We start from the raw sequence: 112170 nt of genomic DNA on the forward strand, positions 1-112170 counted from the left end.
GACGCGGGAAAGGAGCGCCGTGAGCACCACGGCCGATGGGACCCTGCCGACGCAGGTGTCCGCCGCCCCGCAGCGCCGACTGCTGACCTGGCTGTTCCTGGCGAACGCCGCCATCCTGACGATCTACTCGGCGTTCATCGTCATCCTGATCCCCAATCAGGTGGAGGACATCGACCCGGCCAACAAGGTCGCCAACCTCGCGATTCTGATGACGGCGTCGTCCATCGCGACGATCATCATCCATCCCCTGGTCGGGGCGTTGTCCGATCGCACCCGGAGCCGCCTCGGGCGCCGAGCGCCGTGGATCATCGGCGCGGCCGCGACGAGTGTGCTCTTCATGGTGCTGCTGGCGGGCGCGGCGAGCATCTGGTTGCTCTGCCTGTACTGGGTGCTGATGATGCTGTGCGTGAACTCCGTCGCCACGGTGGTCGGCGCGCAGGTTCCGGACCACTTCGCCAAGGGCCGTCTCGGCGTCGCCAGCGCCGTCGTCGCGCTCGGCGTGTTCGTCGGTATGGGCGCCGGTGTCGCGCTGGCCGGATTCGCGACGGCGAATCTCGGCATCGGCTACGGCGCGTTCGGCGTCGGGTTCCTCCTGGTCTGCATCCTCTACGTCGTCTTCAACCGGGACCTCTCCACGGTGGACATGCCGCGTCCGCCGTTCTCCTGGCGGTCATTCTTCGCCGGTTTCTGGGTGAGCCCGAAGCGCTTCCCGGATTTCTGGTGGGCCTTCGCCGGGCGATTCTTCCTGATCCTCGCCTACCAGTCCGTGCAGTCCTACCTGCTCTACATCCTGCGCGACTACGTCGGCCTGTCGAACGCGGACTCGACGGCGCTGTCCACGCCGATCACGGCCCTCATGCTGGTGGGGGCGCTGGTGACGACCTACTTCATCGGCCGCGTGTCGGACCGCACCGGAAAGCGGAAGAAGTGGGTCATCGTCGCGTCGATCATCATGGCCTGCTCGCTCGTCATCCCGCTCCTGATGCCGAGCCTTGCCGGAATGTTCGCCCTCGCGTCCGTCTTCGGTGTCGGCTACGGCATCTACATGAGCGTCGACTCTGCGCTGATGACGCAGGTGCTGCCATCCACGGACGCCGCCGGCAAGGACCTCGGCATCCTCAACATCGCCACCGCCCTGCCGCAAGCGCTCACTCCCGCCATCGCGGGTCTGTTGATCACGTTCGCCGGCGGATACGCCGCGATCTTCGTCGCCGGCATCATCTTCGCCCTCCTGGGCGCGGCGACCGTGCTGCCGATCCGGAGCGTGAAGTGAGCTCCGAGCACGAGCTCACCGCACCCGTCCCGCTGCTGCTGCCGAACGGCCGGGCGAACCCGGCGGCCACCGGATGGACCCGGCATCAGCAGCATGACACGTCCGGGATCGGGCGCGGACTGTACGGCTGGGGTCGCAACAAACGGTGGGAGTACTGGGGCGTCGTCACGCCGACGCACTGCTTCGCGCTGACGATCGGCGCACTCGATTACGCCAACGTGCGCCAGGTGTGGGTCCTGGATCGGGCGACTGAGGAGGAGATCGACACTTTCGAGATCAGCCCGCTCAGTCGCGGCGTGAGCATGCCCGGCTCGAGCGGCGAGGGGCCGTCGCGCTCACGCGGCCGCAGGGTTTCGCTGGAGTTCACCGAGTCGGCGGCAGGGACGCGTCTGCGCGGCACCGCGCCGCGAGTGTCCGTCGACGTGCTGGCCGAGACACGACCCGGCCACGAGCAGATGGGCACGGCGGCACCGTTCAGCCCGTTCCTGGCGGACTACACGGTCAAGGACCCGGATCGTCCGATCGTCGGCACCCTCACCGTCGACGGGGTCACGCACCGCATCGAGCCGGACACCGCGTGGGGTGTGCTCGATCACGCCCGCGCCCGCGCGGCGTACCGGACCGACTGGAACTGGGGCGCCGGTGGCGGCTTCTCCGACGACGGACGGCGCATCGGACTGCAACTCGGCGGGGGCGGCGAGCGCGCGGTTCGGGACGGGATCTCCCCGAACGGCTTCACCGTGGACGGTCGGGTGCAGAAGGTGGCGAACGTCCTGGAGTGGGAGTTCGACCCGACCGACTTCCTGGCCCCCTGGCGCATCCACAACGATCGGATGGACCTGACCTTCACGCCCTACTTCGACCGCGCGGCCAGCACGAACCTGCTCATCGTTCGCTCCCGAACGCACCAGTGCTTCGGCACCTACGCCGGACGCCTCCGCACCGACGACGGCGAGTGGATCACCGTGTCCGCCCTCGACGGCTGGGCCGAGGACGTCCACAACCGCTGGTGAGCACACGACCCGGACTACGCTGAGGGGCGATGACGGGATGGCTGGCAGGCACCAACCACTAGGCTCCGCATATGGAACCCGGGGGATCCGACGAGCGAGCGTATACGCCCGAAGAAGTAGGCTCACTTCTTACAACTGCATCGAGCTTCACGGCGCGTGAGGAGAGACTCGGGGGACTCATCTCCCGGCTCGCAAATGAAATCCTCCGCTACCTTGCGGCAGCGGCGACACGACCACGCGCCTCAATGGCGAAGGTAAGATTCACAATCGCCATTACCGATGTCGCGGCATCAAAAGCATTACCAGATGACATCCTGGCCTGTGCCGTCGTGATAGCTAGTGTCGCCCGCACCTCCTCGCCCGATCCCGGGGCGGAGTCAATTCTGCTCGCGACTAGGGCCGAGCTGGAACGCACGTTGTCACGCCGCGAGGGCTGGCATGCTGCGGCCGACGCTCTCGACGCCTTGGGGGCCAGCAGCAAATTCGGGTTCGGGGTCGAAGCGCTGCGCGCTACCCGCATCTGGGACGCCATGCTTGCGTTAACCGCTGGCGGCATCGACGCAGACCCGATTCCGCAGCCGCCCGAGGGCCTCGTCGGCACGACCCGTGTAGTCCAGGCGAAGATGATGGCCACTTCAGTGGCGACCCTCGTCGCGGGCCGCGAGACCTCACACGTCCGAGGCACTCGGAGTGATGCTGGCGGAGCCACAGTCCTCACACCCATTCGAGACGCCCGCGACGACGAGTTCGATGATGGCGACGGCGACGGCGACGGCGCGAAGATTCGAGTCTGGTTCGCCACCAACCGATCGCCAAAGATCTCGAGGGATCCACAAAGCGGCTTCACGAGCATTCCGGACCGTACTCTCCACTACGGGCGGTGTGACGTCGTGATTCCCAAAATCGAAGACGCCACGGGCGGCATCACTCGAGTCGTCGCCGGATGGTTCGGTCTCAGTTCGTCGCACAGAACTCGACCACACATCGCGCGAACTTTCCGCCTCCCAAGCGAAAGGGAATTCTCGCGCGAACTGAACGACGCACTAGCGCGCGCGTCCAGCCGCACCGCGCTTGTTTCGGTGCACGGATTCAACACGTCATTCCCAGATGCGGTAACGAGCGTGGCTCAGCTCTCCGTGAACCTCAAACACCCGGGCCCAACCGCTGTCTTCTCGTGGCCATCCCACGCGAAGATCTTTCGCTATCGAGACGACGAGCGGATTGTGAATCTCAGTCGGCACCAGCTCGCGGCGTTCCTAACGACCATCAGCCAACTCGGCAATCTGGACAATATCGACCTCGTCGTGCACTCCCTGGGCAGCCGGCTCTTCCTCCGAACTCTCGTGGCTTTATCTAAGTCCGCCACCTCGATTCACCTGCCGATCAGAAACATATTCCTAGGCGCCCCCGATATCGATCGCCAGGAATTCCTGAGCCACGCGCGCTCCTTCCACCGGACCTCGCAGATGACCACTATGTACGGTTCAGACAGTGACACCGCTCTTTTGATGTCAAAGATCATTCATGGCCAAAATCGCGCGGGCCTGATGCCTCCACCCACAATTTTGACCGGCATCGACAGCATAGAAACGAGCGCGGTGGACGCATCGCGGCTTCGACACGGAGCGGTGCTGAACTGCGCGGCGGTTCAGTCCGACATGTTCATCGTGCAGGACAGTGCAAGCGTCCCGGATCACCGCCCTAACCTGCGCCGGGTGACGACGCCATCCGGGCCCTATTGGCGGTTCTGAGCTCGTTGGAAGAGCCCAGGCTGGTGAGCGCGCGACCCGGACTACGCTGAGGGGCGATGACGGGACCGGTGTGGACGGGGCACGAGCGGGGCAGTGCCGGTTACCGGCGCATGATCCTCGCGCTGTTCGCCGCGGGCGTCGCCACGTTCTCGCAGCTCTACTCGGTGCAGGGCGTCCTGCCCGAACTCGCCGTGGACCAGCACGTCAGCGAGTCCGAGGCGGCCCTCGCCGTGTCGATGGCGACCCTGGGGCTCGCGATCGCGGTGATCCCCTGGTCCCGCGTCGCCGACCGGCGCGGACGCCGCACCACGATGCGCGTCGCCATCATCGCCGCCGTCGTCCTGGGCTTGACGGTGCCCTTCTCCCCCACATTCGAGACGCTGCTCGTCCTCCGCTTCATCGAGGGACTCGCGCTCGGCGGCATCCCGGCCGTGGCCCTGGCGTACCTCGCCGAGGAGGTCGCGCCGCTCGCCGCGGCCGTCGCCAGCGGCACGTACATCTCCGGCACATCCCTCGGCGGCCTGTGCGGGCGACTCCTGTCCGGGCCCCTGAGCGAGTTCTTCACCTGGCGGGTGGGCATGTTCGTCGTGTCCGCCGTCGCCGCGATCGCCGGCCTCGTCTTCTTCCTCCTCGCGCCCGCTCCCCGCGGATTCACACCCGTGGTGCGCGGCTCGGACCGGGACATCCCGCTCGCCCGGAAGCTGTGGTCGTGCCTTCGTGACCCGCGCCTGGTCGCCCTGTTCTGCCAGGGCGGACTGCTGATGGGCGGGTTCGTCGCCGTCTACAACTACCTCGGGTTCCGGCTGCAGGCTCCCCCGTTCCTCCTCCCGGCGGCGATCTCGTCCCTGCTGTTTCTGGCCTACCTGTCCGGAACCTGGTCCTCGGCCCAGTCCGGACGGCTCGCACACGATCGCGGCCGCTACCCGGTGCTACTGGGCTCCGCAGCCCTCATGCTCGCCGGACTGATCGTCACCGCCTGGGACTGGCTCCCCGCCGTCGTGCTCGGCCTGCTGATCTTCACCGCCGGGTTCTTCGCCGCCCACGCCACCGCCTCCGGCTGGGTACCGGTTCTCGTCCGCACCGGCCGCGCACAGGCATCGAGCCTGTACAACCTCGCGTACTACGGCGGATCGAGTCTGTTCGGCTGGGCTGTCGGCCTCGCCTTCCAGGACGTCGGCTGGTGGGGCGTGGTCGCCGCCGTGGCGACGATGGTCCTCCTCGCGATGGCGATCGCGGCGATCCGTCTGCGTCGGGAACCCACCGGACGCCCGGCGCTCAGCTGACCTCAGCCCGTCCTCGTAGCATCGAGCTATGACCACCGCTTCCGACAGCGTGCAGCCCGCCCGCAGCACCGTCACGACCGCCGCGCTGACGAGCGTCGGCTTCGTGGCGCTGCTGTGGATCAGCGAGATCGTCGACACGGTGCTCGCCCACCGGCTGGACCAGTTCGGGATCCGCCCACGTACCGGGGAAGGACTGCTCGGCATCCTCTGGGCGCCGCTGCTGCACGCCGGGTTCCCCCACCTGATCGCCAACACCGGACCGGTCCTCGTGCTGCTGTTCGTCGTCATGCTCTCCGGGCCCGCCGCGGCCGTGCGGGCGACCACCGTGATCTGGCTGGTCGGCGGCGCCGGTACGTGGTTGATCGGAGCGTCCGGCTCCGTGCACATCGGCGCATCCGGGCTCGTGTTCGGCTGGGTCACCTACCTCGTCCTGCGTGGCATCTTCACCCGCCGCGTGATGCAGGTGGTCGTCGGCATCGGGGTTCTGCTGCTCTACGGCGGTGTCCTCTGGGGCGTGTTTCCGGGCCAGCCCGGAGTGTCCTGGCAGATGCACCTGTTCGGCGCCATCGGCGGTGTCCTCGCGGCGGTCGCGGCCGGCCGGACGCGACGCCACGTCGCGTGAGCGCGGACGTTAACGCGGTCGTTAACGCGGTCCGTTAACGTCATCCATCCACAGCGTTGTCCACAGCTGGGGACGAAACTACACCCGCGTAATTCCGCGCCCCGTTCGCCGAGATGTTCGAGTTATCCCCTACCCCCGCTGTGGATAACTCACACGTGTGGAGAGCGTCAGCGCGTGTAGAGGGTGATGTCCGAAACGTTCAGCCGCTCGTGCTGGGTCGGCGTGAATCCGGCGCGCTCGAGGTCGGCGACGCCATCCGTTCCCACCGTCCGAGGTCGACCGGTGATCGTCTGCACCACCCAGACGCGGGTCACCCCATCGAAGGCCCCCGCGGCTTCAGCCTGCCCGACCGATCGCGTTTCGGCGAACCACAGCGGAGCCTCCTGGTACGGAGTGACCAGCCCCACGTCCTTCAGTCCCGCGAACGGTTTCGGGTTGGTGTCCAGGGCCAGGCGCGGCCGCCAGGACGGACTCGTGTTCTCCTGGAACACGATGGCATCACCTGGCCGCTTGCCCTGCTCGATGACCGCGGCGACCTCGTTCCAGTCCGACCCGCGCTTCGCGTACGGCGTTCGCAGGTCCGCCCAGGCCGGCACGGCGATCACTGCCAGCGCCAGCAGAGCGGCGATGGGAAGCAGGCGCACCCGACCCCACCGCGCCCACGGCAGGCTCCACAGGCGCACGATCCCGGCAGCCTGGATCAGCGCGATCGCCGGCGCGCCGAAGGTCAGGTAGCGCGGCGTGTAGTCCGGGTGGACGATGTTCAGCGCCAGCACCGCGGCCAGCGGAACCGCTGCCCACACGACCCCGATCACTTCCGCGCCCAGGCGCGGCTGCCGCTTGCGCGCGATCCACCAGCCGATCAAGGCGACCAGCACGAGCGTCCACCCGATGATCGCCGAAGGGATGTCGACGAACCACATGTCGATGAACAGCGCCTTCAGATTCGCCCGGTCCTCCTGGCCGAGGAATGCGATCTGCGCTGTCTGCGTGACTCCGAGCAGCGCCACCGGCGAGGCGACCGCGAGACCGATCAGCGAGGACACCAGCCACCGCCGGCACTGCGCACGGAAGCGTCGCGCGACGACGAGCAGGATGCCGACGACCGCGACCATCGCGCCGGCATACAGGAAGGTGGCCGTGGTCAGCGCGACGAGCGCACCGTAGCCCACCCACCACGGCATCGTGCCGTGGCGCCCGCGTCCGTCATCCGGACGTCGCAGCAGTTCCAACAGGACCAGGATGATGAGGGTCGCGAACAGGGCGTCGAACGCGTAGGCGCGGGCTTCGATCCCCGCGTACCCGAGACGGGGATTCACCGCGGCGAACACGCCGGCGAGCACACCGAACCCGATCGAGCGCAGGCGGTAGCCGATCCACGCGAGCGCGGCCGCGCACAGTCCGATCGCAACCGCAGAGGGGAACCGGACCGAGAACGGACTGGAGCCGAAGAGGTCCACCCAGAGGTGCATCATGACGTAGCTCACGCCGTGCACGGCGTCGATGCGCCCCAGCATCGCGAACAGGCTCGGCCACGGCCGCGTCGCGGAGAGGACGGAGGCGGCCTCATCGCCCCAGAGGGACGGGATCCACGAGCCGATGAGCGTGACGGCGAAGGTCGCCACTCCCACGACGAGGACGGCGATCAGCGCGGATCGCGTGCCGTAGGTCGGCGTGCGCCTGACCGGGATTCCTCCGGTCGCAACTTCGAACACCACCAGATCAGGTTAGGAGAGCCGTATGAACGCGCGGGGTACGCCGGGCGGATTGCGATCCGCCTCATAGCGAAGCCACAGCTCAGCTGGGGGCGCCGGCCTCGGTGTGGTGGCGGATCACCTCTGCCACGACGAAGTTGAACCACTTCTCCGCGAACTCCGGATCCAGGTGCGCCTCCTCGGCGAGGCTGCGCAGCCGAGCGATCTGGCTCTCCTCGCGCTTCGGGTCAGACGCCGGCATCTCGTGCGTGGCCTTGAGCACACCGACCTGCTGCGTGCAGCGGAAGCGTTCGGCGAGCATGTAGATGAGGGCCGCGTCGATGTTGTCGATGCTGGCGCGCAGGCGCAGCAGGGTGGCGGTCGGGTCCTCGTGCTCGCTCATCGCTCCAGCATACGGGCGCGGCTCATCGGGCCAGAGCCGCCGCCATCCGCCGGACGGCCTCTTCCAGGATCGGACGGGGCGTCGCGAGGATGATGCGGACGTGCCCCTCACCGGCCTCTCCGCAGGCGATGCCGTCCGTCAGGGCGACCCGGGCGTGCTCGCGGAAGAAGTCCGCCGGGCTGCCCTCGATGCCGAGGCGGCGGGCGTCGAGCAGGGCGATGTACGTCCCCTGCGGAGCGACGTAGCCCATGTCCGGAATCAGTTCCGCCAGCAGCTCACCGAACCGGCGACGGTTGCCGTCGAGGTAGTCGACGAGCTCGGCCAGCCACGGACCGCCCGACTCGTACGCGACCGCATTGGCGAGCACGCCGATCGTGCTGGGGTGCGCACCGGACGCCTCCGCCGCGGCGTCGTCCCACGAAGCCGCGTCCTCCGCGTTGGACAGGATCACCTGCGCCGCGCGCAGTCCCGGCATGTTGAACGCCTTGGAGGCGCTGGTCGCGGTGATCGTGTGCGCGGCCGTCGCCTCGGTCAGGCTCGCGTACGGGACGTGCCGGGTGCCCGGCATCGTCAGCGGGGCGTGGATCTCGTCCGAGAACACCCGCGCGCCGTGACGCTCCACCACCTCCGCGAGCGCGAGCAGTTCATCGCGCTCGAACACGCGCCCGAGCGGGTTGTACGGGTTGCAGAGCACCAGCAGGCCGGCGTCCGCGAGCGCGGCGTCGATCGCGTCCAGGTCGAACACGTATCGCCCGTCCTGGAGCAGCATCGGCACCTGCACGACCTCGCGGCCGAGCAGCGGCGGGATGGTGAGGAACGGCATGTACGCCGGCGTCGGCACGACGACCTTCGACCCGGGCGGGGTGTAGCGGGAGATCATGACGCGCAGCACGGTGAGCACGTCCGGCATCGATCGCACGTTCTCCGCCGGCACGTCCCAGCCGTAGCGGTCGCGCTGCCAGGCGGCGCAGGCTGCGCGGAGGCGCTGTTCCAGAGGCTCCGGGAGGTAGCCGAGCAGTCCGTCGTCGATGGACGCCTTCATCGCGTCAGCGATGACCGGAGCGGTGCCGAAGTCCATCTCCGCGACGAACGCGCCGATCGTGCCGGGGAAGCGCGACCACTTCACGCTGCCGACCTCCTGCAGCCGCTCGATTCCGATCGCGTCCCACTCCGCCGCAGCGCTCACCCGTGCTCCTTCTTCCGTTTCCCGCCGTACGTCGTCCGGAATCCATCCTGTCGCATATCGCGGACGCCCGGCCGCGCCGGGGATGCTCACGGGGCCGGTTCCGGCGACCGGACTCAGCTCAGGAACTCGAGCGGGTCGAAGCGGTCGATCGGGATGACCCGGATGCGCTCGAGCGGTGCGTCGAACGCGTGCACGTCGTACTCGAGGTCGAACGTCTCGATGCCGGGCACCTCACGCAGGGCGAGGTTGCGGAACTCGTCGAAGCCGACGACGCCGACCCGGTGGTCGCTCTCGGCGAGCTCGACGAGACCGTCCACGAAATCACCGTCGTTGCTGACCAGCAGCACGGCGTCGTCGCGGTCGACCAGAGCGCTCATCGTCTTGACGATGGCCATGTCTACGACCTTCTCGTCGGCGGCACCGGACAGCAGCGCGACGCGATAGTCCATCGCCATCAGGGCCTGCACGAACGGCATCGGCACGGACGTCGTGGCGTTCAGGAAGAAGACGCCGCGCGCCTCCTGGTTCCACGTGCGGGCGGCGAAGGACAGCAGGCGATCCCAGCGCGGGCGCTCGTCCGGCTGCGGTCGACGCCCCAGGATCTGGCCACCGAGCGTCGCATCGATGTTCTCGCCGTCAACCAGCACCCATGTCGTCATTCCGACCTCCATTCGCCCTCCGATCCTAGGGCGGCGGTCACGTCCGTCGTGCAGCGCCGGTCAATCGAAGACGGGCAGCAGTGCGGTCGGGGTCGGTGCATCCGTGATCGATCGGCGCACGGTCGGCAGCTGCGACCGCTCGTCGATCGTCAGCGCCGCGACCGTGTCGCTGCGCTGGCCCGCGATGAGGAGTACGTCGCGCACGAGCACGTGGTGGCGAGGCCAGTCCACGTGGGTGTCGACCGCCGCAACGGGGACGAGCCGGGTGCCGTTCTCCTTCACCGCGAGCGTCGCGATCGTGTTGGAGCCGCGCACGCCGGCGTAGAGGTGCTCTCCGCTCGCGGACGATGACAACTCGCTCGGGAAGTCGGCGCCGACGACGGCCTCGCGGGAAACGGGCGTCGCCGCCAGGATTCGCCAGCGACCGGCATCATCCGGGGCCAGCGTGAAGACTTCGCACGAGTACTCGGTGACCACGTGCAGGTGGCCGCTGGGATGCCACACCATGTGACGCGGGCCGGAACCCTGCGGCAGTGCGACGGACTGGATCTCGACGAACCCGCGCGCGCTGCGCGCCCAGAGCCGCACGAGGTCGAATCCGAGGTCGGTCGTCGCGATCACCCCGCGCGAGAGGAACCGGGCCTGATGCGCGTGCGGGACGCGTCCTTCCGGGGCTTCCGGAGCCTTCGCGACCGGAGCGGCGTCGGCGATGATGGCGGCCGCGACATCGCCCGCGAGACGACGCTCGGTGGCGTCCGGACCCAGCAGCAGGAGGTCTTGCTCGGCGAGGAAGCGCGCGAACTCGTCCCCGTCGTCGCCGGTGTACGACGGCACGAGGTGGGCGAACTCCGATCCGACCGCGGCGCGCAGCGCGTCGGCCGCCCGCGCGACATCGGTGGTCTCCGGTCGGGGCGCCGGGGCGTCCGTTCCGGCGAGGGCGAAACCGGACGCCGTCAGCGCTCCGAGGTTCGGATCATCGATCCGTCCGCCACCGACGACTCCGGCGTGCGGATCGGTCGGAAGCGCACCGAAGATGGCTTCGCCGAGTGCGCCGTCAGCCGTGAGCGGAATGAACGCGACGCTGCCGTCGCCATAGGCGGTCGCCACGAGCAGCGTGCCGTCGGGAGAGACGGCCGCGTGACACGTGAACTCGCCCGTGACCACCGCGGGGCCGTGGACGACCAGTGTCTCCAGGCCGGTGCGGCGGAACGCCTGCACGGTGCCGTCGCCCTCGAGGGTCGCGTAGACCACGGGCAGCGTGGGGTGCGCGGCCAGCCAGGACGGCGAGGACGTCGTCACCGCCGTACCGGCGAACGCCAGCGCACCCGAGGCGGATTGCTCGGCGGCTCCGCCGGCATGGAGGACGCCGATGCCGGAGCCGGTGCCGTCCATGTCGGCGGAGTAGCCGCCGAGCCAGAAGCGCATCAGTCGACGAGGTCGTGGCGCACGACGACGGCGTCGCGGGCGGGACCGACGCCGATCACCGAGATGCGCGTGTTGCTCATCTTCTCCAGCGCGAGGACGTAGTCCTGCGCGTTCTGCGGCAGGTCCTCGAAGGCCCGGGCCGTCGAGATGTCCTCGGTCCAGCCGGGGAAGTACTCGTAGATCGGCTTGGCGTGGTGGTAGTCGGTCTGGTTGACCGGCAGTTCGTCGAAGCGGACGCCGTCGACGTCGAACGCCACGCACACCGGGATCCGCTCGATGCCGGTGAGGATGTCGAGCTTGGTCAGCACGATGTCGGTCAGGCCGTTGATGCGGGTCGCGTACCGGGTCGTGGGTGCGTCGTACCAACCGACGCGACGCGGACGTCCGGTCGTCGTGCCGAACTCGAAGCCGCGCGAGCGCAGCATGTCGCCGTTCTCGTCGAACAGCTCGGTCGGGAACGGACCCGATCCGACGCGCGTGGCGTACGCCTTCGCGATGCCGACGATGCGGTCGAGCTTGTTCGGTCCGATGCCCGAACCGGTGGCGGCGCCGCCGGCGGTGGCCGAGGACGACGTGACGAACGGATAGGTGCCGTGGTCGATGTCGAGCATCGTCGCCTGGCCGCCCTCGAACACGACGACCTCGCCGCGCTTCAGGGCGTCATCCAGCAGCAGCGACGTGTCGGCGACCATCGGACGCAGGCGCTCGACGTACTGCAGCAGGTCCTCGACGATCGTGTCCACGTCGAACGCGCGACGGTTGAACATCTTCACCAGCAGGTGGTTCTTCTGATCGAGCGCACCCTCGACCTTCTGGCGCAGGATGTTCTCGTCGAACAGGTCCTGGATGCGGATGCCCATGCGGTTGATCTTGTCGGCGTAGGCCGGACCGATGCCCCGCCCGGTGGTACCGATGTTGCGCTTGCCGAGGAAGCGCTCGGTGACCTTGTCGAGGGTCGTGTGGTACTGCGTGATCACGTGCGCGTTGGCGGAGACCTTCAGACGCGAGACGTCGATGCCGCGAGCGCTGAGGGCCTCGAGCTCGCCGAAGAGCACCTCGAGGTCGATCACGACGCCGTTGCCGATCACGGGCGTGACGCCGGGCGAGAGGATGCCGGAGGGGAGCAGGTGCAGGGCGTACTTCTCGTCGCCGATGACGACGGTGTGGCCGGCGTTGTTGCCACCGTTGAATTTCACCACCCAGTCCGTGCGTTCGCCGAGCAGGTCTGTGGCCTTGCCCTTGCCCTCGTCGCCCCACTGGACGCCGACGATCACGATTCCTGGCATTTGGGTACACCCCCGTGGAAAGGGACCCGAGCGGGTCCACCCCATTCTATCGGGGAGGCCCAAAACGGCCGATCCGGAGGTTGCCCGACACCCCTTGACAGCGTTACTTGTTTTTTGCAAGCTTGACGAGTCGACGATCGCCGACGGTCCAGAATAGGAGCCCCCATGTCCACCCAGATCTTCGTCAACATCCCCTCCACCGACCTCGAGCGCAGCAAGGATTTCTACACCGCGCTCGGCGCCACGATCAACCCCCTCTTCACGGACGAGAACGCCGCGTGCATCGTGTTCAGCGAGGACGTCTACTTCATGGTCCTCACCCGCGACTACCTGCAGACGTTCACCGACAAGCCCGTCGCCGACCCGAAATCCACCGCGCAGGCGCTCTTCGCGCTCACCCGCGACTCGCGCGAGCACGTCGACAGCACGCTGGCCGCCGGCCTCGCTCACGGTGGCTCCGAGCCGCGCGACCCGCAGGACTACGGCTTCATGTACTCCCGCGACCTCGAGGACCCGGACGGCAACATCCTCGAGTTCCTCTACATGGCACCGGAGGCGGCCGAACAGGGGCCGGAGGCCTACCTCGCTGAGAACAGCTGAGCCGTGGCGGCACGCACCTACGGGCAGTACGACGGGGTCAGCACCGCGATCGAGCTGATCGGCGAGCGGTGGGCGCTGCTGATCGTCCGGGATCTGCTCGTCGGCCCGCGCCGGTACACCGACCTCAAGGCGGGGCTGCCGAAGATCCCGACGAACATCCTGGCCGCGCGGTTGAAGGAACTGCAGGCCGGTGGGGTGGTCCGTCGGGCCCCGATCGCGAAGTGCGGGCTGGTGTATCAGTTGACGCCCTATGGGGCGGCACTGGAGCCGATCGTGCTGGCCCTGGGCCGGTGGGGTTTCGCCGCCTTGGACGAGCGGACGGACGACGAAGAACTGACCGCGGACGGCCTGACCATGGCTCTGCGCAGCGCGTTCCGTCCGGAGGAGGCCGCCGAACTGCCGGCCACCGACTACGAGGTGCGAGTCGGCGCGGTCGCGGTGCGCGTGCGCGTCGCGGAGGGCAGGCTGCGCTCGTGGCAGCTCGCCCCGCCGGCACCGCCGGTGGGCGGAGCCCTCCCGGCAGAGGCGGCGGACCTGGTCATCTCCGGCGGGGCCGGGCTGCGCCGCCTGCTCAGCGGTGACATCCGGCCCGCGGAGGCGGTCGCCGACGGCGCGCTCGCGCTGGAGAGCGGTGACCCCGCACTGCTGGAGCGATTCGCCACGGTCTTCCGGATCGATCCCGTCCGCTGAGCCCCGTCCGGGCTCCCGACCCGGATCACGTACCCTCGGAGGCATGCGACTTCGCCTGCTTTCGGTCCCCGTGGCCGCCGCCGCTCTGCTCATCCTCGCCGGATGCGCCACCGGAACCTCCGGTGCCGGATCCGCCGCCGCTCCGGCGCCCGCGCAGAGTTCGGCTTCCGCGCAGGCGAACGGCGCATGCGATTACCCGGCTGCCGCCGGCGCCGCGAAGGACGTCGAGGCCCCGCCCACCGAGCCGACCGAAACCGGGCAGGTGAAGGCCGTGATCCACACGTCCGTCGGCGACATCGGCGTGACGCTCGCGGCGAACACCGCACCCTGCACCGTGAACAGCTTCCTGTCGCTGGCGAAGCAGGGTTACTTCGACGACACGTCGTGCCACCGCCTGACGACGTCCGGCATCCGTGTGCTGCAGTGCGGCGACCCGACCGGCAAGGGCACGGGGGGTCCGGGCTACACGATTCCGGATGAGCTCAGCGGCTCCGAGACCTACCCGGTCGGCACCCTCGCGATGGCGAAGACCACGGCACCGAACTCCGGCGGCTCGCAGTTCTTCCTGGTGTGGGGCGACACCCCTCTGCCGCCCGAGTACACGGTGTTCGGCATGATGGATGAGGCCGGGATCGCGGCCGTGCAGAAGGTCGGCGAAGCCGGCACCGCCGACGGTGGCGCCGACGGCGCCCCGAAGACTCCCGTCACGATCACCGGCGTCACGATCGGCTGATCCTGGGGCGAGCCCCCTCCCACGCGCCGGGCGTGGCGTGGCCGCGGTTCCAGCGTCGTCGCTACGCTGAGCGCATGACAGCCCCGCGACCCGCGTACGGACCGCGCCTGGCCTGGGGACTGGTCCGCCTCGCCACTGCGGGAGTCATCGTCGCGGCGGTCATCTCACAGCTCGGCACGACCGTGTCCATCGCCGAGGATCGAGGGTGGCACCTGCCCACCGTGGTGGGGAACTTCTTCAGCTTCTTCACGATCCTCGCCAACATCGCCGCCGCCGTCGTCCTGGCCATCGCCGGCATCTGGGTGCTCGCGCGCGGAGCGGTGAAACGCTACGAGCCGCACGCGCTGTCCGTGATGATCGTGGCCACGGGCACGTACATGGTCATCACCGGCATCGTCTACAACCTCCTCCTGCGCGGTATCCCCCTGGACCAGGGCGCCACCGTGCCGTGGTCGAACGAGGTCGCCCACGTGATCGCGCCTCTGATCCTTCTCGTGGAACTGATCCTCCGCGTCGCCCGCCGACCGGTGCCCTGGTGGACGATCTGGATCGTGGTGGCGTTCCCCATCCTCTGGGTGGTCTACACGCTGGCTCGGGGCGAGCACATCACCAATCCGCGCACCGGCCAGGCGTGGTGGTATCCCTATCCGTTCCTGAATCCGTATCTGACGGCGAACGGTTACCTCGGCGTCGCGTTCTGGATCCTGGTGATCGCGGCCCTCATCATCGCGGTCGCGAGCATCGCGGTGTGGTGGACGCGGCGTCGTCGCGTCGTCACGGACGTGTCGACGACAGACGAGCCGACGACGGACGACGACGCCGTCGAAGTGCCGGCTCCGGCAGACGCGCCTCCCCCCGCACCCGCCGACATGATCGCGGCAACGGAACCCCCCGCAGCGACCGTCCCGGACGCGGATCCGCCGCCGTCGCCGGCGAGCGTCCTTCCGGAGCATCGCGGCGACGTGTGAGAGTATGGCGCCGCGACCGGAAGGACAGTGACGCATGAGCAGGACCCGGCCGAGGCGGACAGTCTCACAGCACGCCGCCATGACCCAGCGCAGTCCGATGCGTCGTCTGTTCACGCTCATCACCGCGGCCGTCGGCGCCGTGGCCCTCGCCGCGGTCGGTGTCGGTGTCTTCATCGTCTCCGACCTCGCCGGGGCGATCCAGAACAACGCGGTCAACATCGGAACGACGACCAAGCCGCCGGCCGCCGAGCTCAAGGCGTATGACGGGGCGTTCAACCTCCTCGTGGTCGGCACCGATGAGTGCGCGGACTCGATTCGTGACTTCATCGGCGTGGATCGCTGCTCCGGCGACGAGGCGACCCACCAGCTCAACGACGTCAACATCCTGATCCACGTGTCGGAGGAGCCGCGGCGCGTGACCGTGCTGTCGTTCCCGCGCGACCTCTACACCGAGATCCCCGGCGGCGAGGCGTGCTCCGTCGAGGGCACCGCCAAGATCAACACCGCATACATGAGCGGCGGTCTCGCGTGCGTCAAAGCGGCCGTGGACCAATTGACCGGACTGAACGTCGACTACGCCGCCAAACTGAGCTTCCTGAACGTGATGCAGATCACCGATGCCATCGGTGGCGTCGAGGTCTGCGTCGGCGCCGGCGGCATCCACGACGCGAACACCCGCGTCGACCTCGACCCGGGTATGCACAAGGTCAAGGGCGGCGATGCCCTCCAGTTCCTGCGGACGCGCTACGGCCTGTCCGGCGAGAGCGACATCGCCCGCATCTCCAACCAGCAGCAGTACATGTCCCGCCTGGTGAACAAACTGCGCAGCGAGGAGGTCCTGACCAACCCGGTGACGCTGCTGAATCTCGCCACCATCGTCGCGCACAACATGGAGCCCTCGAAGGAACTGGCCGATCCGGTGCGCATGGCACAACTGGCCCTGACGATCAAGGATGTGCCGAGCGATGCGATCACCTTCGTGACGTTCCCCGTCTACGACGTCTCCGACGGGCTCGCGGCATCCGGAGACGAAGCTGATCAGCTCCTGACGGCGATCAAGAACAATGAGGTGTTCACCCTGTCGCGCACCGGTGTCGGCACGACCGACCCGAACGCCGCGGATCCGTCCGAGGAACCCACGACCGAGGACCCGGTCACGGAGGATCCGACGCCGGACCCGGGATCGACCACCGTGCCGTCGACCAAGCCGGTCGAGCTCGGCTGGGGCGCGTCCGGTCAGACCGCCGCTCAGGAGACCTGCTCGAACGGCAACGGCTGACTCACGCCGGGTGGTGCAGGGGATCGGGCCCCGCATCCGGCGTTCCGACGAGGGCGCTGAGTCCGACCGGGACCGACGACACATCGAGGTCGACGCGGCGGGCGCCGCAAGCACATCGCACGTATCGAACGGTTCCCTCGGACGTGCGATGGGCCGATTCCGTGGTCCAGGCGTGCTCGTGGGCGGCAGTGGAGACGGTCGGGGAGGCGCAGGTCCTGGTGCTCATGTATCCAGCGTGATGTAATGCCGTTATGCAACTCAACCCTTACGGGGAGTACGCGGTCCTCCTGGCGGCATCGCTGACGAACGATTGGCCCGAGACCCGGGCCGATCTGGAAGCGCGGACACGCGAGTTCGGGATGACGATGACGTTCGACGAACGCGCGGATGACCTTCAGCGCGTTCGCGCGGTCGTGGATGACTGGCTGCGCGTCGTCGACGCCACGGACGAGTCCGAGCGCGCCGCGGTCCTGAACGCGCAGATCGCCGCCGCGAGCGCGATGCCGTCGCTGACGAACCACGACGGCGAGAGCTGGCACCTGCACTACCGCGACGACTCGGCCGCGCTGCCGTACGTTCTGGCCGCGGTGTTCGCCGTCGGCACCGCGCTGCATCTGACCACCCGGGGGATGTCGCGCCTGAGCCGTTGCGCCGCGGAACCGTGTCGCAACGTCGTGGTGGACATCACCCGCAACGGCCGCCAGCGCTACTGCTCCGTCCGGTGCGCGAACCGTGCCGCCGTCCGCCGCCACCGCGCCCGTGCGACCTGACGGCCTCGCGCGTCACTCGGCAAGCGTCAGAAGCATGCGAGCGAGGGCGTAGCGGGTCCGGCCTCGCGGCGTCCGCGGGTCATAACCCAGGACCTCCGACAGGGCGTTCACCCGCTCCTGCACGCTGGAGTGATGGCGATCGAGACGGACCGCCGCTCCTCGTACGCTCTGCTCGGACACCAGCGCGTCCAGGATCTCGAGCGCACGCGGGTCCAGAGCCGCGAGTGCCGACACGTCCGGGTGCGGCGCAGCGTCCTCCGCGGCCAGGGCGACCGCCAGCGAGACGCCGAGGTCCGCCGCATCGAGGCGGGGCTCGTCAGCGGAGGTCAGGCGGAGCGCCACGAGAGCGGACGTCCACGATTCGGGCAGGGCTGTCCCCGGACCCGTCACTCCGATCCCGGCGCGCTCCGTGTCGGTGTCCCAGGCCTCGGTGACGCGAACGTCGCCCGGCAGGATCGTCGCGCGGGTCAGACCGCGCCGGGTGGCGATGACGGCGGAGGCATGCGCGGCCCGCGGCGGCGGGTCTGCCGGCGTCGCGACCACGCGCACCGTCTCCGCGGGCAACCGCAGGCGCGCGACCGCACCCGCCCGTTCGTCCGCGCCCGCGTGTGCGCTGATGGCGAGTTCCACGGCGCTGGCCGGACCGGGGTCCCGTCGCGCCCGGATGATGCCGATCGCGAGGGCCAGACGCTCGAGCACCATGGCGTCGTTGTGGTGCGCGAGCCCCGCGCGCTCGACCCAGACCTCGGCGTCCGGACCGCACGCGCGCGACGGCCAGGGCGCGTCGGTCGGGCCTTCCACCGTTCGCACACCCGTCGCGTCCACCCGGACGACGCGCGTACCGTCGCGGAATCCCGTGGCGACGCCGGTGAGCACGGCCGCTCCGCGCACCATGCTCTCGATGCCGACCGAACGCGCCACCAGGGCGTCGAAGAACGCGACGACCTTCAGCGCTTCGCTGGCGTCGGGGTCGAGGGCGGTCAAACGCCCCAGCAGATCTTGCATTCGGGCTCCATCGCGCGGGATACCCACCCTAGGCGCGATCGCGCGCCCAGGGTGGGACTTCTCAGTCGCCGAGCAGGCGCGTGATCCAGTTGTCCCGTGCGGCGAACATCGCCTGAGAGACCGCCGCCTGCGGCACGAAGTTGTCGAAGCCGTGGAAGCCGCCCGCGAAGACGTGCAGTTCGGCCTGCACACCCGCGGCCCACAGAGCCGTGGCGTAGGCGACGTCCTCGTCGCGGAAGACCTCGGCACTGCCGACGTCGATGAACGCCGGCGGGAGGCCGGACAGATCGGTCGCGCGAGCGGGAGCGGCGTAGATCGAGACGTCACCGCCGCCGCAGCGTTCCCCCAGCAGGGCGGACCATCCGGTGACATTCGCGCCGCGGTCCCAGACCCCGACGCCGTCGATCTGCCGGGTCGACACGCTCTCGTCGCGGTCATCCAGCATCGGGTAGATCAGCAGCTGGCCGACGAGCGCGGGACCGCTGCGATCACGCGCGAGCAGGGCGGTCCCCGCCGCAAGCCCACCGCCCGCGCTCGCGCCGCCGATGAGCAGACGCGACGGGTCGATACCGAGCTCATCGGTGTGCGCGGCCGTCCACACGAGTCCGGCGTAGCAGTCCTCCACCGGGTACGGGTCCGGGAACTCGGGAGCGAGCCGGTACTCGACCGTCACGATGACGCCGTTGTAGCGCTCCGCCCAATCCAGGAAGCCACCCACGCCACCCCAGCGGTCGCCGATGATCATGCCGCCGCCATGCGTGTGGAAGAACCCCGGTCCGGTGCCCGTGCGTCCCTCCTTCTCGATGACGGACACCACGATGTCGTCCCCGTCGTGTCCGGGGATCGTCACATCGCGCGTCACGAAGCCGCGCTCGGCGATCAGCGCCATGGTCTGGGGCGTCCCGGCCGCCATCCCCTCGCGCAGCGCGGGAATCATCTCCGGCGTCAGCGTCGGCGGCATGGTCTCGCCGATGACCGCGAGCGCGGCCTCCAGCTCCGGGTCGAACGGTGGACGCGTAATGGTGTCGGACATGGGAACTCCTTCGTTCTCAGCTGGCGCGGTCGCCGCATCGACGACCTGCCGCCAGGTTCCCGCGCCCTGCGTCCGAGCGTAACCCGCCGTCCGTTGCCGTTCCGTCCCGAGCGGACCGCCGCCTGGCGGGTCCGCACCTCATGAGCGACACCCGCGGCCTCACCACGGCCCAGGGCCCTCCCGACCTGGCTCCCGGGCTCGCGGCCCCCTATGCTCACGCCATGGCGATCACCCCGAAGGCTCGGCGCAACCTGGCGGGGACCAGTCTGGGGCTCGCCGGAGGCGCGGGGCTGGTGGCCTGGTTCCTGGTCGTGATCGCCGCCCTGCCCCCTGCCAGCCCGGTCGAGAATCCCGGCCCGGCGTACTTGTGGATGGACACGTGGATGCTGGTGATCGCCGCCGGGATCTGCGGCCTCCTCGCGCTGTGCCGGAAGTCGTCACCACCGCAGACCGGGCGGGAACGAAGGTTCGCCGTGATCGCGGCATCGCTCGGCATCGTGATCGCCGCGGCGGCGGGTGTCGTCGCCAACGTGGCCCTCACCTCCTGACCCCGAGACGCGGATTTTCGCACCATGGCGCGCCGGTAGACTGGAAAGCATGTCCAAGGTCCTCGAATCCCTTCCCGTCGGCGAGCGCGTCGGCATCGCCTTCTCGGGAGGCCTCGACACCTCCGTGGCCGTGGCGTGGATGCGTCACAACGGCGCCGTCCCCTGCACCTACACGGGTGACCTGGGCCAGCCGGACGAGGACGACATCGAGTCGATCCCGGGACGTGCGACCGAGTACGGCGCCGAGGTCTCGCGCCTGATCGACTGCAAGACCGCTCTGGTCGAGGAGGGCTTCGTCGCCCTGCAGACCGGCGCCTTCCACATTCGCTCCGGCGGCAAGACGTACTTCAACACCACGCCGATCGGACGCGCCGTCACCGGCACGCTGCTGGTCCGCGCGATGAAGGAGGACGGTGTCGACATCTGGGGCGACGGCTCCACCTACAAGGGCAACGACATCGAGCGGTTCTACCGCTACGGACTGCTCGCGAACCCGGCCCTGCGCATCTACAAGCCGTGGCTGGACGCCGACTTCGTCTCGCAACTCGGTGGCCGCAAGGAGATGAGCGAGTGGCTCGTCGAGCACGGCTTCCCGTACCGTGACTCGGTCGAGAAGGCCTACTCCACGGACGCCAACATCTGGGGCGCGACGCACGAGGCCAAGACCCTCGAGTACCTCAACGTCTCGCTGGAGAGCGTCGACCCGATCATGGGCGTGAAGTACTGGGACCCGTCCGTGGAGATCGCGACGGACGACGTCACCGTCACGTTCGACGGCGGACGTCCGGTCGCCCTGAACGGCCAGGAGTTCGCCGACCCGGTGGACCTCGTCTTCGAGGCCAACCGCATCGGCGGCCGCCACGGGCTCGGCATGAGCGACCAGATCGAGAACCGCATCATCGAGGCGAAGTCGCGCGGCATCTACGAGGCCCCCGGCATGGCGCTGCTGTTCATCGCCTACGAGCGCCTGGTCAACGGCATCCTGAACGAGGACACCCTCGCCACGTACCACGAGCAGGGTCGCCGCCTCGGCCGCCTGATGTACGAGGGCCGCTGGCTGGAGCCGCAGTCCCTCATGCTCCGCGAGTCGGTGCAGAAGTGGGTCGGTTCGACGATCTCCGGCACCGTCACGCTGCGCCTGCGTCGCGGTGACGACTGGACGATCCTGAACACCGAGTCGCCGAACCTGTCCTACGCCGCGGAAAAGCTGTCGATGGAGCGCGTCGGCGACGCCGCGTTCGGTCCGACCGACCGCATCGGCCAGCTCACCATGCGCAACCTGGACATCGCGGACTCCCGCTCGCGCCTCGAGCAGTACGCCCGCCTGGGCCTCATCGGCGGCCCGACGGGCGAGCTCGTCGGCGGCTACACGTCCGGCGACGCCGCGGAGATCGCCGCCGGCACCGCCGAGCAGCAGGCCGAGGCCGCCGAGTTCGACGCGGCCGGCGAGTCCGCCGCCTTCGACTCCGGCACCGACTGACCCGTGGGATGAGAAACTGGAGGGGTGACGGACAACATCGGGACCCCCCAGCAGAAGGTCAAGTTCCAGAGGGCGCACATGCTCGCCGAGCGCAAGGCGTACGACAAGGCCGAGGCCCTGTTCCGCCAGATCGTCGAGATCGACCCCAAGACCCTCGTCGGCTGCCAGTCCGCCGTCTCGCTCGGAGAGCTGCTGACGTTCACCGACGCCGACGCCGCGCAGGCGATGCTCGAGGAGGCGCTGGAGAACATGGACGCCTACCCCGACGAGCCCATCATCGAGTGGGACCGCGAGCGCGCCACGGAGCTGCTCGCGCAACTGGCCGAGGCCGACTGACTCAGGTCAGCAGCCCCCTGGTGATCAGCCGGTAGACGTCGTCGGCGGCCTCCTGCGGGGCGACCCCGTGCTGCACCAGCTGCACGCCGATGCCGAGCACGCCCTGGATGAGGTGCGACGCGCGCTCCGGATTCGGCACGTCCAACCCGGCCAGCACCGTGAGCGCCGGCCGGAAGAGCGCGTCGTGCAGGGCCATCAGGTCTTCGCGATGGGTCGGGCTCAGCTGCTCGTCGCGCAGCGCGGACGCGAGGTCGTGCCTGCCGTCCGCGGTCATCCGCATCGTGGCGTCCACGAGGGCGCGCAATCGAGGCAGCCCCTCCTCCTGGGCATCCACGGCCTCGCCGAGTTCGGCGGCCCACGCCTCCATCGCCTCGACGCCGACCGCGACCAGAACGTCGTCGCGCGTCGCGAAGTACTTGTAGAAGGTGCTGCGCGCGACCCCGGCCCCGGCCGTCACCGTTCCGGGAAGCACGGCGGCGACGCCCTCCCGCTCGATGATGTCCGCAGCCGTGCCGACGAGGGCGGCACGGACGGACTCCTTGTGCTCGCGGATCGTCGGCTTGGAGATCTTCGGCATCCCACCATTATCCCGCGACCGTCGGAATCGGTCCGGACGCCCGCGCCCGCCCGGGTCGCTCTCGCTTCCCGCAGTTCTGCGGCGTCCGAACTGCCGCAGGTGTGAGCATCCGGAAACTTGCTCTCGATGGGGACACTTCCCGCGCCGCGGAAGTGTCGGGAGTGGGAGCGGGTCAGGCGCGGAGGTAGGAGCCGCGGACGGTCGGCTGCAGCGGACCCTCCGGGGGCGCGGCGACGTCGAGCATCTGCACCAGGGCGTCGTCCTGGATCGACAGCCGGACGACGGTCCGCGATGCATCGGTATCCCGGTCCAGCACCAGGACACCGTCGACCACGCGCGCGGTGCCGGGCTCTTCCGGCCGAGCTCCGTTGCTGTCGAACCACCACCACCCGTCGCCGGCGATGATGCCGCGCCCGGTCAGGGACCCGTCCGCGCGGTCCTGCCGGTACTCCACGAAAACCCCGATACCGGGCACCTCCGCGACGTCGAACCGCGCTGACGCCTCCACCACGGAGCCGGCGACGGCGAGGTGCTCGCGACCGACCCAGGTGCCCACGAAGGGCGCGAGGGCGGCCGGGGTGCTCACGGAAGTGACGATAGCCCGGGCGGCGTGCCGGCGTCCGCCGACGCTCCGGACGCCGCGGTGAACCACGCGGCAGGTCCACGAACGCCCGTGACGGATGTCATGGGCAGGTCGTGACAACCTTCATGCATCCTCGGGCGGCCCGCGCGGGACTCTGGATACATGAACGACACACTCCTCTCCACCGCCGCCGGGCAGGCAGCAGCCACTCGGCCCCCGCTGGCCGTCGACGCCCGCGGCCTCACCAAGCGCTTCGGTTCGTTCACCGCGGTGGACGGACTCGACCTGTCCATCCGACAGGGTGAAGTGGTCGCCTTCCTCGGCCCGAACGGCGCGGGCAAGACCACCACCATCGACATGCTGCTCGGGCTGTCCCAGCCGGATTCGGGCACCGTGCAGCTGTTCGGGCAGTCGCCCCGATCGGCGATCAGCCGCGGACTCGTCTCGGCCGTGATGCAGACCGGTGGGCTCCTCGGCGACCTCACCGTCGGCGAGACGATGCAACTGACCGCATCGCTGTTCACGCACAGCACGAGCGTCGACGAAGCCATGACCCGTGCGGGCATCGCCGACATCGCGAACCGCCGCGTGTCGAAGTGCTCGGGCGGGCAGCAGCAGCGCCTGCGCTTCGCGATGGCCCTGGTCAGCGACCCGGGCTTGATCATCCTCGATGAGCCCACCACCGGGATGGACGTCGAGGGTCGGCACTCGTTCTGGCAGGCGATCCACGCCGACGCCGGGCGCGGCCGCACCGTCGTCTTCGCCACCCACTACCTCGAAGAGGCAGACCAGTACGCCGACCGCATCGTGCTCGTCCGGAAGGGCCGGATCGTGGCGGACGGCACCACGGCCGAGATCAAGGCGCTCGGCACCGGACGCACGGTCGAGGCCGAACTGCCCGGAGCCGACCAGTCACGACTGGCGACTCTGCCCGGCGTCAGCACCGTCGAGGTACGCGGTTCGCGCGTGCTCATCCGCACCAGCGCGTCCGACGACGTCACCCGGTACCTGCTGAACCAGACCGAAGCCCACGACGTGACCGTCACCGGCCAGAACCTCGAACAGGCGTTCCTCGCCCTCACGGGCGACGACGCGGAAGGAGCCTGATCATGTCTGTCGCGATCGACACGACGACCCGCAACGCACCCCGGTGGGGCGGCTTCAGCGGCCGCTTCCTCGGCATCGAACTCAAGCGGACGTTCCGCAACTCCTCGGTGATCATCTTCACGCTGATCTTCCCGATCGTGATGCTGTTCCTCGTCGCCCTCCCCAACAAGAACTTCTCGACCTCGTCCACGCCCGTCGCGCAGGGCGGGATCTCCGCAGCCGTCCCGATCATGATCTCGATGGCCGTGTACGGGGCGATGATGGCGTCGACGATGACGGGCGTCTCGGTGGCGTCCGAACGCGCTCAGGGTTGGAGCAGGCAGTTGCGCCTCACCCCGCTGAACCCGGTCGTCTACATTCTCGTGAAGGTGTTCTGCGGGCTCGTGCTCGGCGCGATCGCCGTCATCGTCACGCTGATCATCGGCGCCGCCATCGGCATCAAGGCCCCCATCGGCAACCTCATCGGCGCCGGACTCCTCGCCTGGATCACGTCGATCAGCATGACGAGCCTCGGTCTCGCGATCGGCTACGCCTTCCCGGCGCAGAACGCGATGCGTTACCTCGGCCCGATCCTGCCGATCCTGAGCTTCCTGGGCGGGCTGTTCTTCCCGCTGTATCTGCTACCGCAGGCGGTGCAGGACGCCGCGAAGTTCACTCCCGTCTGGGGCATCGCCAACCTCGCGCAGTCGGCGATCGTCGGGGCGGCGCCGGACGTGTGGGCGGTTCCGAATCTGCTCGCCTGGTTCGCGATCTTCACCGGCCTCGCCATCCTGATGTTCCGTCGTGACACCAAGCGCGTCTGACGCAGGACGATACCGCGCCGCCTCGTCCGCGAGGCGGCGCGGTATCGTCGGCACGACGTCCCGGAGGAGGAACCGTCATGACTGAGCCTCGCGCCCTCCCGCGCAGCGGTGTCTTCCTGCGTGACGCCCTGACCGCGCGGTTCGCTCGGGGCTGGTATTTCGGCGCGTTCGTCAGCCTGATCTTCGCCGTCGGCTTCGGGCTCCTCCCGCTGATCTTCGCCAAGCCCGTCCCGATCGCGGTCCTGCTGAGCGTCGACCTGCTGCTGTTCATGATCGGCTTCATGGTGGCGGTGCCGATCATGCAGGCGTGGCCGGTGCGACGGCGATGGATCGTGCCCGCGGGGATCCTCGTCTTGGCCGCGCCGTTCCTGGTCGTCTTCGGTTCCGCGGCCACGGGGTGGCTGGTCTACCCCGCCGTCGCGATCGCGATGATGGGGATACGTCGCCGCTGGATGGTCACCGGGATCCTGGCTCTCACCGCGCTGGCTCTGGCGATCAACCTGATGTGGCCGCTCAAGGATCTCGAGCCCTGGACGATCCCACTCATCATCGTCTCGGTGGGGTTGCTCATGATGTCGTTCGCGACGAATCTCAGGACGATGCGCGAATTGCGAGCGACGCAGGAGGAGCTCGCGCGCGTGGCCGTCGAGGAGGAGCGCAACCGGGTCGGACGCGACATGCACGACATCCTCGGTCACTCGCTGTCCGCGATCGCGTTGAAGGCCGATCTCGCCGCGACCCTGTCCGGCCGGGACGCGGACGCCGCCGCCCGCGAGATCCGGGAGGTGCAGACTCTTGCGCGGTCAACGCTGGATGACATGCGTGCGGTCGTGTCCGGCTACCGCCAGGTGCGCGTCGCCAGTGAACTGGCGTCCCTGCGGACGCTGCTGCCGGCCGCCGGCGTCACCGCCCACCTGCCGACGACCACGGACGATGTCCCGGAGAGCAACCGCGAGCTGTTCGGCTGGGTCCTGCGGGAGGCGGGCACCAACATCGTCCGGCATTCCGGGGCCACCGCCTGCTGGGTATCACTCAACCCGCACCGCATCCGCGTCGAGGACGACGGGACGGGTCCGAATCCGGACGATGTGCCCGGGACGGGCCTCGCCGGCCTCGGCGATCGCGCGCGGGACGCCGGTGGTTCATTGACGATCGGTCGCTCGAGCCACGGCGGATTCCTCGTGGAGGTGTCGGCATGATCCGGGTGCTGATCGCGGACGACCAGGCGCTGATTCGGGGAGCCCTGGCGACGTTGCTCGGGCTCGAGGACGACCTGGAGGTGGTCAGCGAAGTCGGGCGCGGCGACGAGGTGGTGGAGCTCGCGCACCGGTGCACGCCGGATGTGGCGCTGCTCGATGTCGAGATGCCCGGGCAGGACGGCCTGAGCGCCGCGGCGGACCTGCGGCAGGCGATGCCCCAGGTGAAGGTCGTCATCGTGACGACGTTCGGCCGCGCCGGGTACCTGTCGCGCGCGCTCGCGGCCGGGGTGTCCGGGTACGTCGTGAAGGACACCCCCGCCACCGAGCTCGCCGATGTCGTGCGTCGCGTCCATCGCGGCGACCGCGTGATCGACGCGGCTCTCGCGACGGACGCCCTCACCGCAGGCCCCTCACCGCTCACGCCGCGCGAAGTGGACGTCCTCACCGCGGCCCGCGACGGCGGCACGATCGCCGACATCGCCGGGGCGCTGCACCTGTCGGAGGGGACGACCCGCAATCATCTGTCCTCGGCCATGCAGAAGCTCGAGGCGCGCACGCGTGTGGACGCCGCCCGCATCGCGGAAGAGCGCGGGTGGCTGGTGTGACCGGTTGGGGCAGCGTCGTCAGCGCTCCGGACGCGGCGCCGTCCGTCCGGTTCGGGACTCGATCCCGCGGTTGAAACGCTCGAGGAACCCGGCGAACGCGGCCCGATCGCGCGCTGACCAGTCCGACATCACGCGGCCGAGCGATTCCTTGCCCGCAGCTCGCTCCTCCCCCAGCACGCGGCGCCCGAGCGCGGTGATGCGGAACTTCCGGGCGAGCCCGCCGGCGGGGTCAGGGACCCGCTCGGCATGGGCGTCCCGCAGCAGTGCGTTCGTCTGCCGGGACAGGGTCGAGGTCTCCAGGCCCGTGGCCTCGGTGAGCTCGCGAAGCGTCAGAGGACCGGCCACGTCCAGATAGCTCAGCAGCAGATAAGCGCTGTGATCGAGCTGCCCGCCGGTGCGGCGGCTGTGGCCGGGAAGCCGCGTGACATGCCGCGTGAGCAGCATCATCTCGTACTCGATCTCGTCCATCGCTTCGGGATTCACTTGCCCAGTCTCTCACGTTGGTTGTACGGTACAAGTGTGTTGTATCGCGCAACATAGAGAGAAGGAATGATGGCGACGGCCACCGTGCAGCAACAGAAGACGACGAATCCGACCGCGATCATCGCGACGCTCGCCGCCGCCGGAATCGTGGTCTCGATGGCCCAGACCCTGGTGATCCCGATCATCGGATCCCTGCCGGACCTGCTGCACACGAGTGCCTCGAACGCGTCGTGGGTCGTCACGATCACCCTGCTCACCGGCGCGATCTCCACTCCGGTGATGGGGCGCCTCGCGGACATGCACGGCAAGAAGAAGATGATCCTCATCGCGCTGATCCCGTTCATCGTGGGGTCCGTGATCTGCGCGCTGTCCGGGTCCCTCGTGCCGATGGTGATCGGTCGCGGACTGCAGGGGCTCGCCACCGGCGTCGTCCCGCTCGGCATCTCGCTGCTGCACGACGTCCTCCCCTCCGAGCGCGTGGGTTCCGCGATGGCGCTGATGAGCTCTTCCCTCGGCGTCGGGGGCGCGCTCGGCCTGCCGGCGTCGGCCGCGATCATCCAGTTCGCCGACTGGCGGGTGCTGTTCTGGATCACCGCCGCGGCCGGCGTCCTGATCCTGCTCGCGGTCGCGAAGGTCATCCCGTCCCACGCCGCACGGGGTCACGAGCACGGCTTCGACTGGGTCGGCACCGTCGGACTCGGACTGGGTCTCACGGGCCTGCTGCTCGGCATCTCGAAGGGCACCGCGTGGGGGTGGACGAGCCCGCTCACGCTCGGCATGCTGCTCGGCGCCGTCGTCGTGTTCGTGCTGTGGAGCCTGTGGGAACTGCGCCGCCCCGGACCGCTGGTGGACCTGCACGCCACCGTCCGCCCGGTCGTGCTGCTGACCAACATCGCCTCGATCCTGATCGGATTCTCGATGTACGCGCAGTCGCTGATCCTCCCGCAGCTCATGCAGCTGCCCGTCGCGACCGGATACGGACACGGGCAGTCCACGTTCCAGATGGGACTGTGGATGGCCCCGGCCGGCCTCGGCATGATGGCGGTGTCCGGACTCGGCGCCGCGATCACCCGCCGCTGGGGCGCGAAGGTCACGCTGACGATCGGCAGCGTGGTCATGGCGATCGGCTACCTCGCCTCCGCGCTCGGCACCGGATCGCTGTGGGTGCTCGTGTTCACCGCTCTGCTGACCAGCTGCGGCACCGGATTGACCTACGGGGCCATGCCCGCATTGATCCTCTCCGCCGTGCCCGCCACGGAGAAGGCGGCCGCGAACGGGTTCAACTCCCTCATGCGCTCGCTCGGCACCACGATCGCCGCAGCCGTGATCGGTCTCGTCCTGTCCGGGATGTCGGTGGCCGGGGCGGAGGGGCACAGCGTTCCGACGCTCGCGGGCTTCACGACGAGCCTGCTCATCGGCGGCGGACTGGCACTGATCGCGGCGATCGCGGCCGCGCTGATCCCGGGTCCCCCGGTGCGCACCGGCGGCAAGCACTGAGGGCCAGGTGGAGATGGTGTCGAGGCGGTCCGCTCGACCTCTTCCGGCCGCCGCGCGCCTCGCACACGCAAGCAGTACGGAAACGGTGGATGAAGTGCGGCCAGGTCCGGGGGAACGTGCATAGTGTGCCGTCGAACACCGCAGGAGGCACCCCATGTTCCGCACCATCTGGCACGTCATGATCTCCCTCGACGGCTTCGTCGCCGACACCCACGGCGACACCACCTGGGTCCTCGGCCGCGGGGGTACCGCGCCCCCGTTCTCGGAGACCACGGACGACGACATCGGCGCCGTCCTGGCCGGACGCGGGTGGTATGACGACGCGATCTCCCGCCCGGGCGGACTCCCGGGCCAGATCTACCGCTCCTGGGACGGACCGCTGCTCGTCGCCTCGCACCATCGCGTGCCCGATCCGCTCGTCGACGTCGTCTCCGGAGACCCGACCGACCTCATCACGGCCGCACGTGTCGCGGCCGATGGTGCGGACGTCGAGGTCTGCGGGTCCCGACTCCCGTGCGCGTTGCTCGCCGCCGGGCTGATCGACCGTCTCGAGGTGCACGTCACACCGGTGATGCTGGGGGCGGGCATACGGTTCGCCGGGGGGCTGCATCGCCGTCTGGACCTGGACCTGGACGACGCCCTCCGGACCGGCGAACGCATCGACCTCCGCTACGTCCTGCGCGCCTGACCTCCGTCAGCGCCGCCGGTAGGCTCCCGAGCTCACCGGCCGCAGCTCGGCCTCGTCCGGGCCCGCGAACGCCACCCGAACCTCCAGCCGATCACCCGAGACGGCGATCCCCATCACGTTCCGCCCGCGCTCGGACCGGCGCTCCAGGACGAGCAGATCGTCCTGCCATCCCGCCGTGCCGGGTTCGGTGGGCGTGGACCCGAACGAATCGAACCACCACCAGCCCTCGCCACTGAGCACCCCGTGCGCCACGAACGCGTCCTCGCCCGGCCGAAGCACGACGTAGTCCACCACCACACCGCCCGGAATGGGCGAGACGGACAGTGCACCCCGGGCACCACCCGCCGACGCCCATTCCGTGGCGAACAGTTCTTCGGTCCCGTCCCAGTCCCCGATGAGGGGCGCGAGCCTGCGATCCGCTTCCATACCTCCACGCTACGACGCGAGAAGCGCCGCGTCATCAGAAGGTCAGGGATGAGCGTCACGAGCGTCGGTGGTCACGGTTAGGGTCAGTGCGTGGCCATCGCACTATCCCCTCTCCGCACCGACCGCCTCCGCCTGGACCGACCCACCGACGACGACCTCGACGCGCTGTTCCGCCTCTGCGCCGACGAGCGCGTCTGGCGGCACTACCCGTCGCTGCGGCACACCGACCACGCGCAGACCGCCGCGATGGTGGACCGCTGGCAGCGCAGCTGGGACCGCGCCGGGCTCGGCACGTGGACGCTGCGCTCCCGGACGGATGACCGGCTGATCGGCTACGGCGGCTGCTCGCTGATCGGCGACGAGGCGACCGTGTGGAACCTCGGCTACCGCATCGACGCCGATGAGCACGGGCACGGCTATGCCACCGAGGTGTCGCGAGCGGCGATCGCGCGGGCCCGTGCCACGCGTCCGGACACCCCGATCGTGGCGTATCTGGTGGAGCACAACGCGGCATCCGCACGTGTGGCGGAGAAGATCGGCTTCTCGCTCGTGCACCGCGGTCCGGACGCCGGCAACCCCGATCCGAGCGTCATTCGGCTCGTGTACGCGGACCGTCCGCTCACCTCTGCGCAGCTCGCTGTCGTGCTCTCCTGAGCGTCCGCGGACCGTCGATACCGACGACGGGGTGTTGGATGGACTCATGACCTCAGCCCCACGCGTCGATCCGGCGCGCTCGGACACGGATGGGCGTCCACTCGCCGTCCGCGCCGACGGCCTCATCAAACGCTTCCGGAACGTCACCGCGGTCGACGGGATCGACCTGCACGTGCGTCAGGGCGAGGTCGTCGCCTTCCTCGGGCCCAACGGCGCCGGCAAGACCACGACGATCGACATGCTGCTGGGGCTCTCGCAGCCGGACGCGGGAACCGTCGAGCTGTTCGGCCAGTCGCCGCGCAGCGCCGTCTCGCGCGGACTCGTGTCCGCGGTGATGCAGACCGGCGGGCTGCTCGGTGACGTCACCGTCCGCGACACGCTGCGCCTGACCGCCTCCCTGTTCGCGCACGCCACGAGCATCGAGGAGGCGATGGCGCGCGCCGGCATCGCCGAGCTCGCCACCCGCAAGGTGTCCCGCTGCTCCGGCGGCCAGAAGCAGCGTCTCCGCTTCGCGATGGCCCTGCTCAGCGACCCGGGCCTGATCGTGCTGGACGAGCCGACCACGGGCATGGATGTCGAGGGCCGGCACTCCTTCTGGCAGGCGATCCACGCCGACGCCGCGCGCGGCCGCACCGTCGTGTTCGCCACGCACTACCTGGAGGAGGCGGACCAGTACGCGGACCGCATCGTCCTCGTCCGCCGCGGTCGGATCGCGGCGGACGGCACCACGGCGGAGATCAAAGCCCTCGCCGCCGGTCGCACGGTGGAGGCGGAGTGGAGCACGCCGGACTTGGACGCTCTGCGAGCGATTCCCGGTGTCGAGGCGGCGGAGACCCGCGGGACCCGGGTGGTCGTGCGGTCCACGGACTCGGACGCGGTGGCACGCTTCCTGCTGACCTCGACCGACGCGCGGGACGTGACCATCACCAGCCAGAACCTGGAACAGGCGTTCCTGCAGCTGACGGGAGAGGGCGAATGAGCGACACACGCCTCGATCGCATCGACGCGACCACCCGCAACGCCCCGCGTCTCGGTGGATTCAGCTGGACGTTCTTCGGCATCGAGCTGAAGCGGCTGTTCAAGAACTACTCGGTGATCATCTTCACCGTGGTCTTCCCGATCGCGATGCTCGTCCTGGTCGGGCTGCCACTGAAGTCCCGGTCGATCTCGGACGTGTCCGTCGCTGACGGCGGCATGTCCGCGGCCGTCCCGATCATGATCTCGATGGCGGTGTACGCCGCCCTCGTGGGCTCCACGATGACGGGAGTGACCGTGGCCGCCGAACGCGGCCAGGGTTGGAGTCGCCAGCTCCGCCTCACGCCACTGAATCCGGCGGTCTACATCCTGATCAAGGTTGCCACCGGCATGGTGCTGGCAGCGATCGCGGTCGTGGTGACGCTCGTCGCCGGTGCGCTCCTGGGCATCACCGCACCGCTGGGCAACGTCCTCCTGGCCGGGTTCGTGGCCTGGCTGACCTCGATGTCCATGACGAGCCTCGGCCTCGCCGTCGGGTACGCCTTCCCGGCTCAGAACGCCATACGCTACATGGGCCCGCTGCTGCCGGTGCTGAGCTTCATGGGCGGGCTGTTCGTCCCGCTGTACCTCATGCCGGACCTGCTGCAGGTCGCGGCGAAGTTCACTCCGCTGTGGGGAATCGCCGACCTCGCCCAGTCCGCCGTCATCGGCGTCGCTCCGGACCCCTGGGCGATCCCGAACCTGGTCGTCTGGTTCGTGATCTTCACCGGACTCGCGGTGATGTTCTTCCGTCGCGACACCGCTCGCGTCTGAGCGGCCGGACGCTTTCCGCCCGGCGCGTCCTGTGCCACCATGTGACCGACACGACGCGGGGAGCGATCATGACCACAGCAGCGGTGATCTTCAATCCGACGAAGGTGCGGCGGGAGAGTCTGGAGAAGGCGTTCGCGAGCGCGGAGGAAGCGACGCTGCACTGGTTCGAGACCAGCGCCGATGACCCTGGCCAGGGCATCGCGCAGGAGGCACTCGGCGTGAAGCCGGACGTCGTGATCGTCGCCGGCGGGGCCGGCGCCGTCCGCGCCGTGGCCGAGGCGCTTGCGCAGACCGAGGACGCGCCGCACCTGGCGATCGTGCCGCAGGGCACCGGCAATCTGCTCGCCCGCAACCTCGGCATCCCGCTCGGCCTGACCGCCGCGGCCAAGCGCGCGCTCGGCGGTCGGGCCACGCCGGTGGACCTCGGTTGGGTGGAGGTCACGACGGAGGGCGAGGTGCAACGACACGCGTTCGCCGTCCTCGTCGGGTTCGGCATCGACGCCAACATGATCGCCGAGACCGACGATGATCTGAAGGCCAAGGCCGGGTGGCTCGCCTATGTGGAATCGCTCGGGCGTGCGGTGTCCAAGAGCGACGTGCTCGAGGTGGACGTGACCCTGGACGGTGACGGGTTCACCACCGGCGCGCACACCGTGCTGGTCGGCAACTGCGGTTCCGTGCAGGGTGGGCTCACGCTGATGCCCGACGCGGTGGCCGACGACGGCAAGCTCGACGTGCTCGTGCTGGGTGCCGATGACCTCAGCGGCTGGTTCTCCACCGTCAAGACGATGGTCTGGGACCACGGGCTGCGCAAGCTCCTGCCGGGATCAGCCGACACCGTCCCGGCGACGGATCCGGTCACGGCCGATGCGCACTACCGCCAGACCGAGCACGTGCACGTCTCGTTGCCCGAACCCCGGCCCTTCCAGATCGACGGTGAGGAGGCCGGACACGTGAGCGAGTTCACCGCGACGGTGCAGCCCGCTGCCGTGCACGTCCGCATCTGACCGTCGATGGTGCCCGCCGTCGAGGCGACCGCCGGCACCGGGCGTGCATCGTTGCCGACGAGTTCCGGACCGGGGCGCTACGATCGCACCATCACACCGTGCCGTCCCGAGGCGTGGTGAAGGGGAGATCGACGATGACGACGGCCGCAGCACCCACCCGCAGCCGAGCACGAACGATCGTGCGCCGCACCCTCTGGATCGCGCTGGCCGTGATCCTCACCATCGTGGTCGCGGCCTCCGTCCTGGTGACGTGGACGGTGCAGCGGTCCTTCCCGCAGTACACGGGTGAGGCGTCCGTACCGGGCCTGACCGCGAAGGTCACCGTGCAGCGCGACGAACTCGGCATCCCCACCATCACCGCGGAGACCTCGCACGATCTGTTCTACGCACAGGGCTACGTGCACGCACAGGACCGGTTCTGGGAGATGGACTTCCGTCGCCACACGACCTCCGGGCGGCTGTCCGAGCTGTTCGGCGAATCCCAGGTCGGCACGGACAAGTTCCTGCGCACTCTGGGGTGGCGGGAGATCGCCGAGAAGGAGGTCGAGGCGCTCGATGAGACCTCGCGCTCCTACTACGACGCCTACGCCGACGGTGTGAACGCGTACCTCGCCGACCACTCCGGTGCCGACGTGTCGTTGGAGTACGCCATCCTCGGGCTGCAGAACCCCGGCTACAAGCCGGAGAAGTGGACGGCCGCCGACTCAGTGGCGTGGCTGAAGGCGATGGCCTGGGACCTTCGCACCAACATCGAGGATGAGACGAACCGCGCACTGCTGCGCCGGGACTACTCGGCGGCACAGATCGACCAGCTCTACCCGGGCTATCCCTTCGAGCAGAACCCGACGATCGTTCCGGCGGTTCCCGCATCCAGCGTCAGCGGTGCCGTCCGGGTGCCCACGGTCGGCGCCGAGGGCATCGCCTGGACCGAGGTGTCGAACGTCGTCGACGCCGCTTCCGCCCTGCTCGGCGATGCCGGCGAGGGTGTCGGCTCGAACTCGTGGGTCATCTCCGGTGACCTCACGGACACCGGCCTGCCGATGCTGGCCAACGACCCGCACCTCGGTGCGAGCCTGCCGAGCGTCTGGCACCAGTCGCAACTGAAGTGCGCGAAGCTGTCCGAGGCCTGCCCGTTCGATGTGGCCGGGTTCGGGTTCTCCGGTGTGCCGGGCATCATCATCGGCCACAACGACAAGATCGCCTGGGGATTCACGAACCTCACCACCGACGTCACCGATCTGTACATCGAGCGCGTGCAGGGGGATCAGTACTGGCGGGACGGAAAGCTCGTTCCGATTCAGGAGAAGCAGGACGTGATCAAGGTCGCCGGTGGCAAGGATGTGCCCCTGACCATCCGATCCACCGTGCACGGCCCGATCGTTTCCGGGCTGACCGATGATTTCACCGCGATCGCCGAGAAGCCGCCGGTCACCGCCACACTGGAGGGTGACTCCTACGCCGTGAGTCTGCGCTGGACGGCGCTGGATGTCGGTGAGACGCCACGCGCGATCTTCGCGATGAACGTGGCGCAGAACTGGGATGAGTTCCGTTCGGCCGCCGAGTTCTTCCAGGTGCCCGCGCAGAACCTCATCTTCGCCGACGCCACCGGCACGATCGCCTACCAGGCTCCGGGCAACCTGCCGATCCGCGGCAAGGGCGACGGCACGCTGCCGGCACCCGGATGGGACAGCGACTACGACTGGATCGGGTACATCCCGTTCGAGGATCTGCCGAGCGTGGTCAACCCCGCACAGGGCTTCATCGTCACGGCGAACAACGCCATCGTGGGCGACGACTACGCCTACTTCCTGAGCGCCGATTGGGACTACGGCTACCGCGCCGCGCGCATCACGGAGCTCCTGAAGCAGGCCGCGGGCGATGGCAAGATCACGGCCGACACGATGCGGGCCATCCAGGGCGACAAGCAGTTCTGGATCGGCAAGCGTCTGGCCACCGCCGTGGGGGACATCCACGTCGAGCGCGCCGGCCCGAAGGCGGCCGTGGCGCTGCTGCAGGACTGGGACGCGCAGAACGACGCCGACTCGGCCGCCGCGGCCTACGCGAACGTGCTGTGGGACACCCTGTTGACCGGGATGTTCGCGGACCGCAAGCCCGCGCCGATCCCGACCGACGACCAGTCGCGCTGGTTCACCGTCATCTCCACCCTGCTGGATGAGCCGGATTCGGAGTGGTGGCAGGACGGGCCCTCCGGTGCGACCGGCCGGGACGCCGTTCTCGCGGCGGTCATCGACCGCGCCTACGACCGCCTCGAGAAGCTGCAGGGCGAGGACCAGAAGAAGTGGAACTGGGGTGGACTGCACACCCTCACCCTGACCAGCCAGACGTTCGGATCCAGCGGGATCGCACCGATCGAGGCGTTGTTCAACCGCGGCCCCTACCGGGTCGGCGGCGGGTCCAGCGTCGTGGATGCGACCGGCTGGACCGTCGGCGAGGACTTCACCGTGCAGACCGTCCCGTCCATGCGGATGGTGATCGACATGTCCGACTTCGACGCCTCGACGTGGAACCACCTGACCGGCACCAGCGGCCACGCGTTCCACCCGAACTACATCGACCAGACCGAGACGTGGACTCGCGGGGAGGGGACGCCGTGGGCGTTCTCACCGAAGGCCGTGGCCGCCACGACGGTGGACACCTTCACGCTGGTCCCCGCCCACTGACGCACCTGCGCAGGGCGCGCAACCCGTCGGTCAGCGCACGGCCGGGTACGGGAACTGCTCCGGCGGGAAATCGGGGAGCGCGGCGCGCCGACGCTGGAAGACGGACGTCGGCCACACCACCGCGCCGACGATGAGCAGCATCGCGCCCACGAGCACCCAGATCAGGCCGGGGGTGGAGACCCCATCGGTCGGCGCCAGCATGACGACGACGATTCCGATCACGAGGCACACGGCCCCCGCGATGACCAGAACGATCGCGGCGCGGATGGCGCGCGTCGCGGCGACGACCATCACCTGCGAGGGCGAGGGGACGCCGCGGGTCAGCGTGTACGGCGCCCAGGTCGCACCGGTCCACCACCGCGAGGTCTCGGCACGGCCGGTGGGGTACCAGTCCGCGCCGGGGCCGACGACCTCGCCGGGCAGCGGACGGACCTCGCTCGTCTCCACCGCGGGCCGGGTCGGCGCCGGCTGCCTCTCGCGCCGGAACGCGATGATTCCGGCGGTGAGGAAGAGCAGTCCGGCCAACGCCAGGCATGCCGGGGCGAGCAGACTGATCACGGCCACCCAGAGATCGGTGGCCGACATCGCCTGCATCGTCCCGATCACCGCCTGCAGCGCCGCGAACCCGAGGAACACGGCGCCGAAGCTCAATGCCGGCTTGGCCGACTGGGTCCCGGCGAAACGCTCTGCGCTCGGTCGGCCGTCGCGCAACAGGTGACCGGTCCACACCCGACCGTCCCACCAGTGCACCGAGCCATCGGCCATCGGGTACCACCCTGGCCGAACGGCGAAGACTCCCCCGGTCATGCGGTCAGTCTGTCACACGCCCCCTCCGCCGCCGCCACCGGCGGCGGACGGGGTGTGGTGGCCGTAATCCGGCCGTGCCGGCTGGGTGGGCGTGTTGGCCTCGTTGCCGCCCTGGCTGCCGCCGTAGGGCACGCCGTGGTCGGCGTACTCGGCACGCGTGAACACGAGAGCCCATCCGCCGAGCGTGAACCGCGCACCGGTTCGCAACCTCGTGCGTCCGTCCGCGCTGGAAGACGGAGTCACACCGGGGCCGATCATGGTCAGGACGTACTCATCGTCGTCCGTGTGGTCGATGCGGGCGTGCGAGGCGTCCGCGCCGGTCAGCTGCAACTCGTTGTCGGCGCCGGACCCGATTCGCACCACGTCCGACGTCAGCGGGAAGCGGAAGCGATCCGTCGCGTTCGACACCAGCAGGGCGGGGTCTCCCTCCCCCCAGGCGGCGTGCGTCGTGGTCACCTCATGCTCGTGGATGTTCGACGGATGGCCCGACCCGTGCATCGGCGTCGGGTCAGATTCCGGCGAGTGTCCGTCCGGCATCTCCTCGGTGGACGTCACGACACGCTCCGCCGATACGGGCTGTGCGGTCGCGCCGTCGGGGGCCTCGACCACGTGTTCGGACGGAGCGTCCGGAACGGCATCGTTCGACACGGTGCTACCTCCTCCGCCGGACGGCGCCTCCGTCCGCGCTGCTGCGGCTCAGGTTACGCGCGCGGCAAGCTCCGGACCAGGGGTTCAGCCGCCGGAGGCGGGCGGGGTCTCGCGGTCGTCGCGGAGCTCGTCCGCCACGAGGGACCGTTCGTCGATGGTGCCGTTGCGGTAGGCCTGGCGCCCGACCATGTGCGCGGACAGGGGCGCCGTCGCGAACTGCATCAGCACGATCGCGACGAGCATCCCCACCGCGGGCCAGGACCGCGCGGACAGAGCGATCGCGATGCAGATCAGGATCAGCCCGAGCACCTGCGGCTTGGTGGCCGCGTGCAAGCGGGTCGGCACATCGCGGAAGCGCAGCAGGCCGATCGCGGCGACCAGGCACAGCAGCGCGCCGGCCAGGATCAGCACGAGCGCGGCCACGTCGGCGACGGTATCGACGTCGAAGGTCATGACTGCTGCCGGTCCCTTCTGGCCACGAACCGCGCGACGGCGATCGAGCCGAACACGCCGATCGCCGCGACGATGAGCAGCACCGGGAGCGTCCGGGTGTGATGGTTGATGGCCATCTCGGCGCCGAGCACGCAGATCACCTCGGTCAGCAGCACGTCGCTCGCGACCGCGCGGTCCAGGATCGACGGACCGCGGACGATGCGCACGAGCGTCAGCAGCGCGGCGACGCCGAAGACGATGATGATGATCAGCAGCAGGACGTTCATGCCGTCTCCTCCCGCACCGCGCGGTTCTGCTCGCGGCTGCCGAGCGCGCGGATGATCCGCCGCTCCCATTTCAGCACCCACTGTCGCTGCTTCTCCAGCTGCGCCTGCACGTCCGCTCCCTCACGCAGCCCCAGCACGTGCAGGTAGAGGACGCGGCGGTCGCGGTCGGTCTCCAGCACCAGGGATCCCGGAATCAGAGAGGCGGTGACGCCCACGTGGGTCATGATCAGGTCGTCGTCGCTGGTCAGCGGCACCCGGATCACCGCGGTGCCGGGATAGCGCTTCGGGTTCAGCACGTGCCAGGCCACCACGAGCGAACCCCACACCACCTCGGCGAGGAAGGTCACCACGAGCACCAGCAGGTACCAGAAGTTGATGCGGCCGGACAGCTCGGCCGGAGGCAGTCGGAACACCAGCGTGACGAACACCGCCACGATCACGCCGGTGAGGGCGGACAGCACCGTGAACTGCCCCCACAGCAGCATCCACACCAGCACCAGCCAGAGGAAGAACGGCAGCTGGCGCCACAGGGCGGCCCAGGCGGAACGTGGCTCGGCGCTCATCCGTCCACCTCTCGCTCCAACTGCTCGAGGTGCACGGGCTCCACCAGGCTGTCACCGATGCGATCCGCGAGCGCGAACAGGGGTCCGGCGAAAGCGGTCAGGCACAGCGTCACGACCACCATGCCGCCCGTCGCCCACGTCATGATGCGCGGGATCGCACGGCGCTCGGACTCCTCATCCGCGGCCGGCGCGGAACCCAGGTGACCGAGCCGAGATTCGGTGTCCGGGGCCTCCGCGTCCTCGCGCCAGAACGCCAGGTTCCAGGCGCGCATGAGGGCGTACAGCGTCAGCAGCGACGTGATCACGCCGATCACGATCAGCACCCACATGATGGGTGTGCCCACCTCCGCCGCCGCGCTGAACAGCGCGTACTTCCCGAGGAAGCCGGAGAACGGGGGCAGGCCGCCGAGGTTGATGGCCGGGATGAAGTACAGGATCGCCAGCAGCGGCGCCGCCTTCATCAGTCCGCTCACCTTGAGGATGGACGTGGACCCGGCGCGGCGCTCGATGAGTCCCACGGCGAGGAACAGTGTGGTCTGCACGACGATGTGGTGCACCGTGTAGTACACCGTCGCGCCGTAGCCGACCGCCGTCCCGATGGACAGGCCGAACACCATGTACCCGACATGGCTGACCAGCGTGAAGGACAGGATGCGCTTCAACTCCGCCTGCGCGACGGCGCCGAGGATGCCGACCAGCAGCGTGGCCGCGGCGACGATGCCGAGCACGAGGTTGATCGAGTCGTTCGCGAACAGCTGCGTCTCGGTCCGGATCATGGCGTAGACGCCGACCTTGGTGAGCAAACCGGCGAAGACGGCGGTGACCGGGGCGGGAGCGGTCGGGTATGAGTCCGGCAGCCAGAACGAGACCGGGAAGACGGCGGCCTTGATGCCGAACGCGACCAGCAGCATCAGGTGCAGGATGAGCTGCGTCTCCTGCGGGATCAGCGCCATCCGTTCGCCGATCTGGACCATGTTCACGGTGCCGACCGCGCCGTAGATCATCGCGATCGCGGCGAGGAACAGGACGGAGGAGACCAGCGAGACGACGATGTAGACGACACCGGTGCGAATGCGCGGCGCCGTACCGCCCAGGGTGATCAGCACGAAGGAGGCGACGAGCAGGATCTCGAATCCGACGTACATGTTGAACAGGTCGCCGGCGATGAACGCGTCGAAGATGCCGGCACCGAGGATCAGGTAGGACGGGAAGAAGATCGACACCGGCGTGTCATCGTCCCCGTCCGCGGCCCCCTGGCCGACGGAGAACAGCAGGACCGCGAGCAGCACGATGCTCGACACGGCCACGAGCAGCGCGGAGAGCCGGTCGACGTACAGGACGATGCCGAACGGCAACGGCCAGTCGGCCACCGACACCGCCAGCGGCATGTCCCCGACGTCGACGATCCACAGCATCAGCGCGGCGACGACGAACACCGCCACGAGCGTGACGATCGAGACGATGATCTGCAGTCGGCGACGACGCGTGAACACCAGGGCGAGCGCCGCCCCCAGCAGGGGCAGGATCACCACGAGGGGGACGAGGGCGGAGGGATTCATCGCTCGCCTCCGTCCGGGTTCGGACGCCGTCCGCGGTCACGATCGCCCACCTCGGGCTCACGGGAGCCGGGCACGGGGATCACGATCGGAGAGGTGTCGACGTCCACGAAGTCGGTGGTGGCCTCATCCGCACTGAGGTCGGCATCGTCGTCGAGCACGTCGTCCTCCGCCTCGCCGCGCTCGCGCAACCGGAGGTCCTCTTCGTCATCGTGCACGGTGTCCTGCTGGCCGAGCTGCCAGGAGCGGTAGATCAGGGCGAGCAGGAACGCGCTGACCGCGAACGTGATCACGATGGCCGTCAACGTCAGCGCCTGCGGCAGGGGATCGCTCATCTCCGCCGGGTCACCCGGGTCCTCCGGGTCGAAGAACGCCGACGTCCCGGGGGCGCCCATCACGACCAGCAGCAGCAGGTTCAGCGCATTGCCGAGCAGCAGGAAGCCGATCAGCACGCGAGTCAGACTGCGCTCGAGCATGGCGTACACGCCGCACGCGGCGAGCACCGCCATCACGACGATGAGGATCGCGGAGACGTTCATGACGCGCTCACCCCCTGACGGGTGAGCTCGTGCGTCTGTCGGTCGACCTCGGCGCCGAGGCTGCGCAGCACGTCCAGCACCAGTCCGATCACGACGAGGTAGACCCCGATGTCGAAGATCGTCGAGGTCGCGAACTCCACGTGACCGATGACCGGGATCTCGGCCTCCCAGAAGGTGCTGGTCAGGGGGCTCTGGCCGAAGAACAGGGGGACGACCGCGGTGCCGACGGCGATCAGCATGCCTGAGCCGAGCAGGCGCCCGGCGTCGGTGGGTGCCGCCGCGCCGAGCTCGTACGGGCCGCCGGCGATGTACCGCATCACCAGCGCCATGCCGGCGACCAGGCCGCCGGCGAACCCACCACCGGGCATGTTGTGCCCGGCGAACAGCAGGAAGATCGACACGACGATGATCGTGTGGAACAGGATCCGCACGATCACCTCGAGCATCATCGACCGCGAGCGCGGGTCGAGCGTGCCGCCGCCGACCAGCCACGCCCGGGGACCGGCCGTCTCGCCCGGACGGACGATGGAGATCGAGCCGGTGTCCGTCTCCTGCATCGGACGCAGACGCGCCCGACGTGAGGGAGCCTTGGGCACCGCCCGCAGGCGCGAGAGGAGGTCCGTGCGGTCGGTGACGAACACCAGGGACGCGACGCCGGTGGCGGCGAGGACGAGGACGGACAGTTCGCCCATCGTGTCCCAGCCGCGAAGATCGACGAGCGCGACGTTGACGACGTTCTTGCCGTGGCCGATCTCGTACGCGAGGCGGGCGAAGTCGTCCGACACCGGACGGAACTGCCGCGCGTCGGTGGCGACGATCGCGATCGCCGCGAGCGTGAGACCGACCGCCGCGCCGATGACCGCCCGCGGCACCCGCCAGACGCTGGCGTGCCGGTCGCCCATCCGGGCCGGGATCCGGCGCAGGACGAGGGAGAAGGCCACCAGGGTGACCGTCTCGACGAGCACCTGGGTCAGCGCGAGGTCCGGCGCCCCCATGGTCGCGAACAGCACGACCATGCCGAGACCCGTGACCGAGACGAGCACGACGCCGGAGTAGCGCTTGCGCGCTCGCACGGCGATGAGTCCGGCGATGATCATGATCGGCGCGACCACGATCTGCACCGGCGAATGCCAGGCGGACAGGTCACCGCGCCACGACGGCGACGCGAGCAGCGCAGGCACTTCGGCGGCGACGAAGACGATGAAGATGGTGCCGACGTAGATCGGCAGCGAACCGCGTTGGAACACCGTGGTGACCAGCACCGACGCCCGGTCGATGCCGTGCTGCACCGCCGTGTACGCGTCGTTCGCGGTGAAGGGCAGGACCCGGCCGGCGCGGTCCCAGCCCGTGCGCCGAGTGAGCCAGAACAGCCCGAGGCCGAGCACGATCGCGCCCGCGGAGATGAACAGCGCGGGCTCCAAGCCGTGCCACAGCGCCAGGTGCGCGGCGTGCTCGGGGGCGGCGACCCCGGCGGACGCGGCCGGCGCGGTGCGGGCGTACTGCTGCAGCACATGATCGATCGGTGTCGCGCACAGGCCCGCGATCAGGGAGAGCGCGGAAAGGACGACGGGTGCGAACAGGAAGCCGATCGGCGGGTCCGGCCACGGCGTCGGTGGGATCGTCACACCGGCCGCGTCGCGCTTGGTGAAGAACGCACCCCAGAGGAACCGGGCGCCGTACGCCGCGGTGACGATCGACCCGAGGGACACACCGAGCAGCGCGACCCAGCCCCAGCCGGATCCGCCCTCCGCCTCGTACAGGAACGCACCGAGCATGCCTTCCTTGCCGACGAAACCGATCGTCGGTGGCAGACCGACCATGCAGGCGACCGCGATGAAGGAGGACACCGCCAGCACGGGGGCCTGACGACCGAGGCCGCTGAGTTCGGTGACGTCTCGGGTACCGAGTTGGCGGTCGATGATGCCGACGACGAGGAAGAGGGCCGATTTGAACAGGGCGTGGCCGAGCAGGAGCGCGAGTCCGGCCAGCAGCGCGTCCCGCGTACCGAACCCGAGCACCACGGAGAGCATGCCGAGCTGGCTGACCGTGCCGAACGCCAGGATGCGCTTGAGGTCGGTCTCGCGCAACGACTGGATGCCGCCGAGCAGCATCGTCAGCACCCCCAGCGTGATGATCGTCGGGCGCCACACCGGATCGTCGGCGAACGTCGGTGCGAAGCGTGCCAGCAGATAGATGCCGGCCTTGACCATCGCCGCGGCATGGAGGTAGGCGCTCACCGGCGTCGGCGCGGCCATCGCGCCCGGAAGCCAGAAGTGGAACGGGAAGATCGCGGACTTGCTCAGCACGCCGACGAGGATCAGCACGAGCGCGATCGATGTGGGCGTCCCGTGCGGTGGGTTCGCGAGCATGTCGCTCATCACCGTGGTCCCGGACTGGATGATCAGCATCACGATGCCGATGAACATGACCAGCCCGCCGAGCGTGGTCACCAGCAGCGCCTGAAGCGCCGCACGACGGCTCGCGGAACGGTTGTGGTAGTACCCGATCAGCAAGTAGGACAGGATGCTCGTGATCTCCCAGAACATCACGAGCACGACGAGGTCGTCGGTCAGCACGAGGCCGTACATGGCCCCGGCGAACGCCAGCAGGACGGACGCGAACAGCGCCAGGCCCTCGGTCTTGCCCTCGAAGTACCAGGCGCAGTAGATCAGCACGAGGGCTCCGACGCCGGAGACCACGAGCGTCATCAACCAGCCCAGCACGTCCATGCGCATGGACAGCGAGATCTCCAGCGCCGGGATCCAGTGGTAGATCTCGGTGACCTCGCCGCCGGCGAAGACGACGCCGGACTGCAGGATCGCGTGGACCAGCGCGGCGATCGGCAGCAGCGCCGCCACGATGAAGGCCTTCGCTCCGATCCGCCGAACCAGCAGGGGCAGGGCGCACGGGACCACCATGAAGGCGGCGAGGAGAATCAGCATGCGGGCCCCTTGCTCGTCGGCGTGCGGGATGCACGATCCGGGCGGGCGGTGGTCCTGTCCATTCTACGGGTTCGGGGTGGTCCGGCCCGAGGATGAGTCCGCCGGACCCCCAGGCACGTCCGTTAGGCTTCTGCCCCACGGGGGACGGTGTTCGACGAGCACCCCGGATCTCCGTGTCGAGAGAGGCGAGGGATGAGCCAGGCACCACCCACCGATGCGGAGATGGCCCGAGCCTCCGGAGTGCTCCGACTGATCTCGGACGCGTACTCCAGCCGCATGGTCGGCCAAGAGCGCCTGCGCACCAGCCTGCTGATCTCGCTCATCGCGGGCGGTCACATCCTGCTCGAGAGCGTCCCGGGCCTGGCCAAGACCACGGCCGCCTCAACCCTCGCCGCCACCGTCCAGGCGAAGTTCAAGCGGATCCAGTGCACGCCGGACCTGCTGCCGAGCGACATCACCGGCAGCCAGATCTATGACGCCTCCACCGGGTCGTTCCGCACCGTGCTCGGTCCGGTGCACGCCAACTTCCTGCTGCTGGATGAGATCAACCGCTCCAGCGCGAAGACGCAGTCCGCGATGCTCGAGGCGATGCAGGAGCACCAGACCACGATCGGCGGCGAGGTGCACCGCCTGCCCAAACCCTTCCTGGTCATCGCCACGCAGAACCCGATCGAGCAGGAGGGCACCTACGAGCTGCCCGAGGCCCAGATGGACCGCTTCCTGCTGAAGGAGATCGTGGAGTACCCGAGCCCGGCCGAAGAGCTCGAGGTCCTGAACCGCATCGACGCCGGCGTCCTGGACCCGGATCGTCCGGTCGCCGCGACCGCGTCGCTGGAGGACGTGCTGGCGATGCAGCAGATCGCCGGACGCATCCACGTCGACCCGGCCGTGCGCAACTACATCGTGTCCCTGGTCTACGTCACCCGGAACCCGGGGCCCTACATCGGCGAGGACAAGGCGCGCTTCATCAAGTACGGCGCGAGCCCGCGCGCGAGCATCGCGTTCCTGCAGGCAGCGCGCGCGTTCGCCCTGCTGCAGGGACGCAACTACGTCATCCCCGAGGACGTCCGCTCGCTCCGGCACGTGGTGCTGCGCCACCGGGTCCTGCTCACGTTCGAGGGGCAGGCCGAGGGCATCCGCAGCGAGGACCTCATCGACGACGTGTTCGGCGCGGTGCCGACGCCCTGACGGAGCCGCCGCCATGCCCAGCCTGATCACGCAGGTGAGGAGCAAGCTCTTCATCACCTCGTCGCGCGCGTCGATGCACCCGCTCGACGGCGCGTATCGGTCGCTGCTGCGCGGTCGGAGCATGGACTTCGAAGACCTCCGCCCGTATGAGGTCGGCGATCAGGTGCGAGACATCGACTGGCGGGCGTCGGCGCGCCTCGGCGAGATGCTGGTCAAACGCACGCGCGCCACGCGCCTGCACACCGTGATGTTCGTGGTCGACACCGGACGAACCATGGCCGCTCTCGCCGAGGATGAGGCCTCGAAGGCGCAGACCGCGATCATGGCGGCCGGCGCGCTGGGCTACCTCACCGTCATGCACGGGGACGAGGTCGCGCTCGTGTACGGCGATGCGGACGGGGTTCGGCGCACGCCCGGAGGCCGGAGTGAGGGCGCCCTGGAGCACCAGCTCCGGACGATCGAGAAGGCCACGGCGAGCGCGACGGCGCCCGGGTCGATCGACGCGCTGCTGGCGTACGTGGCCCGCTCCGTGTCTCGCCGGGTCATTCTCGTGGTGATCGCGGACGAGGCTCCCCTGACGGCGGAGACCGAGCGCCTCGTGCGGCGCCTGCGGATGCAGCACGACATGGTCTGGCTCACCGTGGCGGACGCGGATCCGGTGCTGGCCCAGCGCGGCCGCGCCCATCGCAGCGATGTCGTCTCCGGCTGGGAGGTGCCCGACTTCGTGCACGGGGACGCCGCCGTGCGGGAGGAGCTGGCCGCCGAGCGGGCGCGCATCGCGGACGCGCGGGACGGACTCCTGGACCGCTGGGCGATCAGCCGTGCGACCCTGCACGATCAGGACGGTGCGGTCAGCGAGCTGCTGCACATGCTGGATCGGAGGGCGCGTGTCGGGGCCTGACGAGCTGTATCCCCCGGCGCAGTACGGTGCGGGCTGGCTGGCGGTGGCGTTCACGATCATCCTCGTGGTGATCGTCGCCTGGCTGGTGATCGCCCTGCTCACCCGGCCGCTGCGACGGCTGGAGTCCTTCGACGACCCGGAGGTTCCTCTCGCACCCGGTGACGTGATCATCCGGATGCGCGCGGAGTATCTCGCCCAGATCGATGCGGTCGAGCGCGCCTGGCACGCCGGCGGGATGACCGCGCACGACGCGAACCTGGAACTGTCCCGACTCACGCGCGGCTACGTGAACGAGTACAGCGGGCTGGAGGCCCCGGTGCTCGCACTGGACGATCTCGTCCGCTTGGGCGTGCATCCCGCGCTGATCGACGCCGTGCAGCGTCACTACTACCCCAGCGTGTTCCGACGGGGACCGGCCGTCGATCCGGTCGCCGGTGCGGCCGCAGCCCGACAGGTGGTGAACGCGTGGCACTAGCGAACGGGTGGCTGTTCTTCGTCGCGGCGGCGGTGCTCGTCCTCGCCGTGGTGATCGGCCTGCTCCTGGGCCGGCGGCGTCGCCCGGGCACCGCCGACGCCGGGGCACCGCTCGCACGCGCCGAACGCGTGCGAGCCCTGCCGAGCTTCGCCCACGCGATCCGCGCCCGACGGATCGCCCTGTCCGGCGTGCTCGCCATCGGCGCGGTCGCCGTCCTGGTCGGTGGCGTGGCGGCGGCGCGGCCGATGACCTCGCAGACGATCCAGCCGGTGTCCTCCAGCCGGGACATCATGCTGTGCCTGGACGTCTCCGGATCCATGACGGACGTGGACACCGAGGTCATCGACGTCTTCACCGAGCTCCTCGCCGGCTTCCACGGCGAGCGGATCGGTCTGACGATCTTCAACGGTTCGCCGGTGCAGGTCTTCCCCCTCACCGACGACTACGCCTTCGTCAAGGAGCGTCTCGCGGACATCAAGAAGTCCTTCGACTACACCGATTCGATCCCGGAGCACTGGGCGGGCACGCTGAACGGCAACGGTGCCTCCCTCGTCGGTGACGGCCTGGCCGCGTGCGCCATGCGCTTCGATCACCTGGACACGAAGCGATCCCGAACGATCGTGCTCGCCACGGACAACGAACTCAACGGCTCACCGATCCTGACGCTGCCGGAGGCGGCGCAGTACGCGGCGAGCAAGAAGGTCCGGGTGTTCGCGATCGACCCCGTCGCCGGGATGGACGCGGCCCTGACGAATGAACTGGCGCAGGCCGCCGAGTCCACCGGCGGCCGCATGTACGAATTGCGCGACAGCACCTCCGTCTCGGACATCATCACCGAGGTGCAGAAGGAGCAGGCCACCCAGCTGAAGGGCCAGGTGCGCGTCGTGTGGTCCGACGCGCCCGACCTGATCCTGCTCCTGCTCGCGGCCGGCGTGGTCGCGTTCGTCGCGCTGATGTGGCGGGTGAGGCTGTGATCTTCACCCCCGTCCTGCACCCGCTGCTGCTGGTCCCGTTGGCCGTCCTGGTCATCGGCGCCGCCGTGTGGGCGCTGGTGCGCGCCCGCGGGACGGATCGCGCGCTGTGGGCCGGACGCGTCGCGCTGGTCGTGCTCTGCGTGCTCGCCCTGCTGCGACCCGGCCTTCCCGGCGGCACCACCCAGACGCTCGCGACCGACACCGACATCGTGCTGATGGTGGACACCACCGCCAGCTCCGTGGCCGAGGACTGGGACGGCGAACACCCGCGGCTGGACGGCATTCGTGCGGACGTGCAGAAGATCATCGACCACTACCCGGGAGCCCGCTTCGCCCTGATCACCTTCGACGCGTCGCCACAACTGCGCCTGCCGCTGACGACGGACACCAACGCCGTGATCAGCTCGATGGACGTCCTGCGTCCGGAGGTCACGGATTCCTCGCGCGGCAGCTCGATCGGCATCGCCGCGAACCTGCTCACCGAGACGCTGAAGAACGCGGCTTCGTCCTCGCACGATCGGTCGCGGATGGTGTTCTACCTCGGCGACGGCGAGCAGACGGTCTCCTCCTCACCGGAGTCCTTCGCGTCATCGAAGACGTTCGTCGACGGCGGAGCGGTGCTGGGCTACGGAACCGCGGCGGGAGGACGAATGCGGATGACCACGAGCTGGGCGCAGTCCGACCCGAACCCCGGCTACATCACCTACGAGGGCAAGGACGCCCGCTCCGTCATCGATGAGAAGAACCTCGGCACCATCGCCGAGCAGCTCGGCGTCGAATACGAGCACCGGACCGCGGATGCGGCACTGTCCCTGCCCCGGCCGCCGACCACCACGGTGAGCTACTCCGCGGCCGGGGAGACCGGTTCCGTGATCGAGCTGTACTGGATTCCGGTGCTCGCGATCATCCTGCTGCTGGCGTTCGAGGTGGCCCGCGCGACCATGCTCGTCACTCGGATGCGCGGCCTCACCGCCACTCGAGGACCCGGGGGTGACGCATGACCGACCGGACCGAGACCCGCGCCGATGACCGCACTGCGGCGGCCGCCGATGAACTTCTGCGCATCAACCGCGGGCGGCGTCGGATCCGGCGCTGGACGGCGATCGCCGCGATCCCGTTGCTCGTGATCGCAGCGCTGCTGGCCACCAAGATCGTCAGCATGTACGTCTTCGCGCACGGTTCGATCACGTCATACCTCGCCGGGGACGGTGAGGGAACCACGCGGGCGGCGGGCGGCCAGCGTCCCCTGAACATCTTCGAGCCGTACAAGGCACCGTTCAACGCCGGCGACGGCCTGGCGCTCTCGGACAAGCTGCCCGAGTCCCGCGCTGAGTTCGAGGAGGCGCTCCGTCTCGCCACCGGCGTCGAGGTGTGCCCGGTGCGGATCAATCTCGCGCTCATCATGGAGCGCCAGGGGGACGCACTGCGCCAGGGTGGCGATCCGGCCGCGGCGCAGCCGTACTACCAGGAGGCGCTCACCGTGCTCGCGGACATGCCCGAGGAGTGCTCGAGCAAGTCGGCGCAGCAGAACTCCTCCGACCCGAACCGCGACATGGGCGATTCGGCGGATCAGGCCCGCAAACGGGTGCAGGAGAAGTCGCAGTCCGATTCGAAGGGCACGGGCGAGAAGACCGAGCAGCCGACTCCGTCCCCGTCGGAGAGTTCCGGCCCGTCGCAGAAGCAGCTGGATGAGTTGGACCATCAGCTCGAGGAGGGCCAGCAGGAGCGAGACGAGCGCAATGAGGGCGATGGCGGCGAGCCGCGGACGGACAAGCCATGGTGAACGTCGATCGAGCCCACGGCAGCGGCCGCTACGTCTCCGGCACGGAGGGCGCTCCACCGCTGCCGCCACCCGGTGGCTACCGGGGCGCACGACGCAGCTCCGGGCCCGTGCTGCCCAGCGGCGCTCCGGCGCCGGCCGCCGTGGCCGAGGACGCGAGTGCGCCCCGCTCCCGGTCGTGGCTGGGCTGGACCGCGCTGATCATCACCGCGGTGTTCGCCCTGGTCCTGCTCGGCTTCCTCGCGGTCGGTGGCGGGGAGGCGTTCTTCACGGTGGACATGCTCGCCGTGCAGCTGCTCGTGTTGGGCCTGGTCGTTGCGGCGCTGCTGGTGCGACGATCGCGAGCCGTGGGCGCGATCGCGCTGGCGGTGGCGCTGGTGTTCAATGTCGGCACGGTGGGTGCGATCGGCGCGGTCCGCGTCGCTCAGACCGGGGCGTATCCGGACACCAAGACCGATGAGCAGCGTCACATGCTGGCCTACCCCGGCATCAAGGGCATGAGTGAGAGCGCCATTCTCGCCCGCCCGACGCTGGAGGAGCTGCGCGCAGAGGGAAAGTCGCTGCTGGCGGAGGTCCGCACCGAGCTGAGTGCGAAATTCGGGTTCACGTGGGCGGCCCCGGTCCCGGAGGCCCTCACGCCGACGCGGAACGGATACGGCGGCGAATCGATGCTCTCGGACATGAGATCAGAGACGTGGACGACGAACGAGCCGATCCACGACCTGGCGCAGAAGCACGCGGTCATGGCGGCGATCCAGGACATCCTGGCGCGCCGCGGCCTGTCGCAGCTGTACCCGCTGAACGATCCGCAGCAGTCGAGCCTCGATCGGAGTCTGCTGCAGAAGCTCTTCGGCGATACGGACCCCGACCGACAGGCGCAGTGGGAGTGGTACGCGTACGACTACGAGGTGGACGGCGACTTCTACGCGGATCTGTACGACCTCAGTCGGGACAGCACCGGGAAGTTCACCGCCAGTCGTGATGCCGCCCACCAGCGCACGGGCGAGCCGGCCGAAGGACTGCAGCTGGTGCTGCTGACCGGCCCGGCGCTGAAAGAGGCCGACGTGGACAAGTTCACCGACCGTATGAAGGACTATCCCTGAACCGGTCCGGCCGGCGTCTCAGGCGGGGACGGGACCCGTGGTGTCGCCGGGCACGAAGGTGCACGTGAAGCGGTAGGACGCCGCGCTCTCGCCACCCAATTGCGCGAGCAGGGCGGCACCGGCGGCGCGCCCCTTGTCGAAGGCGGGCTGCGCCATCGTCGTGAGGTGGTACGGCGCGATGCCGTCGACGGTCACGCCGTCGAAGCCGGTGATCGACAGGTCCTCGGGCACGCGCATTCCGACTTCCAGCGCCGCGCGCAGCACACCCGCGGCCAGCAGGTCACTCTGCGCCAGGACTGCGGTGGGGCGATTCGGGCCGGACAGGAGCAGTCGACCGGCGGCCATGCCCTCGTCGACCGAGCTGCGGCGGGTGGTGACGACGCGAGCGTCCGGGTAGACCTCAGCGGCGCCCTCCAAACGCTCCCGGGTGACATCCACCGCGGCGGTGACCGTGCTCGCGACGCCGGCCTCAGCGACCACGGTGCGTCGATCCAACGGCAGCGCGACGATCGCGACGTCGCGGTGGCCGAGCGATCGGAGGTGGCTGGCCAGCTGACGCTGGGCGTCAGCGGAGTCGATGGTGATCTGCGGCACGTCGGCTCCGGCGTCGCCCTCGATGGCGACCATCGGGACCTCGCGAGCCCGCATCGCATCCAGGGACTCGGCCATGCCCGGGTCACAGCCGAACAGCGCCACGGCGTCCACCGGCGCGCCGGTCAGCCCCGGGCCGGCGGTGGGGTCGTCCCGCAGCAGCAGGATGGCTGAGCCGGACGCGGCGATCGCGTCGGCGAGCCCGTCCAGGGTCGCGGTCAGAATCGGGTCGAGGAACGCGGAGCGGAGGTCATCGCCACCGACGACGACCCCGACGATGCCGCTGCGACCGCGGCGCAGCGACGCGGCGCGCGGGTCCGGCCCGGCGTATCCGAGTTCCGTTGCCGCCGCCAGGACGCGCTCTCGCGTTGCGTCGGCGACCGCGACGGTTCCGCTGTAGACCACCGAGGCGGTCGACGGGGAGACGCCCGCGCGCTTGGCGACGTCGGCGAGTGTCGGTCGACGAGTCATGTTCCTCCTCGCGTCAGTATATCGAATCGATTCGAGTAGACTCCCTCACATGCACCTCGACATCTCCCGGTCGCAGTTCGTCCGCTGGCGCGCGGCGATCTTCGCCATTTTCGCCGCCTGCGGCATCGGGTTCGCGACCTGGGCGTCGCGTGTGCCCGCGATCAAGGAGGCGCTGGATATCAGCAAGACCGAGATCGGCCTGCTCCTGGTCACCAGCGGAGTGGCGTCGATCATCGGCCTGTCGGTGTCATCCGTGGTGATGCTGCGGTTCGGCGCGAAGCGGAGCATGCTCGGACTGCTGCTGCTCGCCGCCGTCGGCATCGTGCTGATCGGCGTCGGTGCGGACGTCTTCCACTCCTTCCCCATCGTGATCGGCGGGCTCGTGCTGTTCGGCTTCGGCAACGGGTGCTGCGATGTGGTCATGAACGTCGAGGGCGCGGCCGTGGAGACGCACGGCGGCAAGACCGTGCTGCCGATGATGCACGGGTTCTTCAGCCTCGGCACGTTCGTGGGGGCCGGTCTCGGTGCCGTGGCCGAAGCCGTCCACCTCCCGGTGAGCATCCACACCGCCGCGATCGGCGTGGTGATCGTCGTCGTGGCCTTCGTCGCCGTCGCGAACATTCCGACCGGCACGGACGCGGAGGCCGCGGATGACGTGGGCGAACGCCAGCCGTTCCGTCAGCGCCTGAAGGTCGCCCTGTCGGCCTGGACCGAGCCGCGCACCTACGGCCTCGGCCTGGTCATGCTCGGGATGTCGTTCGCCGAGGGCGGCGCGAACGACTGGCTCGCCCTGGGCGTGGTGGAAGGTCATGACGGCAGCACGTCGCTCGGCGCCATCGGACTGGCCGTCTTCGCCGCTTCCATGACCTTCGCCCGCATGGTGGGCGGCCCCATCGTCGACCGCTTCGGCCGCGTCGCCTCGCTGCGCGTGCTCGCCGCCATGGCGGTGGCCGGCCTGCTGCTGTTCGTCTTCGCACCGAACCTCCCCCTCGTCTTCCTCGGCATCGTGCTGTGGGGACTCGGCGCCTCGCTCGGCTTCCCGCTCGGCATGTCGGCGGCGGCGGATGACCCCGCCCACGCCGCCTCCCGAGTCAGCGCGGCATCCACGATCGGCTACGTCGCCTTCCTCGCCGGTCCGCCGATGCTCGGTTTCGTCGCCGACCACATCGGACTGCTGCCGACACTGCTGATCGTCGCGGCGCTGGCCCTGATGTCGGGCTTCGCGACACCGGCCGCTCGCCCGCTGCCGGGCTCGGAACAAGCGCGCATCGAGGCCCGCTCCCGCGAGCGCGCCAACGCCCGCTGACCGAATCCGCTCTCGAGCGCGAGTGACGTAGGCTTTTCCGGTGCGTCTTGTCATTGCCCGCTGCAGCGTGGACTACACCGGTCGGCTGAACGCCCATCTCCCGGAGGCCACGCGCCTGCTCGTGCACAAGGGGGACGGATCGCTCCTGGTGCACTCCGACGGCGGCAGCTACAAGCCGCTGAACTGGATGAGCCCGCCCTGCTCGCTCGCGGTCGAGGACCTGGACGAGACGGACACCGCGAACGGCGTCGTCGAGCGCTGGCGGGTCGTGCACAAGAAGTCCGGCGACGCGCTCACCGTGCGCATCTACGAGATGATCAGCGACTCCACCCACGACCTCGGCATCGACCCGGGACTGCAGAAGGACGGCGTCGAGGCGGACCTGCAACGACTGCTCGCCGAACAGGTGCACCTGGTCGAGGAGGGCGCCCAGCTCGTGCGCCGCGAATACCCCACCGCGATCGGTCCGGTCGATCACATGGTTCGCGACGCCGCCGGTGCGCACATCGCCGTCGAGGTCAAGCGCAAGGCGAACATCGACGCCGTCGAGCAGCTCACGCGGTACCTCGAACTGCTCAACCGCGATCCGGTGCTGGCACCGGTGCGCGGGGTCCTGGCCGCACAGTCCTTCGCTCCCCAGGCGCGAACGCTCGCGGTGGACCGGGGCATCGACTGCCTGGTGCTGGACTACGACGCGATGAAGGGTGTCGACAGCGGCGTCCCCACGCTGTTCTGACGCCACCGGAGAGGTCCGGATAGGGTCGTAGCGTGCTCGCCTCACCCTTCACCTGTGTCCTCTGGGATGTCGACGGGACGCTCGTGGATGCGTCCGAAGGCATTCTCGGCCGTCTCATCGAGGTGCATGAGCACTACGGCCGCACGCCCCCGACCCGCGATGACCTGATCCACTGGATCGGACCACCGATGTTCGAGACGTTCCAGCTCCGCTTCGGGATGACGCCGGAGCAGGCGCGGGAGGCCGTCACCCACTACCGCTCGCTGAACAAGCGGGACGGCACCGCGCGGGGTGCTCGCACCTTTCCCGGCATGACGGAACTCGTCGCCGAACTGCACGCGCTCGGCGTCCCGCAGGCGACCGCGAGCTCGAAGCCGGAGAACCAGGTGATCGACCTGATGGATCACTTCGGGCTCACCCCCTCCCTCACCGCCATCGTCGGAGCGTCCCCGGACGAGCGTTCGCGGGCCACGAAGACCGACGTCATCCGCGAGGCGCTGCGCCAGCTCGACGCCGCGGGTGTGGACGTGTCCCGTCCGGTCCTCGTCGGCGACCGGCACCATGACATCGCCGGCGGTGCGGAGACCGGGGTACCGGTGATCTTCGTCCGGTGGGGCTTCAGCGACCCGTCCGAATCCGACGGTGCCGCCGGTGTGGCCGCGACCCCCGCGGAACTGCGGTCCCTGCTGCTGCGGGAGGTGTGAGATGTGGGAGTGGATCTACCCGTCGCTGATCGTGTTCGGCAGCGCCGTCGTCGTGGCCCTCGTGGTCGCGCTGATCGTGCGCGCGGTGCGGCGCGGACCACGCGCGCGCACCCGCGCCGAAGCCGTCCGTGACCGTGCCGGCGCCGCCCTGACCGCTCTGGATGACGCGATCGGCGCGGCCGACGTCGAGCTGGGTCTCGCGGCGGCCGTTTACGGGGGGAAGCCGCCGGCGGCCCTGACGCGGGCCCGCCTGTCCGCCGTCCAGGTCCGAGACGAGGGCTTCGTGCGGTACCGGACCCTGGTGGACGATTCGCTGCCGGCACCGGCTCTGCGCTCGGCGGCGCAGCAGGTGATCACCCGGTCCGCGGCAGCTCAGCGCGCCCTCGACACCGCGCATGCGGGCCACCGCGCGTGGTTGCGGGAGAACGCGGACGCGCCCAAGCACATCGCGAGTGCCCGATCGCGCGCGGCCGCGGTCGCCGCCGACCTCGGCGAGCCGGGTGCCCGCGAACAGCGCCTGAGCCGGCTGGACCCGTCCGAGTCCGCCGATGTCGCGGCGGCCGCGACGGCGGCCCACACGGCATTGCGGACGGCGAACGCCGCTCTCGATCGCGCCGAGGCACTGGCGTCCGATCCGTCCAGCAGCATTCTGGAGGACCTCACCGAAGCCGAGGCGGCGCTGCGGACCGCGGAGCACGAGGCCGCCGAGGCGGACCGGGCCTACGAGCAGGTGGAGACCTCGGCACGCGTCGTGACCGCGGAGATCGCGGCGGTACGCGAGCGCGTGCGAACCGGAATGGCCGCACTGTCGGAGCGGCCGGACGCGACGCCGGAGGCGGTCTCGGGGGTGCTCTCGGCAGCGCTCGTCGCCCTGGACGACGCTGAACAGCACGCGGCCCGGCGTCCGTCCGCGACGCTGACGGAGCTCACCCGCGTGCGCGATCGCGTCGAGCTGGCGTTGTCCGATGCCCGTGCCGGTCGAGCGCGCATCGACGGCGCGAAGGCGGCTCTGCCCGGCGCCTTCGCCACGGCCCGACTGCTCATCGGCCGCGCCGAGCGCGCGGTGGCCGCGTCCCCGGCACCCGATGCGCGCATCCGCCTGGCCGCCGCACGCGATGAGCTGGCCGCCGCACGCAACGCCTCGGATGCCATCGAGGCCCTGGACGTCGCGCGCCGCGCGATCCGGCATGCCGAGGACGCCGCGGCGCTGGCCGGGTACGCCGGCCGCTGACCCGTCATCGTCGGGGGCCCGAACGCACGCATCCGGCGTCGAGTGATCACTCGGACGCCGGACGCGCAGGGAGGGACTCGACACCCACGATCATGGGATCGGTGTGCATCGAGGCCCGCCGTCGCCGGGTGTGGGCACCGGGCGACGGCTGAAGTCTCAGAGGGGGCGGATGTTCTCCGCCTGCAGGCCCTTCGGGCCCTGGGCGACGTCGAACTCGACGCGCTGGTTGTCCTCGAGGCTGCGGTAGCCGCTGGATTCGATCGCCGAGTAGTGGGCGAAGACGTCTGCGCCGCCCTCGTCCGGGGAGATGAAGCCGAAGCCCTTCTCCGCGTTGAACCACTTGACGGTGCCTGTAGTGCTCATTGCTATTTCTTGCCGTTCTCTCGGGCGTGCAGAGAAGCTCGCCTGGGGGGTTTAGTGGCTCAAACCTAGTGGAACGCCCAGTTCGGCCACAGCGCCGTCCACAGGATGGTGACAGAAACGTGATCACATCCGAATTCTCACGGTCCGGCGCAGTAGTTCTGTGCAGTCCGAACCCGCAATTCGGCAGGTGAGCGCACATTGTGCGGGGTCCGGACCGTCGCTCGCCGCGTCGGCGCCCACCGGGCGCGGTGAGCGACGGGTCGGTCGCGGGGAGCGATCAGCGTGCCGAAGCGTCCGTCAGAGAGGCGAGCTCGGCGTCTGTGAGAGTCAGGGTCGTGGACTCCCACAGGGCGGGCAGCTGCTCCGGGAGGCGGGCCGATGCGATCGGCGCGGCGACGCCGGGCTGCGCACGCAACCAGGCCAGGCTGACCGCCGCGACGGAGACGTCGTGCGCGCTCGCGATGCCGTCGAGCACGTCCAGCAGCGCGACGTTGCGCTCGTCGTCGAGGTAGTGCGCGGAGTGCGGTCGCTTGGTGTCCGGCTCGACGCCCGGACGGAACTTGCCGGTGAGGAATCCGGACGCGAGCCCGAAGTACGGCAGCTCCGCGATCCCGAGCGCGCGCAACTCGGGCAGCACCTCGCGCTCCAGGTCGCGCTCGACCAGGTTGTAGTGGTCCTGGGAGAACGAGATCGGGGCGAAGTCGTTCGCCGCGATCAGCTCCGCAGCGCTGCGGACGCGCGCCGCCAAGAAGTTGGACACTCCCACCGTGCGCACCTTGCCGGCGCGCACGGCCGCATCGAACGCCCCGAACGACTCGTCCTGCGCCACGTCCGCGTCGTCGCGATGCGCGTAGTAGATGTCGACCCGGTCGGTCTGCAGCCGGCGCAGCGAATCATCCAGCGCCGCGGCCACGTTGGCCGCGGACAGGCCGGGTCGAGCGGGCAACGAGAAGACCTTCGTCGCGATCTGCACGCGGTCGCGGACTCCGGGGCGAGCGGCGAACCACTCGCCGATGATCGTCTCGGACTCGCCACCGACGTTTCCCTCGATCCAGATCGAGTACGAATCGGCGGTGTCGATCGTGGTGCCTCCGGCGGCCACGAAGGCGTCCAGGGTGCGGAAGGAGGTGTCGCGGTCGGCCGTCGCCCCGAAGACATTGCCTCCGAGGACCAGGGGACCGACATCGAGCGTCGTCGTCTGCGTCATGCCACGACCCTACGCGGCGGCGCTGCCACGTCCGACACCGTGTGACGGCGTGCGACGGTCCGCGTCCGTCTCCTCCACCTCAGGCGCGGGCGGACCGCATCGCCGCGTGATGCTTCAGAGCAGGGTCCGCGGCCAGGCGCGCGTACTCCTCGGACTCCATCGGGACGAGCGCGACGCGACCGTCCGCATCATGGTGCGTGCCCCAGCCGTAGGTCTTGCTCAGCGGCGAGGCCCGCAGACACGCCTGCCCCTTCGCGAAGAACGCCTCCCGAGCCGCCGGCCGGTCCGCGTCGGCGATGCCGGCGCGATCCGCGTGGACCGTGAACAGCACGTCATCGGAGGTGAACTCGTACGGGTGCTCGCTCAGCAACCGGTACTGCGCCTCCGCGACCGTGAGCGAGGACCCCCGCGACGGAGGTTCGGTCGCGGCCGCGGCCTTCGTGTCCGGAGAGACCTCGATGAAGGCCCCCACGTAATTCGTCGTGTGCATGCCCGCAGAGTAGTCGGGGCGTCCGACGTCGGTCAGACGGTGGCGTCGTCGGCGGAAGCGGAGTCGGCCTGCTGCTCGGCGATCTGGCGGCGGACGTCGTCCATGTCCAGGCCCTTGACGGCCGTGATCACCTGCTCCAGCGCGGGCTCGGGCAGCGCACCGGGCTGAGCGAAGACGAGGATGTTGTCGCGGAAGGCCATCAGTGTCGGGATCGAGGTGATCTGGAAGCCGGCCGCGAGCTCCTGCTGCGCCTCGGTGTCCACCTTGCCGAACACGACGTCCGGGTGGGTCTCGGACGCCTTTTCGTAGATGGGCGCGAAGTTCCGGCAGGGGCCGCACCACGACGCCCAGAAGTCGACGAGCACGATGTCGTTGTCCGTGACGGTGGACTCGAAGTCGGCCGTCGTCAGGTCTCGCGTTGCCATGTACCGAGGCTAACCGTTCCCGCGGCCGTCGGGGCCGCGAGCGCTGACTAGCCTGGGAGGATGACCACTCCCGATCTCGGCCTCCTGCTCGATGTGGACGGGCCCATCGCCAGCCCCGTCACCCGCACCCTGCGGATCCCGAGCATCGGCGCCGACCTCGTCACGCTCGTCGGCGCCGGCGTGCCGATCGCGTTCATCACCGGGCGCTCCGAGGCGTTCATCCGCGACCACGTCGTCGGGCCGCTGCGTGAGATGGGGCTGGACGAGGCGTTGTCGCGCCCCGGCACGCGGATGTTCGGGGTGTTCGAGAAGGGCGGCGCGTGGGCCTCGATCACCGCGGACGGGCTCGGCGAGCTCACCGTCGACGAAACCGTCGCGCTTCCCGCGGCGGACGTGTCCGCGGTCCGCGACCTCGTGGCGTCGCGCTTCACCGACACGATGTTCTTCGACGACACCAAGCGGGCGATGATCTCGGTCGAGCAGAACGTCGACGCCACGCCCGCGGACTACCGCGCGGCGCAGTCGGCGTTCCAGGACGCCGCGTACGACCTGCTCAGCGCGCGCGGACTCGGACTGGCGTACCGCGAGCGCCGTCACGCGGATGCGGGCGGCGCCGTGCCGTTCCGGATCGACCCGACGGTCATCTCCACCGACATCGAATCCGTCCTGCTGGACAAGGACCGCGGCACCCGGCGCGCCCTCGAGCACTTCGCGGCGTCCGGTCCGCTGCCGACGCGGTGGCGTTCGGTGGGCGACTCACGCCCCGACTACACGATGGCGGACGAGCTGCACGCGCAGGGGTTCGAGGTCGCGCACGTGGACGTCCGTCCCTCCGACGGCGTGCTCGAGCGGCCCTACCGGATCGTGATCGAGGGAGACCTCATCCACGACGACGCGGGTGCCGCCTTCCTGCGGCACTGGGTCCGTGAGCTCGGGCTCTGACGCGGGATACGATGCGGACGTGACGAACGCAGCGGACATCCCGGAGATCTCGATCGGCTCGGACATGATCCGGCTGGGTCAGTTCCTCAAGCTCGCCGACCTCATCGACACCGGCGGGGAGGCCAAAGAGGCCATCATCCAGGGCTTTGTCTCGGTCAACGGCGAGCAGGAGTTCCGCCGGGGCCGTCAGCTGCACGACGGTGACATCGTCGAACTCGACGACCGTGCCGTCCGCGTCCGTCCCTGAGATGACGGACGATCGCGTTCGCGCCGCCTACGACCTCGTCGCCGCGGACTACGCGCGCCTGCTGCCGGACACCGCGGTGGAGGCGCCGTTCGAGCTCGGCGCGGTGGCGCAGTTCGTCGCCGACGTCGGTCCGGACGCACGCGTGCTCGACGCCGGGTGCGGGGCCGGGCGGCTCCTGACGCACCTGCATGCGGTGGCGCCGTCCTGGCGACTCGATGGCGTGGACATGTCCATAGGGATGGTGGCCGAAGCGCGTCGGGTCGCACCGTTCGCCGAGGTGGTGGCGGGTTCGTTGGACGCGTTGCCGTTCGCGGACGCTGCCTTCGACGCGGTGCTGGCCTGGTATTCGATCATCCACACGCCGACGGACGGACTGCACGCGATCGCCGGCGAGCTCGCGCGCGTGCTGCGACCCGGCGGACACGTGCTGCTGGCCTTCCAGTCCGGCAGCGGAGCGCGCGACATCAGCCGCGCCTACGGGCACGAGCTCGACCTGACCGCATTCCGCCACACCGTCGCGACGGTCGGCGCGAGCCTGGAGCGCACCGGCTTCACGGTGACGGCCGACGGCACCCGCACCGCCCGCGGCGGCGAACGCGAGGCCCAGGCCTTCGTCCTGGCCCGTTGCTGACTCAGGCGTCCCGCAGTGAGAACGCGATCACGAACAGCGTGATCGCGCCGGCGAGCAGCAGCGCGAGAAGGATCGCCCGAACCCACCCGGGACCGCGACGATCGGCGGTGTCGGGCATGCTCGGGGACACCGCCTCGTCCGACGCCGTGTCCTCCGCTGCGGCCCGTCGCCGGAACGCGGCGCCCACCATCGAGGCGACCACGACCGAGGCGAGCAGCAGAAGCACGGTGGCCCAGCACGCGGGCGGGATCGCCCGCCCCGTGAACAGGAGCGACACCATCCGGAAAGCCACGAAGCTGGACATCGCGATCCATATCAGGCCGACGAACCGCATGTTGCGCTCCCTCCTCGCCACCGGAAGGTCCTCGATCTTTCGGGCGAAGCTCGGCGACAGCGACGGCATGGCGGAGAGGATGACGCGGTGCGCTGAATCCGGGGAGGACATCAGGATGCAACCGCCGCAGAAGAAGGCGACGAACACCCGATAAGCCAGGAACACGATCATCATCATGACCGATCGCGGGATCACTGACGAGATCGACGGAATGGCCCGCCGATCCTCCGGTCATCCGGATCAGGGGAGGTCGGCGAAGGTCTCGGCCACCCAGTCGGCGATGATGCCGGCGACGTAGGGCATGTTGTCGATGGAGATGTGCTCGGTGCCGCCCTCGGGATCATCGAAGAGGCGCAGCTCGCGCTTCGGCGAATTCACCGCCTGCTCGTACGTCTGGTGGGCGTACTTCACGTTGATCTGGCGGTCGCCGACGCCGTGCGTGATCAGCAGTGGTGCGGTGATCTGCTCGGCCACGCCGTTCAGGTGCATGTCCTTCGTCTTGGCGATGAAGTCGTCCATGTCGGACGCGCCCCAGACCCAGAACACGTGGTCCCAGTAGTGCGGAACCGGGTTCTCGCCCTCGCGGTTGCGACGGGCCTCCTGCACCTCGGCCCAGTTGTGGTTCGCACCCCAGGCCACGCCGAGCTTCAGACGCTTCTCGAACGCCAGCGCACGCGGAGCGTAGTAGCCGCCGAGCGACCAACCCACGATGCCGATGCGGTCGGCGTCCGCGCCGAGGTCATCCGCGTTGGCCTCGATCCAGTCGATGATCGCGCCCGCCCACACCTCGGTGTCGTGCCGCGCCTGCAGACCACGAAGGCGCAGGGCCTCACCGGACCCGGGGGTGTCCACCATCAGCGTGGAGATGCCCCGCTCGGCCAGCATCTGCGGGAACTGCGAGTAGTACATCATCTCCTTCGTGGAATCCAGGCCGTTCCACTGGATGACCACGGGGTGCGGTCCGTCGCCGGGCGCGCGGTAGAAGTACGCCGGCAGCGACGCGTCCTCGTACGGGATCTCCACGGTGGTCAGCGGCTTGCCCAGTAGCTCGACGTGCTTCAGCAGCAGGTCGATGGACTTCTGGTACGCCGCATTGCGTCCCTCCCACGCCGGGGACTGCAGACGCTCGGCCTGCGAGGTGTACAGCGACGCACGGTAGTACGTCTCCCCCGCGCCGATGCGCCGACCGCGGGCCTCGTCGTCCTGCGCCTTCGCGATCAGCCGATCGGCGACCGCGGCCCAGGACGCGTACAGCTGCGCGGTTCCGGCGTCATCGCCGTTCTGGGACGCCTCCAGGACGGGCTTGCAGGCGCGGTCGATCTCGTCGATGTAGCCGCCGTTGTTGAGCGTGGCGACGACGGACATGCTCCACACGTAGTTGGTGGGGAAGTACATGAACACGGGGGTGCTCCTCGAGTCAGGACGTGGACGCGCGAACGGCGTCGGAGAGGAAGGTGGACACGCCGGACAGCTGCTGCCCGCCGTCGACGCCGACCTCGGCGCCGGTGACGTAGGACGCGGCGTCCGAGAGCAGGAACGCGACGACGTTCGCGACCTCGGCGGGCTGTCCGCCGCGGTGCAGCGGAGAGACCGCCTCGTTCGCGGCGAGGAAGGCGGCCGGCGCACTCGCGGTCATCTCGGTGTGGATGTAGCCGGGGTGCACGAGATTCACGCGGATGCCGCGCGGCCCGAGCTCGGTGGCGCACGAGTGGGACAGCCCGCGCAGCGCCCACTTGCTGGCGGTGTACGCGGCCGTGTAGTGCCCGGTCACCGCAGCGGCCGAGCCGATGTTGACGATCGCGGAGCCGGAGCTCATCAGCGGCAAAAGTGCCTGGATCGCGAGCATCGGGCCGGTGACGTTGATCGCGAGCACGCGGTCCCACTCGGCGCGGACGACCTGGCCGATGCGGGTGCGCTGGGTGACGCCGGCGTTGTTGACCAGGCCCCTCACGGTGCGGCCGCGCAGGCTCGCGGCGAACTCCGCCCAGGCGTCCTCGTCCGTGACGTCCATCGGCCGGTAGATGACGGTTCCGGACAGGGGCGCGGCGGCGGCGGGCCTGTCCGTCGCGGCCGCGCGCACGTCGATCGCGACGACGTCGGCTCCCTGCCCGGCCAGCAGCAGCGCCTCCTCGGCACCCTGCCCGCCGGCGGCGCCGGTCACCACGAAAAGGCCACCGGCGATGCCCGGAAGGTTCAGCTCACTCATGCGTCCACCGGCGTTCCGGGTGGGCCGGGACGGTCCAGCATCTCGATGAGGTTACCCTCCGGGTCGGCGACGAACGCCATCCGCACGCCCGACACCGGCGACGGCCCCGGCGGCATGATCGGCGTCGCCCCGGCGGCGGTCAGGCGACCGAACAATTCCTCGACGTCCGCCACTCGCAGGCAGATGTGGCCGAAGCCCTGCGTCAGTACCGCCTCCGGCGCGCTCGCGGCCTGCAGCCCGGGCTGCGATCCCGGACGATGCAGCAGTTCCAGCGCCCAGGTGCCGTCCGGGTCCACGAGGAAGACCACCTGCAGGCCGAGAGCCGGGATGCCGCCGGGTTCCGTGGGCACGAGGCCGAGAGCGGCGGCGTACCAGTCTCGCTGTGCGTCGAGGTCGGCGACGGACAGACCGACGTGGTCGAGAGCGGTCATGCGGGTTCTCCCTTCGCGGCGGCGCCGTCCCGCGGGCCGTGGGTCATCAGCGACTCGCGGACGTCCGCGGGCAGCGCCTCCAGCACATCATCACCGAACGTGCCACCGACGAGGATGAACGCGACGCGAGCGACGGTGTCACCGCGGTTGGCCCAGGCGTGGTCGGTCCCACGCTGGATGATGATGTCGCCGGCGTGCGCGGTGACCTCCTCATCGTCCAGGAGCAAGGTGATCTGTCCGTCCAGGACGATGCCGTAATCGATCGACTCGGTGCGATGCACCGGCGACTGCAGGCCCCGGTCATCGAGATGTCCGGGGAGGAACTCGTTGATGCGGATGCGGGTGCCCAGCCGCGGCGGCGGCACGGTGAGGGAGCCCGTCGTGGGGTCCTCTGCACCCGCCCCGATCACGGCGGGGCTGGCCGCGGTGACCCAGATCTCGTGGGACGCCCCCCCCGCCCCCCGCCGGTCGCGCGAGACCGGGGCCGGGCCGTCGCCGACGCTCACCGGCGCGCCCCCCGCGCCATGTCCCGGGGCGATGCGGCGGGGGGGGGCACGCGGGAGGCCGGGGGGGGCCGGCGTGGGTGCGGGGGGGGTCCCCGAGCCGCGGCGGCGGCAGGGTGGGGGGGCCGGTCGGGGGGTCCTCTGCACCCGCCCCGATCACGGCGGGGCTGGCCGCGGTGACCCAGATCTCGTGGAACGCCACCCCGTCCTCCGGCAGTTCGCGCGAGACCGGGACCGGTCCGTCGCTGACGATCACGGACGCGCCACTCGCGTCATGTCCGGTGACGATGCGACGGGGGACGTGGAACTGCTCGTTCACGGGTTCCTCTCTCACGGGGCGGGGACCAGCGCGCCGAGCGCCTCGGCCATGACCCGGCCCGGGTCAGCGTGCGGCGTGCCCGGGTTCTGCTCCCAGGCGGCCAGCTGCAGTGACGCGTCCACGACACCCTTCAGGCGCGGCAGCCGTCGCGCGTAGAAGGCGTCGAGCTGGTCGGACAGCTGTCCGGGCTCGGTGACCAGCTGCGCGAACAGCAGGGCGTCCTCCACGCACTGCGCCGCGCCCTGCGCGATCAGCGGCGGCACGGCGTGGACCACCTCGCCGAGCGCCACGACCCGGCCGTCGTGCCACGGCCCGTCCACGAAGATCCACTCGATCTCCTGGAAGTTCAAGAACGTGTCGGCGTTCAGCGACTCGCGCAGGTAGTCGAACTCCCCGTGGAAGTTCGCCATCAGCCGCTGGACCTCCTGGTACCCCTCCAGTCCGTTATCCGTCCGCTCCGGACGGCACAGCACGAAGACGTAGCACTGGTCGGCGCTGACCGGGGTGTACCCGACCTTGAACGCCCCGCCGTCGTCCGCGACGGGAAAGGCGATGCTGCCGCGCATGTCCGGGGTGCGGGTGGTCACGGCACGCCAGATGCCGAGACCGCTCGGCGCGCGGTCCTCGGTGATGCCGAGCTTGGGTCGGGTCTGGGACTTGATGCCCTCGGCGATGATGATGACGTCCCACTCCTCACGACGGCCGTCGGAGAGGATTGATGTCGCCGTCTCGCCGTTGTTGACGTAGTCGGTCAGCTCCAACCCGAGGCGGATCTCGACGCCGAGCTCCTCCGCACGATCGACGAGGATCTCGTGCAGGTCCGGACGCAGCGCCCCGATCGTGGGGGGAAGATCATCGCCGCCCGTGGCCGGCGTCGGCATCACGCCGAGAGTGGTCCCGTCCGCGAGGGCGAGGGTCACGGAGCTCTCCGGCTGACCGACGGCGAGCACGCGGTCGATCACCCCGATCTCCCGGAAGACGCGCAGGGCGTTTCCCTGAATGGTGAGACCGTGGCCGACACGCGCCCACGCCGGAGCCTTGTCCACCAGCGTGACCGCGACGTCACGCTCCGCCAGCGCGATGGCCGCCGTGAGCCCGGTGAAGCCACCGCCGACGATGAGCACGGATCGAATCGACATCCACGTCTCCTGATTCCGGACGCCGTTCGCATCCTCGTTCGACGCTAGGCGGGGGTCCCGGACGGCACCACTGGCCGGGCGCGATGCCACCTATCAGCGCCCGGGCTGTCGCCGCGTGGATGGTGGTTCCGCCCCCGGGTTGTGCAGGAAGCTCCGGGAGGCGAGCACGGACGGGGCCTTCAGCACGGCTCAGGGTGAACGACCCGGATGCTGTCGCGGTGATGGGTGGTATCCGCCCGGCGCCGTGGTCCGCTCGCGCGGGCGGACCTAGATTCAGGAAGGGCCGGAGCGCCCTCCTGTCCCCCCGAAGGAAGGTCGAAGATGACTGATCGACTCGTGTCCCACCTCCGCTACGCCGCACTGGCCGTGCCGAACTTCGCCGCGGAGCGCGACTTCTTCGTCACGCACTGGGGGCTCACCGAGGTGCACGCTGAGGACGGACTGTCGTACCTGGCCGCAGAGGGATCGAACGAGCCGTTCATCCTCCGCCTGCGCCAGGACGACAAGCGGATCGACCTGGCCGGATTCGCCGTCGCGAACCGTGCGGACGTGGACGCGCTCGCCGCCAAGCTGCACGCCGAGGACGTGACGTTCGTCCACGAACCGCAGGAATTGACCGGCTTCAGCGGCGGCTACGGCTTCCGCGTCTTCGACGGCGACGGGCGCGTCCTGGAATTCGCGACCGGCTACGCCACTCGGCAGGCCCGCAAGATCCGCGAGCGCGAGCCCATTCCGGCGAAGCTGTCTCACATGGTGTTCAACTCACAGGACCTGAACGTCACCGCGCAGTGGTACATCGACCACCTCGACTTCACCATCTCCGATTCCCTGGTGCGGCCGGACGGCACCGAGATGATGCACTTCCTGCGCTGCAACGCGAACCACCACTCGATCGCCATCGCGATGGGGCCGCACCACTCGTTGCATCACCTGTCCTTCGAGATGCGCGGCATCGAGGAGTGGATGCGCGGTGCGGGAAAGATCCTCCGCGCCGGGACGCGGATGATCTGGGGCCCCGGACGCCACAACGCGGGCGATAACACGTTCGCCTATTTCCTGGACCCGGCCGGCAACACGATCGAGTACACCACCGAGCTCGCGATGGTCGACGACGACACCTGGCAGCCCCACCGCCACGACGTCACGCACCTGTCCACGCAGGACCAGTGGGGCACCGCCCAGGAGATGAGCGAGCTCGTCGCGCGGGAGTCGTTCAACGACATCGACAAGGGCCTGTTCGTCGCCCCGCCGGTGTGACCGTCCGCCCACTCGCTCGTACGGAGGAACCATGACTCGCATCCATTTCGCCGCCGACCACGGCGGACACGAGCTCGGGCGCGCACTCGCCGAGCACGCCACCACCGCCGGTTTCGACGTCGTCTGGCACGGCGCCGAGACGGTCGACGCCGGTGACGACTACCCGATCCATGCGATCGCGGTCGGTCAGGCCGTCGTCGCGGACCAGGACAACGGTGTGGACGCGTTCGCCGTCCTCGTCGTCGAGGAGGCCGTCGCCGGGGTCGTCGCGGCCAACAAGGTCAACGGGGCGCGCGCGGTGACCGTGTCCTCGCCTCGCGCGGCCGTCAACGCCCGCGGTGTGGTGGACGCGAACGTGCTGGTCATCGAGGGGATCGCCTTCCCCGAATCGGTCTGGCTCACCGCCTGGGCGTTCGCCACGTCGCCGATGGAGCAGACCGTCCAGCGCGGACGCCAGATCCTGCAGATCGAGGAGTTCGAGAATGCGGGCACGATTGAGGGGTGGGCGGTTCAGCTCGAGCCCGAGCAGATCGCCGTCCGCCACGACTGACGGGAGAGCGCATGAGCCGCATCGCCACGTACGACACCACCGGCGGACCCGAGGTTCTGCACCTGACCGACGTTCCGGACGTGGAGCCCGGCGCCGGTGAGGTCGCGATCCGCGTCCGCGCAGTCGGATTGAACCCGTTCGACGCCAAGGTGCGCTCCGGATTCATCCCGATGGAAGCGCCGTTCCCGCGACGCATCGGGTCGGACCTCGCGGGAACCGTGGACGCCGTGGGCCGCGGCGCCGTGTACGCGGACGGCACGCCCGTGTCCGTCGGCGATGAGGTGATGGGCCGCGCGGCCGGGGCCGTGGCCGAGCGCGTGGTCACTCGACCGGACGGCCTGTGCCGGCGGCCCGAAGCGCTCCCGGTGGAGGTCGCCGCGTCGTTGAACGTCCCCGGGCTGACCGCGGTTTCCTGCCTCGTCACCGTTCCGGTCACGGCGGCGGACACGGTGCTCGTCGGTGGCGCAGCGGGGGCCGTCGGCATCATCGCGGCCCAGCTCGTCCGCGACGCCGGTGCCCGTGCGATCGGCACCGCCGCTGAGCGCAACCACGACCTGCTGCGTTCCGTGGGCGTCGAGCCGGTCATCTACGGTGACGGCCTCGTCGATCGCGTGCGCGCGCTCGGGGAGATCACCGCCGTGATCGACTGCCACGGGCGCGACGCGCTGGACGCGGGCATCGCGTTGGGCGTCCCGGTCGAGCGGATGGTCGCGATCGCCGCGTACGGTGCAGAGGCTGAACTCGGCGTGCACAACGCCGAGCGTGCAGCCCGCACCCCGGCGAACCTGGCCCAGCTCGCGGACCGAGCCGCGTCCGGCGATCTGGTGCTGCCGATCGCCGCGACCTTCCCGCTGGACGAGGTCCGGCAGGCGTTCGCCACGATGGAGGGACCGCACGCGGCGGGCAAGATCGTCATCGTGCCCTGAGCCCCGCAGGAGGAGTCAATGATCGCGGCGATCATCGACGCCTCGTTGTCTACGATCGGTCGGGCCGGCAGGATGTCCGCGCGCGGACCGACTCTGAGGTACGCAGCGATCTGGCCGCTGGTCGAACCGTGGTCGTAGTGGGCCCTCGTCCTGATACCGACCTGGTGCCGAACATCGCCGTCATCGTCGGCACGCCCACGCGCCGCCTGTTCGAGAGCGTCTTCGGGGTTCAAGCGCCGGCGTCCGGCTTCGGGGGAAATCGGCTCGGCACCGCCATGGTGGGTAGCTGGGGGGAAGCTCCGGTGGTGATGACGTATCGGCTGCCGACCACCGCGCGGACGCCGTTGCGCCCGGAGCCGGCGGTCTAGTTGTATGAGGCCAGGACGTTGTTGACGCGTGACGGTGTCGCGGGTGCGGGCGGTTTGCCGTTGTGCGCACCGTGGGGGCGGTGGTAGTTGTAGTGCAGGTTCCAGGTCCCGAACGCGCTTTTCTCGCGCTGCTGCTCTGGGGTCCACGTCCTCGCGTAGAGACTGCGGCAGTGGACAGTCAACCCTGAGGGGCCGCCGAATGCGAGTCGTCCGGCAGGTTTCGCGAACCGGCCTGGCGTCATCGGCGCCGTCGCGACGCCGCCTCGATATGCTCCTGCCTCTGCGGGCGGGTCCTGATCATGTTGATGACGGTGCAGGTGAATACAACTTCATCCCGCTGATTCGTTAGCTCGACGTTGGTGTGCACGATGCCCTTTTCTGGCTGCTTCTTGCTTCGGCGTGACGCAGCCACCGTCGTGTGGAGTGTCAGTTCATCGCCTGGGCGCACGGGCGCTACCCATCGCAGGGCGTCGATTCCCGGGCCGCCGAGACTTGCAGGATGGGAGAGGTAGTGGTCGGCATACAGCCGCATCATGAGCGAGGCGGTGTGCCATCCGCTGGCGATGAGGCCACCGAACGGGCCGTTCTGGGCGGATTCGGAATCGAGATGGATCGGTTGCGGGTCGAACTTCTCAGCGAAGTCGAGGATGTCGTCCTGTGTAACCTCCAGGGGGCCGCACGAGCTGGTGGTGCCGGTGCTGTAGTCCTCAAACCAGCGCTCATCGCGGGCAGCGGCAAAGTCAGATCGTGCGGTCATGGTGTGTGCCTTTCTGGCAATGGATCCCTCGCCTCCGGCCGGGTGAGAACCGCGTCGAGCATGGCGTCGGGATCGAGACCCAATGCGTCTGTGGCTCGCTGCGACGCCAGTGAGGCGATGCCATGGACCGCGGCGAACGTCGCGAGCCAGAGTTGCGGATCGTCGGGATGCTCAGATGCCCAACTCTGTGCCCAGGTGTGCGTCAACCGACGCGTGATGGCACGAAGGTTCGCTCCGGAGTCCTCAATGAGGTCGTGTCGTGTGATCAGCCCGAACGCGTGCGGTCGTGCTTGAGCGAAACGGACATAGGCGTCCGCCAACTCCCGCGGTGTCACGCCCGATCCGGTGGCGGCCCGGTTCAGGTCGTCGAGCACGTTGGTGGCGACTGCGCCGAGAAGGGCCTTGCGTGTCGCGAAGTAGCGTCGCGGAGCTCCGTGGGAGACCTCGCATTCGCGAGCGGTGTCGCGGATGGTGACAGCTTCGACGCCGTGGGCATTGAGCAACGACGTCGCCGCAGCAATGAGGCGGTGGCGTAGGTCCGAAGTCATGCAGCGATTCTCCCAGGGAGAAGTAGACAGCGTCTACCCCCGGAGAAGGATGAGCACGTGACCGAAGTCCTCCTGCGTGCTGCTCATCGCAACCCTCCTGCATTCAGCCTGAAACCCACGTGCCAAAGGTGGGCGGCCACGGCATGTCCTTTGCGGCGTATACCCCTGATAGATCGCTCCACCGATGCCACAATCAGGTCCGCCAGAGCGTCGGCCAACCCGCTATCTCCTCCAACCAGCGGTCCGGTGCGTCGCGATGGATGTGGTGACCGACCTCGATAGTGCGGAGCATGGCGAATGATGCATGGTTCGTCACGAAATCAGCCATCCGTTGTTGATCGAGGTGGCTGCGTGGTCCGCCGGCCAGCAGAGTCATGGGAATCTTGAGGGTATCCGCAGCGGACCACCATCCGGGGGATGGATTGCGCAGTAGCCGCAGCACCGACCGCATCTGGTGGTAGCTGCATGCGCCGCGTGATGCGACGAGTGCGGCTGTCAGGGCAATCGGCGTCTGCCGCCGAGCGGGCCCTGGCTCGCCTGCCTGCTGTGGGGGTGTCGGAAGCTCCTCAAGAACGAGCCTTCCGACAGCAGAACCGAGGGCGCTGGCCAACGGGACCGCCAGGAATGCGCCGAACGAATGTCCGGCGAGCACGAAACCAGGGGCGAGGTTCAGCGCCGAGATTTCCGAGGATAGGGCGGCGGAGAACTGCTCAAGCGTGGATGCCCTGCGGTGTGGGAGCGGTCCGTGTCCGGGCAGATGCAACGTGTGCACAGTCCACCCGGCGCTTGTCAGAGTGGCAGCGACACGATCCCATGTGCTCGGTGAGCTTCCTGCAGCGTGAATGCATACGAGGTCCGGCACTCGATGCCTCTCGTCGTCGTGATGGAGCGTTCGGTAGAACGCGTGTCTCCCACCGAATGCTAGCTGTAGGAGGCCAGGACGTTCGGGTCTGATGCAGGAACAGGTGGCAGTTCCAGTTAAGCCGCGGGGCCAGGCTTCTTGCCGTTCTTGCAGCGCTTCTTCCTGAACACACTCCACCAGGCGTTCGACGATGCGATCCGCCACACCGTCCGGTCCGGCATCGCTTGACCCTCGTCGCGGGCTTCGTCGGCGAGGAGCAGATTCCCGAACTCGGGGTCGTCACGGTGGGCATCGAACAATGCGTTCGCCCGATACGCCTCGTCCAGGTCCCGCTGACTCCCGGGGCGACGCCGCCAGCGGTAATACGGCTGGCGAGCAAGCTTCAGAACCAGGCACGACACCACGACGGGAATCCCGTCCGCGGCGAGCTCGGCGAGCCCTCCCTGCTGAAACGGTATGTCCCCGAGGGGTCAGAAGCGGCCCTCCGGGAGGATCCGGCCCGTGACGTGCATGGGCCGTGCGCGGTCTTCGAGCGCCGCGGCTCGGTCAGGTGCAGCTCACTGAGTGATCGGTGATCGGTGGATGTGTGGTGGGTTTGTCGTAGTCGTGCGGGTGGTCCTGCCCCTAGGAGGTAGAGGGGTTTTCAGGATCGGAGGCACCGGTGATGATGAGCGAGTTCGTGGGCGAGAAGTCGGCGAGTGGGGCGTGGTTCCGTGGGCTGTTGCGGGAGTTGGCGGGCCCGTTGGTCGTGTTGGTGCTGGCGGTCGGTGGTCATGCGTTTCTCGCGGCCGGTGTGGCCGGTGAGGAGAACTATCGGGCGCTTCTGATGCTGGTCATGGGGATGCTGGTGATGGAGGTGGTTGTTCTCGTGGCCGCCGTCGTCATCGTCAGCCGAGTCGCTCGGTGGATGCTCGTCTGGGTGCGTGGGTTGCCGACCCGAGATTCTCGGATAGCGTGGTTGATTTGGGTCATGGGCGGGATGCTGCTGTCGTTGGTGGGTCTGGTGGCTCTGCAGGCGCTTCCTTCCGGGTGGTGGCTGTCGGTTCTCGCGTCGGAGGGGGACCTGTTTCTATGGCGGTCGGGCTTGTGGATCGGGTGCGCGGTCCTGGCGTTCTGGATGTTCAGCGCCGGCAACATGCTCTACCTCGATTTCTTCGGCAAGATTCCGCCGCCGGTTGTGGCTGGTCGTCGCGGACCGCGAGCGCGGATCTCGGAGTGCATCGTGAGCGCGTCGACGTCGGTGGGGCGGCGGGATCTGGCGGTCATGCTGAGCGTGATCGTGGGCAGCGTGCTCGGTGCGGTGGCATGGGTGATGTTCGTCGGTGTCGGTTTGGTGGATTGGTCGGCGGTGGTGCGGGTCGAGGGGTTCGCGCCGGTGGTGTCGTTCCCGGTCGACGTCGCCGCGGTCTTGCCGGGACTGGTTCTGTGCGCCGGTGGCGGGGCTCTGGCGGTGGCGGCGCTCTGGGTAGGTGCGGATGCGCTCTGTTGGCGGTGGTGGTCGGGGCGGTGGCGCCGGACGACCGGCGGCGACGCCGGGCGACGCGGGGCGATATCCGGGGAGACCGCGAGGGTGAATCAGTAGGCGGCCGGCGGGGCGAACACCGTGCGCGGGGCTCTGGCGGTGGCGGCGCTCTGGGTAGGTGCGGATGCGCTCTGTTGGCGGTGGTGGTCGGGGCGGTGGCGCCGGACGACCGGCGGCGACGCCGGGCGACGCGGGGCGATATCCGGGGAGACCGCGAGGGTGAATCAGTAGGCGGCCGGCGGGGCGAACACCGTGCGCGGTTGGGGTATGTTGTGACGCCTGGTCGCTGGTGTAGCGAATCCTCCACGGTGAGATTACATGGGGGAATGTAATGCCTTGAATGTCATTTCCGATGGTGGCACACTCACCACCCGTGAGCCCCTGGGGGCATATTGAAAAGGGGGAGTGATGGACACTTTAAGAAATCCAGTTCGGCCTCGTAGGCTGGTCGCTGCACTCGGGATTGCGGCGCTGGCTTTGGTCGGGCTACTTGGCACGAGCCCTGCTTATGCAGTCGCTCCAGAGCCGACAGTCGCCCCAGTGTCGATGCTCGCGCCGCCGCCTTCCTGTGGCGCCCATGTGTCCATGTCGCGCTCGGGAACTGTCATTCGGATCAGCGGCTCTGATCTGGGTGCATTCATGCCTCCAGGCGTGAACACCGGTCGGGTAAGTGTGTGGGACTCGTTCGGGAATGGTTACCTCAATTACGGTGCGGACCGTAACGGTGGGTTCAATTTCCAGATGTTCACCACCACCAGCGGGGCGCAACAATTTCGGGTTGTGCTGTCAAGCGACGATCAATCGCGAACCTACTGTGTCGGCACCTACATCAGGTAAGCACGACGGCTACGTTCCCCCCGCATTTCCGCTCTTCGAGGGGCGATTCGTCGATCGGCCGAACGGATCCGAATCTCGGTGGATATTCGGATGGAACGGGCAGTACGGCGTTCCTGCGGCTGATGTGACACTGGGGGTGATCGATGGCGCTCACCGCGCGCTCGTGACCTCGGGGGCGTGGGAAGCGGACGAAGACGCCCGTATCTCCGCCATCTGGGCCGCAAACGTGCTGGATGGAACGTCACGAATCTCGAATGCTGAGTGGCTCGTGAATACCGCGCTTGACGAATCGTTGTGGCATCACGATTCTTTGCGACTCGACGGCAGGCCTGTGGCTGTCATGAGGGGAGATTTCTTCGATGTCTCGGTCGCATACATACGCGAGGGCGCGGCGCTCTCGGTCGCGTGGCGGGGAGAGATTGAACTCGCACGTATCGAACGCCGGAGTGTGGACGCGTACCCTCTTGACCCTTGGATGCCCCACTCGAACGCGGAACTCAACGCACAGCAGATCATCACTCGAAACACAGCAGAGCACTGATGCATCCGGGAGCGGGCGACGTCAGGGCGAGGGCCGTTGGCGGCCGCTTCCCAGGTATCAGTGGCCCAGGTTCGTAGGGGGGAGGGCTGCGTTCATGACCTCGCCGACGCGAGTGCGCTCTTCCGCGTCCAGCTCGGGACCGAGCACGTCGAACTTGACGTGTTCGTAAACCTCACGCACCTGAGCCTCACACCAGGGTCGTGATCGCGAGATCGAGCAACGGCAGACTGTCGCGCGAGACGACCGTCGTGCACACCAGGTGCGGGTCGATCCGGAACCCGAAACCGTAGACGAACGGATCGGTGTCGACGTGCACGGCGGGCCGCTCGCGCCCGTCCACCCGAGCCGTGCTCGGCACGACCGCCGCGGCGGACACCCGCCAGCCGTCCTCGCGCGGCTCCCCGATCGGCAGCGGCAACCCGAGCTCCTCGCGGAACTCGTTCATCAGGATGTGGTCTGCGTGATCCATGAGCTGCTGGGCGAGTCCGGCGCCGGCCGCCTCCGGGTCGGCGTGCCAGGTCGTCCGCACGGCCTCACTCAGAACCGGATACCGGTACAGCCGGGCATCATCGGCGAGCCAGTCCGGGCGTCCCCACGGCGGCTCCAGTTCCATCGTGAGCGCCGTGAACTCGTCCAGCTCGAGCTCGTTGCGCGGATCGCTGTGGTCATCCGGGTATCGCCACAGCGCGTAGGACAGCGACACCGACAGCACGCTGCCGCGGCTCTCCATGAAGGTCGCGCCGGGTACGCGCGTCAGGGCGCGCTGGGGGAACAGCTGCATGACCGGGAAGGGCAGACTGCGAATCCGCGCGTCCATCCCGACGTCGGGGTCGGGGGCATCGAGGGGCACCACACCGCCGATTTCCATGGAGACAGTGTGCGCCGCCCGGGCCGGACTGTCCACGGGACGGCCGGACCCGCACCCCTTCGCCCGTCGCCGCTCGCGCGACGACCCGATCGGTCATCACGCGAGCAGCAGATGCGAGTCAGGCCTTCCAGACCGTCTTGAGGTTGCAGAACTCACGAATGCCGACGGCGGCGAGCTCACGTCCCACCCCGGAGTCCTTCACGCCACCGAACGGCAACTCCGGGAAGGACGCGGTCATGCCGTTGACGAACACTCCGCCGGCGTCGATGCCGCGAACGAAGAAGTCCTCCTCGTCGGCGTCATTCGTCCATACCGCCGAGCTGAGACCGAACGTCGTGCCGTTGGCGATCGCCAGTGCCTCGTCCCGGTCGGCGACGCGGTACACCGTGGCGACCGGGCCGAACGCCTCCTCGAGGTGCAGGCGCATGTCCGGGGTGATCCCGGTGAGCACGGTCGGCGTGTAGAACCAGCCGTCGCGGTCCGGCACGGTCCCGCCGGTGAGCACGGTCGCGCCCTGGCCGACGGCGTTCGCGACCTGCTCCTCCAGCTCGTCCCGGCCGGACTCCGTGGCCAGCGGTCCGATCTGGGTGGCCTCATCGAGCGGGTCACCCACGACGAGTGCGGCGACCTTCTGGGCGAACAGGGTCGAGAACTCGTCGAACACGTCGGCGTGGACGATGAACCGCTTGGCGGCGATGCAGGACTGACCGTTGTTCTGGTTGCGGGCGGTGACGGCCACGTCGACCGCCTTCGCGATGTCGGCCGACGGCATCACGATGAAGGGGTCCGAGCCGCCGAGCTCGAGGACGATGTGCTTGACCTCGGAACCGGCGATCGAAGCCAGCGAGCGACCGGCCGGCTCCGACCCGGTGAGGGTCGCCGCCTTCACGCGCGGGTCGCGCATCACCGGTTCAACACGGGCCGCCGGAATCAGCAGGGTGCGGAAGGCCCCGGTCGGGAAGCCGGCGCGCTCGAACAGCGTGTCCAGGTAGATCGCCGCCTGCGGCACATTGGACGCGTGCTTGAGCAGACCGGTGTTGCCGGCCATGAGGGCGGGACCGGCGAAACGGAGCACCTGCCAGAGCGGGTAGTTCCACGGCATGACGGCCAGGACGACACCGATCGGGTCGTAGCGCGTTCCGGCCGTGGAGGCGTTGACCGACGCCGGGTCGGCGAGCTGTTCGGGGGCGAGGAACGTCTCGGCGTTCGCGGCGTAGTACCGCAGGCCCTTCGCGCACTTGAGCACCTCGGCGCGCGCACCCGCGATCGGTCGACCCATCTCGATCGTGATCATGCGGCCGAGGTCGTCCACCTCCGCCTCGAGGATGTCCGCGGCCGCGTTCATCCAGGCCGCTCGCTCAGCGAAGGTCGTCCGGCGCAGTTCGCCGTACGCGGCATGGGCGGCGGCGATGCGCTCGTCGACCTCCGCATCCGTGTGCGCCTCGAACTCCTGCTCGGTCTTCCCCGTCGCCGGGTTGATCGTCGCGATGGCCATGGGACTCCCTTGTCGCTGAGTGGTGGGTGAGCGACGGCCGTGGGGCGCGACGTCGCTGTTCCATCATCCTCCTGCATCACCGCCTCGGTCGCCGCGTTACGTCGACTGATGCCTGGCATGGGTGCGACGACCTTCCGCCGCGTGGACGCCCCGGACAGGATGAGGGCGTCAAAGGAGAGCCATGCGCATCGTCGACCTGTCCATGCCGCTCGATGACGTCGTGCCGGTGGACCCGCCGTTCCTGCGGCCACGGATCGAGTACAAGGACCACGTCGCGGGCCTGGCCGACATGGAGAAGATGTACGGCATCCGTCCGGACCAGCTGCGAGACGGCCAGGGGCTCGCGGCGGAGACGGTCACCATCACGACTCACGCGGGCACCCACGTGGACGCCCCCTGGCACTACCACCCGACGATGAACGGCGGTGAGCGCGCCTGGACCATCGACGAGGTGCCGCTGGACTGGTTCTTCCGGCCCGGCGTCAAGCTCGACCTGCGCCACCTGCCGTCCGGACACCTCGTCACCGCCGACGACATCGACGCCGCCCTGGAGAGCATCGGGTACCGACTTCAGCCGCTGGACATCGTCCTGGCGCACACCGTCGCATCCGCCGCGTACGGCCGTGAGGACTACATCGACACCGGGGTGGGTTTCGGCCGTGAGGCGACGCTGCACCTCACCACCCAGGGCGTCCGTGTGGTGGGCACCGACGCCTGGGGGTGGGACCTGCCGGTGTCCGTCGGCCGTCGCGTGTTCGAGGAGACCGGCGACGCGTCCACGGTCTGGGAGGGTCACAAGGCCGGCGCGGAGGTCGGTTACTGCCAGATCGAGAAGCTGCAGCATCTCGAGGACATCCCGGCCACCGGCTTCACCGTCGCCTGCTTCCCGACGAAGGTGCGCGGCGCATCCGCCGGGTGGACGCGCGCGGTCGCGATCCTGCCGGAGTGAATCCGGGTCGATGCCACCCATCGTCGACGCGCGGTTCTGCGGACCGGGAGGCGTCCGTACCGTGGTCAGCAGCGGAGCCATTCCGCCGACGACCCTCGAAAGGAAAGCCCTCATGGCCTTCATCTGCAGTGCGACCTGGACCGCCAACCCCGGGCAGGAGGACGTCGTCCGTGACGCTCTCGAGAACCTGTCGCCGGCGTCGCGCGAGGAGCCCGGCAACCTCTACTACCAGGCCTACCAGAGCCCGGAGGAGCCCTCGATCTTCCGCATCTTCGAGGTCTACACCGACGAGGACGCCTTCAAGGCCCACGGCACCTACCCGCACTTCGAGCAGTGGGCGCTCGGTCAGGCGATCCCAGCGCTCGAGACGCGGCAGCGGGACTTCTACGAAACGCTGGATTTCTGACATGCCCCAGTTCGCGCGCTACGTCGGTGAGAACGGCATCGTTCACACCGGTCGCGTGCAGCACGGCCGCCTTCAGGACGTTCCGGGGGATCCGGAGATCCTCGACCTCCTTGATATGCCGAAGGCGGAATATGACGACCTGATGCTGCGCGGTGGCCGGATGCAGAAGCTCCCGGTCGAGGACGCCGTCTATGCCGTTCCGGTGCAACCGCGGGCGATGCGTGACTTTCTCGTGTTCGAAGCGCACATCGCCGGCATGAAGAATAACGAACCCGGCGACGGCACCGTTCCGGAGCAGTGGTACGGCGCCCCGGCGTTCCTGTTCATGAACCCCTGGTCCGTGCTGCCGACCGGAGCGGACATCCCGATGCCGCCGTTCACACAGCGGCTGGATTTCGAGCTCGAGGTCGCGATGATCATCAAGGACACCGTCCGCGATGTGCCGATCGAGGAGGCCGCCGAGCACATCGCCGGGTTCTGCCTGCTGAATGACTGGAGTGCGCGCGACATCCAGGGTCAGGAGATGCGGGTGGGCCTCGGGCCGTCCAAGGGCAAGGACTTCGCCAATACGCTCGGGCCCTGGATCACCACCCCCGACGAGTTGGAGCCGTACCGAGAGGGCGACCGCTACGCGCTGGAGATGTCCGTCGCGGTCAACGGCGAGGTGGTCGGCACCGACAACCTGCGCAACATGTCCTGGTCGTTCGAGGAGATGCTCGTGCACGCATCGCGCGACGCCTGGGTCGGACGCGGTGATGTGCTCGCCACCGGAACCGCCTCGCAGGGCGCACTCTGCGAGCGATGGTCCCGGGCCGGAGGTGAGCTCGTCATCCCGCCGCTCCAGGTCGGCGACGAGGTCACCATGACGGTGCAGGGCCTCGGCTCGATCACGAACCGGATCACGGAGCAGGCCAGCCCGGGCCACACCGTCCCGCCGGCTCGACGCACGTACGGCGCCGACCGCCTCTGACCCCCACGGCAGTGCGGGCCTTGACCGACTCGGTCAAGGCCCGCACGTTTCTCCGGCCCGAGGGCAAGAGGAAGGGGCACCGGGATCCGGTGCCCCTTCGGAGTTTGAAGAGCCGTCCATCCGTTCGCGCGAGAGGCGGATCGTCCTGTTCGGAGTGCGGGCGATCTCATTGCCTCATTGAGCGATCAATCGCTTCGCCTCTTCGGATTTCGGCTATGGAATTTCCGGTGCGGACTCGCCTGTCGCGTCGCCCGTCTGGGTATGAAAGACATCCATAGGCACTCCCTCCGTTGGTGGGTTCCGGACAGCGTACGTCAGGTCTTCGCGGAAGGGAAGGGTCGATTCTCAGAGCATCAGACCGATGTCGCGAAGAGCCGTGGAAAGGCGATCCGGGTCGCCGTCGGCGTCGATTCGGATCACCCGCGGCGATTCCGTGGTGACCTGCGAATTCGCGTCCGGGTCAGTCACGATGACGGCGTCGTGGTTCTCCACGCGTCCGTCCACGAGCTCCGCCTCAACATGCGAGCCGAGGTCGATGACGCCGACGAGTGCGACCGCCGAGCGCACCTCGACACCCAGGGCGCGCAGCTCCGTCACCTCCGCAGCAAGGGACTCGGGGACGGCGGGTTCCGCATCGATCAGGGAGACGTCCAGGCCTCGAGCGGCGAGGTTCCGCGCCGTGGTGCGGCCGGTGATCCCCCCACCGACGATCAGGATCGAGGATTCGGTCATGCTTGTGGCTCCTTCGGTCGCAGGCGACGCCTCCGAAGCTAAGCGAGCCGCGATTCCCGCGGAACGGCAACGGACCGATGGTTCCCATCCGTCCGGGAGCGGCTCAGGCGAGCGCTGACTCGGCTACGAACGCTTCGATCAGGCGCTCCCGGAACCACGTGTGGATCGGGTCGGTGTCGTGGCTCGGGTGCCACCACAGCTCCAGCGGGATCTTCACGGATCCGAACGGTGCCGTGACGCCGACGGTCCCGGTGACGGGCCCCAGGCGGTCCGCGAGCGCTTTGGGCACGACGGCGACGAGGTCCGTACCGGCGACCACGGAGGGCAGTGGCAGGAAGGACGAGGTCGTCACCCGAGGCTCGCGGCGGTCGATGCCGAGTTCGCGGAGGCGGCGATCGGCCGGCGTGAAGTGCAGTCGACCGAACTGGGCGACCGCCTGCGGCAGCGCGACGAAGTCGTCGAAGGACAGCTCGCCGTCCACGAGCGCGGGGTTGTCCGCGTCCACCAGACAGACGTACTCGTCCTCGAACAGCGGGTGGTGGGAACCATCGATCCCGATGCCGGCGACCGCGATGACGAAGTCGTTCGTGACGAGGTCCCGTTCGCTCTCCATCGGGCGCTCGGGCAGCGGCAGAAGGTCGAGCTGGATCCCGGGCGCCTGGGCGAGCACGCCCGCGAACGCCCTTTGCAACCGCAGAATCCCGTAGTCCGTCACCATGACGGACAGCGTCCGTTTCGCCTGCGCGGGATCAGCCCCCGGCTCGTTGCTGAGCACGCGCTCCAGCATCGGCACCGTCGCCTGCACCTGCGGAAGCAGCAGCCGCGCGAACGGGGTGAGCTCGTACTCGCGGCCGACCCGGACGAGCAGCTCGTCATTGAAGACGGCGCGCAACCGCGAGAGCGCGGAGCTCATGGACGACTGACCGAGCTGCACGCGCTGTCCGGCGCGCGTGACATTGGCCTCCTCCAGCAGTGCGCGCAACGGGATCAGGAGGTTGAGATCGTATCCGCCGCTGGCCATGCGCTCAGCGTAGCGATCCGACTCTATGAGCGGGATGCAGACCTCGGCGTGCTGATACCTCCTATCCGACGGGCGCGATCGTGGGTGCACGGCGGCCCGGATACGATCACGAAACGACACCGTCCTTCCGCTCGGAACGACGCCGGAGGGAGACGCATGGGACGCCTGGAGAACAAGGTCGCGCTGATCACCGGGATCGGCGGCGGCATGGGTCGAGCGGCGGCGCTGCGGTTCGCCGCCGAGGGCGCGAAGATCGTCGGGTGCGATCTGTTCCCGGAGGGCGCTGAGGAGACGGTCCGGCTGGTGCAGGGCGCGGGCGGCGAGATCACGAACTTCGCCCCGGTGGAGCTGTCCGACGCCGGCGCTGCCGCGCAGTGGGTGGACGCCGCCGCGGACGTGTACGACGGCATGGACATCCTCTACAACAACGCGTCCTCACCCCGATTCGGTGCGATCGATGAGATCAGCGTCGAGGACTGGGACTTCGTCATCGACAACGAGCTCAACCTCGTCTTCTACGCCACCCGCGCGGCGTGGCCGCACCTGAAGCGGCGCGGCGGTGGGGTCGTGGTGAACGTCGGCTCGATCGCCGGCACTCGCGGGGTGGAGTTCATGCCGCAGAACGCGCACGGCACCGCGAAGGCCGGAGTGATCAACCTCACGCAGCAGCTCGCGGTGGAGGGCGGTCCGCACGGCATCCGCGCGGTCTGCGTGAGCCCCGGATTCACCGTCACCCCCTCCACGGCCTGGCTCGTGGACTCCGGTCCGCAGGAGTTCCAGGACAACATCGCGCGCATCCCGCTCGGCCGGGTCGGGCAACCGGACGACATCGTGAACGCGGCGCTGTTCCTCGCCTCGGACGAGGCGTCCTGGATCACCGGCATCAATGTCGTCGTCGATGGCGGCGGTTCCGTCCTCGGCTGACTCAGCCGCGCAGCGGAGCACCCGCGCGCACGTGGACGTGCAGGTGCTTCGAGTCCTGGTACGCCCCGAGGTTCGTCAGCACGCTCGCTTCGCCGTGCTCGGCGACGACCGTTGCCGCGACGTCCTGCACGACGGCGAGCAGTCGCGCCGCGAGCACCGGCTCCTGCAGCGTCAGCAGTGAATCGACGTGTGCCTTCGGCACCACGACGATGTGCACCGGCCAGAACGGACGGGTGTGGTGGAACGCCAGCACGTCGTCGTCCTCGTGCACGACCACCAGCGGCTCCCGCCGAGGAATCGCCACGTCGCAGTAGAAGTCATCCCCCGTGTACGCCATCCGGTCGAGCGTAGTCACCCGGACGCGGGTCCGGGGCGACTCACGCGTGGGCGACCGCCTCGATCTCGATACGAAGGCGGGGATCGACGAGACGCTGCACGACCACCAGCGACGAGGCCGGGTAGCCGCGTGGGAACAGGGCGGGGAACACGTCGTCCATGTGCGCGACGAGCTCCGGCAGGTCGTCCGGGTACGGCACGAAGATCGTCACCTTCGCGATGTGCTCGAGCCCCAGCCCCACGCCCGCGAGGGCGACGGCGACGTTGCGGAACGCCTGATCGGCCTGCGCGGACACGGACTCCCCCACGAGCACGTTCTCCGCATCCGCGCCGACCTGACCGGACACGAAGACGAGATCCCCGACGCGCGCCACCTGCGAGTAGGGTCCGGGCGGGGTGAGCAGTCCGGACGGGTTCGTGAAGGTGGGCAGCGGCATGATTCTCCTCGCGACGCTCCCAGCCTGGCCCGCCGGCCGCGAGCGCGCGCTGATGGCAGGCATCCGTGAGATGACGTTCAGACCCCGGCACGTTCTCCCTACTCTCGTCGAAGGCGCCACCGCGCGCCCGGACGCAGGAGGAGCTCGACGATGACCCCGGACCCCGACACCACGGCCTTCGACGGCCGACTCGTGCTGCCGAGCGACGCGGAGTGGGATGAGGCGCGGGTGGGCCGGATCTTCAACGGCCGCCGGCCGGACCGCCAGCCCGAGGCCGTGCTGATCGCGGCCGGCATCGCGGACGTGCAGGCCGGTGTGCGGCTGGCCGCCCAGCGCGGCTGGACGGTCGCGGTCCGCTCCGGAGGTCACGCCTGGGCAGGATGGAGCGTTCGCGACGGTGGCCTGCTGATCGACGTCGGCGCCCTGCGCGAAATCTCCTTCGACGCGGAGACCGGAATCGTCACGGCCGGTCCGGCGACCAAGGGCGGCGATGAGCTGTCGCCGTATCTGGAGGAGCGCGGCCGGTTCTTCAACGGCGGCCACTGCCCGTCGGTGGGCATCGGCGGCTTTCTCCTGCAGGGCGGACAGGGCTGGAACCAGCGCGGATGGGGCTGGGCGGCGGAATCCGTCGTCGCGGTCGACGTGGTCACCGCCGACGGCGAGCTCGTCCGCGCCGACGGCACGCAGAACACGGATCTGTACTGGGCGGCCCGCGGTGCCGGTCCGACCTTCCCGGGCGTCGTCGTCCGGTTCCATCTGGCGACCCGTCCGATCTTCGGATGGCTCGCCCACACCGTGCACGGCTACGAGCTGGAGGATTTCACCGCGGTGATGACGTGGCTCTACGCCGCCCACCACGACATCCCGGACAACGTCGAGATCGTCTGCGTCTCCAGCCCGACACCGCTGCCGGACGGCACCGAACGGCGCCTCTTCCTCGTCACCGGGCTCGCATTCGGCGATGACGAAGCGCACGCGCGGGCGTCGCTGGCGGCGTTCAACGCGTGCCCGGTGATCGACCGCGCCGTCTTCGTGCAGGACGCCGCCGAGTCCTCCCTGGCTGAGCACCGCGCGCAGCAGGAGCTGCAGAACCCGGAGCACTGGCAGTACATCTGCGACAACGCCTGGATCGACGGTGAGAACACGGCGGACGGCGTCGCGACGATGGTGGAGGGGATCCGTCCGCTGTTCACGACGAACCCGACCGAACGCGGGTTCGCGATCTGGATGAGCAACGCACCGCGGCGCGCGCTGCCGGACATGGCGTTCTCGTTGCACAGCGATGCCTACGTCGCCGCGTACACCGTGTACGAGAACCCCGCCGACTTCGCGCGCAACCGGAGCTGGGTCGACGAGGTCTTCGCCCACGCGGAGCCGGTCACCGCGGGACAGTACCTGGGCGATTCGGACATGACGAACCGGCAGCTGAAGTTCATGGCCCCGGAGAACTGGGCACGGCTGCAGCGCGTCATCGCCGATCGCGACCCGGACGGCCGCTTCCACCGCTACCTCGCCGCTGACCCGGAGCGCCTGAACGAGAACCACTGGGAGCGCTCCGGCACCCCGGTCCGCTGAAGCGCTCCGGCCGTGCCGGTTCCGGTCACAGCGCGATGTCGTGGAGCGGGCCGTCGTCCGCGAGCAGGAACCGACCGAACGCCTCACGCGCGGTGAGCGGGTCCACGGCACCGTGGCGGGAGAGGGTGCGGATGTCGCGCTCGGCCCGTTCGAACGGCGCCGATTCGGCCACCGCCTCCGCGCCGACCGTGGACATCAGGGCCGCCATCGCGGCGACCGAGGACGACGTGGCGCCGGCGAGGTCCAGTCGGCAGCGGGCGCGCGCAGCCGGGCTCAGGGGGGTGCCCACCACGCGGGCCCGATCCATGGTGGCGGCCGCGCGGCGCAGGTGCAGTCGGGCACCGGACAGGTGCATCGCGGCGTCCGAGAGCAGACCTTGAATGGTCGGCGACTCGGCCGCGGTCTCATAGGTCGTGCCGAACCAGGGCCGCGAGCGCACCACGGCGAGCGCGTGATCGAGCGCGCCGGCGGCGGCTCCGACGACGGTCGCGGCGGGGACGAGGGCCTGGCCCGGATCGTAGCCGCGGCGCGGGCCGTCGCGACGGAGGTCCCCCTCCGCGACGAAGACGCCCTCCGCCGCGATCGTGTCGGCGCTGGCTCCGCGCAGTCCGGAGGCGCCCCACGTCTCGTGACGGACCACGGCCGACATCGGCAGCAGGACGCGCGCCACCTCCCCGGCTTCCCCGGCAGGCAGCGCCACCGAACCGATGAACAGGTCGGCGTGGGCGCTTCCGGGCACGCTGTGCCACTGGCCGTGAATCCGGTAGCCCCCGGACGCCTTCTCCGCCTCGCCCCCGACGACCGGGCTCTCGCAGACCAGCGGCGCGGACGCACCGTCGATCAGCGACGGCGTGGACGGCGTCGTCTCGGCCGCAAGGCGGGCGGCGGCCTGCGCGAACGAACCCACGACCCAGGCGGTGGACGCGTGCTCTTCGGCGAGCACGGCCACGGTCTCGGCGATGGTCGTGCTGTCCGCCGCAGACCCGCCGGCATGCTCCGGTGCCCCCAGGCGGAACAGACCCGCGGCGGACAGTGCGGACAGGATCGGCGCGGTGAGTCGTCCGCTCCGATCGGCATTCTGCGCGTGGGTTCCGAGCACCGCGAGCAGACCGCGAGCGCGATCGGCCGGAGCGGCCACCGCGGCGGCGGTCCGGGAACGGCGTGCCGGTGCGGTCATGACGGGTCTCCTTCAGCACGAGCCGAGGAGACGCTCCCCCACCGCCCGGTGTCCACCCAGGATGATCGCCCCGGTCGTGCGCGCACCAGCCGCAGACCGCGATACCTGCTATTTCGCGGACGCCCGCGCGAGGGTGAGTATCGCAGCGGACGATGACACCCATCACCGCAGCCGCCTTCCGACGTGACATGATCCGGTGCTGAAGTTGCCCCACTGGCGTTGACGCCAGCCCCCACCTCGGCGAGGATGCCGGAACCGTACTCCTCGCCCCGACGCAGGAGTGTCTCGTGAAGAAGATCAGCAAACTGAGCATCGCGGCCGGCGCCGTGCTGCTCATCCTGAGCCTGGGTGCGTGTTCCAGCGATGACGCGGACGGCGCCGCGGCGACCGGCAGTGCCAACGCCACCACCGGATCCGAGGGCAGCGCGGCGCAGCAGGAGGCTCTGGCGACCGCGTTCAAGGGCATGGGTTCAGACCTGTCCGGGCTCGAGAGCGTGAAGGTCAAGCCCGACCAGACGTTCTACGTCATCTCCTGCGGTGAAGCCGTTCCGAGCTGCCACCTCCCCGCCGCGGCCATGGTCGCCGCGGCGGAGGCGGCCGGCTGGAAGGCGAAGATCGCGGACGGCAACCTCAACTCCGGCGGCACCGGCTTCGCCGACGCCGTGAACCAGGCGGTCGCGGCCGGGGCGACCGTGATCTCGCCGATCGGCTTCCCCTGCGTCGCCGCGCAGACGGCGTTCACCGCGGCCAAGGCCGCCGGCGTCACGATCGTCGGCGGGGGCGGCGTGGACAACTGCAACCCGCAGGAGTGGGCCTCAATCCGCCTGTGGATCGACGGTCAGGACCCCGAGACCGGCATCTGGCACGCCCAGGCCGCCCTGCAGGCGGACTACGCGTACGGCAAGGTCGGCGATGACATCAAGGCCGTCGTGGTCAACGCCACCGGTGGCCCGTGGGGCCAGTTCCTGGTCGACGGATTCAAGACGCGACTGACCGACCTCGGCGTGGACGCCGACAAGGCCGTCGTCGACGTGGTCGACGTCAGCGACGAGGAGAACGGCGACGGCTCGTACGTCCAGAAGGTGCAGACGGAACTGCTCGCGCACCCCGAGGCCAACGTGCTGATCATCCCCGTGGACGGTTACCTCACGGGCGGACTGTCGCAGGCGATCGTCACGGCGGGCCTGGACAAGCAGCTGCTGATCATCGGTCGCTCGGGTGACGAGTCCGCGCTGCAGCTGATCAAGGCCGGCAACAGCGGCTTCGACGCCACCATCGGCTACGCCTCGGAGTGGGGCGCGTGGGGCTCGGTCGACACCGCGATCCGCATCCTGGCCGGACAGAAGCCGGCCTACATCGGCGAGGAGATCCAGGCGATCGACGCGGACAACAACATGCCCGCCTCGGGCGACTACGTCGGAAGCGTCGACTTCAAGAAGGCGTTCAAGGCCGCGTGGGGCGTGGACTGACCCGCACATGCGGCATGGTGGGAAGGCCCTCGGACTCCGGTCCGGGGGCCTTCCCCCGTTCGGAGCCCAGGTTCCGATGACAACCATCACCCCCGCGGCATTCCGCTGGAACCACCGCACTGATTGCATGATGATCGCGGGGTCCGCGGACGGCGCCGCACCGTCCATCCCATCGACGAAGGAGTCGCGATCGTGACAGCCGAGGCCCCCGCACCCGAGCACGTGCTGCACCTCCACGACGTCGACAAGCACTTCGGTGGCACCCAGGCGCTGCGCAAGGCGTCCCTGGCCGTCCGGCCCGGGACCGTGCACGCACTGCTCGGTGGCAACGGCTCGGGCAAGAGCACCTCGATCAAGATCCTCGCCGGCGTGTACACCGCCGATGACGGCGAGCTCGAGATCGGTGGCGAGCGACACGATCTCAAGCGCTGGAGCGCACAGGATGCGCACGAGGCCGGCCTGCGCTTCGTGCACCAGGATCTCGGCCTGTTCGAAGAGCTGTCCATCGCTGAGAACTTCGGGCTGGACACCGGCTTCCCCACGAGCGCGTTCGGCAATATCCAGTGGTCCCGGTTGGAGACGGAGGTCGGCCGCGTCCTGCTGGAGTACGGCCTCGACGTCTCCCCCACTCGTGCCGTGGCCGAGCTGCGTCCGTCCGATCGCACGATGGTCGCCATCGCCCGCGCGCTGCGCGGCAGCAGCGACGGCGCCCGGCGCATCCTGATCCTGGACGAGCCGACCGCGTCCCTCGCCGCCGCGGAGTCCAAACTGCTGCTGGAGAACGTCCGCCGCCTCGCCGACCGCGGTCAGACCGTGGTCATGGTGAGCCACCGTCTGCAGGAGGTGCTGGATGTCGCGGATGACTTCACGGTGTTCCGGGACGGCCGCGTCGTCGGCGCACTCGTGGACGCGCATCCCACCGAGGACGAACTCATCGCGCTGATGGCGGGCGGGTTGGCCGTTGCCCTCTCGCCCACCGGCGAGCGAGCGAACACGCACGGCGAGGCCATTCTGGAGGTCAGTCACCTGGAGTCGGGCCCCCTGCGCGATGTCACCCTGACGGCCCACCGCGGCGAGATCGTCGGCATCGCGGGCCTGCAGGGGTCCGGCCGCAGCTCACTGCTGCAGGCCCTGTTCGGCGTCCACCACCCCTCCGGGGGAACGATCACCCTGGGCGGGAAGCCGTACGCGCCGCGCGATGTGCACGAGGCGATGGCCGACGGGGTCGGGATGGTGCCGGAGAACCGCGTCCGCGAGGCCGCGTTCATGGACCTCTCCGTCAGCGACAACCTCGCCCTGGCGATGCTGGATGAGTACTTCACCGGCGGTCGCATGCCTCGCGAGCGCGAGCGCACCGCCGCGGCGGAACTCATCGACCGGTTCGACGTGAAGGTGGACGGTCCGGACGCCCTGTTCAGTTCCATGTCCGGCGGAAACCAGCAGAAGGTGATCATCGCCCGCTGGCTCCAGCGAGCGCCGCGACTCCTGCTGCTGGACGAGCCGACACAGGGCGTGGACGTGATGAGCCGCGCCGACATCTACGACACGATCCGCGCCGCGGCAGCCGACGGTTGCACGGTCGTGGTCGCCTCCAGCGACATGGCCGAGCTGCACGCCCTGTGCGACCGCGTGGTCATCCTGGCGCGCGGACGACTGACCGGCCAAGTGCTCGCCGGTGAGACCGACGTGGACGGACTCGTCTCGCTCGTGCTGCGTGAACCCGGCACCCGTCGCACGGTCTACGAACCCGAAGAACTCTCCGAAAGGACGACGACGTCATGACCTACACCATCACGGACACCCCGACCGACACGGTCGCCGTGACCCGGCGCCCGTCCTCGCTCAGCGCCTTCTTCGAGAAGTACACGCTGATCATCATCACGCTCGCCGTGATCGCATTCTTCTCCTTCTACCCGGGCACGAGCGCCCAGTTCCTCACCGTGGTGAGCCTGAACACGGTGCTGACGAACATGCTCTGCGCGCTCATGGTCGCCCTCGCGGCGCTGTTCCCCTTCGTCGCGGGATACATGGACTTCTCCGTCGGTGCGACGGCGGCGATCACCTGCGTGTTCGCTGCCCGCATGATGGATGTCACCGTGAACGGCTTCGGCTGGCCGGTCTGGCTCGCGATCCTGGTGCCCGTCGCGCTGTCGCCCCTCATCGGCATCGCGAACGGCTTCTTCGTCACGCGCCTGAAGATGAACCCGTTCGTCACGACGCTCGGCATGTCGCTGCTGCTGTACGGCATCTCGATGCTGTGGACCGGGGGTCAGCGCCTGTCCGCGCCGTCCGGGTCGATCGTCTCGACATTCGCCTCCACCAAATGGCTCGGTCTGCCCGTGCCGGTGTACTTCGTCCTCGTGATCGCGATCGTGGTCTGGTACATCCTCACCCACACCCCGTTCGGCCGCACGCTGTACGGCATGGGCTCGTCCACCCCGTCCGCGCGTCTGGTCGGCATCCGCGTGGACCGCAATCTGTGGTGGAGCTTCGCGATCGCCTCGTTCCTGGCGTCGCTGGCCGGCATTCTGCAGCTCGCCCAGGTCGGCAGTGCGACCGCGAGCGACGGCGGATCGCTCCTGTTCAAGGGCATCACGTTCATCTTCCTGTCCGCCACGGCGATCACCCCCGGCTTCTTCAACGTGTGGGGCGTGGTGATCGCCGGCATCCTGCTGTCCGTGTCCGTCACCGGCCTGACCTTCATGGGCTACGCCGGGTGGACCACGAACGTGTTCAACGGCATCGCCCTGCTGGCCGCGGTCGGTCTGTCCACCTACCTCGGACGGCGCAAGAAACAGGGCTGAGCGGCCCCGCACGGACATAGGCTCGCGCCCTAGGATGGTCTCCCCCCAAGCGGGCGCGAGCGCGTCCGAGTCCTCGTGAAGGATGGATCGCCGTGACCGACGTCCGCAAGCTCGACCTGAACCTCATCGTCGTGCTCGACGCGCTCCTGATCGAGCGCAACCTGACGCGGGCGGGCGAGCGGGTCGGCATGACGCAGCCGGCCGTGAGCAGCGCCCTGTCTCGCCTGCGGGAACTGTTCGATGACGCCCTGCTCGAGCGCGAGGGCCGCGGTTTCGTCCTGACCTCCCGCGCGGAGAGTCTGATCCCCGTGGTCACGGAGTGCATGGTGGAGGTGCATCGGACGTTCGACGTGCTGCCCGAGTTCCACCCGGAGACCAGCACCCGGACCTTCCTCGTCTCCGGCAGCGACTACGTGCTGTCCGAGATCACCGGGGCCCTCCTCGGGCTGTTCGACCGCGAAGCGCCGCACACCCGGGTCGAATTCGTGGGATTGCCCGTGGACGAGATGATCTCGCCCGTCGACCTTCTGCGCAGCGACGTCACGATCGCCGCGAGCGGCCGCGGCATCCCGGGCAAGCATGCGTCCCTGTTCTCAGATCGGTTCGTCTGTCTGGTCGACGCCGCCAATCCCGAGCTGGTGGACGGCGGACTGTCCACCGACGCCCTGGGACGGCTGCGACAGGTGCGAGCCGTGTTCGGTCCCCACGCCGCGACCCCGATCGATGACATGCTCGCGGCGGCCGATCTCATCCCGCCGGTGGCGGCGACGGTGCAGGGCTTCCTGCCGGTGCCGTTCGCGCTGCCCGGCACGCCGTGGGTCGGATGGGTGCCCGAGCGGACCGCCGAGCGCTACGCCGCGGAGTTGGGACTGGTGATCGCCCGGACGCCCATCGCGCCGAGTGTCCTCGTCGAGGCGGCGTACTGGCACCCGTCCAAGAACGACGACCCGGCGCTGCAGTGGCTGGTGGGCATGCTGCGCACCGCGTCCGAGCGCGTCGAGTTCGGCGACGACCTCCTGTAGCCCCCGCCCTCCGGCCCGCCGACGCTCCCACCTTCCGCCCGCCGGAAGCTGCCGATGTCGAGAGCGTTCACCGCGTCGCTCCCATGTCTGACACGTCGCGTGGCGCAGGGCTGCAGAGATCGGGAGCGACCGCGACGCCCGTTCAACGGGAAGGTGGCACACTGAGGCATGGCCAATTCCGCGTCCGGCGACTCCGTCACGGATCGCCTCGTGCGCGTGCTCGAGACGTTCACCCCGGCGCGGACGGTGCAGACCACCTCCGAGATCGGGCGCCGCGCGGGGCTGCCGAGCTCGTCCGCGCATCGCATCGTGGCCGAACTCGTCGCGGCGGGACTCCTCGAACGCGACGATGAGCGGCGGGTCCGCATCGGCATGCGGCTGTGGGAGCTGGCGACCCGCTCCTCGACCGCGCTGCGTCTGCGGCAGGCGGCGATGCCGTTCATGGAACGCGTGCAGGCGCGGGTCCGGGAGCACACGCAGCTCGCGATCCTGGAGCAGGATGAGGCGCTGTTCCTGGAGCGCCTGAGCTCGCCCACCTCCGGTGCGAACATCACCCAGATCGCCGGACGCCTGCCGCTGCACGCGTCCTCGTCCGGGTTGCTGCTGCTCGCCTACGGCGGTGCCGAACTCCAGGACCGCGTTCTGGCCGGACCACTGCGGCCGCTCACCCGCGAGACCCTCGTGGACCCGGTGGCCGTGCGCCGCAAGCTGGCGGAGATCCGGCTCGCCGGCCATGCCGTCGCACCCGGATACATCGAGGACGTCTCCACCGGCGTCGCGGTGCCGATCCGGGACGAGACCGACCACGTGGTCGCCGCGCTGTCGGTGATCCTGCCGCGGGAGGCCAAGCCGGACCCCGCGCTGGCCGAGCTGCACCGCGCAGCACACGACATCGAGCGATCGGCCGGATACCGGCGCCCAGAATGATGCCCGTTCAACGGGAGTCGGAGTCGGGACCGCCGTCGTTCCGGTGAGACTGTGGGAACCCGCCTCGTCAATGGAGACCCCCATGAGCTCACCCACCACCGTCCGCACTCGCGTCGCGATCATCGGCGCCGGTCCCGCCGGCCTGCTGCTGTCCCATCTCCTCGCCGAGTCCGGCATCGAGTCGATCGTCATCGACCAGCGCACCCGCGAGGACATCGAGCACACCATCCGCGCCGGCATCCTCGAGCAGGGCACCGTCGAACTGCTCGACGGACTCGGCGAACACAGCCGTGCCCGGACCGTCGGCCAGCGCCACGACGGCATCGAGTTGCGCTTCGAGGGTGAGGGACACCGCATCGACTTCGCCGACCTCGTCGGCCGCGGCGTCTGGCTCTACCCGCAGCACGAGGTGCTGAAGGACCTCATCGCCGCACGTCTGGCCGGTGGCCAGGACCTTCGGTTCGAGGTCACCGCGGACCACGTCGAGGGCGAGACGACGGACCGTCCGTCCGTGCACGCCACGACGGCCGACGGCGAGCAGCTGATCATCGAGGCGGACTTCGTCGTCGGCGCGGACGGTTCCCGCTCGGTCGCCCGCGAGGTCGTGTCCGGACGCCGGACGGGACACTTCCGCGAGTACCCGTTCGCCTGGTTCGGCATCCTCTGCGACGCGCCCCCGAGCGCCGATGAGCTCATCTACTCCAACTCCCCGGACGGCTTCGCGCTGATCAGCCAGCGCAGCCCCGATGTGCAGCGGATGTACTTCCAGTGCGACCCCGATGTCGACCCGAACTCGTTCAGCGAGGAGCAGTTGTGGGACGAACTGCAGGTTCGCGTTCCGGGTCACGAGCTCAAGCGCGGCCCGATCTTCCAGCGCGACGTGCTGCGGTTCCGCAGCTTCGTGGCGAGCGAGCTGCGCAAGGGTCGCGTCGCCCTCGTCGGTGACGCCGCTCACACGGTTCCGCCCACCGGCGCGAAGGGCATGAACCTCGCCGCCGCGGACGTCTCCGTGCTGCACAAGGCACTGCGGTCCCTGCTGCTGGAGAACGACGAGTCCGGCGTCGATGCGTACGCCGAGACCGCCCTGAAGCGCATCTGGAAGGGGCAGCAGTTCTCGTACTGGATGACCTCGATGCTGCACGTCGCCCCGACGGCGGACGACTTCGACCGCCTCCGCCAGCGCGGCGAGCTGCGCACCGTCGTGGAGTCCCGCGCCGGCCAGACCTACCTCGCCGAGGCCTACACCGGCTGGCCCCTGGCCTGAGCTCGAACCCGCGAGCGCATGCTCACCGCCTTCCGCACTGCGAGTGAGCACGAGCGCGCCTTCTTCGACCAGCGCCCCGTGCCCGCCCCCGCCTGACGTGCTCAGCCGGCGGTGGGGCGACGGCGTCGGGAGCGGGTGGCGTCGTAGGTGCGCTCGAGGGCGACGGACATCTCCGCCGGCATCCGCTGGGCCACGCGGACGAAGAGGATGTCTACGAGGGTCAGCTGCGCGATGCGGCTGGACATCGCGCCGGTGCGGTACGGACTCTCCCGCGCCCGTGTCAGCAGCACCTCATCCGCCACCCGGGCCAGGGATGAGGTCGGAACGTTCGTCACCGCGACCAGGGCCGAGCCGGCCGCCGCGGCGATCTCGAACGGACGGATCGTCTCGTCCGTCTCGCCGGTGTGCGACACCGCGATCGCGACGCTGCGCTCCCCCATCAGGGCCGCGGAGGTCAACGCCAGGTGTCCGTCCAGGCTGAAGGACGCCCGCAGTCCGATCCGGACCAGCTTCTGCTGCAGATCCTGCGCGGTGAGGGCGCTCGCGCCGACGCCGAACACCTCGATGCGGTCCGCCGCGACGACGGCCGCGGCGACGCGATCAACGGCGTCGAGGTCCAGCTCCCGAGCGGTCTGCTCGATCGCCATCGACTCCTGGTACGCGATCTTGGTCGCGACCTCACGGGCCGGATCGGCGTCGTCGATCTCGCTCTCGCTCAACGCGAAACGAGCGCGCGCGGCCTCTTCTCGGCTGGTGGCACCGGCCAGAGCGAGGCGGAACTCGCGATAGCCGGTGTAGCCGAGGCCCTGCGCGAATCGAGCGATGGTGGCCTGCGAGACGCCCGTGGCGGTGGCCAGGTCGGTGATCGTGAGTTCCACCACATGCTGCGGCTCACGGATGATGAACTGCGCGACGCGGTTCTCCGCGGCGCTGAGGTCCGGGACCGCGTCGCGGACCCGTCCCAGCACATCACCTGTCACCATGGCTCACTCCTTCGTTGAGTCCAGCGCGGCCCGCAACCGCCCACCGTGATCGTCGAGCAGCAGCAACGCCTCCGTGGCGCTGAGACCACTCTGCCGTACCAGGATCGCGGCCTTGATCCATCCGTGTGCGGCATCGAGCGCGTCGGTGGCCTCGGCCGCGGTCGCACCGGTCGCCGTCATCACCGTGCGCTGGGATCGGGCGCGCAGCTTCTCGTTCGTCGCGCGCAGGTCGACCATGAGCGAACCGTAGACCTTGCCGAGCTTGATCATCGCCAGCGTGGAGATCGCGTTGACCACGAGCTTCTGCGCCGTGCCGGCCTTCAGGCGGGTGGACCCGGACACCAGTTCCGGACCGACGACGACCTCGATCGCGATCTGCGCGACCGCGCCGATCTCCGAACCGCGGTTGTTCGCGATGGCGACGGTGCCCGCGCCGACCGCGTTCGCCGCCGCGAGGGCGCCGCGCACGTACGGAGTGCGGCCGGAGGCGGAGATGCCGACCAGCACGTCATCCGGACCCACACCGTGCGCTGCGACGGTCGCCGCACCCGCCTCGGCGTCATCCTCGGCGTTCTCGACCGCGGTGCGGATCGCGACATCGCCTCCCGCCATCACGCCGACGACGAGCCCCGGAGCCGTGCCGAACGTGGGCGGGATCTCACTGGCGTCCAGCACGCCGATGCGACCGGCCGTGCCGGCGCCGACGTAGAGCAGTCGCCCGCCGCGGGGCATCCGCTCGGCGACCATGTCGACCGCGGCGGCGATCTGGGCGGACTCCGCCTCGACCGCAGCGGGAACCCGCGCGTTCTCGCGGTTCATCGCCGCGACGAGCTCGGCCGTGGTCATCACGTCGAGGTCCCCGGCGTCCGACACCGCCTCGGTGTCGAGCGTCGCGAGCGTGTCGCGAAGTGCGTCAAGTGTCCGGTCAGGCACGGGTGATCCCCTCGTCGTACTGCGGGATGCCGGGCGCGGCGAGGGCGGCTGCCCCGGCGCACGCGTCGGCTCGGGCCGCGACGATGCGCAGCCCGTGAAGCGCGAAAGCGGACTGCAGCCGCTCGCGCATGAGTGGGTGTGCGGTGATGCCGCCGTGCAGCACCACCTCCCTCGCTCCGGCCGCCGCCGCGGTCGTGGCGAGGGCGGCAGCCGCTTCGTCCACGATGCCACCGGCCACGACGTCCTCCGCCGCAGCGGCCAGCACGGCGGGAGCGAACTCGGCCACCCGAGCCGCGGGTGCGGTGCCCTGCCCGAGCCAGGCGGGCAGGAGGTCGGGGCTCGCCACGAGCTCGAGAACCCGATCGGTCAGTGCTGTGCGCGGGCCGCGTCCGTCGAAGGCATGCAGTGCGGCGCGGAGGCCGGCACGTCCGATCCACTGTCCGGACCCCTCATCGCCGAGCCACGGACCCCAGCCGTCGACGCGCCGGAGGGCTCCGTCGGCGAGCGCGATGGCCACCGCCCCGGTCCCGACGATGAGCAGGACTCCGTCCGCCCCGGCGAACGCGCCGGCGTGGGCCGCGATCGCGTCGCTGGTGACGACGGTGGTCGCCCCGGTGCGCGCCCGCACGCTCTCGGCGAGGCGCTGGGCAGCGGCCGGATCCGCGAGAGCGCCGGCGGCACCGATGCCGATCGCGTCGACAGCGTCCTCAGCCAGCTCGTCGAGGACGGTCGTGACCGCGCGCAGCGCAGCGTCGACCCCACCCTGCTCGCTCAACCCGGGAGCGCCGGCGGTGGTGGCATCCCGTGTCCCGTCAGCGGCCCAGAGGCGTGCCCGACAGGACGTCTTGCCCAGGTCGATGCCGATGCGCACGGTCATGAGCGGCCTCCGTCCACGTCGATGGCGGTGATCTTCTCCGCGGTGTCCCAGCGGGGCAGACCGGCGGACAGGGTGAGCGTGCCGGCGATCCTCGTCGTGGATCCGACGGTCACGGGGATCCCGTGCAGCGAGAACCACCCGAGCGTTGCGAACATGACGGCCTCGCGGGCGGCGGACGGGATGCCGCGCTCGTCGCTCGCGACCACGCGCACCTCGGGGAGGGCGTCCCGGATCAGCCGCATCAGCGTGAGGTTGCGCACCCCGCCGCCGGAGAGGACCAGCTCGCCGGCGTCCGGTGCCGCGTCGCTGATCGCCGCGACGAGGGTTCGGGCGGTGAGGGCGGTGAGGGTGGCGAGCAGGTCCGGCAGGGCGACGTCCCGCTCGAGCCGCGTCAGCGCGGCGTCCACGAGGGCGAGGGAGAAGGTCTCCCGCCCGGTGCTCTTCGGCAGCGGTGCGACGAAGTACTCGTCCGCCAGCAGCAGGTCCAGCAGTGCGTCATCGACGGTGCCGGCGGCCGCATGCGCACCGTCGGCGTCGAAGCTGTGTCGGCCGTCGGTGGCGCGCTGGATCGCCGCGTCCAGCAGGCCGTTGGCGGGACCGGTGTCACCGGCGAGAACGGTGCCGTCCGGCCGCACGATCTGGACGTTCGCGATCCCGCCGAGATTCACGCCGACGACCGGTACACCGCGGGAGCGCGCCACGTCGCCGAGCCACAGGGCGTCGAAGAAGCCCATCAGCGGGGCGCCGTGACCGCCCGCGGCGATGTCGGCGGCACGGACGTCGCTCAGCACCGGAACCCCGAGGCGCTCGGCGATCCACGCGGGCTGGCCGATCTGCAGCGAGCCGTGCGTTGCGGATGCGTCGGCCCAGTGGTGCAGCGTCTGCCCGTGGGAGACGACGGCGTCAACCGGACCGGCGTCGGCCACGACATCGGCAGCGGCCTGCGCGAACGCCTGCCCGGCCTCGGTGTTCAGCCGCGTCCACTCCCCCGCATCCGTGGGCCGGGAAGCGATCGCGTCCAGCAGGCGCGCCCGCAGCGGGGCGGACCAAGCGACCTCGCGGTAGTCGACGATCCGGAGCCGCAGGCGGTCACCCTCGGCGGCGAACTCGACCACGGCGACGTCGATCGCATCGGCACTGGTCCCGGACTGCATCGCGAGGATCCTCATCGAGCGCTCCAGGACTGCGCGACGGCCAGCGCGGTGGGGCGGTTGGAGCCCCACGTGCGGATCACCGGCGCCGCGACCTCACCGGGCACGCCGATGTCGAGCACGACGGCGTCCGGACGCGCCGCACGCACGGCTTCGACCACGGCGCGCTGTCCCGCATGCAGGGACAGCGCGTCCGCGAGCACGAACACGGTCTCATGCGCCGCGTCCGCGGCGATCGCCGCAGCGGAGGACGGGGCGTCCGGGGCGTCGATGCCGACGACCACGCGCCGCGCGTTCAGGGCCGGAGCGAACGGCTCGTTCCGGGCCGCGACGGCACCGGTGGCGCCGCGACGGGCGTCGATCACGAGGTGCGGGCGGGTCGTGTGTGTGGAATCGCCCTCCCGCACCTCGATGACGGGCCGCACGACGGCGAGCGCGTCCGGGTCCGCAGTGTCCTGCTGCGGTTCCGGCACGGACCCCACCAGGGTCGCCACGCGTGCGGCTGCTTCTTCGACCCGCGCGGGGTCGAGTCGTCCCTCAGCGAGCGCCGCGACGACGGCATCGCGCACTCGGAGGTAGTCCTGTTCGTCATCGACCTCACCGCGGGCGCCCCAGTTGGCCGGGTTGCCGATGCAGAGCAGGTCCGCGCCGGCGGCGAGGGAGAGCACCGCGCCCTCCCCGGCGCCGTACGTGCGACGGATGGCGTCCATGTCCAGGGCGTCGGTGACGATCGCGCCGGTGAAGCCGAGGGATCGCAGCCATGTCAGCGCGTCCGGGTTCACCGTCGCGGGCAGCTCGCCGAATTCCTCGAAGACGACGTGCGCGGTCATGATCGCGTCGACGCCGGCCTCGATCGCCGCCTGGAACGGGGGCAGGTGGTCGCGTTCCATCACCGCGCGGGACAACTGCACGCGCGGGAGGCCGGTGTGCGAGTCGGTGACGGTGTCGCCGTGCCCCGGGAAGTGCTTGGCGCACGCGAGCGCACCGCCGGCGTGCAGTCCGGTCACCGCGGCGGCGACGTGGCGGGAGACGTCCGCCGCCGAGCTGCCGAACGATCGCACGCCGATGATCGGGTTGCGCGGGTTCGTGTTCACGTCCGCGTCCGGACCGAGAACGGCGGTGATGCCGCCACGACGCGCGCGGCGACCGATCGCGGCGTGCACGGCGACGGTCGCGTCGAGGTCATCGAGCCGCCCGAGCTGCGCGGCTCCCGGATAGGAGGAACCACCGATCGCTTCGAGGCGGGTGACGTTGCCACCCTCCTCGTCGGCGCCGATGAGCGCGTGGGGGGCGTGCTCGCGCAGGCTGCGGGACAGCGCCGCCGTGCCGTGGGGGTCTGCGGTGTCGACATTCTGGCCGAAGTACACCGCGCCGGCGAGGCCCTCATCCAAGGCGCGCAGCAGCCAGTCCGGCGCCGTCGTGCCGAGGAAGCCGGGCCACAGCACACTGTTGGCCAGACGCGTCAGCTGCGGGTCGGCGCTCATCCCTTGACCGCCCCGGACACCAGCCCTTCGCTGAGCCGGCGCTGCACCAGGATGAAGAAGATCATGACCGGGAGGGTGATGATCGTCGACGCCGCCATGACGGAGCCCCAGTCATTCGAGTGCTCACCGAAGAACTGCTTCAGGCCGATCGCCACGGTGTAGTTCTCCGTCGCGCCCTGCAGCATCGTCATCGCGAAGATGAACTCGTTCCACGCCGTGATGAAGCTGAACACGCTCGTGGCCACCAGGCCCGGCATCACCAGCGGCAGCATGACCGAGCGGAACATCCGCCACCACGACGCGCCGTCGATGTACGCGGCCTCCTCCAGTTCGACCGGGACCGCGGCGACGAAGCCGCGCAGCATCCAGATGCCGAACGGCAGGGACAGGGCGATGTAGACGATGATCAGGCCGAGCAGGGTGTTCAGCAGCTGCAGATCGCGGACCTGCACGAACAGCGGGATGACCAGGGCTTCCAGCGGCACCATCTGCACCGCGAGGATCATCAGCAGGATGGCGGTGCGGAACTTGAAGCGGAATCGGGCGACGGCGACGGACGCCAGCAGCGCGATCACGGCGGAGGCCACCACGACGCACAGGGCGACGATCAGCGAGTTGCGCAGGAAGACGCCGAAGCCGCCGTCCTGGATGACGAAGATGAAGTTGTCGAAGGTGAACTCCTGCGGCAGGAAGCTCTGCCCGCCGGAGGACGCGCGGCCGTCGAACGCGCTCTTGACCATCCAGTAGACCGGGAAGATCGTGAACAGGATGAGGAGGGCGACCAGGACGCCGCGGACGATCTTGCCGCCGGTACGGGTCTTCACAGCTCTTCCTCCTTGAGCATGGTGCGGACGTAGACGATCGTGATGCCCAGCAGCACGAGGGTCAGCAGCACGGCGATCGCGGAGCCGAAGCCGTAGCGGTTCTGGCCGAAGGACTCGACGTACGACCAGACGCCGAGGTTGAGCACCGAGCGGTTCGAGCCGGAGCCGCCGGGCATCAGGTACACCTGGGCGAAGATCTTGAAGTCCCAGATCGTGGACAGGATGATCACGATCGTGAACACCTGCTTCAGTGACGGGACGATGATGCTGAAGAAGCGACGAATCGCGCCGGCGCCGTCCAGCGCTGCGGCTTCGAGCATCTCCTTGGACACGCCGAGGAGCCCGGCGAGCACGGTGATCGCGACGAACGGGAAGCCGTGGTGGACGATGTTCAGCAGCACGATGGCGTAGAAGCTGATCGGGTTGGTGAACCAGTTGAACGGCTCGCTCATGATGCCGAGGTCCATCAGCACGCGGTTCACGATGCCGCTGTCGGCGTCGAAGATCCACGTCCAGACGTACGTTCCGGTGACGGCCGGCATAGCCCACGCCACCATGATCACGGTGCCGACGACGCTGCGCCAGAACGTGCCGAGGCTGGACATCAGCAGCGCGACGAGCGTGCCGAAGGCCACGGTGCAGGTGACCGAGAGGATCGCGAACACGACCGTGTTCGGCAGGGCGACCGTCCAGAGGGTGGGGTCGGAGAGGATTTCGGCGTAGTTGCCGAGTCCGATGAAATTGGTGTCGCCGCTGACGATCTGGCGGAGACCGTAGTCCTGCAGCGAGAAGAGGAAGACGCGCACCAACGGCCAGAGCATCAGGACCGCGAGCACGATGAGTGCGGGCGTCAGCAGCAACCACGGACGGATCCGGAGGATCAGCGGCTTCCTGCGGGGACGCGGGGCACCCGCCCCCGCGCGCGTGGGCGCGGGGGCGGGTGCGGCCTGGACGTCGGTGCTCATCGAGTCACTTCTTGTTGAGCAGGTCGGTCATCTCCGCGGCGGCGTCCTTCGCGGCCGTCTTGACGTCCTTCTGACCGGACAGGATCGACTGCATCATCGCGGGCGTGGTCTTCTTCGCCTGCACCGCGCCGAACTGCGGGGTGACCGGAAGGGCCGCGCCACCCTCGACGAACTGCTTCGCGAACGGGGCGACCAGCGGGTCGGTGGACTGGATCGTCTTCTCGACGAGCGACTTCTGGCCGGAGAAGTAGCCGGACTGCTCCGCCCACTTCTCGGCGAACTCACCCGTGGACATGAGCTCGACGAAGTCCCACGCGAGGTCGGCCTTCTTCGTGTTGGCGAAGATGCTCAGGTGCGAGCCACCGAGGACGGACTTGGCGATGCCGCCGTCCTTCGCGGGGATGGTCGTCGCGGCCAGCTTGTCGGCCATCTCCGGCGCGTTGGCCTTGATCGTGGCCGGGGTCCACGAACCCTGCAGGGCCATGGCGACCTTGCCCTGGGAGAAGTTGTCCAGAACGTCGGTCTCCTTCCACGTGGTCGCGCCCGCGCTGGAGAAGCCCTTCTCCGTGGCGAGACCGGTGATGAACTCGAGGCCCTCGACGGACTTCGCGCTGTCGAGCTCGCTCGTCCAGGTGCCGTCCTTCTCCGTGGCGACCTCGCCACCGGCGCCCCAGACCCAGGGGTAGACGCTCATCTCGGCGTCACCGGGAACGGCGAACGGGATCATCTCGGGGTGGGCCTTCTTGATGGCCTCGCCCGCGGTGACGATGTCGTCCCAGTTCTGCGGAGCTTCCAGGCCGAGCTCCTTGAAGATGTCGGCGCGGTAGATCAGGGCGCGGACGCCGGCGTACCACGGCATGCCGTACTGCTCGCCGTCCAGCTCGCCGGAGGCCTTCAGGCCCTCAACGAGATCGTCCTCGAGGCCGGACTTCTTGATGTAGTCGGTGATCGGCAGCAGTCCGCCGGCGTCGGCGAACTCGGCGGTCCAGGTGTTGCCCGTCTCGGCGACGTCCGGGGTCGTGCCACCGGCGATCGAGGTGACGAACCGGTCGTGCGCGTCCGCCCACTGCACGAACTCGACGTCCAGCTTGGCGCCGGTCTTCTCGGTGAAGGCATCCGAGACCTCGTCGAAGAACGCGGACGAGTCCGGGTTCGTGCCCTCCATGATCCAGACCTTCAGGGTCTCGCCGCTGTTGTCGGCCTTGTCATCCGAGCCACTCGCAGAGCCGGAGCCACCGCTGCACGAGGTCAGCGCGAGTGCGGCCACGCTCAGGCCGATGATCGGCAGGAAACGCTTCTTCTTCATTGGTCGTCCTCTCCTGCGGTCGCCCCAGCGCGCCGCCTTTGAAAGAATTCTCCACAGATTCCAAGACTTCTGCAAGTTATTTCCAAGCTGTTGTCGAATCGTCACTTTACCCCACTCTTGGGCGGCGGGAATGAAATACCTGTAATAACAGTTATTCTCTCTGACGCCGACCGAGAGGACACCATGGGCATTCACGCAAGACCACTGTTCGACATCGCACTGCCCGCCGACTACGGCAGCGGCGACGCCCTGCGCGCGGTGGTGCGCCTGGCCGATCGGGCCGGATTCGACATGTTCTCCCTGACCGATCACCCCTACAACCCCGGCATGTATGACGCGTACGCGGGCCTCGCTTACCTCCTCGGCGCGACCGACAACATCGGTGCCTACGTCAGCGTGACCAACTCGCCGCTGCGTCCGGCCCCGATGCTGGCCCGCACGGTGGCGACGCTGTCAGACATCTCCAACGACCGCTTCGTGCTCGGCATCGGAGCCGGCGGATTCTGGGACGCGATCGTCCGCATGGGCGTCCCGCGCCTGACCCCGGGGGAAGCCGTGGAGAGCTTCGAGAAGAGCATTCAGCTCGTCCGGGACCTCACCGGTGGTGGACCGAGCGTCACCAACGACCTCGTCCAGGGCATCCAGCCCGCCCCCGTTGCCACCCCGCCGATCTGGACCGGGTCTCAGGGTCCCAAGAGCCTCCGCGTCACCGGACGCCTGGCCGACGGCTGGGTGCCGCCGAACGGCGCCGACTGGACGACGGACATCGTGCGCAACGGCCGGGCCATCATCGACGCCGCCGCAGTCGACGCGGGCCGCGATCCCTCCGACGTCGGCACGATCTACAAGCTCGGCGGAGCACTGACCCCGTTCGATCTGGCCCAGACCCGCGGTCCGAACGGACTCTTCATGGGTGGGTCGTCCCGCCAGTGGGTGGAGGAGATCACCACGGCCGTCCGGGAACACGGCGCGACCGGCTTCAACACCTCGCTCACCGACGAGACCGGCGCGATCACCGCCGACGTCATCCAGCGCTTCGGCGACGAGGTCATCGCCCCCGCCCGCGCCGCCCTCGGCTGACCGACGGCTCGATCGCGGTCCGCCGACGTGGCGGGATCAGTGCTCGCCGAGAACGATGATCTGATCCCCCGGGGCGAAGACGACGCGGCTCGACTTCGCCGGGTTCAGGTGCACGCCATAGGCGCTCGCGCGATCCCGGGCGGACGCCGCCTGCCGGTAACCGATGGCCGTCTCGCCGTGACGTCGCGCGGCTTCGATGATCCCGGTCATCTCCACCTCGGCGCCGAGCTCGACATACTCCTGCGCCGGATGCAGGTAGATCTCGCAGTCCGTGCTGGAGAAGAGAACGTCGTATACGTCGGCCACAAGCGCGTCCTCCGAGATCTGCGCCAGGGCGAGAGCGACGAGCTTGTCCGTGACGATGAAGTCGTCTGCTTCCGTGACCTCAGCGAGTTCCCGGTTCGCGTCGTCGAGCATCTCGCTGACGATGTTCAGGTCACGGCCCGCCCGGCGGGCGATGTCACGCAACTGGAGGAGGGTGACGAGGGTCCGACTGTCCGCCTGCTGCGTGCCGACGGTCGGGTCGGCCAGCACGATCACATGGTCGTACGACGTCGCGTCCAGCGTCTCGAGCAGGCGTCGTTGTGTCGCGTCCCCCACCCAGCTCGTGACGGACAGTCGCTCCAGCTCCGGAAGCTCCGGAAGCGGGCGACGGGTCACGATCGTCGCCCTGGATCCGGCCGCGACGTACTGATCGAGCTCCGCCAGCATGGTGGGCAGCGTGCTGCTCTCGCCGAGCACCAGGATGCGCTCCGCGGCCTGCGGGGGCCGTTCGCGCTTGACGATGCCGGTGGCGTCGACGCGATGGCGTTCGCCGAGGTGGATCGTGCTGTCGTCCTCGGCAATCACGATGAGGCGATCTCCTGAGATCAGTGCCAGGTCTCCCGGGGGATTCAAACGCACCCCGCCGTCACGGACCACACCGATCACCGTGGAGTCATCGAAGGCCATCTGAGCGTCGAAGTACGTCGATCCGATCAGCGTGGGCTGGTCGGTGATGTAGATCTCGTCGCGGTCGAAGTCGAGCAGCTCCTGGTAGATGTTGGACAGCCCGGACTGCCGGCACGTCTGCACCGTGATCCGCCCGATGAAGTCCGGGCCGACCACCCACTTGACCTCATCACCGCCGACCAGACGTGCGATGTCGAGGTTGGCGGGCTCGGTGAGTTCGCCGACGACGTGGTACTTCCGCTCCGAATGCACCGGACTGCTGGTCAGCGCGAGGGCGGCCTTGATCACGTCCGTGTCGGGGTCATCCGTCCCCTCCGGCCCGAGCAGAATGATGCTGCGCGCCGTGGCGGGGTTTCCGATCTCGAGATCGATCAGCGACTTCGGATCGCCCGTGCGACAGATCACGGTGGTTCCGCGGAGGTCGCGGACGAGCGCGCGGATCTCGTCCTCCATCGCCACCTTGTCGCGGTCGGCGAGCACCACGATGTGCGCGCGACGACGTGACTCGTTCGCCATCGCCAGCTCCCGAATGATCGAGAACACCTTCGAGTTCCAACCGAGGATCAGGGTGTGATCGCGCTCCAGGACCCGCGAGCGCCCCTTGCGCAGTTGCTCGATGCGCCCGTCGAACGCGCCGGACACGATCCCGATGAGGCTCGCGACGATGATCAGCCCGCCGATCGTCACGATCAGCATCAGCACCCGGAACGCCCAGCCCCGGTCCCCGCCCATGGTTCCGGGATCGAGAGTGCGCATGAGCGCGCCCCACATGAAATCGAAGGGTCCTTCGTCTGGATCGGGCGAATTCTCATCCCGAATCAGAGCGAGGACGATCCACGTGATGACCCCGAGCACGACGACGAACACCAACGTCGCGAGTCCGAGCAACCCCATCAGCGCAACGGTGCCACCGGACATCCAGACGTCGAAGCGGTAGCGCAGGCGCTCACGCAGGGTCGACTGCGGCATGTTCTCTCTCCCCTGGGTCCGGACACCCGACCGGCGAGGGGACACCCCGGATGCGGGTCCGCGCACGCGCGTACGGCGAGCCCCATCGTCTCGCCCGTGTCCGAAATCTAGCGAACACGGCACCGGATCGCACAAGCTGGAACCACGATGCGACTGCTGCGACGATCCGAACGAACACCCCGCCCGTGGAAGAACGGTCTGGGCGTCAGCCACGACGTGCTCGTCGGCGAGGCCCAGGACACGGGCGCGGACGCGCCGTGGCTCATCAGCATCGCAACGGTGAGCGGTGACGTGGCGTTCTCCCGGTACGACGATGCCGATCGCGCGCTGATGCCGTTGCATCCGGCGGGCCTGGACCTGGTGATCGAGGGCGAATCGGTGCACGTGCCCCAGTACGCGGTGCTGGACTTCTCCGGTGAGCGCTCGATCTCCGTGGAACATCTCTCCGAACCCCGCGAGGACCTGGGCGTGATCGTCGATCGGCGCCACGCGTCCGGGAGCCTCGTTCGCCTCGACGTGGACGGACACCTCTCGGTCGAACCCGGCGGCCCCGGCGAGACGGTGGTCGCCGTCGTGCTGAGCTCGACGCTCCGCTGCGGCGTGGCGCGCCTGCGTCCGGGCGACGCCGTCCTCCTCGACGAGGCGGACGCCGTGACGTTCGAGGGAACCGGGGCGATCGCCGTGGCCCGCGTGCGGCCGAGGAACCCCAGAGCCCAGCGGTAGACAGGGAAACGAAGAACCCCCGGCCCAAAAGGACCGGGGGTGTCTGTGCGCGAGGGGGGACTTGAACCCCCACGCCCTTACGGGCACTGGCACCTGAAGCCAGCGCGTCTACCTATTCCGCCACTCGCGCGAATCCGGTGAACCGGACTCAACCCATCGAGCCTAACACGCACGGTGAGGTGCCGATGACCAGCCCTGACGGATTTCCCAGCCCCGCGCAGTGACCTCGTCTAGCATGGGCCAGTACGGTGAGCCCGCCGTACCCCTGCCCGAGGAGCCATGTGGGACTGCTTGACAGCTTCGAGAAAGGTCTCGAGCGCGCCGTGAACGGTGCGTTCGCCAAGACCTTCCGCAGCGGCATCCAGCCCGTCGAGATCGCCTCCGCGCTGCGGCGCGAGATCGACGTGAAGTCGGCCGTCGTCAGCCGCGACCGCATCCTCGCGCCGAACACGCTCCGCGTGCTGCTCTCCCCCGCCGACGAGGCGAACATGGCGTCCCTGGGATCCGCCCTCACCACCGAGCTCGACCAGCTGGTGCGCAAGCACGCGAAGAAGCAGGGCTACGCGTTCGCCGGGCCCGTCTCGATCAGCATCACCGCGGACCCGAACGTGCCCACCGGCACGGTCCGCGTCGAATCGTCCACCGCGAAGGGTGAAGACGTGCGCTGGATCGGGGTGGTCGACGTGGAGGGCAAGCGCCACCCGTTGACCAAGGCGCGCACGGTCATCGGCCGCGGTTCCGACGCCGACATCACCATCTCCGACGCCAACACCTCGCGCAAGCACGTCGAGATCGTCTGGGACGGCAAGCACGCGATGGCTCGTGACCTCGGCTCGACCAACGGTTCCAAGCTCAACGGCGCCGCCTTCACCTCGAGCCCGCTGGAGCCGGACTCGGTCATCACGATCGGCCGCACCAAGATCGCTTTCCGCATCGTGGCGCAGGCGACGCGCCCCGCGCGGCGTCCGGTCGACGACTCCACCCGCATCTTCGACGCCCAGGAGTATGACCGATGAGTGAGTTGACGCTGCTCCTGCTCCGCATCGGCTTCCTGGTCGTGATGTGGTTCTTCGTGTTCGGCGTCATCTACTCCCTGCGGTCGGATCTGTTCGGCGTTCGCGCTCGCAAGCTGCCGGACTCCGGCACCATCGACACGCCGCGGCCCACGCCGGCGCTGAAGCGCGAACCGGGACCCTCTGCCCCGACCGAACCCGTCGCCCGTCCCCGGCGCGAGGCACCGGCCGCCGGCGGTGCGGCAGTCCGCGACGCGGTTTCGCGCATCGTGATCACTTCCGGCCCGAAGGCGGGCCTGGAGATCCCCCTCGGCGATCACCCGATCACGATCGGCCGCTCTCGCGAGTCCGGACTGGTGATTCGGGACGACTACACCTCCTCCCACCACGCCCGTCTCGTGCTCTGGGGTGAGCAGTGGATGATCCAGGACCTCGATTCGACGAACGGAACCTGGCACGACGGCGAACGCGTCGCCTCGCCCGTCCCGATCCGCGTCGGCGCCCCCGTCAAGGTGGGCGCGACGACGTTCGAATTGAGGAAGTAACTCCGTGGCATTCGAGGGCTCGGCAGTCGCGATCTCCCACACCGGCAGGGTGCGGTCGAACAATCAGGACTCCGGTTACGCCGGTTCCAACCTGTTCGCCGTCGCCGACGGAATGGGCGGTCACGCCGGCGGAGACGTCGCCTCGGCGATCGCGATCAAGCGTCTCGAGGAGCTCGATCACCCGTTCTCGGCGCCGCGAGAGGCGGAGAACGCCCTCGTCGAGGCACTGGTCGACACCGCCGGCGCGCTGATCGACACGTCCAAGAAGCGCCCCGAGCTGACCGGCATGGGTACCACCGTCGACGCGATCCTGATGGTGGACGACTACGCCGTGATCGCCCACATCGGCGACTCGCGCATTTACCTGTTCCGCGACGGTGAACTGACGCAGATCACCACCGACCACTCCTTCGTGCAGCGTCTGGTCGATTCCGGCCGAATCACGCCGGAAGAGGCGCGCTACCACCCGCGCCGGTCGGTTCTCATGCGGGTGCTCGGCGATCAGGACCCGAACCCCGAGATCGACACGTTCGTGATGGCGACACAGCCCGGCGATCGCTGGCTGCTGTGCTCGGACGGCTTGTCCGGCGTCGTTGACGAGCCGCACATGAAGAAGGTGCTGACCGGCGGTTATGCCCCAGGCCGCACCGCCGATGTGCTGCTCAAGCAGGCCCTCGACGGCGGGGCACCGGACAACGTCACCATGGTGATCGTCGACGTCGGCGGCGCGCACCCGGCCTTCTCCGCCGCCGCCACGATCGTCGGCTCAGCGGCGAACCCGGTCGGCATCGAGGTTCCCGCGGCGCGCGCGACGCGCAGCAGCTGGCTGCACCCGGTCCGCCAGGCCGCCAACGAGCCGACCCACTTCGAGCCCGCGCAGGAGTTCCTGGAGGAGCTGATCGAGGAGGACCGCCGCCGCGCCCGCCGCCGCCGCGCATCCTGGATCGTCGGGTTCATCCTGGTCCTCGCCCTGATCGCGAGCGGACTGTTCCTGGCATACCAGTGGACCCAGACGCGCTACTTCGTCGGTCCGAACGACGACTCGGTCGTGATCTATCAGGGCATCCAGCAGAACATCGGTCCGATCTCGCTCTCGCACGCCTACGAGCAGACCGGCATCCTGCTCGCTGATCTTCCCGATTACGATCGCAGCCGGGTCGAGGACACCATCCCCGCCCGCTCACTGCCCGATGCGGAGGCGATCGTGGACCGTCTGCGATCGCATGCGGAGGCGAACAAGTGAGCGCCGCTCCGGCTCAGGTGAGCGGCGACACCGCAGTGCTGAAGGCGCTGCGGAAGATCCGCATGCCGCAGAAGCAGCGCAACCGTGAACTCGTCCTGCTGCTGTTCGCTCTGGTCGTCGCGGGCGCGTCCATCGTGCTCGTGCAGCTGGCCACCAAGGGCTCCGTGCAGCCCACGTTCCTCGTGCTCGCCGGGGTGCTCGCCGCACTCACGATCGCCCTCCACATCGTGCTCCGGTTCCGTGCTCCGGACGCGGACCCGTTCGTGGTCCCGATCGCCACGCTGCTGACCGGGCTCGGCATCGCCGAGATCTACCGCATCGACATCCACTGGGTGGACGTGGGCGAGGTCACCGCCGGCTGGGGTGAGACGTCCATGCGCCAGGTGGCATGGGCCGCGATCTCGCTGGTCGCGACGATCGTCCTGGTCATCGCCCTGCGCAACTACCGCGTGCTGTTCCGGTACACGTACATCTTCGGCCTCGCCGGTCTCCTGCTCCTGCTGCTGCCGTTCGTCCCGGGCCTGGGTTCGGATGCGAACGCCGACGTCTGGGTCTCGATCGCGGGCATCTTCTCCTTCCAGCCGGGTGAGCTCGCCAAGATCTGCCTGGCGATCTTCTTCGCCGGATACCTCGTCCGCACGCGCGAGAGCCTGGTCTCGGCGGGGCACCGCTTCCTCGGGATGACGTGGCCCCGCGCGCGCGAACTCGGACCCCTCCTCGTGCTGTGGTTGCTCTCCCTCGGCATCATCGTGCTCCAGCGCGACCTCGGCACCGGACTGCTCATCTTCGGCATGTTCGTCGCGATGCTCTACGTCGCCACGGGAAAGACCAGCTGGGTCGTCATCGGTCTCGTGCTCGCCGGCGGTGGCGCGTTCCTCGCCTCCCGCGTGCTGCCCTACGTCGGACACCGCTTCAACAACTGGCTGAACGCCTTCGACCCCCAGGTCATCAACCAGCCCAACGGCAGCTATCAGCTGGTGCAGGGCATCTTCGGCCTCGGTCAGGGCGGCCTGATCGGTACCGGACTCGGGCAGGGTCGGCCGTACATCACCCCCCTGGCGCAGAGCGACTACATCCTGCCGAGCCTCGGTGAGGAGCTCGGGCTCGTCGGAGTCTTCGCGATCCTCGCGCTGTACATGGTCTTCGTGAGCCGCGGACTGCGGATCGGCCTCACCGGGCAGGACGATTTCGGCAAGCTCCTGGCGACGGGCCTGGCGTTCACGATCGCGCTGCAGGTGTTCATCATGGTCGGCGGGGTCACGCGGATCATCCCGCTGACCGGCCTGACCACGCCGTTCCTCGCGGCCGGTGGATCCTCCCTCATCGCCAACTGGCTGATCGTCGGGGTGCTGCTGCGCATCTCGGACGCCGTCCGCCGCGTCCCCCGGGTGGTGATCGGATGACCAAGGAACTCAAGCGACTGTCTCTGCTGGTGCTGGTGATGTTCCTGGCGCTGTTCGGCTCGGTCACCGTCATCCAGGGCGTGCAGACCGACAACCTCGCCGAGAACCCCGCGAACACCCGCGCCCGCTACGACAGCTACGAGATCCAGCGCGGCTCGATCATCGCCAGCGGCACCGCGATCGCGTCGTCGGTGCCGTCCAACGACGTCTACTCCTTCAATCGCCAGTACGTCGACGCGAAGATCTGGGCGCCCGTGACCGGCTACTTTAACGCGGCTCTGGGCGCCTCCACCGGGATCGAGAAGGAGCTCAACTCCACCCTCGCCGGCACATCCGGATCGCAGTTCTTCCAGCGGCTCGACCAGCTCCTGTCCGGCCAGTCGCCCCGTGGCTCATCGGTCGAGCTGACGCTGGACGCCTCGGTGCAGAAGGCCGCGTACGAAGCCCTCGGCGACCTGCAGGGTGCGGTCGTGGCCATCGAACCGAAGACCGGTCGCATCCTCGCGATGGTCTCCACACCGAGCTTCGACACCAACCAGCTCGCCACGCACGACACCAACGCGGCGAACGCGTTCTACGACCAGCTCGTGGCCGACCCGAACAAGCCGCTGTTCAACCGCGCGATCGGCGGAGATCTGAACCCGCCCGGCTCGACGTTCAAGCTCGTCGTGGCCGCGGCCGCACTGGAGTCCGGCGACTACACCGCGTCCTCCACGCTGCCCAACCCCGCCACGATCACGCTCCCCCAGTCCAACAGCGTCGTCAGCAACGCCAGCGGCACCACCTGTGGCACGGGCAAGACCGTGACGATCGCGGACGCCCTGCGCCTGAGCTGCAACGTGCCGATGGCCGAGCTCGCCATGAAGCTCGGCGATGACGCCATTCGCGCCACCGCGGAGAAGTTCGGGTTCAACTCGACCGTCACGACGCCGCTGGAATCCACTGCGTCGGTCTATCCCCGATCGATCTCCGACGAAGCCACCACCGGCCTCAGCGGATTCGGTCAGACGGACGTCCGAGCCACCCCACTGCAGATGGCCATGGTGTCCGCAGCGATCGCGAACGGCGGCGCGCTGATGAAGCCGACCATGATCGATGACATCCTCGCTCCGGACCTCAGCCCGCAGGAGAATCCGTTCCCCTCCGGGCAGAAGATCGACGACGCGATCTCCCCCGAGACGGCCAAGGCCCTCGTGCAGATGATGGTCGCCAACGTCAGCAACGGTGTCGCGAGCGGTGCAAGAATAGACGGGATTGACGTGGCGGGTAAGACCGGAACGGCGCAGAACGACGATAATCCGTACTCGCTGTGGTTCACGGGATTCGCTCCCGCGTCCGATCCGAAGGTCGCCGTCGCGGTCGTCGTCGAGAACGGCGGCGGTGAAGGGCAGACAGGCTCGGGAGATGCGATCGCGGCTCCCATCGCGAAACAAGTCATGGAGGCGGTGCTGAACAAATGAGGCCCACACAAGGCGTCACCTTCGGCGGACGATACGAACTGCTTTCCCGGATCGCGATCGGCGGCATGGGAGAGGTCTGGGAGGCGACCGACCACGTCATCGGACGGACGGTCGCCATCAAGATCCTCAAGGACGAGTACATGGGCGACCCGGGCTTCCTGGAGCGCTTCCGCGCTGAGGCTCGCCACGCCGCCCTCGTCAACCACGAGGGCATCGCGAGCGTGTACGACTACGGCGAGGAGAACGGCTCAGCCTTCCTCGTGATGGAGCTCGTGCCCGGCGAGGCCCTGTCCACGATCCTGGAACGAGAAGGTGCGCTCAGCGCCGACCGTACGCTCGACATCGTCGCGCAGACCGCGTCCGCCCTGCAAGCCGCCCACGCGGCGGGCCTCGTGCACCGCGACATCAAGCCCGGCAACCTCCTGATCACGCCCGATGGTCGGGTGAAGATCACCGATTTCGGTATCGCTCGGATCGCCGACCAGGTTCCGCTGACCGCGACCGGTCAGGTGATGGGCACGGTGCAGTACCTCTCCCCCGAGCAGGCGTCCGGTCATCCGGCATCGCCCGCGACCGACATCTACTCACTCGGCATCGTCGCGTACGAGTGCCTGGCGGGTAAGCGACCGTTCACCGGCGAGTCGCAGGTCGCCATCGCGATGGCGCAGATCAATGACGCCCCGCCGCCGCTGCCGGACTCGGTTCCCGAGCCGGTGGATCGTCTCGTGATGGCGATGATCGCGAAGAAGCCTGAGGACCGACCCGGTTCCTCGGCCGCCGTCGCCCGTGCCGCCACGGCTCTGCGCCGCGGCGACCTCGCCGCCGCCGCCCGTGCCGTCCCGGCGGTCGCCACCGGTGCGGTCGGCTCCGACGACTCCACCCAGCTCCTGTTCGGACAGAGCGACGATGCCACGACGCGCCTGCTCGGTGCCAGTGACACGCAGTCCCTCGACACCGCTGCGGCCGAGGAAAGCGCCAAGAAGGGCAAGAAGAGCCCGTGGACGTGGCCGCTGATCGCCCTGATCGCCGTCCTCATCCTGGCGGTCGCCGGATCCCTGTGGGCTCTGTTCGGGGCCAAGGGCGATGCGGGGAAGTCGCCGAGCGCGGCCGCCACGACCTCGCAGCCGGCGCCCAAGCCGAGCACTCCGTCCCCCCTTCCGACGAAGACCGAGGAGACGACGGTCGACCCCTCCACGCTGGGCCTGGAGGGCATCTCGTGTGACGAGGCGAAGCAGAAGCTCACGGATGCCGGCCTCACCGGAACCTGCGTCGACGGCGAAGCCGCCACCAGTGAGGACCAGGTCGGCAGGGTGATCAGCTTCTCGCCGACCGCAAACCTCAAGCCCGGCACCGAGGTCACTCTCAAGGTCTACGGCCCGATGACCGAGATGCCGGCACCGAGTGCCGGCCAGTTCAGCGAGAATCCCGTCACGGCGGGCAGCCAGACCCAGGTCACGTGGCCGGCCTACTCCTGCCCGGCGGGCCTCGGCACCCCGAACGCGTACAACATCACTCTCTCGGGCCCGGCGACCTTCGTCGACGGTGGGGGCTCGCAGTTGCAGGTGTCGGGCAACTCCGCCGACATCCGCATCGCGGACGACGGCAGCGGACAGGTGGAGATGACCTACACCGTGACGTGCTCGAACCGAACGTCCGGATCCTCTGAAGCCGCCACCGCCACGGTGCAGCCGGCGCCGACCCAGCCCACGCCCACTCCCACCCAGGGCGGCGGCGACAACGGTGACGGTCAGTGATCAGCTGAGAGCAGATAGGCTGAACTGCGCTGAAACGCAGGGGGTTCATGTCCGTGTCCGAGCAATCGCGAGTGCTGTCAGACCGCTACCGCATCGATGAGATGATCGGTCGCGGCGGGATGGCGACCGTTTACCGCGGGTATGACGTCACCCTCGGCCGTACCGTGGCGATCAAGATCCTGAACGCCGATCTCGCGCGAGACAATGTCTTCCGGACGCGGTTCCGCATGGAGGCGCAGGCAGCGTCCCGGATGGCGAACCCCACGATCGTTCGTGTCTACGACGCCGGCGAGGACGCCTCGACACCGGGCGCCGCCCCCACACCGTACATCGTGATGGAGCTCGTCTCCGGACGCACCCTGAAGCAGGTCATCGCCGACGGTGCGGTTCCCGTCACCGATGCGCTGCACTACGTCGACGGGATTCTGGAAGCGCTCGAGTACTCCCACCGGGCCGGCGTCGTGCACCGCGACATCAAGCCGGGCAACGTCATGATCACGGACGACGGCCGCGTCAAGGTGATGGACTTCGGCATCGCCCGCGCCGTGTCGGATTCCTCGTCGACGGTCGCCGAGACCACCTCGATCATCGGCACCGCCGCGTACTTCTCCCCGGAGCAGGCCAAGGGCGATCCGGTGGACGCACGCACCGACCTGTACTCCACCGGAGTCGTGCTCTACGAGTTGCTCGCCGGGCGCCAGCCCTTCCGCGGCGACAGTCCCGTCGCCGTCGCGTACCAGCACGTCAGTGAGACCCCGGTCGCGCCCAGCGAGGTCGTGACGACCGTGCCGCGCCAGCTGGATGCGGTCGTGCTGCGCGCGCTGGCCAAGGATCCGTACAGCCGGTTCCCGGACGCGGCCACCTTCCGCGCCGCGATCGCCGGTGCTCAGGAGGGTCGGACCCCCACCAAACGACAGCTGGACTCGCTCACGAACGAGCTCTACGGCGCGAACCCTCGCGCCGCGGCGGAAACGGCACGGTCGCTGCGACAGCTGAGCACGGACAACACGATGACGCGGACCCAGCAGGGTCCCCCCGTCGCCTGGATCTGGCTCGGTGTCGCGATCATCGCGACGCTCATCGTCGCGGTCGTGTTCTGGGTCGTGACGATCAGCCGCGTCCCGGATCCCACCTCGACCGCCGCCGCGATGCCCGACATCGTCAACGTCGACTACGACAAGGCCGCGAAGGATCTCGAGGCAGCCGGTCTGGTGCCGGTACGCGTCGATGAAGCCAGCCCGACCATCAAGGAGGGTAACGTCGTCCGCACCGACCCGGTCGCCGGCACCACTGTCGAGGACGGCGAGAGCGTGAACGTCGTCGTCTCCACCGGCGTGCAGAAGGCGGTCGCGCCCA

At 69.2% G+C, this 112170-nt stretch carries 116 protein-coding genes and 1 tRNA gene (1 of these 117 cut by a window edge); 65 read left to right on the forward strand and 52 right to left on the reverse strand.

Features of this window, described 5'->3' with window-relative positions; translation table 11 throughout:
• Positions 1 to 19: 19 nt before the first annotated feature.
• The 5 genes from BN1193_RS15395 to BN1193_RS15415 all read left to right on the forward strand — a co-directional run bounded on the left by BN1193_RS15395 (position 20) and on the right by BN1193_RS15415 (position 5942).
• Positions 20 to 1273: an MFS transporter gene (locus tag BN1193_RS15395; RefSeq protein ID WP_052460858.1), complete on the forward strand. Its 1254-nt coding sequence runs from the start codon at positions 20 to 22 to the stop codon at positions 1271 to 1273.
• The gene (locus BN1193_RS15400; RefSeq protein ID WP_040167771.1) at positions 1270 to 2286 is read left to right on the forward strand and encodes a DUF2804 domain-containing protein; all 1017 of its coding nucleotides are present in this window, start codon (positions 1270 to 1272) and stop codon (positions 2284 to 2286) included. Before BN1193_RS15395 ends, BN1193_RS15400 begins: the two co-directional genes overlap by 4 nt.
• A 71-nt stretch (positions 2287 to 2357) precedes the next feature.
• A complete protein-coding gene (locus tag BN1193_RS15405) occupies positions 2358 to 4037 on the forward strand; it encodes an alpha/beta hydrolase (RefSeq protein WP_094770572.1) in 1680 nt (559 codons plus the stop codon).
• 56 nt (positions 4038 to 4093) lie between these two features.
• On the forward strand, positions 4094 to 5320 hold the full coding sequence (locus BN1193_RS15410; protein WP_040167776.1) for an MFS transporter: 1227 nt from the start codon (positions 4094 to 4096) through the stop codon (positions 5318 to 5320).
• A 28-nt stretch (positions 5321 to 5348) separates the two neighbouring features.
• Positions 5349 to 5942, forward strand: a complete 594-nt coding sequence (locus BN1193_RS15415; RefSeq protein ID WP_052460859.1) for a rhomboid family intramembrane serine protease — start codon at positions 5349 to 5351, stop codon at positions 5940 to 5942.
• A 167-nt stretch (positions 5943 to 6109) separates the two neighbouring features.
• Here the strand turns inward: BN1193_RS15415 and BN1193_RS15420 are convergent, their stop codons facing one another.
• The 6 genes from BN1193_RS15420 to BN1193_RS15445 all read right to left on the reverse strand — a co-directional run bounded on the left by BN1193_RS15420 (position 6110) and on the right by BN1193_RS15445 (position 12595).
• Positions 6110 to 7660, reverse strand: a complete 1551-nt coding sequence (locus tag BN1193_RS15420) for a glycosyltransferase family 39 protein (protein WP_052460860.1) — start codon at positions 7658 to 7660, stop codon at positions 6110 to 6112.
• A gap of 79 nt (positions 7661 to 7739) precedes the next feature.
• Positions 7740 to 8039 (reverse strand): chorismate mutase, encoded by a 300-nt coding sequence (locus BN1193_RS15425; RefSeq protein ID WP_040167778.1) that lies wholly within the window; start codon positions 8037 to 8039, stop codon positions 7740 to 7742.
• Between the two features lie 22 nt (positions 8040 to 8061).
• Complete coding sequence (locus BN1193_RS15430; protein WP_040167780.1) at positions 8062 to 9225, reverse strand: MalY/PatB family protein; 1164 nt, start codon at positions 9223 to 9225, stop codon at positions 8062 to 8064.
• Between the two features lie 113 nt (positions 9226 to 9338).
• Entirely contained in the window at positions 9339 to 9884 is a 546-nt protein-coding gene (locus tag BN1193_RS15435; protein ID WP_230206525.1) for an NYN domain-containing protein, read from the reverse strand.
• Positions 9885 to 9944: 60 nt separating this feature from the next.
• Complete coding sequence (locus BN1193_RS15440; RefSeq protein ID WP_040167786.1) at positions 9945 to 11309, reverse strand: lactonase family protein; 1365 nt, start codon at positions 11307 to 11309, stop codon at positions 9945 to 9947.
• The gene (locus tag BN1193_RS15445; protein WP_040167788.1) at positions 11309 to 12595 is read right to left on the reverse strand and encodes an adenylosuccinate synthase; all 1287 of its coding nucleotides are present in this window, start codon (positions 12593 to 12595) and stop codon (positions 11309 to 11311) included. Before BN1193_RS15445 ends, BN1193_RS15440 begins: the two co-directional genes overlap by 1 nt.
• A 165-nt stretch (positions 12596 to 12760) precedes the next feature.
• Here BN1193_RS15445 and BN1193_RS15450 point away from each other — a divergent pair, with 165 nt between their 5' ends.
• The 6 genes from BN1193_RS15450 to BN1193_RS15480 all read left to right on the forward strand — a co-directional run bounded on the left by BN1193_RS15450 (position 12761) and on the right by BN1193_RS15480 (position 17635).
• On the forward strand, positions 12761 to 13195 hold the full coding sequence (locus tag BN1193_RS15450) for a VOC family protein (protein WP_040167790.1): 435 nt from the start codon (positions 12761 to 12763) through the stop codon (positions 13193 to 13195).
• 3 nt (positions 13196 to 13198) lie between these two features.
• Complete coding sequence (locus BN1193_RS15455) at positions 13199 to 13885, forward strand: winged helix-turn-helix transcriptional regulator (protein ID WP_040167793.1); 687 nt, start codon at positions 13199 to 13201, stop codon at positions 13883 to 13885.
• Between the two features lie 43 nt (positions 13886 to 13928).
• Positions 13929 to 14618, forward strand: coding sequence for a peptidylprolyl isomerase (locus BN1193_RS15460; protein ID WP_040167795.1), 690 nt, complete (start codon positions 13929 to 13931; stop codon positions 14616 to 14618).
• A 74-nt stretch (positions 14619 to 14692) separates the two neighbouring features.
• Positions 14693 to 15586 (forward strand): Pr6Pr family membrane protein, encoded by an 894-nt coding sequence (locus BN1193_RS15465; protein ID WP_195907882.1) that lies wholly within the window; start codon positions 14693 to 14695, stop codon positions 15584 to 15586.
• Positions 15587 to 15665: 79 nt separating this feature from the next.
• Positions 15666 to 16865 carry an LCP family protein gene (locus BN1193_RS15470; protein WP_052460861.1) on the forward strand — a complete coding sequence of 400 codons (1200 nt, stop codon included), beginning with the start codon at positions 15666 to 15668 and terminating at the stop codon, positions 16863 to 16865.
• A gap of 251 nt (positions 16866 to 17116) precedes the next feature.
• Complete coding sequence (locus BN1193_RS15480) at positions 17117 to 17635, forward strand: CGNR zinc finger domain-containing protein (protein WP_040167801.1); 519 nt, start codon at positions 17117 to 17119, stop codon at positions 17633 to 17635.
• 12 nt (positions 17636 to 17647) lie between these two features.
• Here BN1193_RS15480 and BN1193_RS15485 read toward each other — a convergent pair whose 3' ends face one another.
• Both BN1193_RS15485 and BN1193_RS15490 read right to left on the reverse strand, forming a co-directional pair.
• Complete coding sequence (locus tag BN1193_RS15485) at positions 17648 to 18640, reverse strand: helix-turn-helix domain-containing protein (protein ID WP_040167803.1); 993 nt, start codon at positions 18638 to 18640, stop codon at positions 17648 to 17650.
• Positions 18641 to 18701: 61 nt separating this feature from the next.
• A complete protein-coding gene (locus BN1193_RS15490; protein WP_040167805.1) occupies positions 18702 to 19673 on the reverse strand; it encodes an alpha/beta hydrolase in 972 nt (323 codons plus the stop codon).
• Positions 19674 to 19894: 221 nt separating this feature from the next.
• On the opposite strand from BN1193_RS15490, the gene BN1193_RS15495 reads away from it, so the two are divergent.
• The 3 genes from BN1193_RS15495 to BN1193_RS15505 are packed head-to-tail and all read left to right on the forward strand — an operon-like array spanning position 19895 to position 22037.
• Entirely contained in the window at positions 19895 to 20221 is a 327-nt protein-coding gene (locus BN1193_RS15495; RefSeq protein WP_141396708.1) for a hypothetical protein, read from the forward strand.
• A gap of 49 nt (positions 20222 to 20270) precedes the next feature.
• A complete protein-coding gene (gene argG / locus BN1193_RS15500; protein WP_040167807.1) occupies positions 20271 to 21701 on the forward strand; it encodes an argininosuccinate synthase in 1431 nt (476 codons plus the stop codon).
• A gap of 24 nt (positions 21702 to 21725) precedes the next feature.
• Positions 21726 to 22037 carry a hypothetical protein gene (locus tag BN1193_RS15505; RefSeq protein ID WP_040167808.1) on the forward strand — a complete coding sequence of 104 codons (312 nt, stop codon included), beginning with the start codon at positions 21726 to 21728 and terminating at the stop codon, positions 22035 to 22037.
• 1 nt (position 22038) lies between these two features.
• On the opposite strand, the gene BN1193_RS15510 is transcribed toward BN1193_RS15505, so the two are convergent.
• Both BN1193_RS15510 and BN1193_RS18195 read right to left on the reverse strand, forming a co-directional pair.
• Positions 22039 to 22614 (reverse strand): TetR/AcrR family transcriptional regulator, encoded by a 576-nt coding sequence (locus tag BN1193_RS15510; RefSeq protein WP_040167810.1) that lies wholly within the window; start codon positions 22612 to 22614, stop codon positions 22039 to 22041.
• Between the two features lie 172 nt (positions 22615 to 22786).
• Entirely contained in the window at positions 22787 to 23200 is a 414-nt protein-coding gene (locus BN1193_RS18195) for a hypothetical protein (RefSeq protein ID WP_195907883.1), read from the reverse strand.
• Positions 23201 to 23359: 159 nt separating this feature from the next.
• Here BN1193_RS18195 and BN1193_RS15520 point away from each other — a divergent pair, with 159 nt between their 5' ends.
• From BN1193_RS15520 to BN1193_RS15535, 4 genes are all read left to right on the forward strand, one after another.
• Positions 23360 to 24304: an ABC transporter ATP-binding protein gene (locus BN1193_RS15520; protein WP_040167814.1), complete on the forward strand. Its 945-nt coding sequence runs from the start codon at positions 23360 to 23362 to the stop codon at positions 24302 to 24304.
• Positions 24305 to 24306: 2 nt separating this feature from the next.
• Entirely contained in the window at positions 24307 to 25107 is an 801-nt protein-coding gene (locus BN1193_RS15525; protein WP_040167816.1) for an ABC transporter permease, read from the forward strand.
• Positions 25108 to 25184: 77 nt separating this feature from the next.
• Positions 25185 to 26306 carry a sensor histidine kinase gene (locus tag BN1193_RS15530; protein WP_052460862.1) on the forward strand — a complete coding sequence of 374 codons (1122 nt, stop codon included), beginning with the start codon at positions 25185 to 25187 and terminating at the stop codon, positions 26304 to 26306.
• Positions 26303 to 26911 (forward strand): response regulator transcription factor, encoded by a 609-nt coding sequence (locus tag BN1193_RS15535; RefSeq protein ID WP_040167818.1) that lies wholly within the window; start codon positions 26303 to 26305, stop codon positions 26909 to 26911. Before BN1193_RS15530 ends, BN1193_RS15535 begins: the two co-directional genes overlap by 4 nt.
• Before the next feature lie 18 nt (positions 26912 to 26929).
• Here BN1193_RS15535 and BN1193_RS15540 read toward each other — a convergent pair whose 3' ends face one another.
• Positions 26930 to 27394, reverse strand: a complete 465-nt coding sequence (locus BN1193_RS15540; protein ID WP_230206526.1) for a MarR family winged helix-turn-helix transcriptional regulator — start codon at positions 27392 to 27394, stop codon at positions 26930 to 26932.
• Positions 27395 to 27460: 66 nt separating this feature from the next.
• On the opposite strand from BN1193_RS15540, the gene BN1193_RS15545 reads away from it, so the two are divergent.
• Both BN1193_RS15545 and BN1193_RS15550 read left to right on the forward strand, forming a co-directional pair.
• Positions 27461 to 28891 carry an MFS transporter gene (locus tag BN1193_RS15545; protein WP_094770574.1) on the forward strand — a complete coding sequence of 477 codons (1431 nt, stop codon included), beginning with the start codon at positions 27461 to 27463 and terminating at the stop codon, positions 28889 to 28891.
• 154 nt (positions 28892 to 29045) lie between these two features.
• Positions 29046 to 29579, forward strand: coding sequence for a dihydrofolate reductase family protein (locus BN1193_RS15550; protein ID WP_052460864.1), 534 nt, complete (start codon positions 29046 to 29048; stop codon positions 29577 to 29579).
• Between the two features lie 6 nt (positions 29580 to 29585).
• Here the strand turns inward: BN1193_RS15550 and BN1193_RS15555 are convergent, their stop codons facing one another.
• A complete protein-coding gene (locus BN1193_RS15555) occupies positions 29586 to 30005 on the reverse strand; it encodes a hypothetical protein (protein ID WP_040167822.1) in 420 nt (139 codons plus the stop codon).
• A 90-nt stretch (positions 30006 to 30095) separates the two neighbouring features.
• On the opposite strand from BN1193_RS15555, the gene BN1193_RS15560 reads away from it, so the two are divergent.
• The 5 genes from BN1193_RS15560 to BN1193_RS15580 all read left to right on the forward strand — a co-directional run bounded on the left by BN1193_RS15560 (position 30096) and on the right by BN1193_RS15580 (position 36135).
• Entirely contained in the window at positions 30096 to 30659 is a 564-nt protein-coding gene (locus BN1193_RS15560) for a GNAT family N-acetyltransferase (RefSeq protein ID WP_040167824.1), read from the forward strand.
• Positions 30660 to 30705: 46 nt separating this feature from the next.
• On the forward strand, positions 30706 to 31638 hold the full coding sequence (locus BN1193_RS15565; RefSeq protein ID WP_052460865.1) for an ABC transporter ATP-binding protein: 933 nt from the start codon (positions 30706 to 30708) through the stop codon (positions 31636 to 31638).
• Complete coding sequence (locus BN1193_RS15570; protein ID WP_040167826.1) at positions 31635 to 32447, forward strand: ABC transporter permease; 813 nt, start codon at positions 31635 to 31637, stop codon at positions 32445 to 32447. The genes BN1193_RS15565 and BN1193_RS15570 overlap by 4 nt, the downstream gene beginning before the upstream one ends.
• 68 nt (positions 32448 to 32515) lie before the next feature.
• Positions 32516 to 33454: a diacylglycerol/lipid kinase family protein gene (locus BN1193_RS15575; protein WP_040168459.1), complete on the forward strand. Its 939-nt coding sequence runs from the start codon at positions 32516 to 32518 to the stop codon at positions 33452 to 33454.
• A 134-nt stretch (positions 33455 to 33588) separates the two neighbouring features.
• Positions 33589 to 36135: a penicillin acylase family protein gene (locus BN1193_RS15580; RefSeq protein ID WP_094770575.1), complete on the forward strand. Its 2547-nt coding sequence runs from the start codon at positions 33589 to 33591 to the stop codon at positions 36133 to 36135.
• Positions 36136 to 36165: 30 nt separating this feature from the next.
• Here BN1193_RS15580 and BN1193_RS15585 read toward each other — a convergent pair whose 3' ends face one another.
• The 8 genes from BN1193_RS15585 to BN1193_RS15620 all read right to left on the reverse strand — a co-directional run bounded on the left by BN1193_RS15585 (position 36166) and on the right by BN1193_RS15620 (position 43909).
• A complete protein-coding gene (locus BN1193_RS15585; protein WP_040167828.1) occupies positions 36166 to 36942 on the reverse strand; it encodes a hypothetical protein in 777 nt (258 codons plus the stop codon).
• Positions 36943 to 36954: 12 nt separating this feature from the next.
• Positions 36955 to 37590 (reverse strand): FHA domain-containing protein, encoded by a 636-nt coding sequence (locus tag BN1193_RS15590; protein WP_230206527.1) that lies wholly within the window; start codon positions 37588 to 37590, stop codon positions 36955 to 36957.
• Positions 37591 to 37674: 84 nt separating this feature from the next.
• Complete coding sequence (gene mnhG / locus BN1193_RS15595) at positions 37675 to 38043, reverse strand: monovalent cation/H(+) antiporter subunit G (protein WP_040167830.1); 369 nt, start codon at positions 38041 to 38043, stop codon at positions 37675 to 37677.
• Positions 38040 to 38309, reverse strand: a complete 270-nt coding sequence (locus BN1193_RS15600) for a monovalent cation/H+ antiporter complex subunit F (protein ID WP_040167833.1) — start codon at positions 38307 to 38309, stop codon at positions 38040 to 38042. The genes mnhG and BN1193_RS15600 overlap by 4 nt, the downstream gene beginning before the upstream one ends.
• Positions 38306 to 38872, reverse strand: coding sequence for a Na+/H+ antiporter subunit E (locus BN1193_RS15605; RefSeq protein ID WP_040167836.1), 567 nt, complete (start codon positions 38870 to 38872; stop codon positions 38306 to 38308). Before BN1193_RS15605 ends, BN1193_RS15600 begins: the two co-directional genes overlap by 4 nt.
• The gene (locus BN1193_RS15610) at positions 38869 to 40431 is read right to left on the reverse strand and encodes a Na+/H+ antiporter subunit D (RefSeq protein WP_040167838.1); all 1563 of its coding nucleotides are present in this window, start codon (positions 40429 to 40431) and stop codon (positions 38869 to 38871) included. The genes BN1193_RS15605 and BN1193_RS15610 overlap by 4 nt, the downstream gene beginning before the upstream one ends.
• Positions 40428 to 40967 (reverse strand): Na(+)/H(+) antiporter subunit C, encoded by a 540-nt coding sequence (locus tag BN1193_RS15615; RefSeq protein ID WP_094770576.1) that lies wholly within the window; start codon positions 40965 to 40967, stop codon positions 40428 to 40430. Before BN1193_RS15615 ends, BN1193_RS15610 begins: the two co-directional genes overlap by 4 nt.
• Positions 40964 to 43909 carry a Na+/H+ antiporter subunit A gene (locus BN1193_RS15620; protein WP_040167840.1) on the reverse strand — a complete coding sequence of 982 codons (2946 nt, stop codon included), beginning with the start codon at positions 43907 to 43909 and terminating at the stop codon, positions 40964 to 40966. The genes BN1193_RS15615 and BN1193_RS15620 overlap by 4 nt, the downstream gene beginning before the upstream one ends.
• A 192-nt stretch (positions 43910 to 44101) precedes the next feature.
• Between BN1193_RS15620 and BN1193_RS15625 the strand changes: the two genes are divergently transcribed.
• From BN1193_RS15625 to BN1193_RS15655, 7 genes are read left to right on the forward strand one after another with little or no spacing between them, the layout of a single operon-like run.
• Complete coding sequence (locus BN1193_RS15625) at positions 44102 to 45097, forward strand: AAA family ATPase (RefSeq protein ID WP_040167842.1); 996 nt, start codon at positions 44102 to 44104, stop codon at positions 45095 to 45097.
• A 13-nt stretch (positions 45098 to 45110) separates the two neighbouring features.
• Positions 45111 to 45998 carry a DUF58 domain-containing protein gene (locus BN1193_RS15630; protein ID WP_040167844.1) on the forward strand — a complete coding sequence of 296 codons (888 nt, stop codon included), beginning with the start codon at positions 45111 to 45113 and terminating at the stop codon, positions 45996 to 45998.
• Positions 45985 to 46473 (forward strand): hypothetical protein, encoded by a 489-nt coding sequence (locus BN1193_RS15635; RefSeq protein WP_040167846.1) that lies wholly within the window; start codon positions 45985 to 45987, stop codon positions 46471 to 46473. Before BN1193_RS15630 ends, BN1193_RS15635 begins: the two co-directional genes overlap by 14 nt.
• A complete protein-coding gene (locus BN1193_RS15640) occupies positions 46464 to 47447 on the forward strand; it encodes a VWA domain-containing protein (RefSeq protein ID WP_230206528.1) in 984 nt (327 codons plus the stop codon). The genes BN1193_RS15635 and BN1193_RS15640 overlap by 10 nt, the downstream gene beginning before the upstream one ends.
• Positions 47444 to 48448, forward strand: a complete 1005-nt coding sequence (locus tag BN1193_RS15645; RefSeq protein ID WP_052460961.1) for a VWA domain-containing protein — start codon at positions 47444 to 47446, stop codon at positions 48446 to 48448. The genes BN1193_RS15640 and BN1193_RS15645 overlap by 4 nt, the downstream gene beginning before the upstream one ends.
• Positions 48445 to 49230 (forward strand): tetratricopeptide repeat protein, encoded by a 786-nt coding sequence (locus BN1193_RS15650; RefSeq protein WP_040167848.1) that lies wholly within the window; start codon positions 48445 to 48447, stop codon positions 49228 to 49230. Before BN1193_RS15645 ends, BN1193_RS15650 begins: the two co-directional genes overlap by 4 nt.
• A complete protein-coding gene (locus tag BN1193_RS15655) occupies positions 49224 to 50330 on the forward strand; it encodes a hypothetical protein (RefSeq protein WP_040167851.1) in 1107 nt (368 codons plus the stop codon). Before BN1193_RS15650 ends, BN1193_RS15655 begins: the two co-directional genes overlap by 7 nt.
• Before the next feature lie 18 nt (positions 50331 to 50348).
• Here the strand turns inward: BN1193_RS15655 and BN1193_RS15660 are convergent, their stop codons facing one another.
• Positions 50349 to 51392 (reverse strand): substrate-binding domain-containing protein, encoded by a 1044-nt coding sequence (locus tag BN1193_RS15660; RefSeq protein WP_040167853.1) that lies wholly within the window; start codon positions 51390 to 51392, stop codon positions 50349 to 50351.
• A gap of 49 nt (positions 51393 to 51441) precedes the next feature.
• Here BN1193_RS15660 and BN1193_RS15665 point away from each other — a divergent pair, with 49 nt between their 5' ends.
• The 4 genes from BN1193_RS15665 to BN1193_RS15680 are packed head-to-tail and all read left to right on the forward strand — an operon-like array spanning position 51442 to position 55369.
• A complete protein-coding gene (locus tag BN1193_RS15665; RefSeq protein ID WP_040167855.1) occupies positions 51442 to 52698 on the forward strand; it encodes an MFS transporter in 1257 nt (418 codons plus the stop codon).
• A 40-nt stretch (positions 52699 to 52738) separates the two neighbouring features.
• Complete coding sequence (gene nucS / locus BN1193_RS15670) at positions 52739 to 53434, forward strand: endonuclease NucS (RefSeq protein ID WP_040167857.1); 696 nt, start codon at positions 52739 to 52741, stop codon at positions 53432 to 53434.
• Positions 53435 to 53466: 32 nt separating this feature from the next.
• Entirely contained in the window at positions 53467 to 54138 is a 672-nt protein-coding gene (locus BN1193_RS15675; RefSeq protein WP_040167858.1) for an HAD hydrolase-like protein, read from the forward strand.
• 1 nt (position 54139) lies between these two features.
• Positions 54140 to 55369, forward strand: a complete 1230-nt coding sequence (locus BN1193_RS15680) for a hypothetical protein (RefSeq protein WP_040167859.1) — start codon at positions 54140 to 54142, stop codon at positions 55367 to 55369.
• 156 nt (positions 55370 to 55525) lie between these two features.
• Here BN1193_RS15680 and BN1193_RS15685 read toward each other — a convergent pair whose 3' ends face one another.
• The 4 genes from BN1193_RS15685 to trxA all read right to left on the reverse strand — a co-directional run bounded on the left by BN1193_RS15685 (position 55526) and on the right by trxA (position 57854).
• Complete coding sequence (locus BN1193_RS15685; RefSeq protein ID WP_040167861.1) at positions 55526 to 55732, reverse strand: cold-shock protein; 207 nt, start codon at positions 55730 to 55732, stop codon at positions 55526 to 55528.
• A gap of 277 nt (positions 55733 to 56009) precedes the next feature.
• Positions 56010 to 56939, reverse strand: a complete 930-nt coding sequence (locus tag BN1193_RS15690) for an aldo/keto reductase (protein ID WP_040167863.1) — start codon at positions 56937 to 56939, stop codon at positions 56010 to 56012.
• Between the two features lie 79 nt (positions 56940 to 57018).
• Positions 57019 to 57429, reverse strand: coding sequence for a DUF6157 family protein (locus BN1193_RS15695; protein ID WP_040167864.1), 411 nt, complete (start codon positions 57427 to 57429; stop codon positions 57019 to 57021).
• A gap of 32 nt (positions 57430 to 57461) precedes the next feature.
• Complete coding sequence (gene trxA, locus BN1193_RS15700) at positions 57462 to 57854, reverse strand: thioredoxin (RefSeq protein WP_040167866.1); 393 nt, start codon at positions 57852 to 57854, stop codon at positions 57462 to 57464.
• A gap of 60 nt (positions 57855 to 57914) precedes the next feature.
• Here trxA and BN1193_RS15705 point away from each other — a divergent pair, with 60 nt between their 5' ends.
• The 3 genes from BN1193_RS15705 to BN1193_RS15715 are packed head-to-tail and all read left to right on the forward strand — an operon-like array spanning position 57915 to position 59674.
• On the forward strand, positions 57915 to 58796 hold the full coding sequence (locus BN1193_RS15705; RefSeq protein ID WP_040167868.1) for a hypothetical protein: 882 nt from the start codon (positions 57915 to 57917) through the stop codon (positions 58794 to 58796).
• A 19-nt stretch (positions 58797 to 58815) separates the two neighbouring features.
• Positions 58816 to 59043 (forward strand): RNA-binding S4 domain-containing protein, encoded by a 228-nt coding sequence (locus BN1193_RS15710; protein WP_040168465.1) that lies wholly within the window; start codon positions 58816 to 58818, stop codon positions 59041 to 59043.
• A gap of 1 nt (position 59044) precedes the next feature.
• Entirely contained in the window at positions 59045 to 59674 is a 630-nt protein-coding gene (locus tag BN1193_RS15715) for a class I SAM-dependent methyltransferase (protein ID WP_040167870.1), read from the forward strand.
• 1 nt (position 59675) lies between these two features.
• On the opposite strand, the gene BN1193_RS15720 is transcribed toward BN1193_RS15715, so the two are convergent.
• The 6 genes from BN1193_RS15720 to BN1193_RS15745 all read right to left on the reverse strand — a co-directional run bounded on the left by BN1193_RS15720 (position 59676) and on the right by BN1193_RS15745 (position 64606).
• On the reverse strand, positions 59676 to 60185 hold the full coding sequence (locus tag BN1193_RS15720; RefSeq protein ID WP_141396710.1) for a hypothetical protein: 510 nt from the start codon (positions 60183 to 60185) through the stop codon (positions 59676 to 59678).
• Between the two features lie 63 nt (positions 60186 to 60248).
• The gene (locus BN1193_RS15725) at positions 60249 to 61403 is read right to left on the reverse strand and encodes an alpha/beta hydrolase family protein (protein WP_230206563.1); all 1155 of its coding nucleotides are present in this window, start codon (positions 61401 to 61403) and stop codon (positions 60249 to 60251) included.
• Positions 61404 to 61425: 22 nt separating this feature from the next.
• Complete coding sequence (locus BN1193_RS15730; RefSeq protein ID WP_040167875.1) at positions 61426 to 62214, reverse strand: SDR family NAD(P)-dependent oxidoreductase; 789 nt, start codon at positions 62212 to 62214, stop codon at positions 61426 to 61428.
• Complete coding sequence (locus tag BN1193_RS15735) at positions 62211 to 62645, reverse strand: VOC family protein (protein ID WP_040167877.1); 435 nt, start codon at positions 62643 to 62645, stop codon at positions 62211 to 62213. Before BN1193_RS15735 ends, BN1193_RS15730 begins: the two co-directional genes overlap by 4 nt.
• A complete protein-coding gene (locus BN1193_RS15740; protein WP_052460867.1) occupies positions 62642 to 63151 on the reverse strand; it encodes a cupin domain-containing protein in 510 nt (169 codons plus the stop codon). Before BN1193_RS15740 ends, BN1193_RS15735 begins: the two co-directional genes overlap by 4 nt.
• A gap of 327 nt (positions 63152 to 63478) precedes the next feature.
• Positions 63479 to 64606 carry an FAD-dependent oxidoreductase gene (locus BN1193_RS15745; protein WP_040167878.1) on the reverse strand — a complete coding sequence of 376 codons (1128 nt, stop codon included), beginning with the start codon at positions 64604 to 64606 and terminating at the stop codon, positions 63479 to 63481.
• Between the two features lie 321 nt (positions 64607 to 64927).
• Between BN1193_RS15745 and BN1193_RS15750 the strand changes: the two genes are divergently transcribed.
• The 4 genes from BN1193_RS15750 to BN1193_RS15765 all read left to right on the forward strand — a co-directional run bounded on the left by BN1193_RS15750 (position 64928) and on the right by BN1193_RS15765 (position 67707).
• Positions 64928 to 65863 carry a VOC family protein gene (locus BN1193_RS15750; RefSeq protein WP_040167879.1) on the forward strand — a complete coding sequence of 312 codons (936 nt, stop codon included), beginning with the start codon at positions 64928 to 64930 and terminating at the stop codon, positions 65861 to 65863.
• A 31-nt stretch (positions 65864 to 65894) separates the two neighbouring features.
• Positions 65895 to 66413, forward strand: coding sequence for an RpiB/LacA/LacB family sugar-phosphate isomerase (locus tag BN1193_RS15755; protein WP_052460868.1), 519 nt, complete (start codon positions 65895 to 65897; stop codon positions 66411 to 66413).
• An 11-nt stretch (positions 66414 to 66424) separates the two neighbouring features.
• Positions 66425 to 67339, forward strand: coding sequence for an NADP-dependent oxidoreductase (locus BN1193_RS15760; protein WP_040167881.1), 915 nt, complete (start codon positions 66425 to 66427; stop codon positions 67337 to 67339).
• Between the two features lie 164 nt (positions 67340 to 67503).
• The gene (locus tag BN1193_RS15765; protein WP_040167883.1) at positions 67504 to 67707 is read left to right on the forward strand and encodes a hypothetical protein; all 204 of its coding nucleotides are present in this window, start codon (positions 67504 to 67506) and stop codon (positions 67705 to 67707) included.
• A 238-nt stretch (positions 67708 to 67945) separates the two neighbouring features.
• On the opposite strand, the gene BN1193_RS15770 is transcribed toward BN1193_RS15765, so the two are convergent.
• The 4 genes from BN1193_RS15770 to BN1193_RS15785 form a co-directional block, all read right to left on the reverse strand.
• Positions 67946 to 68464 carry a MaoC family dehydratase gene (locus tag BN1193_RS15770; RefSeq protein WP_052460869.1) on the reverse strand — a complete coding sequence of 173 codons (519 nt, stop codon included), beginning with the start codon at positions 68462 to 68464 and terminating at the stop codon, positions 67946 to 67948.
• Complete coding sequence (locus BN1193_RS15775; RefSeq protein WP_040167884.1) at positions 68461 to 69012, reverse strand: TetR/AcrR family transcriptional regulator; 552 nt, start codon at positions 69010 to 69012, stop codon at positions 68461 to 68463. Before BN1193_RS15775 ends, BN1193_RS15770 begins: the two co-directional genes overlap by 4 nt.
• A 193-nt stretch (positions 69013 to 69205) precedes the next feature.
• Positions 69206 to 70078 carry an alpha/beta fold hydrolase gene (locus tag BN1193_RS15780; RefSeq protein WP_094770578.1) on the reverse strand — a complete coding sequence of 291 codons (873 nt, stop codon included), beginning with the start codon at positions 70076 to 70078 and terminating at the stop codon, positions 69206 to 69208.
• Positions 69991 to 70278 carry a hypothetical protein gene (locus BN1193_RS15785; protein ID WP_230206529.1) on the reverse strand — a complete coding sequence of 96 codons (288 nt, stop codon included), beginning with the start codon at positions 70276 to 70278 and terminating at the stop codon, positions 69991 to 69993. Before BN1193_RS15785 ends, BN1193_RS15780 begins: the two co-directional genes overlap by 88 nt.
• A 260-nt stretch (positions 70279 to 70538) precedes the next feature.
• Between BN1193_RS15785 and BN1193_RS15790 the strand changes: the two genes are divergently transcribed.
• Positions 70539 to 71456 (forward strand): hypothetical protein, encoded by a 918-nt coding sequence (locus tag BN1193_RS15790; RefSeq protein WP_040167885.1) that lies wholly within the window; start codon positions 70539 to 70541, stop codon positions 71454 to 71456.
• Positions 71457 to 72369: 913 nt separating this feature from the next.
• Positions 72370 to 72774 carry a hypothetical protein gene (locus BN1193_RS15795; protein WP_141396711.1) on the forward strand — a complete coding sequence of 135 codons (405 nt, stop codon included), beginning with the start codon at positions 72370 to 72372 and terminating at the stop codon, positions 72772 to 72774.
• 187 nt (positions 72775 to 72961) lie between these two features.
• Here the strand turns inward: BN1193_RS15795 and BN1193_RS15800 are convergent, their stop codons facing one another.
• Both BN1193_RS15800 and BN1193_RS15805 read right to left on the reverse strand, forming a co-directional pair.
• The gene (locus BN1193_RS15800; RefSeq protein WP_040167888.1) at positions 72962 to 73642 is read right to left on the reverse strand and encodes a hypothetical protein; all 681 of its coding nucleotides are present in this window, start codon (positions 73640 to 73642) and stop codon (positions 72962 to 72964) included.
• 118 nt (positions 73643 to 73760) lie between these two features.
• On the reverse strand, positions 73761 to 75137 hold the full coding sequence (locus tag BN1193_RS15805) for an NADP-dependent succinic semialdehyde dehydrogenase (RefSeq protein WP_040167890.1): 1377 nt from the start codon (positions 75135 to 75137) through the stop codon (positions 73761 to 73763).
• 181 nt (positions 75138 to 75318) lie between these two features.
• Here BN1193_RS15805 and BN1193_RS15810 point away from each other — a divergent pair, with 181 nt between their 5' ends.
• The 3 genes from BN1193_RS15810 to BN1193_RS15820 all read left to right on the forward strand — a co-directional run bounded on the left by BN1193_RS15810 (position 75319) and on the right by BN1193_RS15820 (position 77462).
• Positions 75319 to 76086: a cyclase family protein gene (locus tag BN1193_RS15810; RefSeq protein WP_040167891.1), complete on the forward strand. Its 768-nt coding sequence runs from the start codon at positions 75319 to 75321 to the stop codon at positions 76084 to 76086.
• 112 nt (positions 76087 to 76198) lie between these two features.
• A complete protein-coding gene (locus tag BN1193_RS15815; protein WP_040167893.1) occupies positions 76199 to 76492 on the forward strand; it encodes a putative quinol monooxygenase in 294 nt (97 codons plus the stop codon).
• Position 76493: 1 nt separating this feature from the next.
• The gene (locus BN1193_RS15820) at positions 76494 to 77462 is read left to right on the forward strand and encodes a fumarylacetoacetate hydrolase family protein (protein WP_040167895.1); all 969 of its coding nucleotides are present in this window, start codon (positions 76494 to 76496) and stop codon (positions 77460 to 77462) included.
• 345 nt (positions 77463 to 77807) lie between these two features.
• Here the strand turns inward: BN1193_RS15820 and BN1193_RS15825 are convergent, their stop codons facing one another.
• Entirely contained in the window at positions 77808 to 78194 is a 387-nt protein-coding gene (locus tag BN1193_RS15825; protein ID WP_040167896.1) for an FAD-dependent oxidoreductase, read from the reverse strand.
• A gap of 103 nt (positions 78195 to 78297) precedes the next feature.
• Positions 78298 to 79215 (reverse strand): LysR family transcriptional regulator, encoded by a 918-nt coding sequence (locus BN1193_RS15830; RefSeq protein WP_052460871.1) that lies wholly within the window; start codon positions 79213 to 79215, stop codon positions 78298 to 78300.
• Positions 79216 to 79371: 156 nt separating this feature from the next.
• Here BN1193_RS15830 and BN1193_RS15835 point away from each other — a divergent pair, with 156 nt between their 5' ends.
• On the forward strand, positions 79372 to 80139 hold the full coding sequence (locus BN1193_RS15835; protein ID WP_040167898.1) for an SDR family NAD(P)-dependent oxidoreductase: 768 nt from the start codon (positions 79372 to 79374) through the stop codon (positions 80137 to 80139).
• Between the two features lies 1 nt (position 80140).
• Here the strand turns inward: BN1193_RS15835 and BN1193_RS15840 are convergent, their stop codons facing one another.
• Both BN1193_RS15840 and BN1193_RS15845 read right to left on the reverse strand, forming a co-directional pair.
• A complete protein-coding gene (locus tag BN1193_RS15840) occupies positions 80141 to 80476 on the reverse strand; it encodes an HIT family protein (RefSeq protein WP_040167900.1) in 336 nt (111 codons plus the stop codon).
• A gap of 40 nt (positions 80477 to 80516) precedes the next feature.
• The gene (locus BN1193_RS15845) at positions 80517 to 80912 is read right to left on the reverse strand and encodes a RidA family protein (protein ID WP_040167901.1); all 396 of its coding nucleotides are present in this window, start codon (positions 80910 to 80912) and stop codon (positions 80517 to 80519) included.
• A 150-nt stretch (positions 80913 to 81062) separates the two neighbouring features.
• Here BN1193_RS15845 and BN1193_RS15850 point away from each other — a divergent pair, with 150 nt between their 5' ends.
• Positions 81063 to 82487, forward strand: coding sequence for an FAD-binding oxidoreductase (locus BN1193_RS15850; RefSeq protein ID WP_040167902.1), 1425 nt, complete (start codon positions 81063 to 81065; stop codon positions 82485 to 82487).
• Between the two features lie 25 nt (positions 82488 to 82512).
• On the opposite strand, the gene BN1193_RS15855 is transcribed toward BN1193_RS15850, so the two are convergent.
• On the reverse strand, positions 82513 to 83664 hold the full coding sequence (locus BN1193_RS15855) for an acyl-CoA dehydrogenase family protein (protein WP_040167904.1): 1152 nt from the start codon (positions 83662 to 83664) through the stop codon (positions 82513 to 82515).
• 287 nt (positions 83665 to 83951) lie between these two features.
• Between BN1193_RS15855 and BN1193_RS15860 the strand changes: the two genes are divergently transcribed.
• From BN1193_RS15860 to BN1193_RS15885, 6 genes are all read left to right on the forward strand, one after another.
• Positions 83952 to 85133: a substrate-binding domain-containing protein gene (locus tag BN1193_RS15860; RefSeq protein ID WP_040167906.1), complete on the forward strand. Its 1182-nt coding sequence runs from the start codon at positions 83952 to 83954 to the stop codon at positions 85131 to 85133.
• A 192-nt stretch (positions 85134 to 85325) separates the two neighbouring features.
• A complete protein-coding gene (locus tag BN1193_RS15865) occupies positions 85326 to 86915 on the forward strand; it encodes a sugar ABC transporter ATP-binding protein (protein WP_195907885.1) in 1590 nt (529 codons plus the stop codon).
• Entirely contained in the window at positions 86912 to 87937 is a 1026-nt protein-coding gene (locus BN1193_RS15870) for an ABC transporter permease (protein ID WP_052460873.1), read from the forward strand. The genes BN1193_RS15865 and BN1193_RS15870 overlap by 4 nt, the downstream gene beginning before the upstream one ends.
• A 92-nt stretch (positions 87938 to 88029) precedes the next feature.
• Positions 88030 to 88959 carry a LysR family transcriptional regulator gene (locus BN1193_RS15875; protein WP_040167907.1) on the forward strand — a complete coding sequence of 310 codons (930 nt, stop codon included), beginning with the start codon at positions 88030 to 88032 and terminating at the stop codon, positions 88957 to 88959.
• Between the two features lie 168 nt (positions 88960 to 89127).
• Complete coding sequence (locus BN1193_RS15880) at positions 89128 to 89886, forward strand: IclR family transcriptional regulator (RefSeq protein WP_040167908.1); 759 nt, start codon at positions 89128 to 89130, stop codon at positions 89884 to 89886.
• An 82-nt stretch (positions 89887 to 89968) separates the two neighbouring features.
• Positions 89969 to 91150 carry a 4-hydroxybenzoate 3-monooxygenase gene (locus BN1193_RS15885; RefSeq protein WP_040167911.1) on the forward strand — a complete coding sequence of 394 codons (1182 nt, stop codon included), beginning with the start codon at positions 89969 to 89971 and terminating at the stop codon, positions 91148 to 91150.
• 101 nt (positions 91151 to 91251) lie between these two features.
• On the opposite strand, the gene BN1193_RS15890 is transcribed toward BN1193_RS15885, so the two are convergent.
• Genes BN1193_RS15890 through BN1193_RS15925 form a run of 8 tightly spaced genes read right to left on the reverse strand, consistent with a single transcriptional unit; the run spans position 91252 to position 99673 of the window.
• Positions 91252 to 92133 carry a MurR/RpiR family transcriptional regulator gene (locus tag BN1193_RS15890; protein WP_040167912.1) on the reverse strand — a complete coding sequence of 294 codons (882 nt, stop codon included), beginning with the start codon at positions 92131 to 92133 and terminating at the stop codon, positions 91252 to 91254.
• A 3-nt stretch (positions 92134 to 92136) separates the two neighbouring features.
• Positions 92137 to 93066, reverse strand: coding sequence for an N-acetylmuramic acid 6-phosphate etherase (gene murQ, locus BN1193_RS15895; protein ID WP_040167915.1), 930 nt, complete (start codon positions 93064 to 93066; stop codon positions 92137 to 92139).
• Positions 93059 to 93943 carry an N-acetylglucosamine kinase gene (locus BN1193_RS15900; RefSeq protein ID WP_052460874.1) on the reverse strand — a complete coding sequence of 295 codons (885 nt, stop codon included), beginning with the start codon at positions 93941 to 93943 and terminating at the stop codon, positions 93059 to 93061. The genes murQ and BN1193_RS15900 overlap by 8 nt, the downstream gene beginning before the upstream one ends.
• Positions 93940 to 95112, reverse strand: a complete 1173-nt coding sequence (locus tag BN1193_RS15905) for an anhydro-N-acetylmuramic acid kinase (protein WP_040167916.1) — start codon at positions 95110 to 95112, stop codon at positions 93940 to 93942. Before BN1193_RS15905 ends, BN1193_RS15900 begins: the two co-directional genes overlap by 4 nt.
• Entirely contained in the window at positions 95109 to 96578 is a 1470-nt protein-coding gene (locus BN1193_RS15910; RefSeq protein ID WP_040167918.1) for a glycoside hydrolase family 3 protein, read from the reverse strand. The genes BN1193_RS15905 and BN1193_RS15910 overlap by 4 nt, the downstream gene beginning before the upstream one ends.
• Entirely contained in the window at positions 96575 to 97402 is an 828-nt protein-coding gene (locus BN1193_RS15915; RefSeq protein WP_040167919.1) for a carbohydrate ABC transporter permease, read from the reverse strand. Before BN1193_RS15915 ends, BN1193_RS15910 begins: the two co-directional genes overlap by 4 nt.
• Positions 97399 to 98367, reverse strand: coding sequence for a carbohydrate ABC transporter permease (locus BN1193_RS15920; RefSeq protein ID WP_040167921.1), 969 nt, complete (start codon positions 98365 to 98367; stop codon positions 97399 to 97401). The genes BN1193_RS15915 and BN1193_RS15920 overlap by 4 nt, the downstream gene beginning before the upstream one ends.
• A 4-nt stretch (positions 98368 to 98371) precedes the next feature.
• A complete protein-coding gene (locus BN1193_RS15925) occupies positions 98372 to 99673 on the reverse strand; it encodes a sugar ABC transporter substrate-binding protein (protein ID WP_040167923.1) in 1302 nt (433 codons plus the stop codon).
• Between the two features lie 183 nt (positions 99674 to 99856).
• Between BN1193_RS15925 and BN1193_RS15930 the strand changes: the two genes are divergently transcribed.
• Positions 99857 to 100753, forward strand: coding sequence for an LLM class flavin-dependent oxidoreductase (locus BN1193_RS15930; RefSeq protein WP_052460875.1), 897 nt, complete (start codon positions 99857 to 99859; stop codon positions 100751 to 100753).
• A 36-nt stretch (positions 100754 to 100789) separates the two neighbouring features.
• On the opposite strand, the gene BN1193_RS15935 is transcribed toward BN1193_RS15930, so the two are convergent.
• Entirely contained in the window at positions 100790 to 102673 is a 1884-nt protein-coding gene (locus BN1193_RS15935; protein WP_040167924.1) for a CASTOR/POLLUX-related putative ion channel, read from the reverse strand.
• A gap of 147 nt (positions 102674 to 102820) precedes the next feature.
• Between BN1193_RS15935 and BN1193_RS15940 the strand changes: the two genes are divergently transcribed.
• Positions 102821 to 103396 (forward strand): HutD/Ves family protein, encoded by a 576-nt coding sequence (locus BN1193_RS15940; protein WP_052460876.1) that lies wholly within the window; start codon positions 102821 to 102823, stop codon positions 103394 to 103396.
• Positions 103397 to 103442: 46 nt separating this feature from the next.
• Here the strand turns inward: BN1193_RS15940 and BN1193_RS15945 are convergent.
• Positions 103443 to 103526, reverse strand: a tRNA-Leu gene (locus BN1193_RS15945).
• A 151-nt stretch (positions 103527 to 103677) separates the two neighbouring features.
• Here BN1193_RS15945 and BN1193_RS15950 point away from each other — a divergent pair.
• The 7 genes from BN1193_RS15950 to pknB all read left to right on the forward strand — a co-directional run.
• Positions 103678 to 104412 carry an FhaA domain-containing protein gene (locus BN1193_RS15950; RefSeq protein WP_040167926.1) on the forward strand — a complete coding sequence of 245 codons (735 nt, stop codon included), beginning with the start codon at positions 103678 to 103680 and terminating at the stop codon, positions 104410 to 104412.
• The gene (locus BN1193_RS15955) at positions 104409 to 104954 is read left to right on the forward strand and encodes an FHA domain-containing protein FhaB/FipA (protein ID WP_040167927.1); all 546 of its coding nucleotides are present in this window, start codon (positions 104409 to 104411) and stop codon (positions 104952 to 104954) included. The genes BN1193_RS15950 and BN1193_RS15955 overlap by 4 nt, the downstream gene beginning before the upstream one ends.
• A gap of 4 nt (positions 104955 to 104958) precedes the next feature.
• Positions 104959 to 106197, forward strand: coding sequence for a PP2C family protein-serine/threonine phosphatase (locus BN1193_RS15960; RefSeq protein WP_040167929.1), 1239 nt, complete (start codon positions 104959 to 104961; stop codon positions 106195 to 106197).
• 62 nt (positions 106198 to 106259) lie between these two features.
• Complete coding sequence (locus BN1193_RS15965; protein WP_094770643.1) at positions 106260 to 107600, forward strand: FtsW/RodA/SpoVE family cell cycle protein; 1341 nt, start codon at positions 106260 to 106262, stop codon at positions 107598 to 107600.
• Entirely contained in the window at positions 107597 to 109060 is a 1464-nt protein-coding gene (locus tag BN1193_RS15970; protein WP_040167932.1) for a peptidoglycan D,D-transpeptidase FtsI family protein, read from the forward strand. Before BN1193_RS15965 ends, BN1193_RS15970 begins: the two co-directional genes overlap by 4 nt.
• Entirely contained in the window at positions 109057 to 110814 is a 1758-nt protein-coding gene (locus BN1193_RS15975) for a protein kinase domain-containing protein (protein WP_040167933.1), read from the forward strand. Before BN1193_RS15970 ends, BN1193_RS15975 begins: the two co-directional genes overlap by 4 nt.
• Positions 110815 to 110861: 47 nt before the next feature.
• Positions 110862 to 112170: the 5' portion of a Stk1 family PASTA domain-containing Ser/Thr kinase gene (pknB, locus tag BN1193_RS15980; RefSeq protein WP_195907886.1), read on the forward strand. Its footprint extends 404 nt past the window's final position; 1309 of the gene's 1713 nt are visible here — the first part of the coding sequence; its start codon is at positions 110862 to 110864; its stop codon lies beyond the right edge, outside the window.

The sequence above is a fragment of the Microbacterium gorillae genome, from assembly GCF_000826185.2.
Classification (GTDB): domain Bacteria; phylum Actinomycetota; class Actinomycetes; order Actinomycetales; family Microbacteriaceae; genus Microbacterium; species Microbacterium gorillae.

Coding starts and splice junctions, on each gene's coding strand:
- BN1193_RS15405 (WP_094770572.1), top strand. CDS start 2,358: ATGGAACCCGGGGGATCCGACGAGCGAGCGTATACGCCCGAAGAAGTA.
- BN1193_RS15410 (WP_040167776.1), top strand. CDS start 4,094: ATGACGGGACCGGTGTGGACGGGGCACGAGCGGGGCAGTGCCGGTTAC.
- BN1193_RS15415 (WP_052460859.1), top strand. CDS start 5,349: ATGACCACCGCTTCCGACAGCGTGCAGCCCGCCCGCAGCACCGTCACG.
- BN1193_RS15425 (WP_040167778.1), bottom strand. CDS start 8,039: ATGAGCGAGCACGAGGACCCGACCGCCACCCTGCTGCGCCTGCGCGCC.
- BN1193_RS15435 (WP_230206525.1), bottom strand. CDS start 9,884: ATGACGACATGGGTGCTGGTTGACGGCGAGAACATCGATGCGACGCTC.
- BN1193_RS15440 (WP_040167786.1), bottom strand. CDS start 11,309: ATGCGCTTCTGGCTCGGCGGCTACTCCGCCGACATGGACGGCACCGGC.
- BN1193_RS15445 (WP_040167788.1), bottom strand. CDS start 12,595: ATGCCAGGAATCGTGATCGTCGGCGTCCAGTGGGGCGACGAGGGCAAG.
- BN1193_RS15450 (WP_040167790.1), top strand. CDS start 12,761: ATGTCCACCCAGATCTTCGTCAACATCCCCTCCACCGACCTCGAGCGC.
- BN1193_RS15460 (WP_040167795.1), top strand. CDS start 13,929: ATGCGACTTCGCCTGCTTTCGGTCCCCGTGGCCGCCGCCGCTCTGCTC.
- BN1193_RS15465 (WP_195907882.1), top strand. CDS start 14,693: ATGACAGCCCCGCGACCCGCGTACGGACCGCGCCTGGCCTGGGGACTG.
- BN1193_RS15470 (WP_052460861.1), top strand. CDS start 15,666: ATGACCCAGCGCAGTCCGATGCGTCGTCTGTTCACGCTCATCACCGCG.
- BN1193_RS15480 (WP_040167801.1), top strand. CDS start 17,117: ATGCAACTCAACCCTTACGGGGAGTACGCGGTCCTCCTGGCGGCATCG.
- BN1193_RS15485 (WP_040167803.1), bottom strand. CDS start 18,640: ATGCAAGATCTGCTGGGGCGTTTGACCGCCCTCGACCCCGACGCCAGC.
- BN1193_RS15490 (WP_040167805.1), bottom strand. CDS start 19,673: ATGTCCGACACCATTACGCGTCCACCGTTCGACCCGGAGCTGGAGGCC.
- BN1193_RS15495 (WP_141396708.1), top strand. CDS start 19,895: ATGGCGATCACCCCGAAGGCTCGGCGCAACCTGGCGGGGACCAGTCTG.
- argG (WP_040167807.1), top strand. CDS start 20,271: ATGTCCAAGGTCCTCGAATCCCTTCCCGTCGGCGAGCGCGTCGGCATC.
- BN1193_RS15510 (WP_040167810.1), bottom strand. CDS start 22,614: ATGCCGAAGATCTCCAAGCCGACGATCCGCGAGCACAAGGAGTCCGTC.
- BN1193_RS15520 (WP_040167814.1), top strand. CDS start 23,360: ATGAACGACACACTCCTCTCCACCGCCGCCGGGCAGGCAGCAGCCACT.
- BN1193_RS15525 (WP_040167816.1), top strand. CDS start 24,307: ATGTCTGTCGCGATCGACACGACGACCCGCAACGCACCCCGGTGGGGC.
- BN1193_RS15530 (WP_052460862.1), top strand. CDS start 25,185: ATGACTGAGCCTCGCGCCCTCCCGCGCAGCGGTGTCTTCCTGCGTGAC.
- BN1193_RS15535 (WP_040167818.1), top strand. CDS start 26,303: ATGATCCGGGTGCTGATCGCGGACGACCAGGCGCTGATTCGGGGAGCC.
- BN1193_RS15545 (WP_094770574.1), top strand. CDS start 27,461: ATGATGGCGACGGCCACCGTGCAGCAACAGAAGACGACGAATCCGACC.
- BN1193_RS15550 (WP_052460864.1), top strand. CDS start 29,046: ATGTTCCGCACCATCTGGCACGTCATGATCTCCCTCGACGGCTTCGTC.
- BN1193_RS15555 (WP_040167822.1), bottom strand. CDS start 30,005: ATGGAAGCGGATCGCAGGCTCGCGCCCCTCATCGGGGACTGGGACGGG.
- BN1193_RS15565 (WP_052460865.1), top strand. CDS start 30,706: ATGACCTCAGCCCCACGCGTCGATCCGGCGCGCTCGGACACGGATGGG.
- BN1193_RS15570 (WP_040167826.1), top strand. CDS start 31,635: ATGAGCGACACACGCCTCGATCGCATCGACGCGACCACCCGCAACGCC.
- BN1193_RS15575 (WP_040168459.1), top strand. CDS start 32,516: ATGACCACAGCAGCGGTGATCTTCAATCCGACGAAGGTGCGGCGGGAG.
- BN1193_RS15580 (WP_094770575.1), top strand. CDS start 33,589: ATGACGACGGCCGCAGCACCCACCCGCAGCCGAGCACGAACGATCGTG.
- BN1193_RS15585 (WP_040167828.1), bottom strand. CDS start 36,942: ATGACCGGGGGAGTCTTCGCCGTTCGGCCAGGGTGGTACCCGATGGCC.
- mnhG (WP_040167830.1), bottom strand. CDS start 38,043: ATGACCTTCGACGTCGATACCGTCGCCGACGTGGCCGCGCTCGTGCTG.
- BN1193_RS15600 (WP_040167833.1), bottom strand. CDS start 38,309: ATGAACGTCCTGCTGCTGATCATCATCATCGTCTTCGGCGTCGCCGCG.
- BN1193_RS15605 (WP_040167836.1), bottom strand. CDS start 38,872: ATGAGCGCCGAGCCACGTTCCGCCTGGGCCGCCCTGTGGCGCCAGCTG.
- BN1193_RS15610 (WP_040167838.1), bottom strand. CDS start 40,431: ATGAATCCCTCCGCCCTCGTCCCCCTCGTGGTGATCCTGCCCCTGCTG.
- BN1193_RS15615 (WP_094770576.1), bottom strand. CDS start 40,967: ATGAACGTCTCCGCGATCCTCATCGTCGTGATGGCGGTGCTCGCCGCG.
- BN1193_RS15620 (WP_040167840.1), bottom strand. CDS start 43,909: ATGCTGATTCTCCTCGCCGCCTTCATGGTGGTCCCGTGCGCCCTGCCC.
- BN1193_RS15625 (WP_040167842.1), top strand. CDS start 44,102: ATGAGCCAGGCACCACCCACCGATGCGGAGATGGCCCGAGCCTCCGGA.
- BN1193_RS15630 (WP_040167844.1), top strand. CDS start 45,111: ATGCCCAGCCTGATCACGCAGGTGAGGAGCAAGCTCTTCATCACCTCG.
- BN1193_RS15650 (WP_040167848.1), top strand. CDS start 48,445: ATGACCGACCGGACCGAGACCCGCGCCGATGACCGCACTGCGGCGGCC.
- BN1193_RS15655 (WP_040167851.1), top strand. CDS start 49,224: ATGGTGAACGTCGATCGAGCCCACGGCAGCGGCCGCTACGTCTCCGGC.
- BN1193_RS15660 (WP_040167853.1), bottom strand. CDS start 51,392: ATGACTCGTCGACCGACACTCGCCGACGTCGCCAAGCGCGCGGGCGTC.
- BN1193_RS15665 (WP_040167855.1), top strand. CDS start 51,442: ATGCACCTCGACATCTCCCGGTCGCAGTTCGTCCGCTGGCGCGCGGCG.
- BN1193_RS15680 (WP_040167859.1), top strand. CDS start 54,140: ATGTGGGAGTGGATCTACCCGTCGCTGATCGTGTTCGGCAGCGCCGTC.
- BN1193_RS15685 (WP_040167861.1), bottom strand. CDS start 55,732: ATGAGCACTACAGGCACCGTCAAGTGGTTCAACGCGGAGAAGGGCTTC.
- BN1193_RS15690 (WP_040167863.1), bottom strand. CDS start 56,939: ATGACGCAGACGACGACGCTCGATGTCGGTCCCCTGGTCCTCGGAGGC.
- BN1193_RS15695 (WP_040167864.1), bottom strand. CDS start 57,429: ATGCACACGACGAATTACGTGGGGGCCTTCATCGAGGTCTCTCCGGAC.
- trxA (WP_040167866.1), bottom strand. CDS start 57,854: ATGGCAACGCGAGACCTGACGACGGCCGACTTCGAGTCCACCGTCACG.
- BN1193_RS15705 (WP_040167868.1), top strand. CDS start 57,915: ATGACCACTCCCGATCTCGGCCTCCTGCTCGATGTGGACGGGCCCATC.
- BN1193_RS15715 (WP_040167870.1), top strand. CDS start 59,045: ATGACGGACGATCGCGTTCGCGCCGCCTACGACCTCGTCGCCGCGGAC.
- BN1193_RS15720 (WP_141396710.1), bottom strand. CDS start 60,185: ATGATGATGATCGTGTTCCTGGCTTATCGGGTGTTCGTCGCCTTCTTC.
- BN1193_RS15725 (WP_230206563.1), bottom strand. CDS start 61,403: ATGTACTTCCCCACCAACTACGTGTGGAGCATGTCCGTCGTCGCCACG.
- BN1193_RS15730 (WP_040167875.1), bottom strand. CDS start 62,214: ATGAGTGAGCTGAACCTTCCGGGCATCGCCGGTGGCCTTTTCGTGGTG.
- BN1193_RS15735 (WP_040167877.1), bottom strand. CDS start 62,645: ATGACCGCTCTCGACCACGTCGGTCTGTCCGTCGCCGACCTCGACGCA.
- BN1193_RS15745 (WP_040167878.1), bottom strand. CDS start 64,606: ATGTCGATTCGATCCGTGCTCATCGTCGGCGGTGGCTTCACCGGGCTC.
- BN1193_RS15750 (WP_040167879.1), top strand. CDS start 64,928: ATGACTGATCGACTCGTGTCCCACCTCCGCTACGCCGCACTGGCCGTG.
- BN1193_RS15755 (WP_052460868.1), top strand. CDS start 65,895: ATGACTCGCATCCATTTCGCCGCCGACCACGGCGGACACGAGCTCGGG.
- BN1193_RS15760 (WP_040167881.1), top strand. CDS start 66,425: ATGAGCCGCATCGCCACGTACGACACCACCGGCGGACCCGAGGTTCTG.
- BN1193_RS15770 (WP_052460869.1), bottom strand. CDS start 68,464: ATGACCGCACGATCTGACTTTGCCGCTGCCCGCGATGAGCGCTGGTTT.
- BN1193_RS15775 (WP_040167884.1), bottom strand. CDS start 69,012: ATGACTTCGGACCTACGCCACCGCCTCATTGCTGCGGCGACGTCGTTG.
- BN1193_RS15790 (WP_040167885.1), top strand. CDS start 70,539: ATGATGAGCGAGTTCGTGGGCGAGAAGTCGGCGAGTGGGGCGTGGTTC.
- BN1193_RS15800 (WP_040167888.1), bottom strand. CDS start 73,642: ATGGAAATCGGCGGTGTGGTGCCCCTCGATGCCCCCGACCCCGACGTC.
- BN1193_RS15805 (WP_040167890.1), bottom strand. CDS start 75,137: ATGGCCATCGCGACGATCAACCCGGCGACGGGGAAGACCGAGCAGGAG.
- BN1193_RS15810 (WP_040167891.1), top strand. CDS start 75,319: ATGCGCATCGTCGACCTGTCCATGCCGCTCGATGACGTCGTGCCGGTG.
- BN1193_RS15815 (WP_040167893.1), top strand. CDS start 76,199: ATGGCCTTCATCTGCAGTGCGACCTGGACCGCCAACCCCGGGCAGGAG.
- BN1193_RS15820 (WP_040167895.1), top strand. CDS start 76,494: ATGCCCCAGTTCGCGCGCTACGTCGGTGAGAACGGCATCGTTCACACC.
- BN1193_RS15825 (WP_040167896.1), bottom strand. CDS start 78,194: ATGACCGAATCCTCGATCCTGATCGTCGGTGGGGGGATCACCGGCCGC.
- BN1193_RS15830 (WP_052460871.1), bottom strand. CDS start 79,215: ATGGCCAGCGGCGGATACGATCTCAACCTCCTGATCCCGTTGCGCGCA.
- BN1193_RS15835 (WP_040167898.1), top strand. CDS start 79,372: ATGGGACGCCTGGAGAACAAGGTCGCGCTGATCACCGGGATCGGCGGC.
- BN1193_RS15840 (WP_040167900.1), bottom strand. CDS start 80,476: ATGGCGTACACGGGGGATGACTTCTACTGCGACGTGGCGATTCCTCGG.
- BN1193_RS15845 (WP_040167901.1), bottom strand. CDS start 80,912: ATGCCGCTGCCCACCTTCACGAACCCGTCCGGACTGCTCACCCCGCCC.
- BN1193_RS15850 (WP_040167902.1), top strand. CDS start 81,063: ATGACCCCGGACCCCGACACCACGGCCTTCGACGGCCGACTCGTGCTG.
- BN1193_RS15855 (WP_040167904.1), bottom strand. CDS start 83,664: ATGACCGCACCGGCACGCCGTTCCCGGACCGCCGCCGCGGTGGCCGCT.
- BN1193_RS15870 (WP_052460873.1), top strand. CDS start 86,912: ATGACCTACACCATCACGGACACCCCGACCGACACGGTCGCCGTGACC.
- BN1193_RS15880 (WP_040167908.1), top strand. CDS start 89,128: ATGGCCAATTCCGCGTCCGGCGACTCCGTCACGGATCGCCTCGTGCGC.
- BN1193_RS15885 (WP_040167911.1), top strand. CDS start 89,969: ATGAGCTCACCCACCACCGTCCGCACTCGCGTCGCGATCATCGGCGCC.
- BN1193_RS15890 (WP_040167912.1), bottom strand. CDS start 92,133: ATGGTGACAGGTGATGTGCTGGGACGGGTCCGCGACGCGGTCCCGGAC.
- BN1193_RS15900 (WP_052460874.1), bottom strand. CDS start 93,943: ATGACCGTGCGCATCGGCATCGACCTGGGCAAGACGTCCTGTCGGGCA.
- BN1193_RS15905 (WP_040167916.1), bottom strand. CDS start 95,112: ATGAGGATCCTCGCGATGCAGTCCGGGACCAGTGCCGATGCGATCGAC.
- BN1193_RS15910 (WP_040167918.1), bottom strand. CDS start 96,578: ATGAGCGCCGACCCGCAGCTGACGCGTCTGGCCAACAGTGTGCTGTGG.
- BN1193_RS15920 (WP_040167921.1), bottom strand. CDS start 98,367: ATGAGCACCGACGTCCAGGCCGCACCCGCCCCCGCGCCCACGCGCGCG.
- BN1193_RS15925 (WP_040167923.1), bottom strand. CDS start 99,673: ATGAAGAAGAAGCGTTTCCTGCCGATCATCGGCCTGAGCGTGGCCGCA.
- BN1193_RS15930 (WP_052460875.1), top strand. CDS start 99,857: ATGGGCATTCACGCAAGACCACTGTTCGACATCGCACTGCCCGCCGAC.
- BN1193_RS15935 (WP_040167924.1), bottom strand. CDS start 102,673: ATGCCGCAGTCGACCCTGCGTGAGCGCCTGCGCTACCGCTTCGACGTC.
- BN1193_RS15940 (WP_052460876.1), top strand. CDS start 102,821: ATGCGACTGCTGCGACGATCCGAACGAACACCCCGCCCGTGGAAGAAC.
- BN1193_RS15955 (WP_040167927.1), top strand. CDS start 104,409: ATGAGTGAGTTGACGCTGCTCCTGCTCCGCATCGGCTTCCTGGTCGTG.
- BN1193_RS15965 (WP_094770643.1), top strand. CDS start 106,260: ATGCCGCAGAAGCAGCGCAACCGTGAACTCGTCCTGCTGCTGTTCGCT.
- BN1193_RS15970 (WP_040167932.1), top strand. CDS start 107,597: ATGACCAAGGAACTCAAGCGACTGTCTCTGCTGGTGCTGGTGATGTTC.
- BN1193_RS15975 (WP_040167933.1), top strand. CDS start 109,057: ATGAGGCCCACACAAGGCGTCACCTTCGGCGGACGATACGAACTGCTT.